Raw genomic sequence first — 111664 nt, 5'->3', positions numbered from 1 at the left:
CACAGCGGTAGCCGGGACGTCCTCGGGGTCGACGGTCACTGGCCCTCCCGGCGGCGGCGGCGACGACGCTGGCCGGCGGCCAGCTGCGCGAGAAAGCTGGAGCGCCGGGCGGCACGGGAGTCGTCGAAGACGAGGATGACCGTTCCCTCAGCGCCGCCGGTGTCGACGTAGTACGCCGGGTCTGCGGACTGTCGTTGCCGGTGAAGGCTCCGACCGGGTTGCCGCTGCTGAAGGACCGTCGACACGATGCCGCTCCTCACCGTCGGGGGTGGTAGCGGCCCCAGGACACAACGGGGTGGTGCACTGGGGCCGTTGGTCCGCCCCTGGCGATTCCCTATCAGCTGGGGCGACATCTACGACGATAGGGAGTAACGGCGTGGCTACTCAACGCGTTTGCGCGTTATTGCGGAAATTCAGGAGAAGGAGCCGGCCGCCGTGACGATCAGCGCCTTCGCGGCGTCCCCGTAGACGGCCATCTTCGCCAACTGCTCGAACGCCCGTGCGTAGTCACGGAGTTCACGCGGTTGCACGACCTCGATCTTGGCGGTCAGTGTCTCCACCCCCGCCTCCTGGTCGTCGTGCATGTAGAACGCCTCAAGCGGCCACACGGTCCGCTCGGCACCGAACGGGATGATCCCGAGGGAGACGGAGGGCAGCGGCAGCACGGTGAGCAGGTGCTGGAGCTGACCTCGCATCGTCTCCGGGGTGCCGATCCGGTGCCGTAGGACGCCCTCCTCCATCACCACGACGAAGCGGTGGTTGCCCTCGTAGAGGAAGCGGCTGCGGGCAACCCGGGCCGCAACGGCTTCGGTCACGTCATCCGGGGTGCCTTGGAACGCGGTGATGGTCTTGAGCAGCGCGGTGGCGTAGGCGGCGGTCTGGAAGAAGCCCGGCACGACGTTGGAGACGTACACCCTGTTCACGCGGGTCGTCGCGTACTGCCGAAGGCTCTTCTCCTGCACCCGGCGTAGACCGCCGCGGTGGATGCGCCGCCACTCCATGTACATCGAGTCGACGGCCCGCGCGGTGGCGATGAGGTCCTCGGCCTGGTCCTCGGCTCCGCAGGCCCGGCACCACGTGCGGATGTCGCTGTCGGAAGGCTGGGCCTTGGCGTTGATGATGCGCGAGGTCTTGGCGTCGTGCCAGCCGCAGCGCATGGACAGCTCATGTTGGTCGATCCCGGCGTCCTGGCGCAGGTGGGCCAGCCGTGCGGCGAGTGCGGCACGCGCGTTCTGGGCGCTGGTGGACGGGGATTCGGGCATGAGCTGTCCAGCGGCGACTAGACGGTGAACTGGTCGTGCGGCGTGGCGCGCTCCCAGACCTGTTCGAACGCGTCGGCGCAGAGCTTCACCGTGGCGAGGTCCTCGCGCATCTCGACGCGCGGGTCCGCCCAGTCCCCGTCACCCGTGAAGATGTTGAAGCGCACGAGCCGGCCGTCGAAGAGCCAGAAGTCCGCCGCGGGCAGCGGAATACCCAGGGCGCGGCGACGGGGGAGCCAACGGATCTGCTCCCCGGCGTCGATGTTCATCTGGGTACCGGCGTGCTCGAAGCGGATGTACTGCGTGACCGGCTCGGAGACGATGCGGGCCCGGCGCAGCACCACGCCACGGTTGACGGCGTCGGCGATGAGGCCCAGCCAGGTGCTGCGTCCGGCCCTCTCCTCGGCCTCGGTCCACACGCCCTTCTGAAACGCCTCGAACGACGCCGCCTCGCTGGCGACCCCGTAGGCATCGCGCATCTCCAGGTGGGATGCGGAGTGCTGGGTGCTCTTCAGCAGCTCACTGAAGTCCGGCACGCTCTGCGTCATCACACGCCTTTCGGATGATCTCGATCATGCGGAACGGGAGCCGGATCGGAGTCTCCCCGGCGGGGATTCCCGTCTTGTGCCCGGCCACCCACTCGGTCCCCGCCAGCTTGGCCACCAGGGCCTCCTCGGCGTCCGGGCCCAGGAACACGAACTCGTGCGCGTCGGTGTCCACCCACACCGTGGGCGAGCCCTCCTCGCCCGTTTCCGGGTCGATCCCCACGAAATCTAGCGGCATGACCGTATCCCCTACCAACTCGGTTGCAGGCGTTTGCGCTTCGACCCTCCCGCAGGGGTGATGGGCCGTCAAGGGCGCGAACACGCCGCAGCCCCACACCGTCTGACGGTGGCCGGCGGAGGACCGCTTCAAGTCGCGTACGCCTCCTTCCCCAAGAGGACCGACCTGGCCGTCCACAGCTTTGACCACCTGACCACGGTCGCCGCCGAACTCAACGGCCGCCCACGCAAAACGCTCGACTGGGAAACCCCAGCCGAGCGCCTGCATAAACTGCTCGCGACCTTATCAAACCGACCACGTGTTGCAACGACCTCGCGGCGCAATGCTCTGGATCAAAGACCTCACCAGAACCACTGCTTGATCACGACCGAATACGCGCCCTAGCCAGGCATAGGTCGGATGGCTGCGCGCCACTCCGAACCCCCAGCCGGCCACAGCCGTCAGAGCCGGGTGGTGATGCCACGCGCCAGCGTTGTCAGCCGGTCTTCGATCAGGGCCTGGTCATGGGGGTCGGCGTAGGCGAGCGAGACGACGAAGCTGGCCGATCCGTAGTTCACCCAGAACCTACCGCTGGACAGGTCACTCTCGTACAGGGCGAGGTCGCCGACGCCCGGGAGCGGTACGGCATCTGGTATCGCTCACTTGTCCACGACGATGGACAAGCCGGCGACAACGAGCAGACGGGTGCCAGTGGCGTCGTGGTAGTTGCAGGTGTTGTACAAGGGCGGCTCTGCGGCCAGGTCGGTGGCTGTCGAGGGCGCCCCGAGGGCCGCGTTGACCTCATCCCCGGTCGCCAGGTCACAGGGCTTCAGCTCCCGGGCCTTCGTGACGGAGGGGTAGGTGACGGTGTAGTGAGGACTACTCGGGTCGTCGGCGTGGCACTGGGTGAGGATGCGCACGCAGATGAGGAGGATGCTGACGAGCATCCCAACTCCGGCGCCCCGACGGGACTTCTGAGTCACTGATGGCCTCCGGTGGCACGCTCGTGAGTGCGGGCAAGCCAGAGTATGGCAGCGATAATGCACGCCGACAGCTAATTCATACATCCCAGCTGGCGGCACCTCCAGGCAGCAGCAGGTTGGCGTCGCCAAACTCGTGCCAGAGATAGCGGTGGGCGATCGCCTCCCTGTAGCAGAGGTCGAGCAGCGGGCGGCCGGCTATCGCCTCCAGCATCAGCAGGTGGGAGGCGCGGGGTTCGTGCCAGCCGGTGAGGAGTCCGTCGACCAGGCGGACGCCGCGCTCGGGGGTGATCACCAGGTCCGTCCAGCCGTCGGCAGCGTGCGGGCGGCCGTCGGGGGTGACGGCGGACTCCAGGGCGCGGACGGCGGTGGTGCCGACCGCGACGACCCGGCCGTCGGCGCTGCGGACGTGCTCGACCAATCGGGCGGTCGTCTCCGGGACGCGGAACCGCTCGGCGTACGGCGCCTCGTGGGCCTCCGGGGAGGCGACGCCGGTGTGCAGCGTGATCGGCGCGACCAGGATGCCGCGCGCGACCAGCGCGCTGACCAGCCGCGCCGTGAACGGGCGGGCCGCGCTGGGCATCTCGCTGCTGCCCGGCTCGGTGGCGAAGACCGTCTGGTAGGCGGCCAGCGGCCAGTCGTGGTCGACGTAGCCGTAGCGGATGGCCTTGCCGTGCCGGGCCAGGTAGGTCGGCAGCGGCGTCGGCAGGGCGAGCCGGGCGTACCAGAGGCGTGGGGTGAACGGGTTGGTCAGCTCGGCGCGGGCGCTGTCCGGGAGGGTGAGCAGCAGGCCGGGGCGGGCCGGGCTGTCGGCCGGGCGGAAGTACTCGGCGGCAGCCTCGGGGGCGCCTCCCGACGGCGCAGGGCGGCGGAGCTCGACCAGATGGGTGCCGCGCGGGTCGGGATGGGCCGAGGACAGGTGCAGGACGACGGACGTGCCGTCGGGGAGCCGGGCGGGCAGGGCGGCCGGCAGGGTGGCCGAGTTGTTGACGACCAGCAGGTCGCCCGGGCGCAGGACGGCCGGCAGGTCGGTGAAGCGGCGGTGCTCGACCGCTGGGGACCCGTCCCCGCGGCCGACCAGCAGGCGCACGCCGTCGCGGGCCAGGCCGCGCGCCTCGGCGGGCGCGTGGGCGGAGAGCTCCGGCGGGACGGTGAAGTCGAAGCCGGTGGTCTCCGTGGCGGCGCGCATCTCAGCTCACCACCGCGGCGGGCGACGCGAGCAGGTCGGCGGCGCGGTAGCGGCCGGAGGCCGGGCGGTCGCGCAGCAGCGCGCGGAAGGCCGGGACGACGGTCTGCGGCAGCGGCCGGTCCGAGATGTCCTCGCCGGGGAAGGCCTCCTGGTGCATCCGGGTGCGCAGGTCACCGGGGTCGACCGTCCAGACCCGCAGCTCCGGCTCCTCGACCGCGAGCACTGCGCAGGCCTGGTCGAGCGCGGCCTTGCTCGCGCCGTAGCCGCCCCAGCCGGCGTACGCCTCGACGGCGGCGTCCGAGCTGATGCCGAGCACCGCGCCGCCGTGCTGGCGCAGTTGCGGCAGCAGCAGCTGGGTGAGGGCGATCGGGCCCAGCACGTTGACCTCGAAGGTCTCCAGCAGGCCGGGCAGCGGGAACTCGGCGAGCGCGGGCAGCGCGGCGCCGGCGAGGTCGTAGCCGGTCAGCGTGGAGGCGTTGTTGATCAGCAGGGCGGCGCCGCCCAGCCGGTCGGCGGCCTCGGCGAGGTCGGCGCGGTGGTCGTCGTCGACCACCGATCCGGCCAGCGCGGTCACGGTCGTCAGCCGGCTCAACCGGGATTCGGCTGCGGAGAGTTCGGCCGCGCCACGGGCAGTGATCACCAGCTGCCAGCCGTCCTCGGCCAGGAACCGGGCGAGTTCGAGGCCCAGGCCGCGGGAGGCGCCGGTGACGACGGCGACGGGGTGGGCGGGGGGCGGCTGCGGGGCGTCGGTGGTGTTCATACCTGCACTCTCCCGCCGCGGGTACGGGCAGCGGATCAGCCGGGAGCAGGGCGGCTGCGGGTCCCTTCGACCTAGGACGTTGCGACGGGGTCTGCTCCACCTTCCGCCCCAGGAACACGACCCGCGGTCGGGCAGTGAAGGTCACGGCAGCCACCCCCGCGCTCGCCACCGCCGCGCACCGGGCGCCCGACGGTCAACGGGCAGAAGGCCGACTCGATGTTCGGCACGCTGACCCCGGACTTCAAGTACATCCCCTGACCTGCGCGGTGTCGCCCGGCCCGACGGGGTCGGGTGACACCCGGGGGCTGGCGCCCGGGCTGCGAGTGGGGCCAGAGTGGCGGCATGCAGACTCCACTGTCCGTCATGGACTTCTTGAACAGAGCCGAACTGGTCTACGGGGACCGGATCGGAATTGTCGACGAGCCCGTTCAACCCGCCGAATCCTGGGGCGAGCTGAGCTACCGACGGATCGCCGAACTGGCGCGGGCCCAGGCTGCTGGCCTGGACCGGATGGGCATCGGCAAGGGCGAGCGGGTCGCGATCGTCTCGCACAACTCGGCCCGGCTGATGACCGCGCTCTTCGGGGTGAGCGGGTACGGGCGGGTGCTGGTGCCGATCAACTTCCGGCTGAAGGCCGAGGAGGTCGCGTACATCGTCGAGCAGAGCGGCGCGACCCTGCTGCTGGTCGACCCCGAGCTGGACGAGGCGCTGGCCGGGGTGCCCTGCGCCCGCCGCTTCGTGCTGGGCGCCGAGAGCGACGCCGAGCTGTACGACTTCGACCACGAGCCGGTGCGCTACGAGATCGACGAGAACGACACCGCCACCATCAACTTCACCAGCGGAACCACCGCGCGCCCCAAGGGCGTTCAGCTCACCCACCGCAACTGCTGGCTGAACGCCACACTGATGGCGCTGCACTTCGGGGCGAGTGACCGCGATGTCTACCTGCACACCCTGCCGATGTTCCACGCCAACGGTTGGGGGATGCCGTTCGGCCTGACCGGCCTGGGCGCCCAGCACATCGTGCTGCGCAAGGTGGACGGCGCCGAGATCCTGCGCCGGGTGGACCGGCACGGGGTGACCTTCCTGTGCGGCGCGCCGGCGGTGTGCGCGGCGGTGCTGGACGCGGCGGCGGACTGGGAGGGCCCGATCCCCGGACGCGACCGGGTGCGGATCATCGTGGCCGGCGCGCCGCCGCCCACCAGCGTGATCCAGCGCATGGAGGCCGAGCTGGGCTGGGAGTTCATGCAGATCTACGGCCTGACCGAGACCTCCCCGATCGCCACCGTGAACCGCACCCGCGCCGAGTGGGACGACCTGCCGCCCGCCGAGCGCGCCGAGAAGCTGGTCCGCGCGGGCGCCCCGTCGCTGGGCACCGAGCTGCGGGTGGACGAGGAGGGCGAGGTGCTGATCCGCTCCAACACCGTGCTGGCGGGGTACTGGGACCGTGCGGACGAGACGGACGCCGCGCTGAAGGACGGCTGGTTCCACACCGGGGACGGCGGGACGCTGGAGGACGGCTATCTGACCATCTCGGACCGGAAGAAGGACGTGATCATCACCGGCGGCGAGAACGTCAGCTCGATCGAGGTGGAGGACGTCCTCTACGACCACCCGGACGTGGCCGAGGTCGCGGTGATCGGCGTGCCGGACCAGAAGTGGGGCGAGACCATCAAGGCGCTGGTCGTCCTGAAGCCGGGGCGCAGCGTCGAGGAGGCCGCGCTGATCGCGCACTGCAAGGCGCGGATGGCCGGCTACAAGTCCCCCACCTCGGTGGAGTTCCGGGACACCCTGCCGCGCACCACCACCGGCAAGCTGCAGAAGTTCCGCCTGCGCGAGCCGTACTGGGCCGGCCGCTCGCGCGCCGTCAACTGATCCGCCGATCCCCGAGGGAGCTCCCACCATGCCCGACCTGCATGAACTGATCACCGACATGACCGCCGAGGGCGCCGAACTCGACGCTCTGGTAGCCGACTTGACCGCCGACGGCTGGGCCGCCGAGACCTCCGCGCCGGGCTGGACGATCAGCCACCAGGTCTCCCACCTGGCCTGGACCGACGCCTGGGCGCTGCGTGCGCTGCGCGATCCGGAGGGCTTCGAGGCGGCCGGCCGGGCCGCCTTCGCCAAGCTCGACAACATCGTCGACGAGGGCGCCGAGGCGGGCGCCCGGCGTCCGCACACCGAGGTGCTGGCCGACTGGCGGACCGGACGGGCCGAGCTGGCCGCCGAGTTGGCGAAGGCCGACCCGGCCACCAAGATGCCCTGGTTCGGCCCGCCGATGAAGCCGCTCTCGATGGCCACCGCGCGGATCATGGAGACCTGGGCGCACGGCGAGGACATCGCCGACGCGCTCGGCGTGGTCCGCCCGCCGACGGCCCGGCTGCGGCACATCGCCCATCTGGGCTTCCGTACCGTCCCGTTCGCCTTCGCGGCCAACGGGCTGCCGATGCCGGAAGCTCCGCTGCGCGTGGAACTCACCGGCTCTGACGGCGAGTTGTGGGCCTGGGGGCCGGAGGACGCGGAAAACCGGGTGACCGGGCCGGTGTTGGACTTCTGCCTGCGGGTCACCCAGCGCCGGCACCCCGCCGACCTGGCGCTGATCGCCACCGGCCCGGTGGCCACCACCTGGCTGCCGATCGCCCAGGTCTTCGCCGGGCCGCCGGGAGCGGGCCGGGCGGCCACCGGCGCGTGACGATGGGCGACTGACACCCCGACTGCGGGGTGTCAGCCGCCCACCAGCAACCCACCCAACAGCAGGCGCAGCGCGAGCTCGAAGCCGCGCTCGTCCAGTCCGCCCGGACCGCCGCCGCGCTCCGCCGAGGCCTCCAGGGCGCCGGCCAGCGCCGGGTAGTGCGGCCGGTAGTCGGCCGCCGGGCGGGCGAAGCCCTCGGTGAAGGTCTCCAGCGCCGAGCCCAACACCAGGTAGTCCAGCGCGGCCGCCGCCTCCGCCGCGTCGGCCGGCGCCAGCCCGGCCGCGATCAGCGCGGCGAGCAGCTTGTCGTACCCCAGCAGCTGGCGGCTCGCCTCCACCCGGCGCCGGGCCAGCAGGGCGATGGTGTTGGGGTGGCGCAGGAAGACCTGCCGGTAGCCCCGGGCGTACCGGGCCACGTCCGCGCGCCAGTCCTCGCCGCCGGGCACCGCCCCCGCTCGGGGCTCCAGCGGGGCGAGGTCGATCTCGGCGTTGACCAGCTCGGCGAGCGCGTCCAGCAGCTCGTCCTTGCTCGCGACGTGGTTGTAGAGCGAGGCCGCCTTCACGCCCAGCCGCTCGGCCAGCGCCCGCATGGTGAGCCCGCCGGGGCCGTTCTCGTCGACCACCGCCAGCGCCGCCCTGGCGATGATGTCCCTGCTCAGCAGGTTCCTGACCGGTCGCCCCACGCCGTGCCCCGCTCCTCGCCCGCCGCGGCCGTCCCCTGTCGGCCGCCCGTCGTCGGCGCAAGGTTACAGCCCGGTGTCGGCCCTTCCGTTTTCCCGGGTGGCCCCGCTACGGTTCCCGACTAACTAAGTTAGTTTTCTCCTCCCACCCTCACGGCACAGCAAGGCGGACCGCATATGAGCGAGCAATCCCCGCGCAGACCCGCAGACGACCACACCCCCGCAGACGACAGCGAGCAGCTCGAAGCGCTCGGCTACCGCCAGGAGCTGCGCCGCAGCCTCGGCATACTCGGCAACATCGCGATGGGCTTCGCGGTCGTCTCCCCTGTGGTCGGCCTCTACGCGGTCGCCCAGGTCGGGATGAGCATCGACGGCGGCGCCTGGATCTGGGCGCTGCCGATCTGCCTGCTCGGCCAGGCCCTGGTGGTCTGCGTCTACTCCGAGCTGGCCTCGCAGTGGCCGCTGGCCGGCGGCGCGTACCAGTGGACCCGGCGCCTGGCCAACCCCTCGTTCGCCTGGCTGAGCGGCTGGCTCTGGCAGTTCGCCGTGATGTTCGCCAACACCACGGTCGCCTACCTCGCCTCGCCCTGGGTCTTCGCACTCTTCGGCGCGACCCCCACCCCCGCCCAACTCGTGCTGGTGTCAGCCGCGTTCACGCTGCTCTGCGCCCTGGTCAACGCCTACGGGATCAACCTGCTGCGCTGGTTCGTCTCGCTGGGGATCGCCGCCGAGGCGGTCGCCTCGGTGCTGGTCGGGGTCTCGCTGCTGCTCTTCTTCCGCAAGCACGGCTTCGCGCTGCTCACCGACACCCTCGGCGCTCCGGCCGCCAACCACACCGGCGGCCTGATGGCCTTCCTCGCCGTGATCGCGGTCGGCGGCTGGGCGTTCATCGGCTTCGACGCCTGCGTCTCCACCGCCGAGGAGACCAAGGACGCGGGCCGCCAGGTGCCGCGCGCCATGTGGTACGCGCTGCTGAGCGTCGGCGCGGTGGTCATCCTGAACGCCGTCGCGGTGGCGCTGGCCCACCCGAACCCGGCGGACGTGGTCTCCGGCAAGGATCTCGACCCGGTCACCACCGCCGTCACCAGCTCGTTCGGCGACTGGTCGGCCAAGCCGTTCGTCGTCGTGGTGCTGGTCAGCTTCACGGCCTGCCTGATGGCCTCGCAGGGCGGCGCGGCGCGCGGGCTCTACTCGCTGGCCCGGGACGGGGTCTTCCCGTTCTCCGCCAAGGTGCGCAGGGTCAACCGGCACCAGGCCCCGATCGGCGGCCTGGTCGCGGCCACCGTGATCAGCTGCGCCGCGCTGCCGCTCGGCCTGAAGAGCACCGCGATGGGCAGCCTGATCACCTTCGGCAGCGCCGCGACCTTCCTGCCGTTCTTCCTGCTCACGCTGGCCGCGCTGATCGCCCGGGTGCGCGGCACCTGGCGCCCGGCCGGCGAGGTCTCGTACGGCCGGGCCGGGACGGTGCTCAATGCGCTGGCCGTGCTGTGGACCGGCCTGGAAGTCCTGAACATCTGCTGGCCGCGCACCATCCTGGCGCCGCCCGGCGCTCCCTGGTACCAGGTCTGGGCGGCCCTGCTCGGGGTGGGCACGGTCACCCTGGTCGGCGTCGGCTACCTGCTGCTGCGCCGTCCGCAGGACCTGATGCGGGAGACGAACGCCGCGTCCGACGGGGAGTTGGCGCCCGCACTGGGCTGATCACCACCCGGATCACCACCCGGATCACGATCCGGATCACCATCCGGATGCGAGATGGCCGGGCCCTGCTGGGCTCGGCCATCGGCGTATCTGACACTCTGTTATGACATGCTCATCACACATATGATGCAGAATCCGCCAGCCTAGCGGGAAATGGGGGGACCCTGTGCGATTTCGGTCACGGTCTGCCGTTATGTACCTACGTGCGGTATCCATGGGGGCGGAAAGGATGCACCCTTGATCTTCAGCCGGATCCGCGCCCACCGACCGGTGCCCGCCACCGCGTGCCCGATGGGCTACGGCGGGCCCGCAGCGCCAACCGCCCCCGAACCGCCGCCATCGTCATCGTCATCGTCGGCCGAGGTCTTCACCGACCCGGACCTGGCGGTCGCCTTCCTGCGGCAGTTCCACGCGGAGCAGGCCGGCCTGCTCGACGCCGAGACGCGCGAGCGCCAGGTCCGGGACGAGATCGAGCGCACCGGAACATACGAACACACCGCCCAGGAGCTGGCGTTCGGCGCCCGGGTGGCCTGGCGCAACTCGGCGCGCTGCATAGGCCGGCTGTACTGGCGCAGCCTGGTGGTGCGCGACCTGCGCGGCCTCAACTCGGCGGACGACATCGCCGAGGAGTGCTTCGCACACCTGCGATCGGCCACCAACGGCGGCCGAATACGGCCGACGATCACGGTCTTCGCCCCCGACCGCCCCGGCCGCCCCGCCACCCGGATCCTCAACCAGCAACTGGTCCGCTACGCGGGCTACCCGCAGCCGGACGGCAGTTGGACGGGCGATCCGGCCGGCGGGTGGCTGGCGGCACGGGCCAAGGACCTGGGCTGGAAGTCGGGCGAGGGACGGTTCGACGTGCTGCCGCTGCTGATCCAGGAGCGCCCCGGCGAGCGGCCGCGCTGGTACGAACTGCCGGACGACACCACCCTGGAGGTGCCGCTGATCCACCCCGACCACACCTGGTTCGCCGGGTTGGGCCTGCGCTGGTACGCGGTGCCGGCGATCAGCGACATGACCCTGGAGATCGGCGGCATCCGCTACCCCACCGCGCCGTTCAACGGCTGGTACATGGGCACCGAGATCGGCGCCCGCAACCTTGCCGACGCCGACCGCTACGACCTGCTGGCCGAGGTGGCCACCTGGCTCGGCCTGGACACCTCCCACCCGCGCACGCTCTGGCGCGACCGCGCGATGCTGGAGCTGAACGTCGCCGTGCTGCACTCCTTCGAGGAGGCCGGCGTCACGATGTCGGACCACCACACCGAGTCGGAGCGCTTCATCAAGCACATCGCCCAGGAGCAGCGGCTGGGCCGGCCCACGCCCGCCGACTGGAGCTGGATCGTGCCGCCGGTCTCCGGCGGCCTGACGCCGGTCTTCCACCGCTACTACGACCCGGTGGACCCCTCCACCCGCCCGGCGTTCCTCGCCCGCGAGCCCTGGTGACCGGCCGGCCGGCCCGCGACCGTCCGTAGGTAGCGCAGGTCGAGGCCGTCCAGCAGCGCCTCCAGGCCGGTCTCGAAGGCGCCCTCGTCGATCTCCCGGCGGTGCTCGGCGATCCGGTGCGCCTCGCCGAGGTGCGGGTACTCGGTCGCGTACAGCTCGGCGTCCTCCGGGAAGCCCGCCGCGAACGAGCCGAGCGCCGACCCCGCGACGAAGTAGCGCATCAGCGCGCCGATCCGGGTCGCCTGGCCGCGCGGCCAGCCCGCCTCGACCAGGCAGCCGTACACCGCGTCGGCCAGCCGCAGCGCGTTCGGCCGCCGGCCGGGGCCCTGCGCCAGCACCGGGACGATGCTGGGGTGCGCGGCGAGCGCGGCGCGGTAGGAGCGGGCCCAGGCGCCCAGCGCGCCGCGCCAGTCGGCACCGGCCGTACGGAACATCGAGAGGTCCACCTCGCCGATCACGCTGTCCACCACCGCGTCCAGCAGCTCGTCCTTGGTGGCGAAGTGGTTGTAGAGCGAGGGGCCGCTGACCGAGAGGACGGCCGCCAGCCGGCGGGTGGAGAGCGCGCCCAGGCCCTCGGCGTCCACCAGGGCCAGCGCGGCCACGACGATCCGCTCGCGGCTGAGCAGCGGCGTACGGGGGCGGGCCATGGGGGGTTCCCTTCCTTCAGCGTCCGACATAAACTTGCACTGCTAGTTTACCCTGGACCGGTCGTCTGCCTGAAGGGCCCTGATCGATGAACCTGGAGCTGTCCGAGGAGCAGGCGGCCGTCCGCGCGCTGGCCGCCGACTTCACCGACCGTGAGATCGCCCCGCACGCCGCCGCCTGGGACCGCGCCGAGTCCGTGGACCGGACGATCATCGGCCGGCTCGGCAAGCTCGGCTTCCTGGGCCTGACCATCCCCGAGGAGTACGGCGGCAGCGGAGGCGACCACCTCGCCTACTGCCTGGTCCTGGAGGAGCTGGGCCGCGGCGACTCCGCGGTGCGCGGCATCGTCTCGGTCACCCTGGGCCTGGTCGCCAAGTCGGTCAACGCCTACGGCAGCGAGGAGCAGAAGCGCCACTGGCTGCCCCGGCTGACCTCCGGCCAGGCGCTGGGCTGCTTCGCCCTCACCGAGCCCGGCACCGGGTCGGACGCCGCCAACCTGGCTACCCGGGCGGTCCGGGACGGCGACCACTGGGTGCTCACGGGCTCGAAGATGTTCATCACCAACGGCACCTGGGCCGACGTCGCGCTGGTCTTCGCCCGCACCGGCGAGCCGGGCCACAAGGGCGTCACCGCCTTCCTGGTGCCGACCGACACCCCCGGATTCGAGCGCCGGGAGATCCACGGCAAGCTCGGCCTGCGCGGCCAGGCGACCGCGGAGCTGGTCCTCGACGGCGTCCGGGTGCCGGACACCGCCCGGCTCGGCGCCGAGGGCAAGGGCTTCACGGTGGCCATGGCGGCGCTCGCCAAGGGCCGGATGTCGGTGGCGGCCGGCTGCGTCGGCATCGCCCAGGCCTGCCTGGACGCGGCGGTCGGCTACGCGAAGGAGCGCGAGCAGTTCGGCAAGCCGATCGCCTCCTACCAGCTGGTGCAGGAGCTGATCGCGGACATCTCGGTCGACCTGGCCGCCGCCCGCCTGCTGACCTGGCAGGTCGCCGACCTCATCGAGCGCGGTCTGCCGTTCGCCACCGAGTCCTCCACCGCCAAGCTCTTCGCGAGCGAGGCCGCTGTGCGGGCGGCCAACAACGCGCTGCAGGTCTTCGGCGGATACGGCTACATCGACGAGTACCCGGTCGGCAAACTCCTGCGCGACGCCCGGGTGATGACCCTGTACGAGGGCACCAGCCAGATCCAGAAGCTGCTGATCGGTCGCGCCCTCACCGGCGTCAACGCGTTCTGATTCCTTCCTTCCCCTACTCAGGAGCCCAAAGCCGTGCGCCCTGTCTACTTCGCCGCCGCCCGCCGCACCCCGATCGGCCGCCTGCGCGGCGCGCTGTCCACCATCCGCCCCGACGACCTCTCAGCAGCCGTACTGCGCGGCCTGCTGGCCGAGGTGCCGGCCCTGGACCCGGCCCGGATCGACGACGTCTACTGGGGTGCGGCCAACCAGGCGGGCGAGGACAACCGCAACGCCGCCCGGATGGCCGTCCTGCTGGCCGGCCTGCCCGAGAGCGTGCCCGGCGCCACCGTCAACCGGCTCTGCGCCTCCGGCCTGGAGGCCGTCACCAGCGCGGCGCGGGCGATCGGCTCCGGCGAGGCGGAGATCGTGATCGCCGGCGGCTGCGAGTCGATGAGCCGGGCGCCCTTCGTGCTCCCCCGCCCGGACGAGGCCCTGCCGCACCGGATGGAGACCTTCGACACCCGGCTCGGCTGGCGGATCACCAACCCCCGGATGCACGAGCTGCACGGCGTGCTGAGCATGGGCGAGACGGCCGAGGAGGTCGCGGCCCGGTACGGCATCAGCCGCGAACGCCAGGACGCCTTCGCGCTGCGCAGTCACCAGCGCGCCGCCGCCGCCCGCAAGGACGGCCACTTCGACGCCGAACTCCTGCCCGTGCTGCGGCCGGACGGCGTGACGGTCAGCCAGGACGAGGGCATCCGCGAGGACAGCAGCCTGGAGCGCCTGGCCCAGCTCAAGCCCGCCTTCCGGGCCGGCGGCACGGTCACCGCCGGCAACGCCTCGCCGATGAACGACGGCGCGGCCGGCCTGCTGCTGGTCAGTGAAGAGGCCCTGAACGACCTGGGGTTGGAGCCGCTCGGCCGGTACGCGGCGGGCGCCTCGGCCGGCGTGCACCCGGACGTCATGGGCATCGGACCGGTGCCGGCCACCCGCAAGGTGCTGGGACGGCTGGGCTGGAGCGTCGAGGACGTCCAGGAGGCCGAGTTCAACGAGGCCTTCGCCGCCCAGGCGCTGGCCTGCGTCGACGAGTTGGGCTTCGACCCGGAGCTGGTCAACCCCACCGGCGGCGCGATCGCGCTGGGCCACCCGCTGGGCGGCTCGGGCGCCCGGATCCTCACCACCCTGCTGCACCGGATGCGCCGCACCGGCGCCCGGCGGGGGCTGGCCACCATGTGCGTGGGCGTCGGCCAGGGCAGCGCCGTGCTCGTCGAGAACGTCTGAGATCTCTGTACCCGAAGGAGAACCACATGCCGAAGTACACCGGCTTCGCTGGCAAGGTGGCCGTCGTCACCGGAGCCGCGCAGGGCATCGGCGCCGCCACCGCCCTGCTGCTCGCCGAGGAGGGCGCAACCGTCGCGGTGGTCGACCTGACGGCCGAGCGCGCGCAGGGCACCGTCGACGCGATCACCGCCAAGGGCGGCAGCGCCCGCGCCTACGGCTGCGACGTCTCCGACTACGACGCAGTGGAGGCCGTGTTCGCCGCCGTGGCCGAGGAGTTGGGAGGCGTGCAGATCCTGGTGAACAACGCCGGGATCACCCGCGACAACCTCTTCTTCAAGATGCCCAAGGCGGACTGGGACACCGTACTGTCGGTCAACCTCACCAGCGCCTTCAACTGCAGCCAGGCGGCCCAGAAGTACATGGTGGCGCAGAAGTTCGGGAAGATCGTCTCGCTCAGCTCGCGTTCGGCGCTCGGTGCCCGCGGCCAGGCCAACTACGCCGCCGCCAAGGCCGGCATCCAGGGCCTGACCGCCACGCTGGCGATCGAGCTCGGCCCGTACAACATCAACGTCAATGCGGTGGCGCCCGGTTACATCGCCACCGCGATGACCGCGGCGACCGCCGAGCGGGTCGGCGCGACGCCCGAGGACCACCAGTCGGAGGTGGCCGGCCGGACGCCGCTGCGCCGGGTCGGCCGGCCCGAGGAGATCGCCGCGGTGGTCGCCTTCCTGGCCAGCGAGGAGGCCTCGTACGTCAGCGGCCAGACCCTCTACGTCAACGGCGGCGCCCGCTGAGGGCGTTGATGCGATCGAGCCGGGACCACGTGGTCCCGGCTCAGCCGCGCGCGGCCCAGGCGTCCAGGATGCGCTGCTCCTTCTCCGGGGCCAGCCCCCGGTTCTGCAGGCCGCTCTGGGCGAAGCTGCGGTAGGCACTGAACGCCTCCGCCTCGCCCTCCGGCGTGGACAGCCAGGCCCAGGTGTCCCGGATCGACTCCACCACCGGTCGGCAGCGCAGCCCCGCGGCGATTGCCCGGGAGGAGTCCGGCTCCCACACCGCGTCGCCGCCGATGCCCGGCGGCATCCAGAGCGGCAGTTCGGTCCACGGCTCGACCTCGTGCTCCTGGAGCAACGCGTCGTCCACCCAGACGAGTTCGGCCTTCGACCCGGTCACCGCCAGGCACTCGCCCAGGAACTCGCCCCAGGTCGTGTTGGCCCGGACCCCGCTGACCAGGTAGCGACCGGTGCCGCCGCGCTCCACCTGGTCCAGGCCGAACGCGGCGATGTCGCGGGCGTCGATCAGCTGCATCGGCCGCTCCGGCGCCCCCTGCCCTCCCGGAGCCACCATCCGGCCGCCCCGGGCCGCCCGGGCCAACCACGAGGTCAGCCGACCCGCCCGGTCCCCCGGGCCCATGATCAGCCCGGGCTCCAGCACCAGCGCGCCCTGCGGGAAGCCCTCCTCGACCGCGCGCTCGCACCCCGCCTTGAGCGCGCCGTACTCGCCGGCGTCCTGGTCTGCGTCGGCGGCGCACGCGAAGCGCGCCGAGGACTCGTCCACCGCCGCCGTGCCCCACTCCTGCACCGCACTGATGGAGGAGACGAACAGGTACGTCCGGGTCTGCTGCGCCAGCGCCCGCACCGAGGCGCCCACCACCCGCGGCACGTAGCCGCAGACGTCCACCACCGCGTCCCACGGGCCGGCCTCGGCCAGCCGGTCCAGGTCGGCCTGCACCTCGCGGTCGCCGCGCACGACCTCGACCCCGGGCAGGTCGCGGGCGGTCTGCCCGCGGTTGAACGTCGTCACCTCCCAGCCGCGCGCCAACGCGTCGGCCACGAAGGCCTGTCCGAGGAACACCGAACCACCGATCACCAGAAGTCTCATGCACACAGTCTCGCCACATCGGGCGGCCGATTGCACGACCTGTCCGCCCACGGCGCAAGCTGTCCGCCACCCGCGAACAGACCGACCGGCACTCAGCACCTCCGGAGTCTTTACCGGGGTTTGACGCCCTTCGGGTCACGCTGGACGTCCACCGGGGTTCTGGGCTGAACGAGTTACCTGTTGGTATGGCGTGCGCTCATGTCAAGAGTCCGAAAGGACTATAGATCCATCGGCTCTTCACACGATGGGATAACCGGACCGACCTTGTGTCGGTCCGACCCACCATCAAAGGAGTTCCATGGGCACCTCCCCCGTCACCGCGGGCCCCCGACGCTCCATGACCGCGCGTGCGCTCGCACTGCTCGCTGTCGGGGCCACCGCCCTGACGGCAGGCACGGTTACCGCGCAGACCACGGTTGCCGCCGCAAGCACCCCGTCCGGCGTGACGTTCAAGTTGCAGCCCGCCTCCGCAGGCCACTTCAACGCCACCGCGCGCCCGGCCCCGCTGTCGACGTCGGACTGCGTCACGCAGATCGGCATCCACTGCTACTCGCCGCTGCAGTACCGCACCGCGTACGACCTGAACCCGCTGTACAAGCAGGGCATCACCGGCAAGGGCCGCACGATCGTCATCGTCGACTCCTTCGGCTCGCCGACGATCCAGGCCGACCTGCAGACCTTCGACAAGCAGTGGGGCCTGCCCGACACGCAGGTCGAGGTCCAGAAGTGGGGCAACGTCCCCGTCTTCGACCCGAAGAACGCGGACCAGACCAGCTGGGCCGGCGAGACGACGCTCGACGTCGAGTACGCCCACGCCATGGCGCCCGACGCGCACATCCTGCTCGTCGAGACCGCCGTCGCGGAGACCGAGGGCGTCACCGGCCTGCCCGAGATGATGGACGCCGAGCAGTCGCTCATCAAGCAGGGCAAGGGCGACGTCATCTCGCAGAGCTTCGGCGCCACGGAGAACACCTTCCCCGGCTTCGACAAGGGCGACTACTCCTCCCTCACCAAGCTGCGCTACGCCTTCAAGGCCGCCGCGGACCACAACGTGACGGTGCTCGGCGCCTCCGGCGACAACGGTGCGACCGACTCGGACGTCAACAACAACAACTACGCCTACAAGGTCAACTCCTGGCCGTCCTCGGACCCGCTGGTGACCTCGGTCGGCGGCACCCAGCTGGCCCTGGACAACAACGGCAACCGCACCGCGCCGGACCAGGTGTGGCACGACGCCTACGGCGCCGGCGGCGGCGGCGTCTCGGCCGTCTTCGACCGTCCGTGGTACCAAGCGGGCGTGGCCGGTGTGACCGGCGACCACCGCGGCACCCCCGACATCAGCATGAGCGCGGCGGTGGACGGCGCGGCCTGGACGTACGACTCGTACGACCCGACCGCCGTCGGCTGGCACCTCACCGGCGGCACCAGCGAGGCCACGCCGATCTTCTCCGGCGTCGTCGCACTCGCCGACCAGGCGGCCGGCTACCGGCTCGGCCAGCTCAACTGGCGGATGTACGGCCTGTCGCTGCTGCCCTCGCAGTGGAGCGGCATCACCGACGTCACCACCGGTGACAACGGCTGGTCGGGCGTGACCGGCTACCAGGCCGGCAAGGGCTACGACCTGGCCTCGGGCCTCGGCACCATCGACGGCGCGAAGTTCGTGCACGCGATCGCCGGTCGCTGACGCTCGATCCGCAGTAGCGGTACGGCCGCTGCCCGCCTCCCGTTTCGCACGGGGGGCGGGCAGCGGCCGTTCGTCGCTCTGTCTACTGCGCAGGGGTGACGGCGAGCTGCGCGAGGTAGCGCTCGGAGGCGCGCAGCTTGCGGCCGTCCGGGCCGGGGATGTGGGCGCGCAGCTCCAGGATCTCCGGGGCCACCTTGAGCGCCTGCTCCCGGTCGGCGATCGCCCGCCAGCAGGCCTCGGCGTTCGTCACGGCACGCTGGGTCTCCGGGTCCTCCGTCCCCTGCGCAGCGATCATGACGAGCGCGACCTCCCGGTACAGGGTTGCCGCCTGCGCCGACTCACCGGCCAACCGTGCGACGTGCGCCCTGATCTGACGGATCATCAGGACGGGCTCGGAGATCGCGCCGTTCGCGGCGACGGCTGTCTGCTCCAACGCCAGGGCCAGCCCGGCGGCCTTCGCGTACTCGCCGGCCTCGGCGCTGCGGGCGATCCGGCCCAGCGCCTCGCGGTAGTCGTCGGGAGGCGCCGGGGCCGCCTGCGGCGGGACGGCGTCGGTGGGTACGGCCTCCACGGGTACGGCGTCGGCGGGTGCCTCGTCCACGGGTACGGCGTCCGTGACTGCGGCGTCCGTGACTGCGGCGTCCGTGGCTGCGGCGTCCACCGGTTCGGCGTCCGCGATCTGCACCGGCTGCTCCGCCTCCGGTTCCACCGCAGGTTCCACCTCCGGCGCCGCCTTCGCCAACGACACCGGCCGGACCGGTCGCGGCGGGGTCGGCGGCACGTCCGGCTTGACCAGCGACACCGGCCCGCCGCCCGCCGCGACGCGCTCGACAGCCGGGCCCGCCGGCTCCGGCCGGGCGGCCTGCGGCATGGCGACCGGCGCAGCGACCGGGGCGGCCACCGCCGCCGGTGCGGCGGCCGGCGGCAGCTCGCGCGTCGGCAGACCGGCCGCGTCGGCCCCCTGCTGACGGGCCGTGTTGCGGAAGACCGGCCGGTCCGACCCGTGCGAGGCGAACACCAGCACGTCCGGGCGCAGCACCGAGTGCACCTGCGAGCGCAGCTGCTCGGGCGCCAGGATCGGTCCAGCCCCGGGCCGTCCGCCGTGCAGCGTCTCGATCAGCGCCCGGGTGAACGTGCCGATCTGCTCGGCGTCCGGACTGACCACCGCCCACAGCGGCAGCCCCTCCACCAGCGGCGTCGGCGACGCCTGCAGCAGCGGCCAGGCGGCCTGGTCGGCGCTGAGGTCGGCGATCACCAGGGTGTCCCAGTCGGCCGGACGGGCCCGCAGCTCGGCCGCCACCGCCTGCCAGGCCAGCCCGTCCTGGCGGACCGTCCCCGGCTTGGAGTCGCGCAGCGTCAGGTGGAGCCCGCCGCCGCGCTTGTCGAGCACCAGGTGCCCGCCGAGGTGCAGCAGCAGCGGACCGGGATGCCGGGCGGCCGCGCGCAGGTGGGCGACGACGGTGTGCGGGTCGCTGGCCGACGGGAGATGGACGGCGTCCACCGCGTCGGCGGCGAGCAGGGTCTGCGGCGAGACGGCCGCGAGCATCGCGGACAGCACCTGCGCCTGTCCCGAACCACCGCGCCCCCAGCCGCGCCGGCCGGCGCCGCCGTACCCGCCCTCGACCGCGAGCAGTCGGCCGCGCAGACCGCCGCCGACCGAGGTCGCGCCCGAAGCGGTGCTGCCGCCCTCGCCCTCCGCGGCCGGCAGCCGCAGCCCGGTGACCGTCCATCCGGTGGCGGCCGACGGGATCGGCGGCGCGGCCGGCGGCTCGGGAATCGCGGGCGGAGCCGGCGGCACGTTGTTGTCCCCCAGCGGCGGCATCGGCACCGTCGCCGCCAGCGGTGCCGACGGCGGCAGGGGCACGGTCGCCGCTGCCGCGCGGGCGGCCGCCGCCCGCGCCTCGGCCTCGGCCCGGTAGGCCTCCGGAACGGCGTCCTCGATCACCGGCAGCAGCGCTGTCCCGTCGAGCCCCGAACCACCGAGCCCCGAACCGCCGGGCCCGGGACCGGCCGACGGGACCGCGCCCGGCTCACCGGTCACCGCCCCGGCCGGAACCCCGGAGGTCGATGCACTGTCCGCCAACGCCGGTCACCACCCCGTCCGCCGTACCCGGCGGCTGTTCTCAGTCCGCAGGTCGCGGCGACCCACCACCGCTCCCCTTTCGCGCCACCTTACGGGGTGATCTCCCCTCTACTCCAGGCCGGGGCGACGGCGCCGTCGGACGCTCCGCCGAGCGCGGCTGATCCCTTCGGGTGAACCGCTGCACGTTCCGCAGCCGAACCGGTGTTCGCCGTGCCTAAAGTGACGCCACGCGCCCCTTCGGCCACGCACCAGGCCCGCGCGGGGCGATGCCCTGCTGCCGATCCGCGTCTGCCGACCCCCGAAGGAACCGCGAATGAAGCTCACCGTGCCCACCTCGCTCTCCGCACTCACCACGCTCAGCACCAAGCGATCCCTGCTGCCCATCGCCCTGCTGGCCCTCGGCGCCGCCGCCGTACCGGCCGCACCCGCCGCAGCCACCGCCGCCGCGATCCCGCCCGCGGCCCGCGGCCCGTTCTGCCTCCCCGCACAGGTCGACCAACTGCACGGCCTGCAGAGCAAGTTGGACGACCTGGCCAGGTCTGGCCGGGCTGGCAACGGCCAGTACTGGTACGTCGACCAGTCCGCCTGCAAGCTCACCGTCGCGGTGCTGAGCGGCGCGCAGGACCGCGTGACGCAGGACTTCCTGGCCGACCTGGACCCCCAGCTGCTGAACGTCACCGAGGTCTCCTCGGCGGTCTCGTCCCGGGTCGCCAAGGTCCCGGCCCCGCTGGACTCCGGAACCCCGGCGGCCGACCTGGCATTCAACGGCGGCACGCCGATCTTCAGCGGCACCACCGGCGAGGTCTACGAGTGCACCAGTGGGTTCAACAACTACCGTGACGGCAAGGCGACCACCGCCGGGCACTGCGGAGCTGCCGCGCCCAACTGGTACGACCGCAGCAAGAACCTGCTCGGCTCGGTCACCGCCAAGAAGTTCCCCGGGCACGACTGGGCCGTCATCACCCCCACCGACCGGTGGACGCTGAACAGCACGGTCATCGACGACGGCGTGGTGCAGCAGATCACCTCCTTCGGCGTCCCCGCGTTGCGCGAGCAGGTCTGCGGCACCGGCGCCACCAGCGGCACCGAGTGCGGGTACATCGAAGCCACCAACGTGACCGTCAACTACCCCGACGGCGTGGTCACCGGGCTCGCCGAGAGCACCCAGAACGGCAACGCGGGCGACTCCGGCGGTCCCGTCTTCGACCGCGCGAAGGACAAGGGCCTGGGCCTGATCAGCGGCGGCCCGCAGGGCGGCGGCGGCCCCACCTTCTTCCAGCCGCTGAACTTCTGACGTCACGTCAGTCCTCTGGTGGCCCGTTCTGCGGGAACGGCCACCAGAGGATTCGCGAGCTACCTGCCGCTGCCCAGCAACTCGCCGAGCCGGGCCCGGTCGTGGAACGCCGTCGACACCAGGACCCCCAGGAGCCGCAGCGCCTCGAAGTCGTTACTGCGCGCCACGAACATGCCCGCCTCGCAGTCGTACGTCAGCCGCTCCCCGATCTCGGGAGCGTACGCGTCCACAGCTGAGCGGGCGACGGACTCCCAGCCGTACCCGTTGCTCCGCCGACCGCGAGCCTCGAACTCGTCCGCCACGGCGACCATGGCGTCGTCGGTGAGGAGCAGTCCGTAGGACCCGGGGTCGTGGTCGTACTCGATGAGCGTCAGAGGCGCATACGTCGTCCGGTCGGTATCCATGAGCCAGACCGTACGGATCGGCACTGACAACGGCCGGTCAGAGCTCCAGCGCGAAGCGGCGGCAGACGTGGACACGGGCGAACTGCTCGCGGAGCAACGGCTCGTCCCGCAGGTTGGCGTGCAGGAAGGCCATCATCGGCCGTAGCCCCGGGCGGCGTTCGGCGATGGCACGGTCGGGCTCCGCGGGCTCGGTGTAGTAGTTCGCGTATACGTGGAGGTAGTGCTCGCTCTCGGCGAAGCCCATCGCCCGGTACCAGCGGAGCGTGTCCGGGTCGTCCCGGGTCCACGCGTCCAGCGTCCGCACACCCAGCGCCGCGACGCGGGCGCGCGCATCGGCCAGCAGGGCGCGGCCGATCCCCTGGTGCTGGTGGTCCGGGTGGACGGCGACGGTGTCGACGGTCGCCAGCGCGCCCTCGACGGTGACGTCCATGATCCCGACGACGGCTCCGCGCTCCCCAGCCGCCACCAGGGCGAAGCCCGGAGCGGGGATCGGGGGTTTGGCCCTCAGGACATCGTCGAAATAGGCGGTGTCCAGGAACGACAGCACCCGGCAGCGCAGCCAGGCGGTCTCGTCGGCGGGGGCGTACTCACGTATGGCGTGGTTCAAGGCAGTGATCCTCAACTGACATGGCGATGCACGGACGGTGGCGGCGGTCGCGGCATTGAGAGATCACGACAGGGAGTCTGCGCGCCGACCCGTACTCGGGCAACCGGTTTTGTCCTACGCTCGGTGAGCCATGAACCAGACAGGCGGCTACTCCGGCACTCCGCTCCTCCGCAAGCTCGGGGTGAAGGCGGGGCACCGGGTGCTGTTCGTCCGGTCGCCGGACGGCTTCGACCCGCGGCCGATGCCCGCGGGCGTGCGCGTGCACCGGCGGGCGGGGGCGGGGCCGTACGACGTCATCGTCGCGTTCGCGGCCGATCGCGCTGTGCTGGACGGGCACTTGGCCGCCCTGCCGGGCAGGCTTGACCGGGCGGGCGCGCTGTGGATCTGCTGGCCGAAGAAGTCGTCCGGCGTCCGGACCGATGTCGGAGAGCAGGACGTGCGGGCGGGCGGCCTGGCCCTGCCGGTCGGACTGGTGGACGTCAAGGTCGCCGCGATCGATGCCACGTGGTCGGCGCTGAAGTTCGTGTACCGGCTCGGCGTGCGATGAGCGGGTAGACCGTAGCCTGCGGTGGAGGGGCAGGTAGTGTCCTGGCGATGAATGGCGTGGAACGGGAGTCGGGATGATCGGCCTGGTCGTGGTGGGGTTTTTCGCGCTGGTCTTCGCCGTGGTGGTGGGTGTGGTGTTCCTCGCCTTCGCGCTGACCATGCGCAAGGGGCAGCGCACCGGCGTCCAGGGGTCGGGGGCGCAGTCTGGCCGGCAGGGCGGCGGCCTGGAGTGGCTGCCCGAGGACGCCCAGGGACATCCGGGGCACCACCACCAGCATCACGACCACCACCACCACACCTCGTCGCCGAGCTTCGACAGCGGCAACTCGTCCACCTCGCACCACGACTCGGGCGGCCATCACCACTGACTGAGGGGCGTATGTCAGAGAATCCCGTTCGGCAGTTCTACGACCAGCTGACCGCCGACTACCACCTGATCTACCAGGACTGGGACGCGGGCATCGCCCGCCAGGGCGCGGCCCTGGACCAACTCATCACCGCGCAACTGGGCGCCACCGCACAGACGGTGCTGGACTGCGCCTGCGGAATCGGCACCCAGGCCATCGGCCTGGCCCAGCGAGGACACCGCGTCACCGGCAGCGACCTGAGTCCCGCCGCGGCCGCCCGCGCCGTACGCGAAGCGGGAACGCGCGGAGTCGCCCTCCCGACGACCGCGGCGGACATGCGCCAACTGCCGTTCCGGGCGACGAGTTTCGACGCGGTCCTGTGTGCCGACAACGCGCTTCCGCACCTGCTCACCGCCGAGGACGTCCACGCCGCGCTGACCGACATGCACCGAGTGCTCCGCGCCGACGGGCTTCTGCTGCTCAGCATCCGGCCCTACGAGCAGGCCCGCCTCACGCACCCCACCACAACTCCGCTCCAGGTGTCGCACACCCCCGCCGGACGGACGATCACCTTCCAGCTGTGGAACTGGCACGCCGACGGTCAACGGTACGACGTCGAACACGTCCAGCTGCTGCCCGAGGGCGACGCGTGGACCAGCCGGGTACGCCGAACCACCTACTGGGCGCTGACCCGGGAGCAGCTCACCGGCTTCGTCATCGACGCCGGATTCACCGAACCCACCTGGCACCGGCCCGAGGACAGCGGCTTCTTCCAACCGCTGCTGACCGCTCGAAGCCGGTAGCCACCGCGGAACCGGCCCTACGCGTCAGACTGCGACGGGTGTGGCGCCGGCGCTCGGCTGTGTGCTGCTGCCCGGGTCGGCCGGCAGGTTGTTCTCATTGAGCGAGAACGCCTTGCGGGCGGTGGCCAGGGCAACAGCAGGGTCATTGGTCTGCATGGCTGCCTGGAAGGCCCCCACCGGGTCGGCGGTGTTGAGGGCGGCCGCCTGCCATACGGTCTCGTCGGCCTGAAGACTGCTCACCAGCGTAGCGATCTGGCCCTTGACCTCGGTTGGCCACTGCCTCCTGCCCAGCAGCTCCAAGGTGTCTATGAGTACCTGGGAATTGCCCTGCGAGTCCTGAAGGGCCATCCCCCGGTCGGTCTCCGTTCGACTCACCACCCGGATCTGCATGTCGAGCTCGGCGGTGTCGTCCACGAAGTCCTGCTGAGTCTGGGTCAGACCGGTGGAGCCATCCGAGTCGCCGGGCCCGGGCAGCACAGGCGCTGAAGGCGCGGTCCTGGGAGCGCTCACGTGGAAGTTCAGGGTGCCGTAGACCGCGCTCATCGTCCCCGCGATCAGCCCGAGTGTCCCGAGCACCACGCCCGCGATGGCGAGCCCGATCCCGCGCTGGCGGCGACGCCGGAGTTGGACCAGCGCGGCGATTCCGAAGCCCAGTGCGGCCGGCCAGAGGCAGCAGGTGACCCCGGTGACCAGCGAGGTGATGGCCAGCCCGTTGGTTCCCTCGACCACCGGGCGCCCGTCGGAGGGGTAGGGGTAGGGCCCGACCTGCGCGGACGGGTGAGGGTACTGGCCCGCGCCGGGCGGCGGCCCGTACGGGGCACCCGGCGTACCCGGTGCCGCCCACGGGTCGGTGGGACGAGCGTCCTGCGGCGCTGCCGCTTCCCCGCCGTCCGGTTGCGCTGCGTCCGTCATGCTCCCGCCCCCAAGCCTGCTGCCCGCGCAGCTGTTCGATCGTGGCCGGACTCTAGCGGATCACGGACACGTCCCGACGCGGCCGCCCGGATCCCCGGCCGACTCCTGTCAGGCGCCGGAGAGGAGGTCGCGCAGGAGGGCCACGGTGTCGGGGTCGAGGCTGCGGCCGGTGCGGCGGCTGAGGGCGTCCAGGCGGTTGACGGCTTTCAGGAGTTGGTCGCGGGCGCCGGCTGAGGCGTAGGCGTAGAAGAGGTCGCGGTGCAGGAGTTCGACGTCGGGGGCGACGGCGAGGCCGCGGAAGACCGCTGCCTCGGCGCTGCGGTGGTCGCCGTACTGGAGGCGGCGGGCGGCCAGTTCGTGGGCGGTGTCGACGACGGCGGCGAGCATGTCCTGGCGGGCCGCCTCGGCCCAGCCGTACGTGGTGGCCGGGGCCTCGGCGAAGGGGGCGCCGCGGACCAGGGCGAGCGCGTGGGCGAGCGCGGCGTCGGCGGTGGTGCTGGTGCTGCGCATGCCGCGTCGGTAGAGGCTGCGGAACTCGTCCCAGTCGCAGGTCACGGTGGGTGCGAAGGTGCAGCCGTCGGGGCTGTCCGATCGGAGGAAGGCGCGGCCGTCGGGGGCCGCGCCGAACCAGGTGGCCAGTTCCGGCAGTGAGGCGGGCAGGGCCTGGTCGGGGCGGGCATGGTCGCCGGGGTGGAGTGCGCGGTCCACGGCGGCGGGGTCGGCGCCCGGGTTGAGGGCGAGGTAGGCGGCCAGCTCGGTGAGACCGGACAGGGCTGCGGGATCGGCCGGACCGGTGGCGCCGAGGACGTCGACCGGGCCGAGCAGGCGGACCCGGGGCGCGGTGCGGACGGCGTGCGCCTCCGGCGAGCGGAGGATCGCAAGCAGGTCGTCGGCGTCGGTCCGCGCGGTGACCGTGCTGATGGTGGACGGCGTCGGCGCGGGCGTGGCGGGTTCGGGACGGGCGGGCACCCGGGGGTCGCTGGCGCTGGGGGCCGGGGCGGCGCCGTGCATGGGGAGGGGCTCGGGAGTGGGGTCGGGCACGGGGGCGGGCTCGGGCACGGGGGCGGGCTCGGCGGGCGGGGCGAGCTCGAAGGCGGGCTCGAAGGCGGGCTCGGGCGCCGGTTCGGGGGCGGCGGACTCCGGCAGCTGGGCGGTGACCGGGATGACCACCTGTCCGCTGTTGGCCTTCAGGCCGCGGTTGTTGATGCTGTGCCGGGGCGGCGCGTCGAGCGGCAGCCCCGAGAGCGGGCCCGAGGGGGACACGGGCAGGGAAGGTGAGGGAGTGGGCGGCGGTGAGGCCGAGTACGGGTCATTCGGGAAGCCGGCCGAACCGCCGGGCGCGGCCGCCGGGTCGATGGTGGCGAACGGGCTGCTGCCGGTCCCGATCAGCCGGGCGATCAGCCGCGGTCCGGCCTCCGGCACGCCGTCGGGCAGCGACGCCCCGACGAACGGTGCGTCGGCCGCCGAGCCCGGGGCCCCGACTCCCGCCAACACGGGTACGGGCCTGGGCAGATCGGCAGGCTCCAACTCCTCGCCGTCGAACGTCCAGGTGGGCGCGGGCTGTTGCTCCACCGATCCGGACGTGTGCATCAACTCGCTCCAGTGGCCGAATTGTTCGTCGGTCAGCCGCTGGAGTTGCAGCGAGAGGTGGAGTCCGGGCAGGTTCGCCGCGCCGGCGCTCGGCAGGGTCCAGCGGGCCACCGGGCCGGCGCCGCGCTCGGGGGCCCGGGTGACGACGGCCAGGCAGGTGCGCGGACGGCCGTCCAGCAGGCGGCCGAGCTCGGCGGGGACGGCGCCGCTGGGCGGCTGGGCGGAGAGCACGATCTCCGGCACCCAGGCCTCGTCGGCGTGGCCGCGGCTGCGGGCGTCGCGGGGGTGGGCGGCTCCGGCGGCGACCAGCGAGGCCCTGGCCTTCGCGGTGCGCGGGCCGAGCGCCGACAGTGCGGCCTCCAGGTGGGGGTAGCGGTGCACGCGGTCGGCCACGGTGTCGGAGACCGGGAGGTCGTCGGCGAAGCCGATCAGGTGCAGGTTGAGCTTGTCGGCCAGCGGGCTGTGGGCCAGCTCCAGCGCGATGGTGCGCAGCACCCCGCGCGCGTCGTCGGGGTGGCCGCTGAGGTGCAGCAGGCGGACCGTCTCCAGGTCGGCGAGCACGGCCGCGCCGTCGGCGGCGCTGCCGAGCGTGACCAGGGCCGGATAGGGCGCCGGGACCTTGGCGGCCTGCTGGGCGGAGAGCAGGTCGCCGGAGTCGCTGGCACACCACCACACGTTGGCGGCGTGCGCGGCGCGGAACGGCGCGATCGGCACGGCCGGTGCCGCCAGGTGCAGTTCGATGGTGCCGCCGGCGGTCACCCGTACGGCCGCGAGGGCGGGCAGGCGCTTGCCGGTCCGGCTGACGTTGCGGGCCAGGGTGCGCAGCGAACGGTTCAACTGGTCGAGCCCGGTGCCGCTCTGACGAGCCTTCAGCTCCGACTCGAAGGCGGCGGCGGGCGCCGGCGGCATCAGGATCCGGTGCCGGGGACGGCGGGCGCGCTGCTGGATGACGCGCCGGTTGGCCACCGCGCCGATCATCGCGGCGGCGAGCAGCAGGCCGACTCCGGAGGCTTCCAGGGAGGCGGTGTAGTCGCCGCTGGGCGCCTCGGCCTTGGCGCCTCCGGCCTTGGCGGCGGGGTGAGCCTCCGAGCGCGGCGCAGCGGAAGGGTGCGGCGTGGCGGAGGGGTGCGGCGTAACAGAAGGGTGCGGCGCTGCCTCGGGGTTGGCGAGCACCGGCGCGGACGGAGCCGGCGCCGGTGCAGGGGCAGCAGCGGGAGCAGGAGCAGGAGCAGCAGCGCCCCCCGGGACCGTCAGCACCGTCCCCGCCACCACCACGTCCGGGTCCGTCAGCCGCTCTCCGTCCGGCTCCTGCACTCCCTTGTTGGCCGCGAAGAGTTGCGGCCAGTCCTGCGAACTCCCCATCTCCCGCAGCGCGATGGAGGACAGCGTGTCCCCGTCCCAGACCGTCGTCGTGGCGTCGTGCGCGCCTGCGGCCGGCCCGGGTACGGACGCGGCGGGCACAGGCGCGGGCGCCGGGGCGGCGTCCGGCGCCGCGCCGACCGGCATCAGCAGCTGCCAACCCGGCTGGATCGGCCGGTCCGCGTCGAAGCGGGCCCCCGAACCGTCCATCACCCGACCGGCGTTGAGCTTGGTAATCTCCTGCCAGCGTTCACCGGAGCCGAGTTGGCGCTCGGCGATCGACCAGAGACTGTCGGCGGGACGGCTGTCGCGCACCGTGTAGGTGGGCTGCTGCGGGTCCGCGGCGGGCAGCGCGGTCCTGGGCGCGGTCACCGGACCGGCCGTCAGGGCGGCGTACTGCGGCGCGGGCGCGAGCTGTGCCGGAGCCGTCGCGGCGGTCAACTGCCCGGGGGTGGCGGCGAAGGAGGCCCCGGCCACCGGCAGCAGGGCGATCACCGCGCCGACCAGTCCGGCCGCGATCCGCTGGCTCCAGCCGAAGGCCGGCAGCCGCCGGGCGACCCGGCCGCGCAGCTGGGCCGGGATCTCCAGCAGCACGGAGAGTGCGAAGCAGAGCCAGCCGATCCAGCCGATGCCGACCAGCGCCCAGAGGAAGAGCCGCCCGTCGTCGGGCGAGCTGAGCACCTGCCAGAGGTTCCCGCCGGCGGCTCCGCCCATGGCGTCCACCGACGTCGTCCCGTAGTAGAGCAGCGCCGGGACGCCGACCAGCAGGACGGCCAGCACCAGCAGCGCGCCGAGCGCGCCCGGCAGCGAGCGCAACGGGCTGCGCCGGCGCCCCGGCGGCCGGGCGGCGGCGCGCCCGGGGGCGGCGGAGTCGCCCGGACGGCCGGCGGCCTGGGCGCTCGGGCGGGCATGGACCTTGGCTCGTGGCGCGGCCATCAGGCGCCCCCCGCTTTCTCGACTCCGTGCACGAGGGTGGCGGTGCCCTTGCCTTGCACGGACAGGGTGGGTGTGTTGAACAGGCCCAGCAGGGCGGTGTCGTACGTGGTGTCGATGGTGATGGTGATGCTGGCGGAGGGCGGTTGGTCGGGCGGCGGCGGTTCGGCGTGCAGTCCGTACGGCGCGAGGTACGCGTCGGCCGCGGCGTAGGCCGCGGTGGTGTCGATCAGGAAGCCCCGACCGCCGAGCAGCGCGCCCTGGTCGATCTGCTGCCCGCCGACCCGGGCTGCCTCCTGGGCGAGCGCGTCGGCGTTGGCGGTGGCGCGCAGCCGACCGCCGCAGTCCAGCACGATGCCGATGAACAGCAGCATCATCATGGCGCTGAGCGCCACGAAGATCGAGACGGTGCCCGCGTCACGGGCGTCTCGACGGATCCTCACGTTCCCTCCCCCACACGGCGGTGCACTACTGCGACCGGTAGCGGTCGATGACCGATTTGAAGCTTCCGTGCATGTGCACCACACCGCCCGGTAGTACCCCCACCGGGAGCAGATCATTCACCGAAACCGTGCACTCGACGTCCACTTCGACCAGCGTGAGCGGCTGCGCGCCGGGGACCTGGAGCGGAACCTGCCGGGCGTCGACCTGCGGATCGGGGCAGGCGACGCCCTGCTGCTTCAGCGCGTCGGTGACGGCGGCGGCGGCCACCTGCTGCGTCGGAGCGCCGGAGCGGTCCAGCGAGGCGCTGCGCGCTCCGGCGCGCGCGGCGGCGTCCACCGTGCCACCGACCGTCTGCAGCCGCCCGATCGCGACCACCAGGCAGAACAGCAGCACAATGGCCGGCGCCAGCATCGCCGCCTCGATCGCCAGGCTGCCGGCCTGCGCGTCCTGACGCCTGTTCACGACCTCACGCCACGTCATGGCGTCACGTACCGCTCGATCGGCGCCGAGGCGCTCTGGGTGATCTTCAGACCGTCGAAGCCGGGCAGCAGGATCAGCGGGTCGACGCGCACGGTGACGGTCATGTCGGTGGCGGTTCGCACGGGCGTGTCGACCGTCGGCTTCCCGAGCAGGCCGCCGAAGCGGTCCAGGAAGGCCTGGGCGCGGCTGGTCGCGTCCTGGTCGGAGGAGCCGTACGCGCGTCCCGCGTCGACGCCCTCGCGCGCGGCGGTGAGCGCCACGCTGTCGGTGTACCAGAGCAGTGAGCTCTGCGCGACGAGGACGACCAGGAAGAGCACCGCCGGGAAGACGAGCGCGAGACTGATGCTGAGGACCCCGCTGTCGCGCTCCCGGCGGCGCTCCCGGATCACTGCCCGACGCCCGCGGGAATCGTGGAGGGGACCTTGGTCTCGACGGACTTGCCGAGCGAGGTGAGTGCGGCCAGCACCACTCCGGCGATCCCGATCACCACGATGACGATCAGCGCCATCTCCACGCTCAGCGCGCCGCGGTCGCCCTCGGCCCGCGCCGTGCGCGCGCGCCCGGCGTGCACCCGGAGCAGGGCGGTGGCGAGCTGCAGGGTCAGCAGCAGGGGGGCCAGCAGCAGGACTGGCAGAGTACGCAGGGTACGCAGGGTCTTCATGGTCAGCTCTCCCAGATGGACGGAATTCCGATGGGCCGGAATCGAGTTCGGCGTGGACTTCGGAGCACACATGGACTTCAGAACACATGGAGCATTTGGTACAGCGCCGGGTAGACGATCAGGACGGTCATCAGCAGCGTGAGCGCGGCGCCGGGCGCCACCATCTGTTCGCTGTCGGAGCCGGCCTTGGCCAGCTCCGCGGCGAGCAGTTCGTCGCGCAGGCCCTTGGATCGGGCCCGCAGGGTGTCGTACACGGCGGCCCCGTCGGTGCCGGAGAGCCGCATGATGTCGGCGACGTCCTGGAGGGGGGTCAGGCCGAGTTCGTCGGCGAGTCCGTCCAGGCCGTCCCAGGGGGGCAGCCGGTCGGTGGCGGCCCGCTCCAGGGCGTCCCGGATCCGCCGGAAGACGGTGCCCCGGCCGACCGCCGCCGCCCGCCGCATCGCCTCGGCGGGGCCGTGGTCGGAGGCCCGTTCCAGTGCGACGAGTTCGAGGTAGGCCGCGATGCCGTGCAGGTACTCGGTCCTGGCCTCCTTGGCCTCGCTCTCCACGATGGCGTCCGGCAGCAGCCAGCCGCCCACCGCGAGGGCCACGCCGAGCAGCGCGGGCAGGACCGCCGACAGGTTGATCCCGACGAGCGCCGCCATCGCCGAGAGGTAGCCGGGCAGCAGCAGGCCGATCAGCGCGAAGAGCAGCTTGTGCGCCATGAACCGGGCCGGGGTACGGCCGATCAGGGCCAGCGACTGGCGCGGCACCCGCGTGCCCGCGTAGACCAGCGAGCGTCCGCCGAGGCGGTCGTACCAGGTCGCCTCCTCGTCCACCCGCTCCGCGCGGTGCTCGACCGGCGCGCGGTGCAGCCGGTCCAGTGCCTGGCCCAGGTCCGGTGGCGAGGGCCGTAGTTCGGCGACCAGCAGGGCGACTCCGCCGGCGGCGGCGGCGCCGGCCAGCACGGCCCACGGCGAGATCATTGGTACTCCTTCAGGAACGGGAGCTCGGGGTCGGCCTGCACGTCGTCCGACGCGTCCGACGCGGGCAGCGCGCCGACCCGGCTGCGCCGGTCGGGCTCCAACAGCCGTGGCAGCGGCGGGTTCAGGGCCAGTGAGCGCATCCAGGCCAGGACCGCGACAAACAGCGCGGCCAGGATGCCGAGCACCACCTGCCCCTGGTAGGAGCTGTACGGCGCGGTGTAGCGGTCGTTGAAGGAGCCCACCACGATCACGCCGAGGATGATCGTCACCAGCCAGCGGATGGTGGTGCGGTGCTTGGCGCGGTCCGCCTCGATCGCGCGGCGCTGGCGGACCTCCTCGCGGACCGACTCGGCCAGGTCGGAGAGCGCGCGGGCCAGCCCTGGGCCGCTGCCGCCGGCCCGCAGCAGCAGCGCGGCGAGCACCTTGTCGGCGGTGGCGTCCGCCAGGCTGTCGGCGAAGGCGCGCAGCGCGTCCTCGGCCCGCCAGCGGGCCTGCAGCCGGGCGGCCAGCTCCTCGATCTCGGGGGCCAGCGCGGCGGGCGCCGTCTTGCGGCTGCCGAGCAGCGCCTGGTTGAGGCCGACGCCGAGCAGCAGGACGTCGGCGAGCCGCTGGGTCCACTCGGCCAGCGCCTCCAGTCGCACGATCCGCCGGGTGTCGGAGCGGGTGGCGGCGAAGAGCCAGGGCAGGCCGAAGACGGCCAGCGGGACCAGGCCCAGGGTCAGCGGAATCCGGCTGAACAGCCAGGCCAGCGGGGCGCAGACGAGCGTGAGGGCGAGTTGGACGCGGCGGCGCCGGACCATCTGCGGGCTCGGGGTACCTGGCCCGCCGTACCAGAGGACGTGCGCCCGGCCGGCCAGCGGGCCGGGTTCGGCGCGCTCGGCGGCGCGGTTGCCGTTGAGGCCGACGGCGAGGGCGACCAGGCCGCCGGCCAGCAGGAGCCCGCACAGGGCGTAGAGCAGCATCAGCGTGGTCCCTCCGGACGGGTGGTGGCCTGCCAGGTCGGGAGACCACCGATCCGCAACGAGAGCGGTGCACTCCATGTGCCGTACGCGGACTGCAGCAGGCCGGCGTCGAAGCCGGCCCGGCGCAGGTCGTCCAGGCAGTTCGGCGGGGTGTGCGGGACCGCGCGGGGCTCCCCCAGGTCGGGGCGCGGCCCGAAGACGGTGTTCAGCGCCGGGCGGCCCTGCTCGCCCAGGCCGGTGATCTCCATGACGTGCGAGACGAACCGGTGCCGCCGGCCGCCGACCGCCGTCTCGTCGACCATCGACACGTGCACGATCAGGTCGATCGCATTGGCGATCAGCCGGTAGGCGAGGCTGTCGGTCATGTGCGAGCCGTACTCCAGGCAGAGTTCGGCGATCCGGTCGACCACCATCTGCGGGCCACGCGCGTGCAGCGTGCACATCGAGCCGCCCTCGCCGTTGGTCATCACCCGCAGCATCGGGACCACCTCGCCGGAGCGGACCTCGCCGACGATGATCCGCGAGAGCGTCATGCGCAGCGCGGCGGGGATCAGCTCGCCGATCGTCAACTCGCCGGCCACCTTGCCGTCGACGCGCTCGCCGTTGCCCTCGCGGGCCTCCATCGGGACCACCTGGCGCAGGTGGCCCAGGGTGTGCAGCCAGAGCTCGAACTCCGACTCCAGCGTGCCGACCCGCTCGTCCGGCGGGATCTCGGCCGCCATCGCGCGCAGCAGGCTGGTCTTGCCGACGCCCTGGGTGCCGGTGATGATCACGTTCTTCCGGGCCCGGATGGCGGCGGCCAGGAAGGCGGCGATGGTCGGGTCGACGGTGCCCAGCGTCACCAGGTCGGACAGCGTCGCCGAGGCGACCCGGTGGCGGCGGATCGCGACGTACGGGCGCGGGGTCACCTCGGTCATCGCCTGCAGGCGCATGCCGCCCTCCAGGCGCAGCGCCAGGGTCGGGCTGGCGGTGCTCAGACTGCGCTCGCCGCCGCCGTGCTGACGGGCCAGGTCCTGGAGCATCTCGACGAGTTCGGCGTCGCTGTCGGCCACCGGCGGTACCTGGCGCAGCGGTTGGTGGACCCGGGAGATCCAGACGTCGTCGCAGCCGTTGATCAGGATGTTCTCGATCTCCGGGTCGTCCAGGTACGGCTGGAGCCGGCCGGCCCGGAAGAGCAGGTCGTAGACGGCCTCGGAGAGCGCGCGGTCCTGCTCGCGGGTCGGCGGCACGCCGTGGCTCTGGGCGTAGGCGTCGGACCAGCGGGCCACCGCCTCCTCGATCAGCGCCCGGCCGCGCTGGCGGCGGGTGGCGCGGTCCGCGTCCAGTCCGTGACTACCCGTCAGGCGCGAGAGCTGCTGGTGCAGTTCGGCCGCCACCTGGCGCTTGAGCTCGCGGGCCACCTGCTGGTCGACGGGCGGCGCGGTGGCGGCTCCCCAGGGGTCGAGGGCCGGCAGGACGGGCAGGCCGGCCGGCGAGGCGGCGGCGTGCCGCGGCTGGCCCTCGAACGGTGCCTCGAACGGCACCTCGGACCGCGGCTGGGCCCACCGGGGCGGCTGCGGCGGGAACTGGCCGACCGGCTGCGCGGACGGGCGGACCGGGCCCGGGATCACCGGCCCGGCCTGCGCCGGTGCCTGTTCGTGGACGTCGTGGACGGCCGGGTTGGGGGCGATCGGCGACCACGGCAGCCCGGCCGGGTCGCCGACCGGACGCTCGTGCATCGGGCTACCGCGCACGGAGCACCGCCCCCTGGGTCTGCGTATTGTCCTGCTGCGGGCCGTCCTGCTGCGCGCGGAACTGCTCGGGCGCGGCCGGGTGCGGCGCCAGGCCGGCCAGCGGCGGGTACGGCTCGGCGGGCTGCGGCACCACCGCCGCCGGGGAGGCAGGGCGGACCGGACCGGTCCGCACCGGGCCGGTCTGCGGCACGGCGTACGGCTGCTCGCCGTACGGCGCACCCCACGACTGCTCCGGCTCCGGTGCGTACACCTGCCCGGACGGCGCCGCGTACGGCTGCTGCACCTGCGGGGCCTGCTGAACCTGCGGGACCTGCTGTACCTGCACCTGCGGCGGCGCCGGGTACGCGAGCGGGTGGGCCTCCTCCGGCGCGCCCCACCCGTACCCGGCAACCTGCGCGGGCGCAGCGGGCACCGCGCCCGTGGCGGTGAGCCGGGTGCGCCGCCGCTGGACCACCGCCTGGATCCGGTCCGCCGCCGTGCGCGCGGTGCGCATCAGCTCCGAGCGCACGAAGCGCCGGTCCGTGCTGTCCCCGCCGTCCGACAGCACGTGCGCCGTCCGGGCGGCGTGCGGCAGCAGCCCCAGCACCGGCAGCCCGAACTCCCGGGTGATGTCCGCCGCCGGGTAGGGCCCCTCGGTGATCACCAGCAGCCCGAGCGCGTCCGCCCCGGTGCCGGCGGCCGCCAGGTCCTCGCTCAGCGCTGCCAGTCGCGGCCGGGCCGCGCTGAGCCCGCGCAGCGTGCTGCGCAGCGTCACCAGGACGGCGTCGGCCCGCCGCGCGAGCACCGCGCTGGGGCCGGTCGCCCCCGAGCGCCCGAGGTCGAGCAGCACGTCGTAGCCGCGCGCGTCGAGCGCGTGCAGCGCTTCGACCAGCGGCTCCCAGGTGTAGGCGAGCCCGGCGGCCTGGGCCGGGTCGGTCAGGCCGGGCAGCAGCAGCCGCTCGCCGGTGCCGGTGGGCGAGATGTCCACCAGTTGCTCCCAGAGCGCCTCGGCGAGCAGGCCGCGCCGGTCCGCCACGGCGAGGTTGCGCAGCCCGTAGACCGCCTCGACCCGGCCCTCCAGCGCGCCGGCCAGGGCCGCCCCGCCGTCCGGATCGCACTCGACCAGCAGGACCTTGCGGCCGGGCGCCAGCGGCCAGCAGAGCAGCAGGGCCAGGGCGGTGGTGGTGGCTCCGGGGGCGCCGGGACCGCCGACGATCGCGATCACCGCCATCAGGCAGCCCCCCCGCCGGTCCCCGGCGCACCCGAACCCGAGGGCACGGGCGAGGGCGACGGCGATCCGGACGACGCCGTCGCGCGCGGGGCCAGGATCACCTGGAAATGCCCGCCCGCCACCCACGCGGCCAGCGTCGGCCCGTTGCCGGGCGCGATCGCGACGTCGACCACCTGGCTGCCGTCGTTGCCGGCCTTCCCGACGTACGCGACCACCGCGCCCAGCGTCGCCGGAGCCTGCGGGGCCGCGGCGGGCGCACCGGCACCGGCGGCGCCCTGACCCGCCGGCGCCGACAGGTCGGCGGTCAGCACCACGATCACCTGCTGCCCCGGCTCCAGCCCGCCGGCCGGCAGCTGGCTCGGCTTGACCGCGAGGCCCACCACCTGGTCGCTCGGCTTGACCACCAGCGCGCGGGTGAGGTCCGCGGGCAGCAGCAGCGCGCCGCGGTGCAGGTCGGTGGTGGCGCGCTGGCCGATCGCCAGCGACCGGTCGGCGGCGCTCACCGGGTTCAGCACCGGGTCGCCGGCGATCCGCGCCACCACCAGGTCGTCGGCGGTCAGCGGCTGCCCGTACGGGACGTCACGGGCCAGCGCCAGCACGGCGATCCGCTGCCCGCTGCTGTTGTAGAGCACCGCTCCGCCGAGGCCGCCGGCCGCGATCAGCGCCGCGGCCATGGCGATCATCGCCGGTCGCCGTCGCCGGGCCCGCAGCGATCGCGACGGGGTGACCGGGCCGGACGGTCCCCCGCGGCCCGAGCCGGCCGCGCCGGGCGGCTGGTCCTGGCCGAACGCGGGCGTGCCGAGGGTCGGGGACGGGAATGTGCGGTTCTCCACCGGACTTCGGCCTTCCTTGCTGGGGGGCTGTGCCGACTACGGGTACGGGGTGGGCTGTTCGGGTCGACGGGCGCTCGCCGGGGGCAGTCGGCGGCCGTCCGTCGGCCCAGGGGTCAGTTCAGGACTTGCAGTTCGTTCACCTTCAGCGCGAGCGGGTTGCTGGCGACCGTGAGGTCCAGCTCGGGCCAGGCGACCTGGTCGGTGCCGGTGAGGACCGAGGTGATGGCCCAGGACTCGGTCACGGTCAGGTTGTAGCCGGCCGCGGGCGAGGCCCTGGGATACGCCTGGGTGCAGGCGTCCGCGGGCGGGTTCTTCTCCAGGCCCGCCTCGTACGGGTGGCCGGCGCCCTTGCCCGCGCAGGAGAGCATGACCTCCGTGCCGGTCACCGGATCGTGGTAGCCGAGGTCCCACTGCACGTCCGTGAGCACAGCGGTCGCCGTGACCGAGATGCCCGCGAGCGCGGCCGTCTGGGGCTGCGGGCCGGTCACCTCCGCGTTCGGCGTGCCCTTCGGGGCGTCGTACCAGAACCAGACCGGCACCCCGACCAGCGCCGTGCCGACCGGCGCCGTATGCGGCACCGGAGTGACGAACTGGAGCTTCTTGATGGCGATTTGGGCCACCACGCCAGGGTCCGGCGGCGGCGCGGCGGCACCCGGCTCCTTGGCCTCCCAGACCGGGGCCTCGGGGTTGAGGCCGCCCGCCGAGTCCCGGCAGGTCTTGTCGTAGATCGCGCCGGTCTTGGGGTCGTTGCCGGCCCAGGCCGGGTCGCTCGGCGGCGGCTGCGGGTCGCTCTTGCTGTAGTAGCAGCCGTCGGAGGTGTCGAAGAAACCGAGGTCCGGGTCCCAGCACGGCCACTGCTTGCCGTTCCAGGTGCAGGTCTGGGTGCCGCCGGACCCGCCGCTGGAACCCCCGCTGGACCCGCCGCCGCCGGTCCCCGGGCTCTGCCCGGGGCTGGTGACCACGATGCAGACCGACTGGTTGACGCAGGGATTGATCCCCCCCGTCGGGCCGGCCGCCGACGCGGGCAGCGTCGATCCGGCCAGCAGGGCGATCAGTAACAGGAGTTGACCAGGAATTCGGCGAACCGACTTCGACGCTCTCAACATGTCCGGCCTGCCTCGCGATTGAACTCGACGACCATCCAGGTAGTGCCGTTCGTCCGCATCTCGGCACTCGCGACATAGCGTTCCAGGCGCTGCGGCGGATCCTTGATCGAGCCGTCCGCGGCATCGGCCTGGTGCCAGCCGGTGACATCCACGCAGTCCTCGACCACCGCACTCTGCGGAGTGCCGGTGAGATCGAGTTTTGCCACCACCGGTGAATTGACGGGGGTCCCGCTCATCACCAACTTCGCTTCGTGCAGGGAGATCAGGGTCGCCAGCACACCGCTCAACGCCTCACCGGTGGAGTAGACGCGCAGTTGCGCCCCGGTCGAGTCGCTGCGCGCGTCCGCCTGCACCTGCGCCGTCCACCAGGACTGATAGGCCCTCAGCACCACGCGCCCCACCGCTCCCTCGGGCCCGTCGGTGGGCGCTGTCACCCCATCGCCCGAAGAGCCCGACGGCGCCACCACAATCCCACCCGCCGCACTGGGACCGGGAGTTCCGATCCGGGCCGCGACTCCCGCCGGATCAGCGGCGCAACCTGCCGGGAAAAGCGTGAGCAGAGCCACCGCACCGACCCCGACCGCCCTCAGGCGTAACAAAGCCTTGCAACGGCGCATAGCCCCACCTTGCCGCGACTGACCTACAGCTGGGCCAAGTTGGCAGAAAACGTCTGACTGCTGCCTTGGTGCGAGTGAAGACCGATTCTTCGCCAACCCACCCGCCCACGGCAACACCTTGGGCCCCTGACCTTACGCGGAAGGTGGATCCGTTGGGGCACTTTCCCGCCACAGAACAGCCAACAGTTCTTCGGAAACCGACAATCCGGCCAGCGCACCGCGCACGGCGGCCCGATTGCGCATCAACAACCGGCCACCCGAAGGAGGGACAAGCAGTCTCGCCCCGATACCTGACGCCAGTTCACCCCAGGCCAGCTCGGCTGCGACGACGGGATGCAGTTCGGCCGGACCGACGGTGGCCGGCGCCCCGGGAACCCCGCGCTCCAGCACCCGGCCCAGCGCCCAACTGAACGAGCCCTCACCGCCGGGCAGCACCGCGCCCCGGCTTCGGCGCCCGCTCGGGTACGGGCCGACCCGGCCCCAGAGCGGCACCCGGGAGTGCGCGAGCAGCTCGGCCACGCCCTGCTCGCCGTCGACCCCGCCGATCGCGGCCCAGGTCTCCGGGGCCGCCACCGCGTCGACCAGCAGCAGCGCCTGGTCCGCCGCGCCGTGCACCATGGCGCTGACCACCCAGTCCCAGGCCAGGCCGCGCCGGTAGGCGTTGTCCGGGGTGCTGCCGGCGGTGACCAGCGCCAGCCGGCGGCCGCGCTGGTCGGCCGTCAACTGGCCCAGCAGGCAGACCACCAGCCACCGGCCCGGTCTGGCGGCCGCCGCGCGCAGGGCGGTCAGCATGGCGTTCGCGTCGGCGTCCGGCGGCACCAGGGTGACCCGGCAGCCGTGCGAGCCGGTGTCGAAGCAGACCCCGGGGAGTGCCGCGGCCAGCAGCCGGGCGCCGTGCGCGGCCTCCGCGGAGCCGCCGTAGCTGCGCTCCGGACCGCCGTCCGCACCGATCACCACGAGTTCGACGCCACCCGTCATGCCCGCACCCCACTTTGCCGCCGGCCCCTGCCGTACTCTGCCCGCCACACTCTGCCGCACGGCGGTCCACTCGTGGTGACTCTCGACCGGAACAACCTCGATCGGGTCAGCGCCAGCGCCCGGGCCCCGCCGCCAGGTGACCGGCGGGTAGGACTACGCTCCCCCGGACGGGCGGAAGGCCGTCCGCCCGTCCGCAGTCCCCAGCGGCCCTCAGGAGCGCAGTCATGACGACGTTCGCCACCCTCGACGAGCTGACCGCGGCGGTCGGCACCGAGCTCGGTACCAGCCAGTGGCACACGGTGACCCAGGAGCAGGTCGATCTCTTCGCCGAGGCCACCGGTGACCACCAGTGGATCCACACCGACCCGGAGCGCGCCAAGTCCGGCCCGTTCGGCGGGCCGATCGCGCACGGCTACCTGACGCTCTCGCTGATCCCGCTGCTGGCCAAGGAGTGCTACGGCGTCGGCGGCGTCCGGATGGCGGTCAACTACGGCTCCGACAAGGTGCGTTTCCCCGCCCCGGTGCCGGTCGGCAGCGCGGTGCGGGCCACCGCCGAGCTGCTCTCGCTGACCGAGGTGACCGGCGGCAAGCAGGCCGTGGTGCGGTTCACCATCGTGAGCGAGGGCAGTGCCAAGCCGCACTGCGTCGCGGAGACGATCACCCGCTTCTACGTCTGACGGCTCATCGGGGCAGCGCCCCGAACGGAGGGCGCTGCCGGAAATCCAGCGGGCCCGGCGCCAGCGGTACGGGTAGTCTCCCGATGAGATGTCGATCGTACGTCCGGTGTCCCGCTCTTGGAGGTGCCGTGCCCGGCCCCGTCCCCTGGTACTCCCGAGTCTCCGGCCTGCTCTCCACCGGCACCGACCGGCCGCGCGGACTGACCCCCGACACCGCACCCGCCCCGGCCGCCGCCCTGCGCGAGCTGTCGACCGCCGGCTGGCACCGGGTGCGGACGGCCGCCTTCGGTGCCGAGCCCGCCGGCGAGCGCCTGGAGCGGATCCGGCGCAGCCCGCACTTCGTCGACGGCGCCTTCCGCAACCCCGTGCCGACCCGGCGGCTGGTCTACGAGCGCTCGCCGCTGGAGATCACCCGGGCCCAACTGGCCTCCGGCCGCGCCCGCCGGGCGCCCGCCGCCCCGATCCCGCTGCACCCGCTGCGCGCCGCGGACCTCGCGGCGCCGCCCGTCTCCGGGCTGCGGCTGACCTGGCTGGGCCACGCCACCGTACTGGCCGAACTGGACGGCCGCCGGGTGCTCTTCGACCCGGTCTGGGGCGAGCGGTGCTCCCCCTTCCCCGGGATCGGCCCCAAGCGGCTGCACCCGATGCCGATCCGGCTGGCCGACCTCGGGCCGGTCGACGTCGTGGTGATCTCGCACGACCACTACGACCACCTCGACATGACCACCGTGCGCGCCCTGATCGGCAGCGGCGCGCACTTCGCGGCGCCGCTGGGCGTCGGCGCGCACCTGGAGCACTGGGGCGTGCCGGCCGGGCGGATCACCGAACTGGACTGGTGGGAGTCGGCCGAGGTGGCCGGCCTGACGCTGACCGCCACTCCGGCCCGGCACTACTGCTCCCGCGGCCCACGGACCAACCCGAACCTGCTCTGGGCCTCCTGGGCGGTGGCCGGGCCACGGCACCGGGTCTTCCACAGCGGGGACAGCGGCTACTTCCCCGGCTTCGCCGAGATCGGCCGCCGACTGGGCCCGTTCGACGCGACGATGATGCAGATCGGCGCCTACAGCGACTTCTGGCCCGAGGTGCACATGACCCCGGAGGAGGGCGTCCGGGCCCACCTGGACGCCGCCGGCGCGCTGCTGCTGCCGATCCACTGGTGCACCTTCAACCTGGCGCCGCACCCGTGGGAGGAGCCCGTCGAGCGGACCCTGACCGCCGCCCTGCGGCTCGGCGCCACCCTCGCCGTGCCGCTCCCGGGGGCGCCTTTCGAACCGGCCGACGCACCCGAGCCGACGCCCTGGTGGCGCACGGTGGCCGTCCCGGCCGGCGACGTCCGTCCCAGCGCCCCCACCCCGGTCACCACCCACGCGGCCCAGGATCCCCAGCAGGTGGAACCTGTTGCAGAAACGCGCTGGTAACCCAGCTCACAGTGCACCCGGCGGGCTTCTGCCACTATGAGCGGATGACAGAAGCAACAGCGGCGGAGCAGCAGTCCGAACCCCTGGCCCTGAGATCCTTCACGGACCTGCTCCGGATCGAGGAGTTGGACAAGAACCTGTTCCGGGGCAGCTGCCACGCCGGCGCGCCGCTGCGGGCGTTCGGCGGCCAGGTGGCCGCCCAGGCGCTGACCGCCGGCGGGCGCACCCTGGAGACCGAGCGCTCGGTGCACTCGCTGCACGGCTACTTCCTGCGCCCCGGCGATCCGACCCGCCCGATCGTCTACGAGGTGGAGCGGATCCGCGACGGGCTCTCCTACGCCACCCGGCGCGTGACGGCGGTCCAGCGGGGCGAGGCGATCTTCACGCTCTCCGCCTCCTTCAAGCGCGCCGAGGAGTCGACCGACCGCCGGCCCACCATGCCGCAGGTGCCCGGCCCCGAGGAGCTGCCCAACCCGTTCCAGGCCCGCGAGGAGGCCGAGGCGGCGGACCCGAGCACCGCCTCGGGCTTCCACTCGCTGGACATCCGGTTCATCCCGGACGACGCACCGGGCGTGCCGCCGGAGATCCCGGGCGTGCCGCAGCAGTTCGTCTGGCTGCGCAGCCGCTCGCCGCTGCCGGCCGACGACCAGCTGCTCCAGGTCTGCGCGCTGACCTACCTCTCGGACCTGACGCTGGCCTCCACCACCGCGCTGCACCTCCAGCGGCCCCGGCTCCAGCGCACCGAGCCGCCGGCCACCACGGTGACGCTGGCCTCGCTGGACCACGCGATGTGGTTCCACCGCCCGTTCCGCGCCGACCAGTGGCTGCTCTTCGCCCAGCGCAGCCCGTCGGCGGCGGACGGCCGGGGGCTGGCCCTGGGCGAGTTCTACGACCGGAACGGCGTCCTGGTGGCCTCGGCCGTCCAGGAGACCCTGCTGCGCGAGCGCCGGCTGAGCTGAGCCGTCGAGCTGAGCGCTCCGGCGGGCGCGAGCACGTCACCCAGGCGTCATACTCACGCCACCGGGCGGCCCGTATCATGGTGCGGGTGACCAGTGTTGACCTGTCACCCCGTCCGATCGAGGCGATGTCGCCCCGCCAGCTGGAACGCCGCCGGAGCCTGATCGCGGCCGCGCTCGCCCTGGTGAACGAGACCGGCGTCGAGAAGCTCCAGATGAAACAGGTCTGCGAGCGCTCGGGAGTGGCCCTGGGGACGGCCTACCGCTACTTCTCCTCCAAGGAGCACCTGCTCGCCACCGCCATCGCCGAATGGCACCGGCTGCTGCTCGTCGATCTGGCCTGCGAACCGCGCGGCCTGCCCGGTCCGCAGGCGCCGCCCGGGCCCGCGGACCGGATGCTCCGCTTCGTGCGCAACGGCATGCGGGCCTACCAGCGCCAGCCCGAGCTGGCCCGGCTGCGGGTGAGCGTGGCGGCCTCCACCGACCCGTTCGCCAGCGAGGCACTGCAGGGCATGGCGCGGGCCGACGCGCTGGCGCTGCAGGCGGTGATGGTCGAGGTGCCGCCGACCGAGAGCGCCCTGGTGAGCCAGATCGTGGCGCACGCCTGGCAGGGCGAGCTGACCGCCTGGGTGACGGGCCGGGCCACCCTGGGCGATGCCCGGCGGCGGCTGGAGGACGTGGTGCGCCTGGTGCTGGCGCCGTACGGGACGGCCTGAGGCGGCCGGGTAGCGACACGCTCCCCCGGGCGGGTGAATTCGACGGCTCGTCAGCCACCGTGCGGGGCGCCGGTGGCACGGCCAACTCCCTTGCCGTGCCCGGGCCGACGCCCCGACCATCGGATATGACCGAGAGCTACCGAGCATTACAGACAGTCAGATGAGTGGCATGCTGACAGCCGCCCGCTGTCCCGCTTCCCGCTCCGAAGGCCCACCAGCATGTCCGTCCAGACGGTCAGCGCACCCCCCGCCACTCGCCCGCTCCGCACCCCCGGCCGGCGCGGCCAGGCCACCGACCGGGCGCTGCGCGCCCGCCTGGTGCCGATCACCCTGTTCGCCTGTGTGATCGGCTGCGCGCTGCACACTCCGGTGACGTTCCTGCGGCACAGCCACCCGCTGCCGGGCGTCACCCCGCCGATGCTGATGCTGGTCACAGCGATGTTCATCGGCGGTTTCGAGGTCCAGCTGGTCGATCTGGCGCGGGTGATGCTGCGGCCCGGACTGCTGCTGGCCGGCCTGGCCGTCGCCCTGGTGCTGCGGATGGTGGTGCTGCTGGGCGCCGAACGGGCGGCCGACTGCTGGCCCGAGCAGCACCAGGCGCTCTGGCTGGTGGTCGGGCTCTCGCTGACCGCGACCATGCCGGTGGCGGGTGCCGCGCAGACCTGGGGCGCCAAGGCTCAGGCGGACGTCCCGCTCAGCCTCGGCCTGGTCCTGGCGACCACCCTGCTCAGCCCGCTCACCGTGCCGCTCGGCCTGGCCCTGGCGGAGGAGCCGGAGAACACCGGCCCGCGCGAGATCCTGGACACCCTGGCCCACGCGGACGCCACCTGCCGGTTCATGATCGTCTGGGTGGCGCTGCCCTGTCTGGCCGGCCTGCTGGCCCGCCGGTTGACCGGACGGCTGGGCGGCGGGCGCCCGCGCGCCGCCGCGCTGCCCTGGCTGCGCCTGCTCGGCCTGCTCAACGCGCTCGGCCTGACCTGCCTCAACGCCGCCGGAGTCTTCGGCGAGATCGCGCTGCGGCCCAACCCGGACCTGGTCGGGCTCGCCCTGGTGGCCGGCGCCGGGATCTGCGCGGCGCCGTTCCTGGTCGGCTGGTGCGCCTGGTTCGCCGCCCGGCGGGCCCACCCGGGCCCGGGCGAGGCGGCCGCGCTGACCCTGGCCACCGGCATGAACAACACCAGCGCAGCGGCCGCGCTGGCCGGCAGCCAGTTCGGCGGGCATCCCGCCGTACTGCTGCCGATCTTCTTCTACGGCCTGGCGCAGCAGCTGCTCGCCGCGGCCGTCCCCGCCGTTCTCCGCCCGCGCCCACGCCGCTGACCTGCGCATCTTCCAAGCAGCGGCGATGTCCCGTTTCGCCTTGTGAGACGGGTGCGGCGTTCACCCCTGTGTAGTCATCGTTTAACACCCGACTGGAATGCTCGCCACCATGGACGACCGACTGTCACCCTCCTACGGGCCGCTGGGGCCCGCCGCCGCTCCCGGCGCTCCGGACGCTCCCCGTCCGGACGGCCCCGACGGCTCCCCGCGCTTCCCGCTTCCGCAGCGCCACCGCCGCTTCCTCGCCTGCGCGGCGGTGGCGGCCTCCGTCGCGCTCGGCACGCTCGGCGTGGGTGCGACCGTCGAGACCGTGCAGCAGGGGACCGTCGCGGCCGCCATCGGCTCGCACTGAACTCCCGTCAGGACAGCTCTTCGCGGCGGGAGTGCCGACCGGTGCCGGGCACCGGCCGCAGCTCGGCCTGAGCGGCGTACCGGGCGGCCGGGGCCAGCAGCATCCAGCCCCCCGCCGACCGCCCGCGCGGGCCTGCTGCCTCCTCGGACCCGTCGCCGTGCACCCGCTGTTCGAGCGGCGCGATCAGCCGCATCCGGTGCAGCAGGTCCAGCACCTCGCGGCGGAACGCGGCACGGTCCGCGAGGTGGTCCCGGCCCCAGCCGGCCGCCGCGCCGTACTCGTCGGCGACGTCGCCCAGGGTGCCGTCTATCAGCGCCTCGGGGATCGGCACCCCGGTGACGGCCGGCACCCCGGCGCCGTCGGCCGCGGGGTCGGGCAGCGGGCGCAGCTGGTCGACCAGGTGCTCCACCAGCAGCAGCGCGGCGTGGGCCGGCGCGGCGGCGGAGGGCAGCCGAAGATCCGTCAGCTCGCCGGCCGGGTCGAGCAGGGCGACGCCCTCGCTCCGGATCTCCGCCGTCAGGCCCAGGAACTCCGCGAAGGTCTCCGCCTCGCACCGGCGCGACTCCCAGAGCCACTCCCGCTCCAGCGCGGTCAGCTCGCAGAGCAGCACCACGGGCGTCTCGGCCAGCCGGCGGCGCACGGCCACCGGGACGTCGACGGCCGGCTCGCCCGCCGCCGCGCCGACCGGCTCGGCCGGGACCGCGCCCAGCACCGCCGCGAGCTCCCGGTCGACCGCCAGCACGCCGTCCGGTCCCTGCCCGGTCGGGGTCAGAACCTGCCACCTGGTCAGCAGCGCGAGCGCCGCCGACACCGCCGCCGGGCCGATGCCCGCCGGACCCACCACCGGGCCGATGCCGGCCGCACCGGCGGCGACCGCGATCACCTCGGCGAGCTGCCCGGCCGGCCGGCTGTCCGGTCCGGTCGGCAGGACGGAGAGGGCCAGCGCCAGCGCCGCGTACGTCTCGGGCCGGCAGGGGACGCCGTCCAGGTCGAGCCGGCGCAGCGCTCCCGGGCCGATGCCCGCCTTGTGCAGCCGGGCGAAGCCCGCGGTGACCACCAGCGGATAGCCGAGCAGCCGCTCGAAGCGCTCGGCCAGCCAGTCGGCGTGGCGCCGGATCAGCGCGAAGGCCTCCGCGTGCGGGCCGGTGGCGGTGACCAGCGGGTGGGCGAGCAGCATCCGGGCGGCGACCCGGCGTTCGACGCCGAGGGCCGGGTCCGGCGGCTCCTCGGCCGCGCCCGGCCGCTCGGCGGCGAGGGAGGCGAGCGCGGCGAGCCGCAGCTCCGGCTTGCGGTGGCGGCCCGGGTTCAGCCGGTCGGCGCCCGGCAGGTCCGCAGCGGGCGCGGCCGGACGGCGGCGGGCCCGACGGGCCTGCACCGGCAGGAGGCAGGCCAGGTCGACCGGCCGGTGCACGGTGGGACCGTGCCACCAGCTGACCCGGCCGAGGTCGGCGGCGTCCGGCGCGGGGGCGATGCCGAAGTGCCGGGCGCCGTAGAGACCGAAGACGGCCGCGAAGAGGTCGTGGGCCTGCTGCTCGTCCGCCCGGGCGAACCGCCGGGCGAGCTGCACGAGGTCGCGGGCGGACTCGCGCGCCGCGCCATGGTTCGACTCGGCTGCCCGCCGGCCGAGCGGTCCGGTGGAGCCTGGCTCGGCGAGGGTCGACGGCAGCGGATCCGGGACAGGTTCAGGGCCCGGATCAGGCTGGAGCAACGTCAGGACATCCCCCACAGCGTCGACTTCGGTCAGCGCGATGCTCCACGGCCCGGCAGGCGCGCCCGCGCGAGCGGACAGGTCGGTTCCGCCCAGCCCTCCGCCCCCGTTCACGTGCCCCTCCGCCGTGCCGCCGGGCGACCCGCTCACGCCCGGCATGTCCGTCCCGCTCCACCATGTCGGGGAACAGCCTAGTTGACGACCTTCGCGGGCTCGGGACCTCCTGGGCAGAAAGGAGCTACGCGTGGGTAACAACCCTTTCGCTGGCCCTTCGCCGTCGCCTAGGGTGCCGCTCATGCCCAACCTGCTGCTGAACAGCCTGTCCACCCGAACCGCCACCGCCGCAACGGCAGCGACCGCAACGACTGCCGGGAGGTTGGCCGGACGGGCCCGCGGCCTGCTGGGCGCCTTCGCGGCCACCTCCGCCGCGCACCTGGGCTCACTCCTGACGGACACCAAGGCGCTCGAGCTGGCCACCAAGCCGGCCCTGATGCCGCTGCTCGCCGCCCATGTGCTGAGCACCCGCGTGCCGAGGCGCACCGGGCTGAACTCAGCGGCAGCCCCCGCCCCCGCACCCGCCCGGCGGCCGGCCCAGCTGCTGGCCCCGGCGCTGCTGGCCAGCGCGGTCGGCGACACCCTGCTGCAGTTCGACAGCGAGGGCGCCTTCCTGGCCGGCATGGGCTCGTTCGCGGCGGCGCACGTCTGCTACGTCGCGATGTTCGCCAAGCAGGGCGCGCTGACCGACCGGCGGCGCACCGCGCTGGTCTCCGCGGCGTACGCGGCGGCCTGGGCGGTGATGATCAGCCAGCTCTGGCCGGGCCTCGGCGACCTGAAGATCCCGGTGGCCGGCTACAGCCTGCTGCTCGCCTCCACCGCCGTGACCTCGGCGGGCCTGGGCCTGCGGGCCGGGCTCGGCGGCGGGCTCTTCCTGCTCTCGGACACCCTGATCGCCACCCGGATCGCCGGCTGGCGCGAGCTGCCGGGCCACGAGTTCTGGATCATGTCGACCTACGTCGCCGCCCAGTACCTGCTGGCCACCGCCGCCCTCAGGGCCGAGGAGGAGGCGGAGGCAGCGCAGGCGTAGGTGACCGCCCCCGGGTCCTTGATCGTGTGCGCGTTCGGCTGACGCGGCGCCAACCCCTTGTCTAAGTTGACGGTGTTCATGGCGGTGCCCATGAGCCGCGGCTACGTGAAAAGGGGCAGACGTGAGGTACTTGGTGGAACTTCCGGTCGAGGGGGAGGCCGGGCCGCCGCAGCTGGTGAGGGTCGAGGTCGAGTCGGCCGGCGACGGGCTGGTGCAGGTCTCCCGCCCCGGTCAGGTCGCGGCGCGTGCGGCACGCTCGCTCGGTGAGATGCTGGCGGGCATCAGGCCGGTCGCGGAGAGCTTCGTCGAGGGGCTGGGAGGGATGGCGCAGGCGCCGGAGGAGATCTCGCTGGAGTTCGGCCTGTCGATGTCCGCCGAAGCCGATCTGGTCATCTCGACCACCACGGCGCAGGCCAACTTCAAGGTCTCGCTCACCTGGCGACCTCAGGCCGCGGAGGCGGGTACGGCGCTGTGACCGATCCCGAGTCGTCGCCCGCCGGGGATCCGGCGGTGCTGCACGCAGCGCTGCTGCGTGTCCACGGCTCGCAGGGCGGGTCGGTCGGCGTCGGCTTCCTGGTGACCGAGGACCTGGTGCTCACCTGTGCCCACGTGGTGAGCACGGCACTCGGGCTGCCCGGTGGCGAGACGCCACCCGAAGGCGCACAACTCACGCTCGACGCTGCCCTGTTGGCCGTGCCAGGGCAGGAACCGGTGCCCGGGAGGGCGAGTGTGCGGGTCTGGGGTCCGGCGCAGCCGGCCAGCGTCGATCTGGCTGTGCTCGCGCTGGATGCCCCACTTCCCGGCACTCGCCCGATAAGGCTGATCAAGACGGGCCCGCAAGAGACTTGGGACCACCAGGCACGGGTCTTCGGGTTCCCGCAGGGGCGTCCCGGAGGGGTGTGGCACCGCGGAGTCCTTCGGGCACAGCAGGCCGACCAGTGGGTGCAGCTGGATCTGTCCGGGCAGGGCCACCGGGTGTCGGCGGGTTTCAGCGGCACCGCGGTCTGGGACAAGGAACTCGGCGGCGTGGTGGGCCTGATGGCAGTCGCGGAGGCGGGCAACCCGCCGGTCAGCTATCTGATCCCGACCAAGGTGCTGATCTCGGCCTGGCCCGAACTGGAACCACTCACCGAGCCGCCCTCATTGGAACCGCTCGCCGAGCCGCCCTCGCCGTTTCGCGGACTGAAGGCCTTCCAGGAGTCCGACACCGAGGTCTACTTCGGGCGGGACGACGATGCCGACAAGGTCGCCAAGATCACCGCGGCCGAGCCCTGGACCACGCTGGTCGGCCCGTCCGGCTGCGGCAAGTCGTCACTGGCCCTGGCGGGCGTCATCCCCAGGCGACGCAAGGCCGGTGACTGCGCCGTGGTGGTCCACTTCGCCGCCTACAACACCGCACTGCGCGCCCTGGCCGCGGCCCTGCTGCCCTTGCAGAGCCCGGAGTTGTCCGAAGCCGATCGCCCGGCCAGGATCACCGCCCTGACCGAGGAGCTCGCGACCCGAGGGCTGCGCGAGACCGCGTTCCGGATCCTGGAACTGCAGTCGCGCAAACGACTGCTGATCGTGCTCGACCAGTTCGAGGAGCTCCTCGACCAGAGCGACAGCGCCATCGCCGAGCTGGCCGAGGTGCTGGACGGCCCGAACACCCCCGACAACGTCGCTGTGCTGGCCACCCTTCGCGCCGACCTCCTGGAGCACGCCCTCAAGCACTCGCGCCTGGGCAAGCTGGTCGGCAAGAAGATCCAGGCGCTCCAACCGATGCGCCCCGACCAGCTGCGCGAGGTCATCTCCAAGCCGGTCGACGCGGTCCCCGGCGCCTTCTACGAAGACAGGCTGGTCGAGCGCATTCTGGCCGACGCCGGATCCGAGCCCGGCATCCTGCCGCTGCTCGGCTTCACCCTCGACCAGTTTGGCGGCGGTGCAGGGGCGGACTGATCACCTACCAGGAGTACACCCTGCTCGGCGGTGTCGCCGGCGCCCTCAACCACTGTGCGAAGGAGCAGTGGGGTGCCCTCGTACCGGACGCGGACCGGGAGGCCGCCAAGCGGCTGCTGACCCGCCTGGTGCGGATACCGGCCGGCACGTCCGCGCCGGTGCGCCGCGCCGCCTACCGCACCGAGATCGATCCCCAGGAATGGGACATCACCAGGAGCCTGGCCCGGGCCAGGCTCCTGGTGATCCGGGGCCAGCACCAACCCGAGGGCAAGGACCAGCGCAAGCGCGAGGACCAACCCGGGGGCAAGGACCAACCCGAGGGCAAGGGCAAGGGCCAGCGCAAGGGCGAGGACCAGCGCAAGGGCGAGGGCCAGCGCGTCGAGTTCGCCCACGAGGCGGTGATCACGGCGTGGGAGACCACCAGGGAGCTGGTGGCTGCGGACCGCTCCTTCCTGGCGTGGCGGGAGAGCATGCAGAACGACCGGGACCGCTGGAAGGACCGGGGCAAGCCGGCGGACCTGCTGCCGACCCGCACCGCCATCGCGCTCTCCCGACAGTGGCTGCCCGCTCGCACGGCCGAACTGAGCGAGGCGCTGCAGGACTTCCTCAAAGCCGGCAAGTGGCGCCTTCGACGTCGCCGGGGTGGCTGGTGGTCGGGGGCCGCCACCGTGTGCGTCCTCGCGCTCATCGCCACAGCCGCCGGTGCGAACGCCCAGCGCGAGCACCGGGACGCCGCGCGCAACGGCGCGATCACCAGTGCGAACACCCTCGCCGCGGACTCGGCCTCCGTGACTCCCAGCGATCCGGGGCTGGGCGCCCAACTCGCGATGGCCGCCTACCTCACCTCCCCGACCCAGGCCGCCGCCAGCCAGCTCTACACCGTCCTCGGCACCCAGCTCGACCGCGTCCTCGCCGCGACCGGAAGTCCAGTGATCAGCGTGGTCGCACAGGCGCGCGGCCCCCTGGTCGGGGCCGCCGCCGAGGACGGCTCCCTGCGGATCTGGAACACGGCCGACCCGTCCGATCCGGTCCTCCAGTCGACGTCGCGCCTGCGTGCGTCGGAGGCAATCGCCCTGGCACCCGAACGGCCGCAACTCGCCGCGGCCTGCCCGGACCAGGGCGGTTTCTGCCTGCTGTCCCTGGCCGATCCGCAGCACCCCAGCACCCTGGCCAGGCTGCCCAGGCCGGACCCCATGCCCAGCGACACGGTCGCCGTCACCTCGTTCGCCTTCAGCCCGGACGGGAACCTGCTCGCTGCTGCCACCGCGCAGGGTTTCAGCATGCTCTGGTCGATCCAGGATCCAGCGAACCCACGTGCCCTGCCGGTGCTACCCGGCACGGGCGACGACACCGTGCCCGGAGGGGTGGCCTTCGCCCCGAACAGCAAACTGCTCGCCACGACCAACCAGGCCGGCGCCACCCAGCTCTGGGACCTCACCGACCCCGCCAAACCCGTTTCGACCGCCACCATCTCCACCGGCTACCAGTCGCTCGCCTTCAGCCCGGACGGCAGCTGGCTGGCCGCCGCCGGCGACGCAAAGGTGGACCTGTGGAAGACCGGTGACACCTCGAAACCGGTGGAGGTCTTCACCGGCACGACCCCGGCCGACGTGATGAGCGTGGCGTACAGCCCCGACGGCCGCCAACTCTCCTACGGCGGCTCGGACACGACCGACTCCAAGAGCGCGCTGTGCAAGGTGGACGTCTCCAACCTGACTCAGGACAGCTCACCTTCGCCGTCCTGTACCGACACCGCCTTCGACACCAGGGCCCTGGCCGCCGAACCGAACGGCGCGCTCCTGACCGGCGGAGGCGACGGGAAGGTGCGCCAGTGGCGGGACCCGGTGGCACGGGTCGGTGGCCTGCAGGTGACAAGCCAGGACAACTGGGCGATCAGCCCCGACGGGAAACTGCTCGCGGCACCGGTCGACACGACCGCACCGGGCACCATGGGCGACAACTCAAAACTGCTGGGACTGTGGAAGGTACCCGGATCCGTATCCGGCGCGCAGCAGCCCGTCGCCACCATCACCCTCGCGACCTTCCCGAACATGATCAACTTCCTCAGCGCAACCGCCCTGCTGACCGTCGACCACGACGGCGCGGTACAACTCTGGGACATCCACGACCCGACGCACCCGGCCGCCCTCTCCCTCGGCAAGGTCGACTTCCCCACCGCGCCCACCGGCCTGGGAAACCTCATCGTCTCCTCGGGAGTCACCTCCTCCTCCGACGGAAGCCTGGTCTCCGTACAAGGCGGCGGCCACCTCCAGCTCTGGCGCGTGACCGACGGTCACACCATCACCGAAGAGGGCCAGCTCCCCATCCCCGACCCCGACCAGGACCTGGCCGGCCTCGTGGACACTCGCACCGCCTGCGTCATCACCCAGGACGGCGTCACCTGGTGGGACATCTCCGACCCGCAGCACCCGCAGCACACTGCGGACTCGCCACTGAAAGACGCGAACAAAGGCAGTCTCACCGGTGTCAACGGCCTCGCCGCCGCCACCACCGAGACCACCGGCTTCGGCACCAGCCTCTACCTGTACGGCCTCACCGCCGGCCGGCCGACCAGCACCGTCAAACTCTCCGACCGAGCCGGATCCACCCTCACCTTCGAGGACGACAACAAGCTCCTGGCCGCCACCGGTCAAGCCGAGAACACCGTGACTCTCTGGGACACCAGCAACCCAGCACGACCACGGTCCGTCGCGGCCATCAACACCCAGCCCGGCACCAGCGGCGTCGCCTTCAGCCCGACCGGCAAGGTCATGGCCGTATCGTCCAAGGGTGACGGCAGCGCCACTGTCCAACTGTGGGACATCCGCAACCCGTCCATCCCCGCCGTGACGGCGAGCATCTCCCCCGGCGGATTCGAGCCGGACATCCGGTTCTCGTCCACCGGCGACCAACTCGCCGTCGCCGGCCCTGACTCGGTCCGTTTCTTCGACACCGACCCAGCCGAACTGGCCCACCAGCTCTGCGCCTACACCGGCGCCGACCTCAGCACGAACGACTGGAACCAGTACGCCCCGGGGATCCCGTACCAACCCCCGTGCCCGTCGCAGCGCTGACAACAGGCCGGTAGCTTCAGAGGGCGAGGTCCACCACGACGGGCGCGTGGTCGGAGGTGCCCTTGCCCTTGCGGGCCTCGCGGTCCACGTAGCTGTCGGTGACGGCCGCCGTGAAGGCGGCGTTGCCGTAGGTGAGGTCGATCCGCATGCCGCGGTTCTTCGGGAAGGCCAGCGCGCGGTAGTCCCAGAAGGTGTAGGGGCGGTCGTACTTGAGGGCCCGCGGCATGACGTCCGCCAGGCCCGCCTCGCGCAGGGCGGCCAGCTCGGCGCGCTCGGCGGGAGTGACGTGGGTGGCGCCCTCGAAGACGGCCACGTCGTAGACGTCCTCGTCGGTCGGCGCGACGTTGAAGTCACCGAGGACGGCGAACGGACGGCTGCCCGCAGCGTCCTCCAGCACGCTCAGCCGCAGCGCCTCCAGCCACTCCAGCTTGTAGCGGTAGTGCGCGTGGCCCACCTCGCGCCCGTTGGGCACGTAGACCGACCAGACCCGGACCGGGCCGCAGGTGGCGGCGATCGCGCGCGGCTCGGTCACGGGCAGCATGGCGTCGTCGGCCAGGAAGCCGGGCTGGCCGGGGACATCGCGCACGACGTCCTCGAAGCCGAGCTTGGAGAGGATCGCCACGCCGTTCCAGCGCCCGGTGCCGTACGCCTCGGTCTCGTAGCCGAGCTCGCGGACGGCCTCGTAGGGGAAGGCGTCCGTGGCGCACTTCAGCTCCTGGAGGCAGAGCACGTCGGGCTTGGCGCTCTCCAGCCACTCCAGGAGTTTAGGCAGCCGCGCGGTGACGGAGTTGATGTTCCAGGTGGCGATGCGGACGGTCACGGCTGGGGCCTTCCCGGGGTGCGCGGTCACGACAGGGCACCGGACCGGCACCCGTCGTCCGAAAATCTACCGCGCACCACCGACAAGAGGGCTCAGCGCTCGATCCGGCTGCGCTTGACCGTGCGGAAGCGGCGGGCGACCGAGCGGGCCAGGTCGGCGGCGCCGATCAGGCCCGCCTCGTTGCCGAGCGCCGCCCGGGTGAGCTGGGCCTCCGGGCGGAAGCCGCGGCCGGTCAGGGTGCGCCGGAAGGCGTCCTGGGCGGGGGCGAGCAGCAGGTCCCCGGCCGCCGAGACGCCGCCGCCGATCACGAACCGCCCCGGGTCCAGCGCCGCGGCCAGGTTGGCCAGCCCGACGCCCAGCCAGGTGCCGATGTCGTGCAGCAGCTCGACGGCCATCGGGTCGCCGCGCTGCGCGGCCTCGGTGACCAGCGGGCCGGTGATCGCCGCGACGTCGCCGCCGGCCATCGCCAGCAGCGGCTGGGCCACCGGGGACTCCGCCGCGGCCAGCTCGCGGGCCTCGCGCACCAGCGCGTTGCCGGAGGAGTACTGCTCCCAGCAGCCGCGGTTGCCGCACGGGCAGCGGTGGCCGGCCGGCACCACCTGCATGTGCCCGAACTCGCCCGCCAGCCCGTAGCGGCCGCGGTCGACGTAGCCGTGCCGGACCACCGCGCCGCCGATACCGGTGCCCAGGGTGATCATCACCAGCAGGTCCTCGCCGCGGCCCGCGCCGAACCGCCATTCGGCCCAGGCCGCGGCGTTGGCGTCGTTCTCGACCACCACCGGGAACCGCAGCCGCTCGCTGAGCGCCTCGCGCAGCGGCTCGTTGCGCCAGTTCAGGTGGGGTGCGAAGAGCACCCGGGAGCGGTCGGCGTCCACCCAGCCGGCCGCGCCGATGCCGACGGCGTGCACGTCGTGGCGGTCGGCGAGCTCCAGCACCAGCTCGACGATGACGTCCTCGACGACCTGCGGGCTCTTGCTCTTGTGCGGGGTCTCCGCCCGCAGCTGCTCGGTGATCTTCCCTTCGCCGTCCACCACACCGGCGATCACCTTGGTGCCGCCGATGTCGACCCCGATCGTGGGCAACCGCAGCACGCTGGCGGGCAGCGTGCGCCGCCGGTCGGGGCTGCGCCGGCCGAGGCCGAGCAGGGCGGGCAGGACGGGTTGGCCGGGCCGGCCGTTGGGGCTGGTCACGACGGCGAGGGCTCCTCGTAGGGCGAAGTGAAGGACGGACGGCTGCCATTCTCCCCGGGCAACGGGCACACGGCGCGTTCGTGAATATCGGCTGGGCCCTGCACAGGGGACACCCAGGCAGATGACAGACTAGGGCGGTGACCCGGCGGACTTCCCCGGTCGCGCGGACGGACTCCCAGCTTTTTCCCAGCTTCGAGAACCGTTCACGTGTCCTGACCGTCATCACTTTGTACAGCGCGCCGGGCAAGCGGGGTCCGGGCGGCCAGCAACCCGGATACGAGAACTTGATGCAACTGACAGGTACGCCCTTCCTGATCCTCACGATCATCCTGGTGCCGGCGTCCATCCTGGTGGCCCTGCTGTTCTGGGGACGAGTCGGCGGACCCAAGCCGGTGCAGGTCCTGACCCGGCTGATCATGCTGATGTTCTGCCAGGCCACCGCCATCGTCATGGTGTTCGTGATGGTGAACAACGCGAACCTGATCTACGGCAGCTGGGACGACCTGCTGGGCACCAGCAACCACATCCGCGCGGTGCCGGTCCCGCCGTCGGACGCCACGCTGGGGCAGGGCGGCACCAGCGGCGACGCCAAGCAGGCGAAGGTGATCCAGCAGTTCAAGAGCGTCGGCGACCCGGTGGTGCCGAGCGACGTGCAGACCACCGACCTGAAGGGCCGGCTGTCCGGGGTGGACGGCGAGGTGCTGGTCTGGCTGCCGCCGCAGTACAACGACCCCGCGTACAAGGACAAGACCTTCCCGGTCGTCGAGCTGCTGCCGGGCTTCCCCGGCTCGTCCAAGACCTGGTTCGGCACACTGCACGTCTCCGACCAGCTCAAGCCGCTGATGCAGTCCGGTGAGGTGGCGCCGTTCATCCTCATCTCGCCGCGCACCCTGCTGATGGACGACAACCACGACACCGGCTGCGCGGACGTGCCCGGCAGGGTCAACGCCGACACCTGGCTGTCGCGGGACGTCCCGCAGATGATCCTGGACAACTTCCGGGCCGACCCGTCCTCCGACCGCTGGGCGGTGGCCGGCTACTCGGCGGGCGCCCACTGCGCCGACCGGCTGGCCCTGGAGCACCCGAACCGCTACCGCGCGGCGATCAGCATGTCCGGCTACAACGACCCGGGCGCCGAGTCGAAGTCGCTCACCGCGAAGGACCCGCACCTGGAGGAGGTCTCCAACCCGCTGTACGTCCTCACCCACGCGCCGCAGCCGCCGAAGGTCGCGCTCTACCAGAGCGGCGCCAAGGGCGACGGCTACGAGGCGGGGCAGGCGCTGGCCAAGGCCGCCAAGGCGCCGACCACGGTGACGGTGGTGGAGACCACCGCCGGGCACGACCGCGATGTCTGGGGGCCGCAGGTGCCCGTGATCTTCAAGTGGCTGACGGGGATCATCCCGGTCCAGCACTGACCCGTACACGTCCAGAAGCCCCGGATGGCAGGCCGCCATCCGGGGCTTCGGTCTGTCAGGCCAGTTCGAGTGCCAGGTAGAAGTCCACCCGGTCCTCCAGGCGGGAGAGGTCGCGCCCGGTCAACTCCTCGATCCGCCCGATCCGGTACCGCAGCGTGTTGACGTGCACGTGCAGCTGGGCCGCGCAGCGCGTCCAGGAGCCGTCCGAGCGCAGGAACGCCTCCAGGGTGCGGACCAGGTCGGCCTGGTGCTCGATGTCGTACGCGATCACCCGGTCCAGCAGCCGGCTGCGGAAGGCCCGGCGCACCTCGTCCGGCACGGCCGCCAGCAGCAGCACGTGCGAGGCGAGCTCCTCGGGACCGGCGACGCAGACCCGGCCGACCCGGGCGGCGGCGATCCGGCGGGCGTGCCGGGCCTCCTCCAGCGCGCCGCGCAGACCGCCGGCCTCCAGCGCCGGAGCCGAGACGCCCAGGGTGATCCGGCCCTCCGAACCGAGCCCGGCCTCCAGCGGCGCCAGCAGCTCGCGCAGCGCGTCGGCGGGGACGGCGGCGTCCGGCGCGGGCAGCACGATCACCGCTCCGGTGCCCGCGCCGGCGACCAGCGCGCGGTCCGAGGTGTCGGTCAGAGCTTCCTCCAGGATCGTGCGGACGGCGCCGTCCGGCAGACCCGTGCCCTCGGCGCTGAGAACCAGCCAGGAGCCCTCCGGCTCCTGGGGCCTGGGCTCCGCGCCCTCGTACCGGGCCGCCATCGCTGACGAGGCGTAGAGCGTGCGGCTGATCTCGGCCGGGTCGGCGTCGCGCTGAAGCAGGGTCAGCACCTCGTCGGCGAGTCGGCGGCGCAGCCGGCGGCCCTCGTCGCGGCGGGTGCGCTCGGCGGCGACCAGCCGGGCCAGGTTCTCGGCCAGCTGCTGGCGCTTGCCGGTCCACTCGGTGACGTCGCCGGCCACCACCAGCACCCAGTCGGCCAGCGGGGCCTCGTGCTCGGGGTCGGCGGCGGCGGGCAGCAGCGAGTACGCGCCGTCGGCCAGCCGGGCGCGGTGCGGCGGGCGGCGGCGCTGGCGCTGGGCGGCGAGGTGGGCGCGGACCAGCTGGTCGCGGGACTCGGCGGAGAGGTGGTCGGCGGGTCCGGCGACCACCCGGGCGGTCGGCGTGAGCACCCAGCAGTCGAGGTCGAGGTCGCCGCCGAGCAGGTCCAGGACGGCGTCCAGTCCGCCGCCGCCGGCCGCCGAGACCAGCAGCCGGTGGCGGTCCACCAGGGCCGCCAGGTCGGCGGCCCGGTCGGCGGAGACCTGCCGGCCGATGAACTCGGTGAGCGAGCTGAAGGCGACGTCGTCGGGCACCGCGAGCAGGGGCATCCGGTGGCGTCGACAGGCGTCGACGAGATCCTCGGGGATCGGGCCGACCTCGGCCTCGCCGGCCGCCAGCGCGACCGCCCCACCGGCCGCCAGGGTCCGCACGAAGCGCTCGGAGTCCTCCGGCACCGTCCGCCAGAGCATCCCGGTCAGCACCAGCTCGCCCCCGTGCAGGTAGCGGCCCGGGTCGTGGAGGTCCGTGGTCATGACACCGCTGACCTGTCGGTCGAGCTCGTCCTCGGCGGCGAGCAGCCGCAGTCTCGGGGCTCCGGGGGCGAGCAGGTCACGGACGCGCATCCGCAGACTCCTTGTCTGAACAGGGGGCGGTTGGGGAAGGAAGGGCAGGTGAGGGGGCTCACAGTGTGCCCGAGTTCGAGCAGTAGGTGTTACGTATCAGCACTCCGCCGGGTCACAGCGCCGTAGCTTCGTCGTCACGGCCGGATTACGGTCGTATGGGGCGGCTGGAAAACCGCTCAACAGGGGTTTCGTCTCCCTTAGAGGAACGTACAGGATGCCGGGCGACAGCGAGGCAAGGGCTTCATGCCATCGGTGACTGCCTTCGGGTGGGCCCGCAGCGGTTCACTGGCCACTACGCCGCCGGACACACCCCGGTGACCAGGACACAACGCCGGAGCAACGCTTGGGTGCAGAGTCCGAACACCGAAGGTTTGGAATCTCGCGCAGATGCCCCCGACTGGGCGACGCCCCGCAGGGTTCCGGCGACAACGACGACTTGAGGAGACACCCGCATGGAGTTCCTGCGGCCCGCTACGTGGGACGAGGCGCTCGCGGCGAAGGCTGAGTTCCCGACCGCGCTGCCGATCTCCGGTGGTACGGACGTGATGGTCGAGATGAACTTCGACGTGCACCGGCCATCCGCGATTCTCGACCTGAACCGCATCACCGAGCTGCGTCAGTGGGAGATCACTGACGGCGTGGTGAGACTCGGCGCCTCGGTGCCGTACGCCCGGATCATCAACGAGCTGTCCGAGCCCCTGCCGGGTCTGGCCCTCGCGGCCCACACCGTCGGATCCCCGCAGATCCGCAACCGCGGCGGCGTCGGCGGCAACCTGGGCGGGGCCTCCCCCGCCGGCGACGCGCACCCCGCGCTGCTGGCGGCCGGCCGGGACGTCTTCGTCGAGGTCGCCTCGGCGGCGCGCGGCACCCGGATGATCGCCATCGACGACTTCTACGTCGGCGTGAAGCGCAACTCCATGGAGAAGGATGAGCTGATCCTGCGCGTCCACATCCCGGTGGCCGACGGCCCCCAGCAGTTCTCGAAGATCGGCACCCGCAACGCGATGGTCATCGCGGTCTGCGCCTTCGGCTTCGCGCTGCACCCCAAGAACGGCACCGTCGGCACCGGGATCGGCTCCGCCGCCCCGACGCCGCGCCGGGCCGTGGCCGCCGAGGAGTTCCTGCAGGGTGTGCTCGCCGAGCGCGGTCTGTGGGAGTCCGGCGACCTGCTGGGCGCCGAGGTGATCCAGCAGTTCGGTGAGCTGGTGAAGGCCGCGGCCTCCCCCATCGACGACGTCCGTGGCACCGCCGACTACCGCCGGCACTCGCTGGCCGTGATGGCGCGGCGCACCCTGACCTGGACGTGGAACGACTACAGCAAGCAGATCAGGAGCGCGGCATGAGGGTCACTTTCACCGCCAACGGCAAGCCCGTCGAGGCGGACGACGTGTGGGAGGGCGAGAGCCTGCTCTACGTCCTGCGCGAGCGGGTGGGCCTGCCGGGCTCCAAGAACGCCTGCGAGCAGGGCGAGTGCGGCTCCTGCACGGTCTACCTGGACGGTGTGCCGGTCTGCTCCTGTCTGGTCGCGGCCGGCCAGGTGCAGGACCGCGAGGTCCGCACCGTCGAGGGCCTGGCCAACGAGGAGACCGGCCTGGACCCCGTCCAGCAGGCCTTCATCGACGCCGGCGCCGTCCAGTGCGGCTTCTGCACCCCGGGCCTGCTGGTGCAGACCCACGACCTGCTGGAGCGCGAGCCGCAGCCGAGCGACACGGACATCCGTGAGGCGCTCAGCGGCAACCTGTGCCGCTGCACCGGCTACGAGAAGATCATGGACGCGGTGCGGCTCGCCTCCGCCCGCAAGTGCCAGAAGGTGGGGACCTCCGAATGAGCACTCGTACCATCCAGGGTCAGAAGAACCTGCAGGACATCCGCACCGGCAGCCCGGACGGCATCGGCGGCTCGCCGCTGCGTCCGGACGGCACGCTGAAGGTCAAGGGCGAGTTCGCGTACTCCTCCGACCTGTGGCACGAGGACATGCTCTGGGGCATGGCGCTGCGCTCGCCGCACCCGCGGGCCAACATCCTCAGCGTCGACATCTCCGAGGCCGTCAAGACCCCCGGTGTCTACGCGGTACTGACCCACGACGACATCCCGGGCGCCAAGTTCTACGGCCTGGAGATCCAGGACCAGCCGGCGCTGGCCAAGGACAAGGTCCGCTACCACGGTGAGGCGATCGCCATCGTGGCCGCCGACCACCCGGAGACGGCCCGCCGCGCGGTGAAGAAGATCAAGGTCGAGTACGAGGTGCTCACCCCGATCGTCACCGAGGAGCAGTGCCTCAACCCCGAGGTGTACGGCTACGTCCACGAGCCGCACGAGTTCAAGTCGCACGGCCACGGCAACATCTGCCACAGCCAGAAGCTGGTCTCGGGCCTGGGCGTGACCGACGAGGTCCGCGCGATGGCCGACGTCATCGTCAAGGGCGAGTACGAGGTCGGCATGCAGGACCAGGCCTTCCTCGGCCCGGAGTCCGGCCTGGCCGTGCCGTCCGAGGACGGCGGCATGGACCTCTACGTCGCCACCCAGTGGCTGCACGTGGACCGCCAGCAGATCGCCCCCGTGCTCGGCATCCCGGAGGAGAAGCTCCGGCTGACCCTCGCGGGTGTCGGCGGCGCCTTCGGCGGCCGCGAGGACCTGTCGATGCAGATCCACGCCTGCCTGCTGGCGCAGCGCACCGGCAAGCCGGTCAAGATCGTCTACGCCCGTGACGAGTCCTTCTTCGGCCACGTGCACCGCCACCCGGCCAAGATGTACTACGAGCACGGCGCCACCCGCGACGGCAAGCTCGTCTACGCGGACGCCCGGATCGTGCTGGACGGCGGCGCCTACGCCTCCGCCTCCCCCGCGGTGGTCGGCAACGCCGCCTCGCTGGGCCACGGCCCGTACGTCATCCCGAACGTGCGGATGGACGCGATCGCGCTGTACAGCAACAACCCGTCCTGCGGCGCGATGCGCGGCTTCGGCGCCGTCCAGGCCTGCTTCGGCTACGAGACGCAGATGGACAAGCTCGCCGTCGCGCTCGACATGGACCCGGTGGAGCTGCGTCAGCTGAACGCGATGTCGGAGGGCGACTACATGCCCACCGGCCAGATGATCGACTCGCCGGCCCCGGTCGCCGAACTCCTGCAGCGCGTCAAGGACATGCCGCTCCCGCCGCCGCTGGACCTCACCAACCTGGACGTCCGCACGCTGCCCGGCGCGCTGTCCAACACCACGCACGGCGAGGGTGTCGTGCGTGGCATCGGCTACTCGGTCGGCATCAAGAACGTCGGCTTCTCCGAGGGCTTCGACGACTACTCCACCGCCCGGGTCCGCCTGGAGGTCATCGGCGGCGAGCCGGTCGCCATGGTGCACACCGCGATGGCCGAGGTCGGCCAGGGCGGCATCACCGTGCACGCCCAGATCGCCCGCACCGAGCTGGGCGTCGAGCAGGTCACCATCCACCCGGCCAACACCGAGGTCGGCTCGGCGGGTTCGACCTCCGCCTCGCGGCAGACCTACATGACGGGCGGCGCGGTCAAGTACGCCGCGGAGGCCGTCGCGCAGGCGCTGATCGAGAAGGGCCGCAAGCGCTACGGCTGGACCCACAACGACCTGTCGCTGATCGGCGGCAAGGTGGTCTCGGAGTCCGCCGGCGCGCTGGTCTCGATGGTCGACCTGCTGGGCGACGACGCGATCGACCTGACCCGTGAGCACCACCACCGCCCCACCGTCCCGTTCGACAAGGAGACCGGGCAGGGCTTCGGCCACGTCCAGTACACCTTCTGCGCCAACCGCGCGGTGGTCGACGTGGACGTGGAGCTCGGCCTGGTGAAGGTCGTCGAGCTGACGGCCGCTCAGGACGTCGGCAAGGCGCTCAACCCGCTGTCGGTGGTCGGACAGATCCAGGGCGGCTGCACCCAGGCGCTCGGGCTGGCGGTGATGGAGGAGATCATCGTCAAGGACGGCAAGGTCCGCAACGCCTCCTTCACCGACTACCTGATCCCGACCATCCTGGACGTCCCGCCGATCCCCGTGGACATCCTGGAGCTTCCCGACCCGAACGCCCCCTACGGGCTGCGCGGCGTCGGCGAGGCACCGACCGTCTCGGCCACCCCGTCCATCGTGGCCGCCATCCGCCAGGCCACCGGCATCGCTCTCAACCGGATCCCGGTCCGGCCGGAGCACCTCACCGGGACGCTCTAGTCCCGCACACACCTCCCCGGGGCGGTGACCGTCTTCCCCACCGCCCCGGGGGTGCACCACCCAACACACGCAAGCTCTCTGTGCACCATCCCGCTGCCTCTCCCACGCCGGGGCTCTGCAGCGGTGCGCTCCACCCCGCACCGCAGGCACTACAGAGTGCACCTCGTGAGCCGAGCAAGTCCCCCACGCCGTCTGCCTTGACGACATGGTCGGCTCGCCCACCCCAATCCCCTTTGAACCTTGGGAGTGGACATGTCCCGGATCCCCACGGAGCCAGGCACCACTGAAGAGATCCCCGCCGAGGCCGACACCCCCACGTCGCCCACGGCAGCTCCTCCGAAGAACGCCCTCGATGCGTACTTCAAGATTTCCGCCAGAGGTTCGACCTTCGGCAACGAAATACGTGGCGGCCTCACCACCTTCATGGCGATGGCCTACATCCTGCTGCTCAACCCGATCCTGCTCGGCGGCGCCGACAAGACCGGCTTCCACCTGAACGCCGGTCAACTGACCACGGCCACCGCACTGGCCGCCGGGGTCACCACCATCCTGCTCGGCGTCGTGGGCAACGTGCCGCTGGCCGCGGCCGCCGGTCTCAGCGTCTCGGGCGCGGTCTCGGCGATCGTGGTCCCGCACACCACCTGGGCGCAGGCCTTCGGTCTCTGTGTGATCTACGGTCTGCTGATCGTGCTGCTGGTCGTCTCCGGTCTACGCGAGAAGATCATGAACGGCATCCCGCTGCCGATCAAGCACGCGATCACCATCGGCATCGGCCTCTTCATCGCGATGATCGGCCTGGTGAAGGCCGGTTTCGTGCACCACGGCCCGGACCCGTACGGGCCGCCGGTCGACCTGGGACCCGCCGGAGCGCTGACCGGCTGGCCGGTCCTGATCTTCTGCGTGACCCTGCTGGCCATCTTCGTGCTGCTCGCCCGCAACACCCGCGGCGCGATCCTGATCGGGATCGTCGGCGGCACCGTCCTCGCCTTCATCGTCCAGGCCGCGGCCAACCTCCCCGCGCACACCTGGAGCAGCTCCGTCCCGAAGTGGCCGGGCAACCCCGTCGCCACTCCGAACTTCGGCCTCTTCGGCCACGTCGACATCCTCGGTGCCTTCAGCGGCAAGGGCATGGGCGCGATCAGCGCCTCGGTCGCCGTCTTCACCCTGGTGCTGGCCGGCTTCTTCGACGCGATGGCCACCATCATCGGCGTCGGCACCGAGGCCGGCCTGGCCGACAAGCAGGGCCGGATGCCCGGACTCAGCAAGGCACTGCTGATCGACGGCGCCGGCGGTGTGATCGGCGGCCTCTCCGGGGCGTCCGGCCAGACGGTCTTCGTCGAGTCCGCCACCGGTGTGGGTGACGGTGCGCGCACCGGTCTCGCCTCGGTGGTCACCGGCGGTCTGTTCTCGCTGATGCTCTTCTTCACCCCGCTGGCCGGCATCGTGCCGGTCGAGGTCGCCTCCGCCGCCCTCGTCGTCATCGGCTCGATGATGATGAGCCAGGCGCGGCACATCGACTGGAGTGACCGCGAGGTCGCCATCCCGGCCTTCCTCACCGCCGTGCTGATGCCGTTCACCTACAGCATCACCGCGGGCGTGGCGGGCGGCGTGATCACCTACGTTGTGATCAAGGCCGGCAAGGGCAAGTGGCGCGAGCCGGGTCCGCTGATGTGGGCCCTGACCGCCGTGTTCGTCGTGTACTTCGCGCTCACTCCGGTCAAGGAGTGGCTGGGAGTCCACTAGTAGTAGGACCGCCGCTGTGCGGGGCCGTCGCCCCGCACAGCGGCACAGCCCGTTCCCCGGTTCACCCTCCACACCCTGACAGGAGCCCGGACATGCAGGACATCGCCGATCAGTTGCAGGCCTGGCACGCCTCCGGGCGCTCCTTCGCGGTGGCCACGGTGGTGGGTGTCTCGGGCAGCGCGCCGCGCGACCCGGGCGCGGCACTGGCCGTCGACGCCGAGGGCGAGGCGATCGGCAGCGTCTCCGGCGGCTGCGTCGAGGGGGCCGTGTACGAGCTGTGCCGGGAGGCGATCGCCTCCGGCGAACCGGTCCTGGAGCACTTCGGCTACAGCGACGAGGACGCCTTCGCGGTGGGTCTGACCTGCGGCGGCATCCTGGACGTGTTCGTCCAGCCGATCGTGCCGGGCGCGGACGCCGCGCTCGACGCCGGCATCACCTACATCGCCTCGGGCACCCCGGTGGCACTGGCCCGGGTGATCGAGGGCCCGGCCGGGCTGCTCGGCGCCACGGTGGCCGTGACCGCCGACGCCCACCACGGCTCGCTCTCCCCCGCGCCCTCCACGACCGGTGCGCTGGAGCGCTCGGCCGTCGCCGAGGCGCGGGCCATGCTGGACGCCGGCCGGACCGGCAAGATCACTCTGGCGCTGGACGGTCGCCCCTGCGACCCTTCCGACCAGGGCACCCTGACCTTCTTCGTCGAGTCCTACGTGCCCGCGCCGCGGATGCTGGTCTTCGGCGCCATCGACTTCGCCGCGGCCGTGGTGCGGATCGGCAAGTTCCTCGGCTACCGCGTGACGGTCTGCGACGCCCGTCCGGTCTTCGCCACCGAGCGCCGCTTCCCGGACGCCGACGAGGTCGTGGTGGACTGGCCGCACCGCTACCTGGACGCCCAACTCGCCTCGGCCGACGCCAGGTCCGCGCTCGACGGCCGGACCGTGCTCTGCGTGCTCACCCACGACGCCAAGTTCGACATCCCACTGCTGGAGCGCGCGCTGCGGCTGCCGGTCGGCTTCGTCGGCGCGATGGGCTCGCGCCGGACCCACCTGGAGCGCAACGCCCGGCTGCGCGAGGTCGGCCTGACGGACGCCGAGATCGCCCGGCTGCGCTCCCCGATCGGCCTCGACCTGGGGGCCAGGACACCCGAGGAGACCGCCGTCGCGGTGGCGGCCGAGATCGTCGCCAGCCGGCGCGGCGGCGGCTGCCTGCCGCTGTCGGCCGGCCAGGGCCCGATCCACCACGACCTGGAGCGCGCGGACGAGCAGAAGGCCCCGCGGCACGCGGCCTGAGTCAACACCTCGACGCACCTGAGCCCGCCGGCATCGACCGGCGGGCTCGGGTGCTTCGCCGTGTCCACATTTCAGGTGTTCACGTTTCAAGGGCCGACCTGCGGTCGAACCGTCACCGGCCGATGTCGGATGATGGCTCGGTGCTTAACGCAGACCAGTTCGGCGACGACGACGACGCCGACCACCCCTCACCGCCCCTGATACCCGACCTGTCGGAGGCCGTCCGCGCCGCGCAGAGAGGCGACGAGGACGGCTTCCGGCTGCTCTTCCGCACCGTCCAACCCGCGCTGCTGCGCTACCTGCGGGTCCTGGTCGGCGGCGACGGCGCGGACGCCGAGGACATCGCCTCCGAGGCCTGGCTGCAGATCGCCAGGGACCTGCACACCTTCCACGGCGACGCCGACGGGTTCCGCGGCTGGGCCGCCACCATCGCGCGCAACCGGGCGATGGACCACCTGCGGGCGCGACGGCGCAGACCCGTCGCCGACCTGCCGGTCGAGTACCTCACCGAGCTCCCGGCACCCGACGACACCGAGGGTGCCGTGCTGGCCGCCGACGGCACCCGGCAGGCGCTGGCGCTGATCGCCGGCCTGCCCCGGGACCAGGCCGAGGCCGTCCTGCTGCGGGTCGTCATGCAGCTGGACGCCGAGAGCGCGGCGCGGGTGCTGGGCAAGCGGGCCGGCAGCGTCCGGATGGCTGCTCACCGCGGCCTGCGCAAGCTCGCCGCGCTGCTGGAATCCACCGGTTCGCCGCCGGTGGCACCCGCGCCACGAACGTCCGTGGGACTTCCGAAAAAAAGTTCTCCCGAAGGTGTGACACAAACCAGAGCGACGACGCTGAAGGACATGAGATGAGCACCAACCGATCCCGTCGGATCGACCGAGACCTCGCCGAGCAGCTGCTCAGCGGTGCCGCGGACGGCAGACAGGGCGGTCCCGGCGCCCTCTACGACCTGCTCGCCGCCGCTGCCTCCCCCGGCACCGCGCGCGAACTGGCCGGCGAGGAGGCCGCCGTGGCCGCGTTCCGGGAGGCTGCCCAGCTCATGCCCGCCCAGTCCACTGCCTCTGCCCCTCAGTCCACCGCTTCCAAGTTCCGGAGACGATCGATGGCCGGTTGCGCACCCGCGCGCTTCCTGAGCACGAAGATCGCCGCAGCCGCGCTCACCGCGACGGCTCTCGGCGGTGTCGCCGTCGCGGCCGGCACCGGGAACCTGCCCGCCGCGCTGGGCGGTTCGACCGGCGGTTCGACCGGCGCGCACACCGTGCCCGGCGCTCCGCTGGCGACGACCAGCGCCTCCGGGCATCCGGAGGGCCTCGTACGCGGCTCTCAGCGGCCGGACAACGGGCTGGCGGCGCTCTGCCGGGCCTGGTCGGGTGCGGGCGGCGGTACAACGCCTGCCACCCCGGAAGCGCGGTTCGCGCCGCTGGTGCGCGCGGCGGGCGGTGCGGACCGGGTCCAGGCGTTCTGCGCCAAGCTGTCGGCGGCCGCCGGCGTCACCCCGGCACCGGGCGTCCCGGGGTCGGCTTCGCCCGACGGCGACGCCTCGCACGGGCCCGACGCCGACCGTACGAAGGACAGCCGCACCGCGGATCCCGAGCACCACGGGCCCGGCTCCGACGCCGGCACCACCCAGGCTCCCGGCACGGCCGCGCCCAGCGCTGCCAGACCCGACCCGAACGGACCCGGCAGCCCCGGGCCGACCCGGGAGAAACCGGACCCCGGGCACCGCCCGCAGTCCCCGTCGGCCGCGACCGACGACGGTCGGCCGACGCGCTGACCCACGAACTTCCGGACGGATGGCGGTCTCCCCGGACACGCCGTCCGTCCGGAAACCTGGCGGCGCCGACTGTGCATGAGTCGGCGGCCGCCGCCGCGGGACTGGTGGACTCCCCCGGGTCCACCAGCCCCGCGGCGCAGCGCCTGGACCCGGTCCGGTTGGGGTCGACCGGACCGGGCCCAGGCCGCTGCGCACCTGCTTCTCGGCGATTTCCGGCCACCGGGGTCGCGTGACGTCCTGATTGCTCTACGTGTAGGGTGCCAGAGAGTTCTAACCGCCTCTCCCGAGACGGAAGTTGTGCAAACTTGGGAGAGATCTTGTCATGCTCTTGACAGTTATTCCCGTGATGCCCGATGCCCGCTCTGACGAATCGCCACCACATGACTGACAATCTGACCTTGATCCGTGAGAGCTTCACCCTGGTTCGGGATTCCGGGGACAAGCTGACCGCCCACTTCTACGCGACACTCTTTCTGCACAACCCCGAAGTCCGCGCCTTCTTCCCACCCGCGATGGACATCCAGCGCGACCGGCTCTTCCAGGCCCTGGCGGGCGCGGTCCGGATGCTCGACCGGCCCGACGAACTCACCTCCTTCCTGCGCCAGCTGGGCCGCGACCACCGCAAGTACGGTGTCGAGCCCGCCCATTACGACGCGGTCGGCTCCGCCCTGCTGAGCACGCTGCGCAGGTTCGCGGGCGAGGCCTGGACCGAGGCGCACGAGAGCGCCTGGACGCAGGCGTACGGGCAGATAGCCGCGACGATGAGCGGCGCGGCCGAGGAGGAGGCCGACCGCACCCCCGCCTCCTGGCTGGCCGAGGTCGTCGGACACGAACTGCGCACCCCCGACCTCGCCGTGCTGACCCTGCGCCCCGACGCGCCCTTCCCCTACCGCGCCGGGCAGTACACCACGGTGGAGACCGCGCGCTGGCCGAAGGTCTGGCGGCCGTACTCGATCGCCAACGCCCCGCGCCGCGACGGCCTGCTGACCCTGCACGTGCGGGCGGTGCCGGCCGGCTGGGTGAGCAACGCGCTGGTCCACCACACCCAGGTCGGCGACGTGGTCCGACTCGGCCCGGGGCGCGGGTCGCTGGTGCTGCCGGAGCAGCCGGCCCGGCGGGTGCTCTGCGTGGCCGGCGGGACCGGCCTGGCGCCGATCAAGGCGCTGGTCGAGGACATGATCTCGCGCCACCGCCCGCTCACGCTGCACCTGTTCGCCGGCGTCCGGCGCGAGAGCGACCTCTACGACCTGGCCAGTCTGCGCCAACTCGCCGCCGTCTTCCCGCGGTTGATACTGGTCCCGGTGGTCTCCGAGGAGATCGGGTACTCCGGCGTCCAGGGCCGGCTGCCGGAGACCGTACCCGCCCAGGGGCACTGGAGGGATCACGAGGTCTTCGTCAGCGGACCGGACGACATGGTGGTCAGCATGGTCGAGCGGTTCCAGCGCGACGGCCTGCCCGCCGACCGGCTGCACTACGAACTCAACACCACCCCCGAGGCGTTGGACATCACCACCGGCCTGCTCGACGGCAGCGTGGCACCACCGCGACGCTCCCCCGGGCCGGTCTGACCACCGCGCGATCGCACTGCTCGGGGCGGCGGGAAGCCGACGGGACCAGCTCACTGGTGCCAAGGTGGGATCTCGCCGTGCATCTGCTCACCACTGGGCAGAGACAGCAGCAGTCCAAGGGGATGGAGGCGGCTGAGACGCACGGTGGCCGCTGCGACGCCGCACAGCACGAAGGCCGCGATCAGGGTCCAGGCGATGCCGAGGGCGATGCAGGCGAGGGCCAGGCCCACGACGGCGGCCAGCAGGAGTGCGAAGCCCACCGTTGCGGTGATCGCTTCGCGTAGGCGGCGGCCGCGGCTGTGAGCGCGTTCCCAGCTGGCGCCGGCGCCGGTCAGTATGTCGATGAGCGCTTTGGTGTAGACCACGTTGAGGAACTGGTCGAAGAGGACTTCCGGCACGATCAGGACGGCGAGGAGCAGGGCCTTCCATCCGCCGCGCTTGGTGGCCCAGACGCGTTCGAAGGCGGCGACGGCGGTGATCGCGAGCCAGAACCACGGCCACCCGGGGAAGCCCTTGGTGACGGTTTGGTAGAGCAGGACGGTGAGGAAGAAGGGGACGAAGGCCACGCTCAGGTAGGTGAGCAGTTGCCGGCAGATGTAGGGCAGGGTGACGCGGGTGAGGCCGTAGGCCTTGAGGTTGTCCAGGGCGCCGCGTTGCCAGCGCAGCCGCTGGTAGTACAGCCGCGACCAGGTGGGCATGAGTTCGGTGCCCACGATGCAGGCGCACGGTGACACGCAGCGGTAGCCCAGGTGCTTGAGCGCCAGGGTCAGTTCGTTGTCCTCGGTCAGCGACTGCACGTCGTAGACGTCCGCACCCCGGGGCAGGAGGCCGCCGATGCGCGCCCGGTGCACCTGGCGCAGGGAGTGGACGGGGTAGAGGGAGGCGGTGCCGGTCAGGACGTCGGCGCGGCCGTGGCGGCGGTGGAGCTCGCGCGCGTACCGCACGTACTCGTTGTTCTGCAGGTGGCAGACCAGGCCGCGCAGGGGGTGGCCGAAGAAGATGGCGCCGACGCCGCCGATGGGCGCCTGGTCGGGCTCCTGGTGGTACAGGCGCCGGGCCGCCTCGGCGATGAACTGGGGGGAGAGTGAGGTGTCGGAGTCCATCACCATGACGGCGTCTTCGTCGGACAGTTGGGGCAGCAGCCCGGCCAGGACCTGGTTGAGCGCGCCCGCCTTGTCCTGGGTGTTGCCGACCGTCTTGACGGCTTTCGCGCCGTGCGCGGTGCTGATGTCAGAGGTGAGGTCGGTGCAGCGGTCGGCGACCACGATGATCTCGTCCGGGGGTCTGGTCTGGGCCGCGAGCGATTCCAGGGTTTCGCCGATGAGCGCTTCCTCGTTGTGGGCGGGCACCAGCACGACGATCCGGCCCGGCCCCGCGTGCCGCAGGTCGGGAACGTGTCCCGGCTTCGTGTGGCCCTCGCGGGTCAGGTTTCTGGGTCTACGTACGAACGCGGGCCCGCGCGCCTCCTTGCGCGTCTGCCTCCGCGTCGGTCCGATTCGGCTCACTGATGTCTCCTCGGCATCGGTTGGGGTGGGGTCGGTGCGGTGCTGCGGCCGGCGCTGCTGGGCGCGGAGGTGTAGAGCGGGGACGCGATGCCGGTCCGGAAGGCGCTCAGCGCTGGGAGGGAGGACCAGATGCGCCAGTCGGTCTCCTTCTCGGCGTTGAACCACAGCAGTGCGCTGATCCGGGTGTCGCCGGCGATGGCGGCGAACATCGCCGTGATCCAGGCGGCCTTGTCGCCGCCCAGCTCGGTGCAGCCGACCTCCGTGAGCCACAGTGGCTTGGTGGTGAGGGTGCGGATCGTGGCGATGGTGGGGTCGAAGACCTCGGTGAAGGTCTGCCAGGTGCTCCAGCTTTGGGAGGTGCCCCAGTTGTAGCCGTCGACGCCCACCAGGTCCACGGACTCGTCGCCCGGGTAGACGTCGGACAGGGCCGTCGAGTTGGTGTACTGGTTGACCGGCGTCCACAGCCACTTCACGTTGGTGGCGCCGACCGAGGTGAAGAGGGCGCGGATGTGTTTCCAGGTCGCCACGTACTGCGCGGTGGTGTTCCCGTTGATTCCCGGGTCCCACGGGTTCCAGTTCCCGTTCATCTCCGCGCCCCAGCGCAGGTAGACGGTGCTGCCGAAGGCTTTCGCGTCGGTCGCCCACTGCGTGATGTAGTCGTCGAAGTTACCGGCGAGGATGTTCGACAGAGCGTAGGCGGGCTGGTTCGCGCCGCCGGTCCAGTCCCAGGACTCCCACGTGATGAGGGGCGCCTGGTGGCGTGAGCGGACGTAGGCGGCGTCCGAGGTGGGGAACGGCTGGCGCCCCTGCCACTGGACGTACCACTGCACCACGCTCGGCCGGTGCTCCACCAAGGCGTCGTAGGAGTCCAGTTGGCCGTGCCATCCGGCCGGATCCCCAACGGGGTCGGGGATATAGGCTCCAGTGGTGACCTTGCGAGCCGTGAAGGAACTCGTCTCCCGCGAGGCTTCACCCATACCCGTGCCGGCCAGGACCAGGGCCAGCAGAGTCAGCCACGTCCAGGCCCTCATGTTCGTCGCCCTGTTGTGCCGGCCGCATCCTTGAAGCGCCCAGGGCTCGCCTGGGCGAGTGCTCGCGTCATCGATCCGCCCTCACCGGCCCAGGATGCCGCGCACCTGGCGAACCCGGCTGGTGGCACGCCGAAAGACGAGCGAGAGGATGCGTCGGAGAGCGGAAGCGAAAGCGGTTAGTACGCCTATCATTCGCACATTCGGACGAATCAGGACTGATTCAGCAAAAACCCTTTACGGTGAGTTCCCTATTCCCTACCTTGAGTATGGATACGAACTCGCACCCGCATCGAGGGGCGTTGAACAAACGTGTCCGTGCGCGTTCCTGACGTCCTGTACAGGGCCGGGTGAAACCCGCTGGTCCCAGCTGCCGCGCCTTCCACCGCCGATACGAGCGTGAACGGAGACCGTCATGGCCACAAGTTACTGGTTCAACGTCCTGGACTACGGCGCGACCGGCAACGGCGTCACCGACGACACCACCGCCATCCAGACCGCCGTCAACGCTGTTCCTTCCTCCGGCGGAACAGTCGTCTTCCCCGCGGGCACCTACAAGATCTCCTCCGTGCTGGTGGCCCGCTCCAACCTGATCCTGGAGGGCGTCAGTGACGGCTCCTCGGTGATCGCCCAGAGCAGCACCACTGCCAACGGGCTGGGCGGCTCGGACATCACCCGGTTGACCATCCGGGATCTCACCTTCCAAGGGCCGGGTAGCGGTAGCGGCATAGGGATCGCCCTCACGCGATCCGCCAACCCGGCGACCGTCTCGCTGGCATTCGCACGGATGACCGTGAAGTTCTTCGGCGACAGCGGAATCGACCTGTCCAACCCGATCGTCTCCACATTCGAGGGCGTGACCTCGGCCAACAACGGCAACCACGGCTGGAACATCCACGGCGTCTCCGGAGGTGCCGCGGGGACCAGCTGCTCGTTCGTCTCCTGCTACGCCGACACCATCACCAACGCCGGCTTCCACATCGACACCATGGCCTACTGCTCCTTCGTCGGCTGCGCGGCCGACTACTGCGGCATCGGCTACGAGGTGACCGGCATCGGCACCCAGGGCATCAGCTTCACCGGATGCGGCGCCGAATCCGCGGTCAACCGCGGCACCGGATACAACGGCTACAGCTGGAAGATCAACGCCGCGATCGGTGTCGGCCTGTACAACTCCTTCACCTACAACAGCCCCAACATCAGCATCTGGGTCACCGGTGCCGCCCGGGCGGTCAGCATCCTCGGATTCGCCGAGAACACCCCCGCCGTCTCGGCGGTCAACTCCATCACGGTCGACGCCGGCTGCTCGGCCACCCTCGGCGACTGCAGCAACGTCAAACCCCTGTCACTGGCGGGCTACACCAATGTCGTCAACGACACCGCCGGCGGCACGGTGGCCAGCGGGTTCGTCTACGGCTCGAACTCCGCCTACTACGAGGGCAACGTCTCCACCACCGCCTCACCGACGTCGGCCGAGCACCTGACGCGCAAGGACTACGTCGACTCCAAGGTCAACCCGGCCCCCGTCACACTCACCGACGCCGCCACCATCGCCACCAACGCCGCGCTGGGAAACCTCTTCCGCGTCACCCTCAAGGGCAACAGAACCCTGGGCACACCCACCAACTCCATCGACGGGCAGCGCATCACCTGGGAACTCATCCAGGACGGCACCGGAAGCCGCGCCCTCATCCTCAGTTCCGCGTTCGGCCTGGGCACCACCATCTCCTCCACCACGCTCACCACCACGCCCAACAAGCGGGACTTCCTCACCGCGATCTACAACGCCACGACCGCTAAGTGGTACGTGGTCAACTTCACCAAGGGCTACTGAGAGGGGTTCCGCGAGGAACCGCGCCAGGCGTCGCGGCTGCCCCGCGGCCCCGCGCTCAGCCCAGGTCGAGCCGAGCGGCCAGTCGGAGCAGGCCGGGGGAGATCCGGCCGATCAGCCGGGCCGCCTTCGCCTCGAAGGTGACCGGGACGACCGGCTTGCGGGTCCGGACCGCGCGGACGATCTCGGCGGCGACCTTCTCCGGCGGGAACCCCCGGCGGGCGTAGAGCTTCGAGGCGCGGGCCTGCTTGGCGGCCTGCTCCGCGGCCGACAGGCCGGAGAAGGTCGAGGTCCGGGTGATGTTGGTGTTGACGATGCCGGGGCAGATCGCGCTCACCCCGATGCCGGTCGGGGCGAGTTCGGCGCGCAGGCAGTCGGAGAGCATCAGGACGGCTGCCTTGCTGGTGGCGTAGGCGGCCAGCATCTTGGACGGCAGGTAGGCCGCCGCCGAGGCCAGGTTGACGATGTGGCCGCCCTCCCCGCGCTCGGCCATCAGCGTGCCGAACGCCCGGCACCCGTGGATCACGCCCCAGAGGTTGACGTCCAGGACCCGCTGCCACTCCTTCTCGGTGGTCTGCAGGAAGGTCCCCGAGTGGCCGATGCCCGCGTTGTTGACCAGCACGTCCGGCACCCCGTGCGCGGCGGCGACGGTCAGCGCGAAGGCGTCCACGGCCGGCCCGTCGCTCACGTCCACCTGGTAGGCGGTGGCCACCGGGCCCAGCAGGGAGGCGAGTTCGGCGGTGCGCTGGGCGGCGGCGAGGTCGAGGTCGCAGACCACCACGCGGGAGCCCTGCTCGGCGAATGCCAGTGCGGTGGCCCGGCCGATCCCGCTGCCGCCACCGGTGACGACCACCAACGAGCCACCGTTGCGCAGGTGTTCACCCTCTTCACCCTCTTCGCCCGCTTCGCCGGACTCGCCGGACTCGCCGGACTCGATCCGGCCCGTGAACTCCCGTACCATCCCGGCCACCACGGCCCCCTTCTCCAGTAGCGCGGACCAGTGCGTGGCGTTCAGCTCGCGCCGGGTGAGCCGCGGGACCCAGCGCTCCAGGCCCTCGGACAGGAAACCGCTGACGTAGCGGTCGCGGGTCAGCGTGACCAGCTGCACCGGGATCTCGGTCGGCCGCTCGCGCGGGTGGCGCAGCCGCGGCCGCATGTTGGCGCGGTACAACTCGATTCCCCGGATCGCATCCTGACGAAGCGTCAGCTGCGGGTGGTCCGGGCGCGGAGTGACCGCCTCCAGGTCGTTCAGCACCCGCGGCCAGGCCCGCGCCAGTCCGAAGCGCCAGGTCGCCGGCGCCAGGAAGGGCAGGTGAAAGGCGGTGATGTACCAGGAGTGCGCGCCCTGGACCAGCAGTTGGCGCAGGTGCCGCGGGGTGGGCCGGCGCAGCCGGTGGCGGATCCAGAAGCCCATGTGGTCCAGGCACGGTCCGGACATCGTGGTGTACGAGGCGATCCGGCGCTCGGCGCCGGGCTCGGTGACGGCCTCCCAGGACTGCAGCGAGCCCCAGTCGTGGGCGACCACGTGCACCGGACGGTCCGGGCTGACCGTGTCGGCCACCGCGAGGAGGTCGGCCGCCAGCAGTTCCAGGCGGTACTCCTCGCGCCGGGCCGGCACCCCCGACTCCCCTGCGCCGCGCACGTCGTAGCGCACCACGTGGTGGTCGGCGGCCAGGTCGGCGGCGACGTCGTCCCAGACCCGGTGGGTGTCCGGGTAGCCGTGCACCAGCAGCAGGGTGGGGGCCTGCGGGTCGCCCTGCTCGAACACCGCCAGGGCGACGCCGGCCGAGTGCACGGTGCGGCGGCGGGTGGCGTGGGCGTCGGTCGAGCCTGTCGCGTCGGTTGCGTCGGTCGTCATGCGGCTGCCTCCAGGGTCCAGCGCCGCACGTGCGGCAGGTCGTCGTCGAGCCAGTAGGCGTCGTCCTCGGTGACCACCAGCAGTTCCTCGAACTTGATGCCGACCTCGCGGAAGCCGATGTGCGGCTCCACCGCCCACAGGCCCGGAGTGGGCGCGTGAGCAGAGGACCGGCCGTCCGCCCAGAGCGGCGAACGTCCGTGCAGGCGTTCGCTGATGAGCTCGCGCCCGAGGGTCTGCAGGGTGCGCACCCCGAAGCCGAGGACGTTCACCCCGGCCGGTCCCCGGCTGACGGTCCGGGTCACCTGGTGGCCGATCACCCGTCCAGGGTAGACCTGGTGGCGGTTGTCGTAGCCGTGCGCGGCGATCTGCGCGTCCACGGCCGCGTAGACCTCGTTCAACGGCTTGCGGGCGCGCACCTCGCGAAGGATCAACTCCCGGTAGATCTGGAGGTCCAGCGCCAGCCGGTCCCAGATCGGGTTGGCGCCGACCTTGCCGCCGTAGCCGATGTCGGCGGTGTAACCGTCCACCACCGGCGCGCAGTCGAGCACGTACGGCATGCCCTCGCGCAGCACCCGGCCGCCGGCGAAGAACTGCAGCGGGGTGTGGAAGTGCCGGAAGGCGGTCCGGTCGCCGAACCAGGCGAACGGGATGTGGAAGAAGTCCTGTACACCCTCGGCCACCAGGCAGCGCCGCAGCTTGGCGGTGGCCTGCCGCTCGGTCACCCCGGGTTCGATCCAGGCGGCGACCTGCTCGGCGCAGCGGTAGGCGAGTTGCTGGACCTCGCGGAAGCGGTCGAGGTCCCGGGCACTGAACGGGAAGGTCTGCATGGAGTGCTCCTCAGATGTCCAGGACGAGGCGGTCGCCCTCGGCGGCCCGGGAGACGCAGGGCAGCAGGGCGCCGTCCGCCCGTTCCTCGGAGGTCAGCCGGCGGTCGCGGTGTTCGGGAGTGCCGGACAGGACGTGGAGCCGGCAGGTGCCGCAGAAGCCCTGGTGGCAGGAGTACGGCAGGTCGGGCCGCGCCTCGCGCAGCACGTCCAGCGCGGAGCGGTCCGCCGGGACGTCCAAGGTCGGTCCGTCCGCGCCGAGTTGGACGGTGAACGGCTTGCCGTCGGTGATCGGCGCGGCGGCGAAGCGCTCGAAGTGCAGCGTGCCGGCGGGCGATTCGTCCAGCGCCCGCTGCACGGCGGCGAGCATCGGGGCCGGGCCGCAGCAGTACACCGCGCTGCCGGGGCGGGCCGACTCCAGGAGTTCCGCCCCGCTGGGTATCCGGCCGACCAGGAGGGTGACCCGCTCGGGGGCCAGCGCGCGCAACTCCTCGACGAACGGCATGGTTGCGAGGGTTCGTCCGGCGTACACCAAGTGCCAGTCCAGGCCGCGCCGTTGGGCCTCCCGAGCGATCGGCAGCAGCGGCGTCACGCCGATCCCGCCGGCCAGCAGCAGCAGCCGCTGCTCACCGCAGAACGGGAACCCGTTGCGCGGGCGCCGGACGGTGAGCCGGACGCCCAGGTGCAACTCGTCGTGGATCTCCCGCGAACCGCCGCCGCCGTCCGCCAGTCGGCGCACCGCGATCCGGTAGGACGTGCGGTCGGCCGGGTCGCCGCAGAGCGAGTAGTGCCGCTCACGGCCAGAGGGCAGCGTCAGCCGCAGGTGCGCGCCGGGCTGCCAGCCGGGCAGCACGCCGCCGGACGGGTCGGCCAGCCGCAGCTCGACCACGTCCTCGGCGACCGGCCGGTGGCCGGTGACCACCAGGACCAGCGCGGGCAGCGCCCTCGGCGCGGGCAGCCGCGGGTTGCGGCGCAGGCCTCGGCTGCCCAGCGCGGGGGTGTAGCGGTCGCCGAAGGCGGTCAGGCGGCGCATGAAGGGGTCCGCCTGCGGGCGACCGTAGAGGTCGGGCGGCGCTTGCGGGTTGGTGCGGTCCATGGGACGGGTACTCCGGGGCTCGGGCTCAGCGGGCTCAGCGGGCTCAGCGGGCTCAGCGGGCTCAGCGGGCTCAGCGAGTGACGGCGGCGCGGGCGGCCGGAGAGGTCGCGAGGTAGCTCAACGCCTGTGCGCTGGAGCCCTCCTGGGTCGGGTGGTAGCCGGGCTTGAGGTAGCGCAGGCCGGACCGCAGCGACTGCACCGGGTCCGGCAGCATCCCGCGCAGGGCGGCCGCCCGCGCCGCCCGCCAGCTGGGCCTGACCCGCCCGCGCAGCGTCGGGTCAGCCGCCAGCAGGAAGCGCACGCCGCGCACCCACAGGCGCACCAGCAGCGGCCCGGAGACCACCATCCCGCGGATCCGCCGCAGGTAGCCCGGGTCCAGGTGGACCATCAGGTCGTACGCCACACTGCGATGCTCGACCTCCTCGGCGCCGTGCCAGCGCAGCAGGTCCAGCATCGTCGGGTCGGCCTGCGCGCGGTCCAGGCCGGGCGAGTTGAGCGCCCAGTTGCCGAGGAACGCGGTGAAGTGCTCGATCGCCGCCACGAAGGCCACCCGCTCGATCACGTTCTCGCGCCGGGCCCGGGCGCTGAGCCCCGGCCTCTCGCCCAGCACCCGCTGGAAGAGCCATTCGAGCTGCCGGACGTACGGGCGCGGGTCGAGCCCCTGCGCGAGCAGGTGCTCCAGCACCTCCTCGTGCGCCTGGGCGTGGATCGCCTCCTGCCCGATGAAGCCGAGCACCTCCTCACGCAGCTGCTCGTCCGTGATCAGCGGCAGCGCCTCCTTGAAGACCCGGACGAACCAGCGCTCACCCTCCGGGAGCAACAGGTGCAGCACGTTGATGGTGTGGGTGGCGAACGGCTCGTCCGGGATCCAGTGCAGCGGCAGCCGCGACCAGTCGAACCGCACGTCGCGCGGCTCCAGGACGAGGTTGTCGTGCACCTCTGGGGCGCTTCCGGTACCGGGCATGGGGGGACCCTCCTGACCTGCGGGGGTGGTGGCAGCACCTCAAACTACTGGCGGGTACGGCGGGCCACAAGGGTTTCGACCATTCTTATCAACGCACAGTCTAATAACGCTTCCCTTATCGCCGCTCTCCACTCGCGACCATCCCGCCAGGCACCTACGGTGATGGAACCGATACTTTCGGCAAGCGAAGGAGCAATCCCATGATCATGGCGCGCGACATCATGCACAGCGGAGCCCAGTGCATCGACGCCAACCAGACCCTCATGGACGCCGCACGGATGATGCGGGACATGGGCGTCGGTGCCCTCCCCATCTGCGGCGAGGACAAGAAGCTCAAGGGCATGATCACCGACCGCGACATCATCACCCGATGTATCGCCGAGGGTAAGGACCCCAAGACGATGAAGGCGATGGAGCTCAGTGGCCACCTGCACTGCGTCCGCGCCGACGACTCGATGGACATGGTCCTGAAGAAGATGGAGAAGCACCAGATCCGCCGCATGCCGGTGATCGACAACGACATGCTCGTCGGCATGATCAGCGAAGCCGACCTCGCCCACGGCCACCGCGAAGGCCACCGCCTCACCGACGAGCAGATCCTCGCCTTCATGGACAGCGTCTACACCAGCCACTGAGGCTGAGTGACAGACGGGCGGGGCCGGTTGGGAGATCACCTCTCAACCGGCCCCGCCGTACGTCGGCTCACTCAGTGGACCCGGCCCAGCAGGCAAATGAGGCGCGCACGCAGTGGATCTTCCAGTGCGAGGTGGTCGCCTCGGGTGGTGGCCTGCAGCAGTTCGGTGATGACAACGAGCTCGGCGAATCGGCCTACGGGGGTGTCGAGTACGTGTCCGAGGCGGTGTCGCACCTCGGCTGCGGTCTCGGGCACGAGGAGGCTGTAGGCGTGCAGAAGTGCGGCGTCGTAGCCGGCGGGGGCGATTCCCCAGCCCTCCCAGTCGAGAAGCGTGAGCTGCGGTCCGGTGAGGTTGGCCCAGTGCAGGTCGCCGTGAGCCGTCGACCAGGCGGGGACGGTGGTGTCGAGGGAGACGCCCAGGTAGTGCGGCATGGCCCGGTCCAGGTACTCCTGGCGGACCGCCACCCGCTCGGTGGGGACCTCGGCAATGAGGTCGACCGCGGTGCTCAGCCCGGACCACCAGGCCTCGTCCAGATCGGGGACGGTCCGGAGGATGGGTCCCTCGGCGGTGACGGTCCGGTCGGTGACTCTGTCGTACAGCTCAGCCAAGTAGCCGTAGTCGCCTTCGGTCCAGGCACGCCGATCGCGTAGGCGAGGGCGGGGAACCGCGGAAGGCATGGAGCGCTCAGCCTCCTGCGGCCCTTCCCAGAGCTTTCCGCCAGCTTTGTCGGCCGGAGCGCACACCAGTCGGAGCCACCCTGCGCCGAGCGGCGTGGAGACCGCACGACTCAGGGTGCGTCCTCGCCAGCCCCATGCCTCGTCAGACCCGACCGGCGCTGAGCGGAGAGCGGCGGCTGCCGCCGCGTGCGTCTCGCGCATGCGTTTGGCGGTGCCGGGCTCAGGTTCCGAGTACATCCGTGATCCTTCTCAACGTCTCCGGGGACAGCGGCGGTTGACCAACTGCGTCGCAAGGCTGACTGGACTGGTGTTCTACCCGGACTGATCAGTTCGGACAGCTCCCGAGTAACCATGCCGGGAACCTCGCCGCAGTGCAGCGGGGCAGAGGCGAAGACCTCCAGCTCCGCCGCGACCGCGTCGACCAGGACACCGTGGCCGTCGAGTGCGTGCGCGACGGGTGCCAGATGGACCAGTGAGATGGGGAGTTGAATGGCCCGAAGGTGGTGCTGCGGGCGCTGGCCTTGGAGGCGAGTTCGGGCAGAGTCGCCACGTCGAAAAGGCCGCTGCTGAAGCCGCGCCATGTCGCGACGCCGTAGGCGCTGACAGTCCCGTTACTGCACGCGTCCTCCAGAGCGAGGAACGCCGCCCAGATCCGGTCCGCAATGTCCTTGTCGGCGCAGTGGTGTTCCGGGTTGTGCAGGAACACCAGGTCTGGCGCGCGGCCCAGCCGCCGCTTGCTGCGCGCGACCTGCCAGGCGACGTAGGCGGGGGCCAGGCAGTGACCTCGCTCGGCGCCCTCGCCGGACAGCGCACCGGCCTGCACGCCGAGGCGCTTGGCGCTGTCCGGTACGAAGCCGACCTTGGTCGAGACGTGGAGGTCCGGATACAGGGCAAGGACGGTGGCGAGCGACCTCTCCGCCTGGCCGCTCTCGTAGTTGGGCGCGGTGTCCACCCAGTCGGCACCCTGCGACGCGGCCATCGCGGCGGCCTGGCACACGTCGGCGCAGCGGTAGGTGCCCAGACCCAGCCGAGTGCTCATCATGCTCCTCCGATCGCGGCGACCTGGCCCGCGACGAGTTCCGTCACCATACCGGCCGCCTGCGGCAGAGTGATGCCGGCGGCTTGGGCCAGGTCGGCCAACCGCTGGGGCACCCCGCCCACGAGGCGGGCGAGCATTGGACCGGCCTTCGCGGCGAAGGTCCACTCCTCGCCGCCCGCCACCAGCCGCACGGTGTTGTCGGAACCGGCTACGAGTGAGGCGCGGGCGGTGACCAGGCGTACGCGAAGGTCCGGGTCCGGCGGAGCCACTGTGATGTACGGCAGCGACGGAATGAGCCGAACCCGCTCGGTCGCGTCGCGCGTAGCGGCGAAGCGCGTGACCAGGTCAGCGCTCTCCAGTTCGGCGACGACGAGCCTGCCGAGCGCGTCGAGGAACGCCCGCTGCTCGGCGGCGGCGCCGAAGCGCGGAACGTCGGACCTGACGACTTCCTGTGCACGCAGAGTCTCCGACAGCCAGGTAATCAGGTCCGCTCCGGTCGTGCTCTGCAGTCCGCAGGTGACGTGCAGGGAGTGCTGGCCCTCGGAAGCCGCGACGGCGTGCCACCAGCCGCGAGGCAGGTAGAGCACGTCACCAGCGTTCAGCACCAGGTCGGCCACCGGCTCCTCGGGAGGGGGTTCCGGCACATCGACGTCGCGGTGCATCGGTGCGATGCGGGTCGGCCCGTACAGGCGCCAGCGCTTGGCGCCGTCGAGCTGGACCACCACGACGTCGTGATCGTCCCAATGGACGCCGAAGCCCTCGATGCCGGTCCACGAGGCGTACAGGTTGACCTGGACGCCCGTCCGCAGCCAGCGCTCCAGCTGGGCGGCGAGAGCACCGATGCCGGCGTGGAGTTCGTCGACGGCGTCCAGGACCAGCGTGGCGCCGTCGGCCAGTTGCTTGTGCAGCTCCGACGGTTGGAGCTGGTGCCACACGGTGCTCCGCCGGGTGACCAGCGGCCGGGAGTACAGATGGATGGGACGCTGCTCGCCATCGGCTGCGAGACGCAGGCGGGGGGCTTCGAACCGGTGGTGGGTCAGGATGGAGTTGAGGTCATCCCAGCTCAGCAGTCCGGCGAGTGACGCGACATCGCCGCGTACGACCTTGAAGCTGCGGCCGAGCGTCCGGGCGAGGAAGTCATCCCCACCCAGACGCTCAACCACCGAGAACTGCTCGGCGGTCATGGGAAAGCCGTCAGTCGTTGCCGTCGGAACGGCCGGTGGAGCCGCCGTCCGAGGGCTGCTCGCCACGCGAGCGGGCCGCGGCGACCTTGGTACGGGAGACGAGCAGGCCGTCGCCCTCCGGCTCGGTACTGGTGGTGAGGTTGTCGGGCATGAAGCACTCCTTCGGGGTACGAGGGCAGGCCGGTTGCCTGGCCCCACTGCTGGTTCGGCACGAGTCACTCCGAGGGTGTCGGGCGCTCGCACCACGCCTGCACATGCCCGCGCCAAACGAAGACCGGTGCGGGCCCTGCTGCAGGGTTCCGGCCCCGCCGACCAGCGTCGAAAGGGCCGGCGGCGCCGATCCCTCCCCAGCCCTCAGTGGGCAGGGAGGAAGTTCTTGGTCAGGCGCCGGCTGGCAGCTACCGAGCCGGCGCGACATCCTGATCGCAATGCTGAGGACACGAGCAAGTGGGCCAGGACTCGTATCGGGGTGCGTACTCCGCACCGCCGCCGTCGGCGAGGGCCTCACGGCTGTCCCTGACCGCCTTGTCCACGACCTTCTGCTGCCGATCGTCTGCATGAGGCAGTTTCGGCAACCGTTCACTGGGCATCATGCAGCTGCCAACTGCGCTGCTATAGCGGGCGGTTCGGCCTCGTCCGCCGTGATGAGGAAGTGGACCACCTTCCCGAGCTGAGTCGACTCCCAGCCCCACGAACACGCAAACGCATCCACGAGCGCGAGCCCACGTCCCGTGGTCTGCCCCACCGTTGCGGGCAATACCGACGGCAGTCGCACCGAGCGGTCCGCGATCGCCACCCGCAGCTGCCACCCGGTCCACTCAACGCGCACCCGGCACTCACCACCCGCGTGAAGCAGGGCGTTGGTGATCGTCTCACTCGCACAGAGCTTCGCGTCCGCCAACGCGCTTCGCGACAGCGGAAGCCCTGCGCCGACGGCCGCGTCGGCGATGCGCTCCCGAGCACGGCGGACGGCGTCGTCGCCGAGGACGACATGGAATTCGTCCAGGAGAGCGGGGTGTTGGGGGGACACGGTGGACTCCTCAGGGTTGAACTGATGTACGCAGGCCTACTACTTGCCGCAGCTACCACAGGTCCAATTGCAGTTGGGGATCAGATCGGCCACCTTCCGGGGGCTTAGTCAGTCAACGAGGTCCGGTGGAGGCTCGGGGACTCCACAGCAGTGACCTCAACTTGGAGTCGCCAGAGAGCCACGGGACCTATCATCGAGAAAACGCTTTCAGAGGAGCTGACTTGTCGGAGCGTCAGCCTGATCTACGAGAGATCATCGCCGGTCTTCTTGATGACGAACGCCTGTTGTCCGCGTGTAGGGATCGCGACATGGGAAGGATCTTCCGACTGCTCCAACTTCGAGGTGCCAGCACCAGGCGGATCGCTGGCGCAGTCGAGATCACTCAGGGTCGGCTCTACGACTACATGAACGGCCGGACACGGGTCGAGAAACTGACGATGTTCGAACAGATCGCCGATGCCTTCCACATCCCGGGCCAACTGCTGGGGCTCGCCCGACGGCCTTGGGAGCAGCCAGCCACGTCCCCACGCCAGTTCCCCGCTTCAGGAGCCACGGCGGACGCCGACGACCTCACGGCTATGGATGCCTTCCGACACGCCGACCGTCAGAGCGGGGGCGGTCGCCTGTACGGCGCGGTCGTGCATCACCTCTCCAGTCAGGTGGCACCTCGCCTGGTAAATATCGCAAGTGGACCGCAGGTGTTCGCAGCGGCAGCAGCTCTTACAGAGATGGCTGGTTGGATGGCGCACGATAGCGGCATCGACGACCTTGCTCACCAGCATTTCGCTCGCGCACTGCCACTCGCTCGGGCCTCGGGGGATTTCCCGTTGGCTGCTCATATCGCTGCAAGCACGAGCCATTTGGCGTTGCAGACCGATGATGCGGCAGAGGCAGCGCACTGGGCCCTGGCAGGGCTCGATTTCTCCCGTGGTGGACCGCATCTGCCCAGCCTGTCAGCCCGCCTCCACACGATGCAGGCAAGGGCACTGGCTGCCACAGGGCAAATTACAGCCGCAGAGCGTGCTTTGGGGAAAGCCGAGCACGCGCTCACCGAGCGGGCGCAGGACGCTCACCCATGGCTGAGCCCGTTCGACGAAGCCACTCTCGCAAGCGAGTCGGCACTCGCCTATCAGGACCTGGGCCGACTCGACACCGCATTTGGCCGTGCCGAGCACGCAGTAGCCTTGCGCGAAGAGAGTCGAGCACGCTCGCTGGCTCTGTCCAGAATCACTCTCGCGCGCATTCATGCCAAGCGGAAGGACCTGGGCTCCGCCGTAGGTGTCGGCCACCAGCTCCTGGCCACCTGCGCCTCGCTCGGTTCGATTCGTGTCGTCCGTCAGCTCGACGACCTTCGTCGGCTGCTTGAGCAGCACCTCGGGTATACACCCGTGCGGGAATACCTGGCACTATTCGACGACGCGCGCAGGACGAGGATGCTTCTGCTCGCCGACATCGTCCCGCCCTCTCGGGGAGGTTCATCATGAGGCCGACACCCGCTGACCCCGCGGCCTGGAACGCCTACCTGGCCGAGGGCAACGCGCGCCAGGCCCGGAAGCGCGTGGCGGCTGATGTGATCCTCCGCGATCCCCAGGGGCGGGTGCTGATCGTCAACCCGACCTACAAGGAGGGTTGGGACCTCCCCGGCGGGATGGCGGAGGCCAACGAGCCGCCGGACGAGGCGGCAGCGCGCGAGCTGCGCGAGGAGCTCGGGCTTCGCGTGGAACTGCGAGGGCTGCTGGTCGTGGACTGGGTTTCTCCGCACGGCCCTTGGGACGATCAGCTGGCCTTCGTCTTCGACGGCGGCACGCTCACTGAGGCCCAGGCGGCTGCGGTCCGGCCGCACGACCACGAGCTGTCCGAAGCCGTCTTCACGCCAGCCGCCGAGGTCCGCGCGCAGCTGCGGTCGAGGCTTCAACCCCGGTTCGACGCGGCGATGCAGGCGCTCACGGATGGGCGTCCGCGCTACCTTCGCGACGGGTACGCCGGTTGGTGAACGACCTGCCCGGCCAAGGGATTGACTGGAGGCACCAGATGTCGGACGAGACGGAGCAGGCGAAGGGCACCGCAGGGTTCCTGCTGGAGATGGGGATGCTCAAGCGGGCCAAGCGGTCTGGCTGGTGGATCGCCGGGGTGAAGGATCCGGAGACGATTGCCGAGCACTCCTTCAGGACCGGGATCGTCGGGGCCGTGCTGGCGATGATGGAGGGAGCGGATCCAGCGAAGGTGGCGCTGCTCTGCCTCTTCCACGACACGCAGGAGACCCGTGTCAGCGACATCCCGCACATCGGCCGGCGGTACCTCGAAGCGGCGTCCAACGAGAGCGTGACCGCCGACCAGGTGTCGTCCTCGCACCCGTCCGTGGTCTCGGGTGTCCAGCGGATCGTTGAGGAGTACGAGCACGGCAGCAGCCTTGAGGTGGTCTGCGCGCATGACGCGGACAAGCTCGAATGCCTGGTCCAGGCCGTCGAGTACCGCGAGCAGGGCTACCAGAACGTGCAGCCCTGGATCGACTCCAGCATCAGCAAGTTGAAGACCGCTTCCGCGCAGGCCCTCGCCGAGGCGGCGCTGACCATGACCTCGATCGAGTGGCAGCAGACCTACCTGAGGTAGGAAGTCGGGGTCGCCGTCCGGTCATGACGACAGCTCGGCGACCGGGATGCCGGACGCTGACGCAGAACACATGTAGCTGAGTGGCGGTGTGCCAGTGCGGTGGACCAGGATGCAGCCCGTGGTCAACGAAACCGGCGAGATCATTCTGAGCAGGCAGGACCTTCGTGAGGTCACCAGTTATGCCGCCGAGAGCGCGCAGGAGGTCCTGGAGATCTTTGAGAGAGCACACCCGGCCGACTCGCGGCCTCGCGACGCGATCAACGCCGCGTGGACGTTCGCTCGAGGTGGCGAACGGGGGAGGTTACTGCGCGATACCGGGTGGGCGGCGCACAAGGCTGCACGCGACGCAGGCACCGCAGCCGCAGGCGATGCAGCGCGAGCAGCGATGTGCGCGGCATCCGCTGCGTACCTGCATCCACTGGCCGACGCTCACCAGGTGAAGCACATCCTGGGGGCAACCGCCCACGCGGCGAGAGCGGCTGAACTTACGGCGGGCAATGATCGAGATGTCGGTGCTGATCACATTGAGCAAGCTCGCCGGCGGGCGGCACCAGTCCTCGTTGACGTGCTCAGGCGCTACCCCGCAGCACCTTCTGGTGGAGGCCGCGTCGGGGAACTGCTCCGCGATCTGGATGCGGCCCTCCGCAGCCGTTTCTGAAGGACACGCCTGCGCGCGAAGCTGCGGCGATACAGGGGGGCCTTCGCGGACGCGGACCGCGCGGGCTCCGTGAGACATCAGCCCCACTGGCGGATCACTCCCCAGGTTCGACCCACTGCGACCGCCAGGCCGGCGGGTCGAACGGGTCCGCGAAGTACTGCGTCTCCCTCACCACGCGTCCTGCCGAGAACTCCATGATGCTCACCGTCTGCGTGGGCTTGCCGTCATAGGTGAGCACGAATTCGGTCACCCAGAGATCGCCGGCTCCGAGGATCCTGCGCACGGTGAAGGTCCGGACCGCGGGATGTTGGGTACGCAGTGCCTGGATGTTGCTCCTGCCGCGGATGACCTCGCCGGACTGCGGGTACTCGACGATGACGTCGTCGGCGTAGATGTCGTGTTCCGCGTCCGCGTCACCGCTGTTCGATGCGGCCCAGTGCCGGTCCAGCAGAGCCCGGGCAACCCTCGCCTCCATCGTTATGGCCCTTTCTCCGGCGGGCAGGAGTGAGTTCGGCGGGATGCCCCACGACACCGACCTGCCCGGCGGTTTTCTCCTCCCCACGCAACCACGCTAGGCAGCTGAGCCGACCGCCCGCAACCCGGTGCTCTGTCGGCGGCCGGTGTCGACCTGCGCGGTGTCGGTCCCGGAAGCTGCGCTCAGACGGCCATCGCCAGCATCAGCGGCGCGGCCCGCTCCGCGAGCAACTCGGCTGCGGCGCGCAGGCGGTGGGCGTTGTCGGCGGGGAGGGACATGGCGAGGCAGCCGACGGTGTCGCCCGCTGTGACGGGGACGGCGGCGCAGACGGTGCCGAGGGCGTACTCCTGGAGGTCGAGGACCGGCATGGTGGCGGGCTGGCGCTCCAGGCGGTGCATCAGCTGCTCGGTGTCGGTGATGGTGCGTGAGGTGAGCCGGGCAATCGGGTGGCGGGAGAGGTGGTCGAGGCGGCCGTCGTGGTCGAGCTGGCTCAGCAGGCACTTGCCGATCGCGCTGGCGTGCGCCGTCGCCTTGAAGTCCACCCACTCGTGCACGGCGGGCGCGGTCTCGTCGAAGGCGACTGCCTCGACCGTCAGCTCGCCGTCGTAGTAGCGGCTGAAGTAGACGGCTGCGCCGAGCTCGTCGCGCAGTTCGGCGAGCTTGTGGTTGAGCCTGATCCGGATCAGCTGCTCCCGGTTGGACTGCCCGAGCATCGCGAACGTACCGCCGAGCACCCAGCCGCCGTCGAGCGCCTGGAGGTAGCCCTCGGCTGCGAGGATCGCGATCAACTCCCTGACGGTGGTGGCGGGCAGGCCGGTCTCCCGGACGAAGTCCCCGAAGGCGGCACCTCCGGAGTGGCGGTCCGCGACCTCCAGCAGGCGCAGGGCGCGCCGCAGAGCGGCGTGCGGTCCGGACTCACCCTGGTCGAGCATGATCTGACGACCTTGGCCGCGTGCCGGCATGGCCTCCCCTTTCCGCTCCTGGTACCACCCTCAGACTATCCATCGCGCGCCCTCTGCACCCCCTGGTCGGGAGAGATTCCCGCAGGTGACGGGTATTGAGCGAATGGCATATGCCAGGAGCATTACCAGAGGGAGCGAGCCGGAAACATGACGACGTGCCCCTCCCCCAAAGCAGCGGGGGAGGAGCACGTCTGAGGGTTCGTCAGAGAGACTGGAGAGGGGGTCAGCCCTCGTCGCCGGCGCGGAGCTTGGCGACGGCGGCCTCCAGGCGGCGACCGTAGTTCTCGTCGGCCGCGTGGAAGTGTGCGAGGTTCTTCTCGACGATGTCGTCGCGCGTCACCTGGGCGAGGAAGCCCGCGATGTTGTTGATCAGGCGCTCCTGCTCACCGGCCGACATCAGGCGGAACAGCTCGCCCGCCTGGAAGAAGTCGTCGTCCTTGGTGTGCGCGGGGGTGGTGTACGTGCCGGTGTGGCCGTTCAGGGCCACCGGCGCGGACAGCGCGTTGTCGGTCTGGGCGGGGCCGTCGTACGAGTTGGGCTCGTAGTTCTTGCCGCGGCCGGACTTGTTGACGGCCGAGAGGCCGTCGCGGCCGTAGTTGTTCGCCTCGGTCGCCTTGGGGGCGTTGACGGCGAGCAGGGTGTGGTTGACGCCGAGGCGGTAGCGCTGGGCGTCCGCGTAGGCGAAGAGCCGGCCCTGGAGCATCTTGTCGGGCGACGCGCCGATGCCGGGCACGAAGTTGTTCGGCGAGAAGGCGGACTGCTCGACGTCGGCGAACACGTTCTCCGGGTTCTTGTTGAGAACCAGGCGGCCGACCTTCTGCAGCGGGTAGTCGCTGTGCGGCCAGACCTTGGTGAGGTCGAACGGGTTGAAGCGGTAGTCGGCCGCCTCGGCCACCGGCATCAGCTGGACGTAGAGGGTCCAGGACGGGAACACACCGCGCTCGATGGCCTGGTGCAGGTCACGCTGGTGGCTGTCGGCGTCCGCGCCCAGCACCTCGGCGGACTGGTCGCCGTCCAGCGAGCGGATGCCCTGGTTGGTCTTGAAGTGGTACTTGACCCAGAAGGCCTCGCCCGCCTCGTTGACCCACTGGTAGGTGTGCGAGCCGTAGCCGTTCATGTGGCGGTACGAGGCCGGGATGCCGCGGTCGCCGAAGAGCCAGGTGATCTGGTGGGTGGAGGCCGGCGAGTGCGCCCAGAAGTCCCAGACGTTGTCGGCTTCCTGGACCCCGGTGAAGGGGTCACGCTTCTGCGAGTGGATGAAGTCGGGGAACTTGATCGGGTCCTTGATGAAGAACACCGGGGTGTTGTTGCCGACGAGGTCGTAGTTGCCCTCTTCGGTGTAGAACTTCAGCGCGAAGCCGCGGGGGTCACGCACCGCGTCGCTGGAGCCGAGGTTGCCCGCGACGGTGGAGAAGCGCAGGAAGACCTCGGTGCGCTTGCCCACCGAGGCAAGGAAGTTGGCGCGGGTGAACTGCGAGACCTCGTCGGTGACCTCGAAGTAGCCGTACGCGCCCGAGCCGCGGGCGTGCACCACGCGCTCCGGGATGCGCTCGCGGTTGAAGCGCGCGAGCTTCTCCAGCAGCTGCTGGTCCTGGATGAGCAGCGGGCCGTACTCGCCGGCGGAGGCCGAGTTCTGGTTGTCGGCGATCGGCGCGCCGGACTCGGTGGTCAGGATCTTGGACATAGCGCGGTCCTTCGGAAAGAGAGGCGGTGCGTGGAGAGACGATTGAGGACGCTTCGGAAGCGTCAGACGCCCAGCAGGCGCCAGATCGCGGCGGCCCGGCGGGAGGTCTCGGTGCCGTCGGGGCCGTCGGCGGGCTGCAGGGCCGTCACGGCGGCGGTGACGTCGGCCGGGGCGGCGAGCGGGCGGGCCGCGGCGAGGGTGGTCGCCTCGGCGCCGGCCAGGCCGGCCTCGGTGAGTGCCTGGACGGCTTCGGCGGCGGGCAGCGCGTTGAACCAGCGCAGCGCGAGGGCGGCGCGGCCGGCCTCGGTGAGCCTGCCGGTCAGGCGCAGGCGGGCCAGGCCGCCGTCCGGGTAGACGTTGATCCGGACGTGGGTGACCGGGCGCCCGACGTCCAGGCGCAGCCGGTGACGGGTGTCGGGCTGCAGCCGGGTGCGCGGCAGGATCTCGAACCAGCCGTCGGCGTCAGTGGACGGGTCGCCGCCGGTGGAGGCGTCGTAGCCCACCAGGTCGGCCCAGCCGGGGGCGTTGGCGACGAAGTGGGTGGTGTCCACCTCGGCGGCCAGGACCTCGCCGCCCCCGGCCAGGGCGATCTGTACCCAGTCGTTGGCCTTGTTGCGCCGACGCCGGGTCTCCCAGCCCTCGCCCATGACGGAGGCGCGGCCCGGAGAGTTCAGGTTGTGCGGGGAGGAGAAGTAGCGGTCCGAGGCGGCCTCGGCGACGCCGCCGTACTCCTGGGCGGCCAGGTCGAAGCTGAGGCCGTCCAGGTCGCGCGGGTCGGGCAGCACCTCGCCGTGCACCCGCAGGCGGGCCACGCCGCCGTCGGGCCAGATGTTCAGCCGGACGTGGGTGTAGCGGGTCGGGTCCTGGACCTCGAACGCGTGGGCGGTGTCGCCCTGCAACGCGGTGCGCGGGACCAGGTCGGTCCACTCGGCTGCGTCGAGCTCCTCGACGGACGGGTGGCCGGGTATGGAGGCCGCCTGCACCGAGCCGGTCTCCGGGTAGTTGCCGGTGAAGTGCGCGGTGTCCACGATCACGCCGTGGATCCGGCCGGCCACGCCGAGGCGGACGATCGCCCAGTCGTGGTCCTGGTCGGTGGGGTGCGGCTGCTCGGCGCTGACTCCGCGCCGGCGCTTGCTCTCCCAGCCGTCCATGATCTGGCCCTTGTGGCCGAAGGTGTGCGCACGGAACTCGGCGGCCTTGGCGACCAGGAGGTTCTCCGCGTCGGCGAAGGTGTCCTCGTTGGTGGCCACCACGCCCGCGCCGAGCAGCCGGGAGGCGAGGTTGACCAGCTCGGTGAAGGGAGCGGCCGGGGTCTGACTGGTACTCATCTCGCTCCTCAGCGGGTACGAAGGATCTGCCGGCCGAACGGTTCGGCGTCCACGTCCACCACGCGGCCGCGCAGCCAGGTGGTCTGCACGGTGCCGGTCAGGGTCTTGCCGGCGTACGGGGTGACGGGGTTGCGGTGGTGCAGGGCGTCCGGGTCGACGGCGAACTCGCCGTCCGGGTCGAACGCGACCAGGTCGGCGTCGTGGCCGACCGCGATGGCGCCCTTGGTGCCGGTCAGGCCGACCAGCGAGGCCGGGCCGGCGGACATCCAGCGGACCACGTCGGACAGGTCGTGGCCGCGCTTGCGGGCCTCGGTCCAGATGGCCGGCAGGCCCAGCTGGAGGGAGGCGATGCCGCCCCAGGCCTTGGCGAAGTCGCCGCTGCCGCCGTACTTCTGAAGGAGCTTCAGATCCGGCGTGGACGGCGAGTGGTCGGAGACGATCGCGACGAACTCGCCGGCCGCCAGGGCCGCCCAGAGCAGGTCGCGGTTGGACTCGTCGCGGATCGGCGGACAGCACTTGAAGGCCGTGTCGCCGTCCGGGACCTCCTCGGCCGCCAGCGTCAGGTAGTGCGGGCAGGTCTCCGCGGTGACCTGGACGCCGTCGGCGCGGGCCTGCGCGAGCAGCGGCAGGACGGCGGCCGAGGAGACGTGCAGGATGTGCACCCGGGCGCCGGTGCGCCGCGCGGTGTCCAACAGCCGTGCCACGGCGGCGGCTTCGGCGTCGTCGGGGCGGGAGGCGAGGAAGTCGCGGTAGTGCGTGCCGGGCTGCTGCGGGGCGGCCTCCAGCACGGCGGGGTCCTCGGCGTGGATGATCGCCAGGGCGCCGATCCGGGCCTGCTCGGTGAGCGCGGCCTCCAGGTCGGCGGCCTCCACGTGCGGGAACTCGTCCACGCCGGAGGGGGCCAGGAAGCTCTTGAAGCCGAAGACGCCGGCCTCGTGCAGCGGCTCCAGGTCGCCGGTGTTGCCGGGGATCGCGCCGCCCCAGAAGCCGAGGTCGACCCAGGCCTGGCCCTCGGCGATCTTCCGCTTGGCGTCCAGGCCGGCCACCGTGGTGGTGGGCGGGATGGAGTTCAGCGGCATGTCGATGACGGTGGTGACGCCGCCGGCGGCGGCGGCCCGGGTGGCGGTGGCGAAGCCCTCCCACTCGGTGCGGCCGGGCTCGTTGACGTGCACGTGGGTGTCGACCAGGCCGGGCAGCAGGGCCACCTCGCCGAGGTCGGTGAGGTGCGCGTCGCCGACCAGCAGCGAGCCGTGGGCGGCGATCTGCTCGATCTTCCCGTCCCGGACCAGCACGTCGGCGGGGCGCTCGCCGTCGGGGAGGACCACCCGGCGGGAGCGGATCACCGCGGTCGCCACGGGCAGCTCGCTGAGCGGCATCTAGACCTCCGGAGTGGGGGTATCAGGTGGGGGTGGCTCGGAGCCTAGGCCCGCCTTCAACAAAACGTCAATGTAGGAAAGTACTACTGTCCGAAAACTAGCGGACCCGCTACGCCAGCAGGTCAGCCGCCAGTCGCTCCCCCGCGACCTCGGCCAGTTCCGCGGCCCTGGTCAGGCTGTCGCCGGGCTGCTCGGCCAGGTCGGTGAGCGCGTACGCGGCGACGAAACCGGCCCCGCGCCACTCGCTCTCCGACAGTTCGAGCCGTCCGGCCACAGCGGCCACCGGAACCCCCGCCCCAGTGGCCGCCGCGGCAACGCCGGCGGGAGCTTTGCCATGGAGCGTCTGGGCATCCAGGCAACCCTCGCCGGTCACGACCAGGCGTGCCCCACGCACGGCCTCGTCGAAGCCCAGCAGTTCGAGCAGGAGCTCGATGCCGGGCCGCATGGTGGCGCCGAGCAGGGCCAGGGCGGCGAAGCCGACCCCTCCTGCGGCCCCGGCGCCGGGGGCGTCTCGGAAGTCCTCACCCGTACTGGCCGCGACCACGTCCGCCCAGCGGGTCAGACCGGCCTCCAGAACCAGCAGGTCCTCGCCGTCCGCGCCCTTCTGCGGACCGTAGACGGCGGTGGCACCGCGCGGGCCGAGCAACGGGTTGTCCACGTCGCAGGCCACCACGACCTCGACGCCCTTGAGCGTCTTGGCCACCAGGACCGGGTCGATGCGGTGCAGCCGGCGCAGGGCCGCACCGCCGGGGGGCAGTTCGACGCCCTCCGAGTCCAGCAGACTGGCGCCCAGCGCCTGGACCATGCCGGCGCCGCCGTCGGTGCAGGCGCTGCCGCCCAGGCCCAGCACGATGCGCTTGGCCCCCAGGCTCACCGCCCGGCCGATCAGCTGGCCGACCCCGTAGGAGCCGGCCGCCAGCGGCGCGGTGCGGCCGCCGGGGAGTCGGGCCAGGCCGGAGGCCAGCGCGAGTTCGACCACGGCGGTGTCGCCCTTGACGGCGATCGCGGCGTCCACCGGCAGGCCGGTGGGACCGGCCACCTTGGCGGGGATCCGGGTGAAGCCGGCCGCCAGTGCGGCGGCCAGGGTGCCCTCGCCGCCGTCGGCGACCGGGAGTTCGCGGATCTCCAGATGCGGCGCGACCCTGCGGATGCCGGCCGCCAGGCGGGCGGCGACCTCGGCGCCCTCCAGGGTGCCCTTGAACTTGTCGGGAGCTACGACCACGTGGCCCTGGGTGGGGGTGGCGGGCATGGTGGGGCCTCACTTCCGAGTGGCGCTGGGTGACGTGCTCTCAATGATCGGGGTGCGACCCCCTCCCCGCCGTTCCTCCCGTCCCGCTTCCGACGTACGGGAGGCTCCCCTCGGCGAGGGAGGGGGCCGGGCGGCGCCTGCACGACCGAAGTGCGCGACGCCGCCGGTTGGCACGGTCAGCGGGGCAAGGATGAGCACCACCGCCCCGCTGACCGATAAGGCCCTCCTGGTGACGCGGGCACGACCGGACAGGTACACGCCACCAGGAGGAGTTCAGAGAGGTAAACCCTTAGCGGGTTACTTGACCGTGCGGCCCGCGAGGCGCTCGACGCCGCGCAGCAGGGCCGAGTGGTCCAGCGAGCCGTCACCGTTGGCGCGGGCCGAGGCGACCAGCTGGGCGACGAGCGAGCCGACCGGCAGCGGGGCCTCGACGGCGCGCGCGGCGGCCGTGACGATGCCCATGTCCTTGTGGTGCAGGTCGATCCGGAAGCCCGGGGCGAACTCGCGGTTGACCATGTTGGCCTTCTTGCGGTTCAGCACGGTGGAGCCGGCCAGGCCGCCCGCGAGGACGTCCAGCGCAGCACCCAGGTCGACGCCCGCGTTCTCCAGGAAGACCACGGCCTCGGCCACGACCTGGATGTTCACGGCCACGATGAGCTGGTTGGCGGCCTTCACGGTCTGGCCGGCGCCGGCCGGGCCGACGTGGATGACCGTGGTGCCCAGCGCGTCGAAGAGCGGCTTGGCCTCGGCGAAGTCCGCCGCCTCGCCACCGACCATGATGGACAGGACGGCCTCGATCGCGCCGGCCTCGCCACCGGAGACCGGGGCGTCCAGGGTGCGGATGCCCTTCTCTGCGGCGGCGGCGGCGACCTTGATCGAGGTCTGCGGGGTGATGCTGCTCATGTCGATCACGAGCGAGCCGGCCTTGGCGTTCTCCAGGACACCGCCCTCGCCGAGGATGACCTGCTCGACGTGCGGGTCGGCCGGGACCATGGTGATGATCACGTCGGCGCCGGCGACCGCGTCGGCGATGCTGGTCGCACCCTTGCCGCCGGCCGCCACCAGGGCGTCGATGGCGGACTGCTCCAGGTTGAAGCCGGTGACGGTGTGGCCGGCCTTGACCAGGTTGGCGGCCATCGGGCTGCCCATGATGCCGAGGCCGATGAATGCGATGGTGCGGGGGGTGGCGCTCACAGCGCTGTTCCCTTCGTAGCGGGGCGGGGAGGAGGGGTGACGAAGAGCTGAGGGTCAGCCGGCGCGGTTCTCGCGCGGGAGCCACTCGAAGCTGTCGGCGCTGACGCCGGTCGACGGGCGGTACTCCAGGCCGATGCGGCCTGCGTAACCGGCCGCGTCGAGCCGGGCGAAGAGGTCGTCGTAGTCCAGCTCGCCGGTGCCGGGCTCGTTGCGGCCGGGGAAGTCGGCGATCTGCACGTGACCGGTCTTGGCGACCTGGTCGGCGATCACGGCGGTCAGGTCCTCGCCGTTCACCGCCAGGTGGTAGAGGTCGCAGAGGAAGGTGGCGTTGCCGAGCCCGGTGGCGGCGTTGACCTTGTCGACGATCTCGACGGCGGCCTTCGCGGTGTGCAGCGGGTAGTCCGGCGCGTCGACCTTGTTGAGCGCCTCGATCAGCAGGACCGCGCCGATCTCGTGCGCGGCCCGGGCGGCCAGCACGAGGTTCTCCAGCGCGAGCGCGTCCTGCTCGGCCGGGTCGACGCCCTCGACGCGGTTGCCGTAGAGCGCGTTGAGCGCCTTGGTGCCGAGCGACCCGGCGAGCGCGACGGCCACCGGGATGTTCTCCCGGAAGCGCTCGGTCTCGGCGGGCACCGACAGGACGCCCTTGGCGCCCTTGGTCAGGTCGTCCAGGAAGTTGAGGCCGGTGAGCTGCACTCCGGCGTCGGTGAAGGCCTTGCGGAGCGCGTCCAGCTCGGCCTCGGAGGGGGTGTGGTCCGCGCCGAAGGGCCACCACAGCTCGGCGGCGGTGAAGCCGGCGGCCGCGGCGGCGGCGGGACGCTCCAGGAGCGGAAGCTCACTGAACAGGATCGACAGGTTGACCGTGACGCGGCCGTTCAAGGACGCGTGCTGGGAAGCGGCAGTCACGTCAATCACCTTTCACTCTTCCGACATCCTCAACTTCCATGATGCGGAAGAGGGATTCTGCTTGGTGGAAGCATGGCCGGGGACTCGATGAGGTGTCAAGACCGCCGCAACAATTTGTTGAAGAGGCCGAAACCATTGCCCCGGGTGGCCGGTCGACTGTTTGATCGACCAGCCACTCCCGTCCCACCAGCCGCTCGCTACAGTGAGCGGGTGCGATTGATGGTGGAGTTCACGACAGAACCGTTCGAACTGGTCAACTTCCCGGACCATGCGGTCGCGGCCCGCCGAGCGGTGGACGAAGCGGGCCTGGCCGTCTCGGTCGGCCCGTTCGGCACCAGCGCCGAGGGCGCCGCCGACCAGGTCCTGACCGCAGTGGACCGACTGCTGCGCGAGAGCCTGGAAGCCGGCGCGAGCCGGATCTCCTTCCAGGTCAGCGTGGTCCCCGATGCCCCGGAAGGAGTGGGTACCTGATGACCGACGCCTTGGAACACCCGCTCACCGCGGCGATAAAGCCGCTGCTCGACGCCGTCGGTGCGACGGCCCTCGCAATGGACGAGGCCAAGCCCGACGACGTCATCCTGGAGTGGGAGGGCGTTCCGGCCGTGGCCGTCCGCCTCCCGCACCTCAGCAACGCCCTCGACCGACTGCTCGCCGAGATGACCCGCCAGTTCGACGGCCGCCCGCTCACCGAGCTCGATCGGCTCGAGAAGCAGCGCGTCGTCGCCCTGTTGGAGGAACGCGGCGCCTTCACCGTCCGACACGGGGTTGAGACCGTGGCGTCCGCGCTGGGCGTCAGCCGGTTCACGGTGTACAACTACCTGAACCGACAGGTCGACGGCCCGAAGGCCGACTGACCAGGCCAGTCTCACCGACGGCCGCACCCCGGCACACTTGGCGGATCACACACGAAACCGCCCGGTGACACCCGGTGGTTCGAAACGTAACCACCAAGGCTTCAACAAAGTGTTGACGGCCGGGGGTGGTGGATCTAGCTTTTGCGGGTGGCACCACTCTTCAGGAGGTCCACCCGTGACCAACCACCCCCACGCGTCGTCCGACGCAGCCAACGCCCTCCAGGCGCTGGCGGCGGCTCCGGCCGCCGAGCTGGAGAAGCACCTCTTGGAGGTCTGCTCCAGCCCCGCCTGGGCCGCCGCCGTCGCGGCCGCCCGGCCCTGGTCCGACCGCCACGCCCTGCTCACGGCCAACCTGACGGCCATGGCGGGACTCTCGGTCACCGACCTCGGCGACGCCATGGCCGGCCACGCCCGGATCGGCAAGCCCAAGCCGGGCGACGCCACCTCCGAGCGCGAGCAGGCCGGCATCCACGGAGTGGACTCCGCGCTCCTCGATGAACTGCACGAGGCCAACGCCGCCTACGAGGCGAAGTTCGGCCACGTCTTCCTGATCTGCGCCACCGGGCGCACCGCGGCCACCATGCTGGACGCGCTGCGCGAGCGGTTCCCCAACGACGCGGCCACCGAGGCCGAGATCGTCCGCGGCGAGCTCCGCAAGATCAACGACATCCGTCTCAACCGCCTGTTGGACGAGACCACCAGCTGATCTGACACATTGTCAGTCCTGCTACCAGTAAGGTCACTTAAGCCATGACTGGCATCTCCACGCACGTGCTCGACACCAGCCTCGGCCGCCCGGCCGAGGGTGTCCCGGTCGAGCTCGCACTGAACACCGAGGGTGGCTGGAAGGTGCTCGGCACCTCCGCCACGGACTCCGACGGCCGGGCCAAGGACCTGCCGGCCGTGGAGGCGGGCTCGGTCGTCCGGCTCCTGTTCGACACCGCCGCCTACTACGCCGGCCGTTCCGAGCAGGCGCCGTTCTTCCCCGAGGTCTCGATCGTCTTCACGGTCGCGCCCGCGCAGCAGCACTACCACGTGCCGCTGCTGCTGAACCCCTTCGGATACTCCGTCTACCGCGGAAGCTAGAACCTAGGAGCCACGCCATGGCCCACGTGCTCGGTCAGAACCAGTACGGCAAGGCAGAGAACCGGATCGTCCGGGTCTACCGTGACAGCACCCGTCACGAGATCAAGGACCTGAACGTCTCGGTCGCCCTCTCCGGCGACCTCGACGACGTCCACCTCACCGGGTCGAACGCCAACTGCCTGCCCACCGACACCACCAAGAACACCGTCTTCGCGTTCGCGAAGGAGTACGGCATCGAGTCGGCGGAGGCTTTCGGCATCACGCTGGCGAAGCACTTCGTGGACAACAACGAGCCGATCCACCGCGCCCGGATCCGGATCGAGGAGTACACCTGGGACCGGATCAAGACCCCGGACAACTCCTCGCGCTTCATCGGCTCGGAGGAGGTCGGCCACTCCTTCTCGCGCAACGGCGCTGAGGTCCGCACCTGCGAGATCACCTACGACGGCACCACCGTCCAGGTCATCTCCGGGCTGAAGGACCTGGTCGTGATGAACACCACGAACTCCGAGTTCTGGGGCTACATCAAGGACAAGTACACCACCCTGAAGGAGGCGTACGACCGCATCCTGGCCACCCAGGTGACGGCCCGCTGGAAGTACTCCTTCACGGGCGTGGACGACGAGGCCCAGCCGAACTGGAACCGCTCCTACGCGCACGTGCGCCGCCACATGCTGGAGGCGTTCGCGGAGACCTACTCCTACTCGCTGCAGCAGACGCTGCACGCGATGGGCACCCGGGTGCTGAACAACCGCGCCGAGGTGGACGAGGTCCGCCTGGAGCTGCCCAACAAGCACCACTTCCTCGTCGACCTGGAGCCCTTCGGCCTCAAGAACGACAACGAGGTGTACTACGCCGCCGACCGGATGTACGGCCTGATCGAGGGCACCGTGCACCGCGAGGGCGTCGTCCCGGTCATCCCGGTCGCCTGACCGGTCGCCTGACCGACGCGGTTCGCTCCGTACCGCCCCCGCAACCGCCTCCCCGCGGCCCGGACGGTACGGAGCGTCGTCGCATCCCGAGGGATTCTCGTACCGCCGTCCCGCCCTCGGGACCCCGATAGCTCCGACGGCGGTCGCTCCTCCCCCACCGCTCCCTAGGAGAGACACCATGGCCGTCCAGCCTCCGCCCGCCGACCAGCGGATCGTGATCGAGAACGTCGCCATCGCCACCGTCGACGCCAACGACACCGAGTACGCCCGGGGCCACGTCGTGATCCTCGGCAACAAGATCGAGTCGGTCGGCGACGGCCCCGCCCCGCAGTGGCTGGACAACGTGGTGCGCCGGATCAACGGCGAGGGCCACCTGATCACGCCGGGCCTGGTCAACACCCATCACCACTTCTACCAGTGGATCACCCGGGGCCTGGCCCAGGACAACATCCTCTTCGACTGGCTGGTCGCGCTCTACCCGACCTGGTCGCGGATCGACGACAAGCTCGTGCACGCCGCCGCGCAGGGTTCGGCCGCCGCGCTGCTCAAGTCCGGCTGCACCACCGCGAGCGACCACCACTACGTCTTCCCCAAGGACGGCGGCGACATCCTGGGCGCGGAGATCGAGGCCGTCCAGGAACTGGGCATGCGCTTCACCGCGCTGCGCGGCTCGATGGACCGCAGCAAGAAGGACGGCGGCCTGCCGCCGGACCACGCGGTCGAGAAGACCGAGGACATCCTGATCGCCTCCGAGGCCGCCGTGGACCGCTACCACGACGCCTCCTTCGACTCGATGTTGCAGATCGCCATCGCGCCCTGCTCGCCGTTCTCGGTCTCCACCGAACTCATGCGCGAGGCCGCCGTGCTGGCCCGCCGCAAGGGCGTCCGGCTGCACACCCACGGCTCGGAGACGGCCGAGGAGGAGCAGTTCTGCAAGGAGCTGTTCGGGATGGGCCCGACGGACTACTTCGAGTCCACCGGCTGGCTGGGCGAGGACGTCTGGATGGCGCACTGCGTCCACATGAACGACTCGGACATCGCCAAGTTCGCCGAGACCGGCACCGGTGTCGCGCACTGCCCGTCCTCCAACGCCCGCCTCGCGGCCGGCATCGCCCGCGTCCCGGACATGCTCAAGGCCGGCGTGCCGGTGGGCCTGGGCGTGGACGGCACCGCCTCCAACGAGTCGGGTGAGCTCGGCACCGAGCTGCGCAACGCGCTGCTGATCAACCGCCTGCACGGCAGCCCGAAGGCGCTCACCGCCCGCAGCTCGCTGCGCCTGGGCACCATGGGCGGCGCCCGGGTGCTCGGCCGGCACAACGAGATCGGCTCGATCGAGGTCGGCAAGCTCGCCGACCTGGCGCTGTGGAAGATCGACGGCATCATGCACTCCTCGATCGCCGACCCGGTGGCCGCGCTCACGCTGGGCGCCCTGCCGCCGCTGTCGGTGCTCTTCGTCAACGGCAACGCCGTGGTGGAGAAGGGCAACCTGACCACGGTCAACGAGGACAAGATCGCTCTGGCCTGCGCCAAGGCGGCCCGCGACCTGGCCGCCCGCGGCTGACCCATCCCCTGAACTCCGGGCCGCCCAGGGACGGTGCGTGACCCGGACTCCGTCCGCCCCAGCCGGGGCGGACGGACCGCAGCCCCGGACCCACGGCGAGGGTCCGGGGCTGCGGCGTGCCCGCCCGTGGTTCTCCTCCCCTCTCCAACAACGCGAAGGGCCCCGCAGACGCGAGCGTCTGCGGGGCCCTTCGGTCGGTCGGATCAGACCTTCAGCGGCTTGATCGCGGTGGGGGCGTGGCCGGGCTCGGTGGCCAGCTCCTCGAACTCGCTGACGTCGCTGATGTCAGCCGTCCGGCTCATCGCGATGTTGGTGATCCGCTCCAGGATCGCCTCGACGACGACCGGCACCTGGTACTCGGCAGCGAGCTTCTTGGCCTGCTCGAAGGCGGCGCCGAGCTCGTTCGGGTCGGTGACCCGGATCGCCTTGCAGCCCAGGCCCTCGACGACCTTGACGTGGTCCACGCCGTAGACGCCCAGCTCCGGGGAGTTGATGTTCTCGAACTCCAGGTTGACCTGGAAGTTGATGTCCAGGCCGATCTGCGCCTGACGGATCAGGCCGAGGTAGGCGTTGTTCACCAGCACGTGGACGTACGGGATCTTGTGCTGCGCACCGACGGCCAGCTCCTCCAGCATGAACTGGAAGTCGTAGTCGCCGGAGAGCGCGACCACCGGGGTCTCGCGGTCGGCGGTGGCGACACCGAGAGCGGCCGGGGTGGTCCAGCCGAGCGGGCCGGCCTGACCGCAGTTGATCCAGTGCCGCGGCTTGTAGACGTGCAGCATCTGCGCGCCGGCGATCTGGGAGAGGCCGATGGTGGTGACGTAGCGGGTCTCCGGGCCGAAGGCCTTGTTCATCTCCTCGTACACGCGCTGCGGCTTCATCGGCACGTTGTCGAAGTGCGTGCGGCGCTGCAGCGTGGCCTTGCGCTCCTGGGTGGAGGCGACCCACGCGCTGCGGTCGGGCAGCTTGCCGGCGGCCTTGAGCTCCTTGGCCACCTCGATGAAGAGCTCCAGCGCGACCTTGGCGTCGGAGGCGATGCCGAAGTCGGGGGCGAAGATCCGGCCGATCTGGGTGGGCTCGATGTCGACGTGGACGAACTTGCGCTCGCCGCGGTAGACGTCCAGCTTGTAGCCGGTGTGGCGGTTGGCCCAGCGGTTGCCGATGCCCAGGACGAAGTCCGACTCCAGGAAGTTCGCGTTCCCGTAGCGGTGCGAGGTCTGCACGCCGACCATGCCGGCGCTCAGCTCGTGGTCGTCCGCGATGATGCCCCAGCCCATCAGGGTGGGGATGACCGGCGTGTTGGTCAGCTCGGCGAACTCGACCAGCAGCTCGGCGGCGTCGGCGTTGATGATGCCGCCACCGGCGACGATCAGCGGCCGCTCGGACTCCAGCAGGAAGCCGATCGCCTTCTCGATCTGGGCGCGGGTCGCAGCCGGCTTGTAGGGCACCAGCGGCTCGTACGTCTCCGGGTCGAACTCGATCTCGGTCAGCTGGACGTCGATCGGCAGGTCGATCAGGACCGGGCCCGGACGGCCGGAGCGCATCAGGTGGAAGGCCTGCTGGAACACGCCGGGGACCTGTGCGGCCTCCAGGACGGTCGTGGCGGCCTTGGTCACCGGCTTGGCGATCGAGGCGATGTCGACGGCCTGGAAGTCCTCGGTGTGCAGCCTCGCAACCGGCGCCTGGCCCGTGATGCACAGGATCGGAATCGAGTCGGCGATCGCCGAGTAGAGGCCGGTGATCATGTCCGTGCCGGCCGGGCCCGAGGTGCCGATGCAGACGCCGATGTTGCCGGCCTTGGCCCGGGTGTACCCCTCGGCCATGTGGGAGGCGCCCTCGACGTGGCGGGCGAGCGTGTGGCGGATGTCGCCGGAGGCCTTGAGCGCGGCGTAGAACGGGTTGATCGCGGCACCGGGCACGCCGAATGCGACGTCAACGCCCTCGCGCTTGAGGATCTCCACTGCCGCGCGGGCGGCTGTCATTCGAGGCATCGGGCTACTCCTGGGTTCCACGATACGGAATCTGGGTTTTGGTATGCGAAATAAAAGTACGACTCAGCCCCGTGAGGCGTCAAGGGTTCAGCTGACCCATCTTCAACAACTCGTTGAAGCTCTGGCCATTGGTGATCCCACCAGGAGAAATGCCCGATTTGGTCGCCCGCCTTGGACGACGGAGAGACGACAGAGAGCCACCGGCGAAATCGCCGGTGGCTCTCTGAGGGGGTGGAGCGGAAGGGCTTAGAAGGTGCGGCCCAGCGTCGCCAGGTAGGCGCGCCAGCCACCGAACTCGGTGATCTCCTTGTGCACGCCGCGCTCCAGCTCACCGCGGGCGAGCACCATGGAGAAGCAGGCGCTGCCGTCGGCCAGCTCGATGACGCCGAACTCCAACTCGGGCGGCTCGCCGGGCAGCAGGACGTCGCGCAGGAACTCCAGGCTCACCTCGTACAGCTCGCCCTCGATCGCGGTGTCGACCGCCGGGTCGGGCAGCAGGCCGGGGCAGACGTCTCGGATGGAGAAGAAGCGGTGTCCGGGGGCGGTGCGGACCACGCCGAGCAGCGGGGCGTCGCCGAGCAGCGCGTGGAACTCGCCGCCGCGCATCGCCTGGCCGTTGAGGAACATGCGGACCATGGGTGGAACCCTTCGGGGGAAAAACGCACGGTCCACCGGGGACAGGTTGTCCCGGCGGACCGTACGAAACGGCAGTAAGCGGCTCAGCCGAGCAGTGCGTAGCCTGGCAGCGTCAGGAAGTCGACGAAGTCCTCGGCGAGCGAGACCTGCTCGAAGAGTTCGCGCGCCTCGGCCCACCGGCCGGCCGCGTACGCGTCCTCGCCCAACTCCGCGCGGAGCGAGACCAGTTCCTCGGAGACCAGACGGCGGACCAGCTCCGCGGTGGCCTTCTCGCCGCTGTCGGCGAGCACCACGTTGTTGTGGATCCACTGCCAGATCTGCGAGCGGGAGATCTCCGCGGTGGCGGCGTCCTCCATCATGTTGAAGATGCCGACCGCACCCAGGCCGCGCAGCCAGGCCTCGCTGTAGCGCAGGCCGACAGCGACCGCGTTCTGCAGACCGGCTTCGGTGCACTGGCCGCCGGAGCCGGCGATGTCGAGCAACTGACTGCCCTTCACCGTCTCGGCGGAGCCCGGGTTGTCCTTCTGGTTGGGCCGCTCGCCGAGCACCGCGTCGAACGAGGCGCGGGCCACCGGCACCAGGTCCGGGTGGGCCACCCAGGAGCCGTCGAAGCCGCCCGCGGCCTCGCGGTCCTTGTCCGCCTTGACCTTCTCCAGCGCGGCGGCGTTGACCTCGGGGTCCTTGCGCGAGGGGATGAAGGCGGCCATGCCGCCGATCGCGTGCGCGCCGCGCTTGTGGCAGGTCTGCACCAGCAGGCGGGCGTAGGCGGCCATGAAGGGCGAGGTCATGCCCACGCTGTTGCGGTCCGGCAGGATGTAGTGGTCGCCGGCGTCGCGGAAGTTCTTGACGATCGAGAAGAGGTAGTCCCAGCGGCCGGCGTTGAGGCCCGCGGCGTGGTCGCGCAGCTCGAAGAGGATCTCGTCCATCTCGAAGGAGGCGGTGATCGTCTCGATCAGCACGGTCGCCCGGATGGTGCCGTGCGCGATGCCGAGCTTCTCCTGGGCGTAGGTGAAGACGTCGTTCCAGAGACGCGCCTCGAGGTGGCTCTCGGTCTTCGGAAGGTAGAAGTACGGCCCGGAGTTGGGGTCCTCGGCGCCCTTGGCGATCAGCCGCTTCGCGTTGTGGAAGAAGTAGAGGCCGAAGTCGAAGAACGCGCCGGCCACCGGCACGCCGTCCACCAGCAGGTGGTTCTCGTCCAGGTGCCAGCCGCGCGGGCGGACCACCACGGTGGCCAGTTCGGCGGCGGGCTTGAGGGTGTAGGTCTTGCCCTGCTCGGAGGTGAAGTCGATCCGGCCCTCGTAGGCGTCGATCAGGTTGATCTGACCGGAGACCACGGCCTGCCAGGTCGGCGAGGTGGCGTCCTCGAAGTCGGCCAGCCAGATCTTGGCGCCCGAGTTGAGGGCGTTGACGACCATCTTGCGGTCGGTCGGGCCGGTGATCTCGACCCGGCGGTCCTGCAGCGCGCGCGGCGCGGGGGCGACCTTCCAGTCCCCGGCGCGGATCGCCGCGGTCTCGGGGAGGAAGTCGAGCGTGCCCGCTTCGGCGATCTCGGCTCGGCGGGACTTTCGTCGGGTCAGGAGTTCCTGCCGGCGGCCTTCGAAGGTACGGTGCAGGCCCACGACGAAGGCGACCGCCTCCGGAGTGAGCACCTCCTCCGCACGGGGGACGCGCGGTCCGGCGACAGTGACGACCGGAGCGGCGGGTGAGACGCCGACAGGTCCATTGTCTGCAGCCATGGGCAGGACACTCCTTGGACGGTTGAGCCTAAGGAAGCTCCGGTGGGAACTTCCTCGATCTGAACCCGCCTACTGGCGGGTTCGATTCTGTAAGGTGGAGACTAGTTTCCGCGATACAGAATTTCAACGGTTTGTTGAGGTAGATCGCTGGGAGCCTACTCCTCCCCCGAGAGCAAAGGGAACGCCGGTGGCCAGCACCCCTGCCGCAGCATCGACAGGCTCCGACCGCAGTGCCGGAAGCGTGCAGTCCGTCGAGCGCGCCTTCCAGCTCCTGGAGGCGCTGGCCGACTCCGGCGGCATCGCCACCCTCAGCGAGCTGTCGACCACCTCGGGCCTGCCGATGCCCACCATCCACCGGCTTGTTCGTACCCTGGCGCAGCAGGGTTATGTACGCCAGGACACCGCTCGCCGCTACACCCTGGGCCCGCGGCTGATCCGGCTCGGCGAGACGGCCGGCCGACTGCTCGGCAGCTGGGCCCGCCCCTACCTGGCCGAGCTGATGGAGGCCACCGGCGAGACCGCCAACCTGGCCGTCCTGGAGGGCGGCGACGTGGTCTACGTCGGCCAGGTCCAGTCGCGGCGCTCGATGCGGATGTTCACCGAGGTCGGCCGCCGGGTGCAGCCGCACTGCACCGGCGTCGGCAAGGCGCTGCTCGCCCAGCTCCCCGAGGACGAGGCCCGGGCCGTGCTCGGTACCCAGCCGCTGCCCGCCCACACCGCCTTCACCGTCACCGACCCCACCGCGCTCTTCGCCCAGCTGGCGGCGGCCCGCGAGGCCGGCTACGTGGTGGACGACCAGGAGCAGGAGATCGGCGTGCGCTGCATCGCCGTCGCCGTCCCCGGCGCGCCGACCCCCACCGCCCTCTCCGTCTCCGGCCCCGAGGCCCGCATCCGCGCCCTGGAGGAGCAGGCCGGCAGCGCCTCCCTCGTCCCCGTGATGCGCCAGATCGCCGAACGCCTGGGCCACGTCCTGGCGCCGTGAACGCACTGACGCCCCGGCCCGCTCGCTGAGCGGTCCGGGGCGTCGTGGAGTGCGTTTAGCGGTAGACGCGGACGTAGTCCGCGGCGAAGGTGATCGGGGTGGTGCCCTGCGGGCCCGGGTGGTACTCGCCGGCGCCGACCGAGAGGTTGAGGATCAGGTAGGCGGACCAGTTGGCGCCCACGCCGGTGTTGTCGGAGTAGACCTTGGTCCCGTTGACGTACCAGTCCACCGAGTTGGCGCCGTAGTACGTGCCGATGGTCACCCACTGGCCGGGGGCCACCGCCGAGGCGTTGGTCCAGTAGTCCTGCCCGGGGTTGACGTGGTTGGTCAGCTCCAGCAGGTTCGGGTTGTCCGGGTGGTACTCGAACGAATCGACCTCGTTGCCGCCGTTCTGCCAGGTCCACAGGGCCGGCCAGGCGCCGGAGCCGGTGGGCAGCTGGACCCGGGCCTCGGCGTAGTCGCCGGTCTTGACCTTGAAGCCCTCGGCGGTGCCCTCGGTGGTGAGCAGCCCGGTGTTCCAGGCCTGCTTGCCGTTCTCCAGGGTGTGGCTGCCGGGCTGCGCCGTGAAGGTCGCCACGCCGCCTGCCACCTGGACGTCGGACGGGGTGAGCCAGTCGAGCTTGTTGTCGTCCGGGTTGTGGGTGCCGTACTTGTACGCGGTGGTGGTCGAGGACTGCCAGTGCGGGTCCTGGGCCAGCGGGGTGTTGAACTCGTCCGACCAGGTCAGGTTCTTGCCCGCGACCGGCGAGGTCGGCGCCACGGGGGTCGGCGCGGGCGCCGGGGTGGGGGTGGGCGCCGGGGCCGGGGTCGGCGTCGGGGCCGGCTGGGGCGCCGGGGCGTGGGCCGTCGTGCCGACGGTGAGGGTCTGCGTGGTCAGGTTGTGCCAGGCGCCACCGAGGTCCTGCCAGAAGCCGAACTCGTTGTACGTCCCGGCCGGCAGCGTGCGCGCGGCGGTGGTCAGCGAGAGGCCGCCGGGGCAGATCTGCGCGTTGGAGCGCGAGCCGGGGAAGTCGAGGTTGTTCCCGGCCGCGTCGCGCACTCCCACGCCCACCGTGCGGGCGGTGAAGCAGGAGGAGGAGTGCAGCGTCAGGGACGCGGTGGTCGGGGCCCCGGCGACGGCCGAGGTGGGGGTCAGGCGGTCCTGGGTGACGCTGGGCGCACCGTAGGCCTGGGCCTGGGAGACCACGGGCACGGCCAGCAGGCCGACCACCCCGGCTATCGTGCCCAGGCGTGCGGGAGTACCGGAAAAGTTCATGGGGGTCCTCTGCGACGCCTGCGAGGTGAGCTGTCGGGTTGGGGCCTGAGGTCTCGGCCCTGCCGCCGGTGGGACGGACGGCTTCACCCCGAGCCGCGCCCTCTGCAAGCGCAAGGGGTGCGCGGCGACTGACCTGGTTCCCCCGCTCCTGCCCGTACGGTGCCGTGGTGCCGGCCGGCGGGTGGGCAGGACTCGGCGTCCCGGCGGCAGGGCCCGCCAGAGGCGGACGCAGGAAGGGTAGGCAGACCGTTCGCGCGCGGACAAGGCGCTGTCGCCAAGCTCACACCGGCCGGTGGGCCTCAGACGAGGCGGGTACCGGCCGTGCGCCAGAGGCCGGCGGCCGCCACCCGGTTGTGCACCCGCAACTTGGCGTAGACGTGCTCCAGGTGCTTGTCCACGGTGCGCTCGGAGACGTCCAGCCGGCGGGCGATCTGGCGGTCGGTCAAGCCGCACGCGAGCAGGTCGAGCACGGCGCTCTCGCGCGGCGTGAGGCCCGCCGGCAGCCGTACCGGCGGGGCGAGCCGGTCGAGCGCGTGGCCCAGCCGGGCCCGCAGCAGCGTCGCGGCCTCCAGGTCGGCGTCGGCGAAGTCGCTGCCCTCCCGGTTCACCACCAGGCAGACGGTGCGCCGCCCGCTGCGCGCCCAGCCCGCCGGGAAGGCGGTGGCCAGCTGGTGTTCGGCGCCCGCCGCGCGCAGCGCCTCGGCGTAGGTGCCCAGCCGGTGGTACTCGGTGCGGGACATCAGGTCGGAGCGGCGCATCGGCACGCCGCTGCCGGTGTTGGTGTGCCGGAAGAGCGCGTCGGCGGGCGCGTTGCGGAAGAAGCCGGCCAGCGCCTCGGGGCCGAACAACCCGGACGGCGTGGTGATCGGGTGCCGGCCGGCGGGCGTACGCACCGACCAGGTGAGGCTGTCCCCCGGGACGGCCCGGAGCAGTGCCGGGAACAGCGCCGGGAGGAGCGTCTCCTCGTCGACGGCGTCGAGCAGCAGGTCGATCACGGCGAAGATCCGCCGTAGACCGGCCTCCCCGGACGGAGTCACTCCAGAAGCGTGCTCCGTCCGGGGAGGCCGGTCAAGCCGGACCCGACATTCCGGCTCTACCTGCTGGCGGCGTACACCCGGTTCACCGGGGTCTCGGCGGCCAGCTTCCAGTGGTGCAGTCCGGCGTCGTCGGCGATCATGCGCATGGCATCCTCGCCGGCGTGGTTGCCCATCGCGAGCGGCCCGTGCTGGGCCAGCGCGGAGGGCAGGCAGACGGCGACCGACGCGGAGACCACCGCGCGGCCGATCGGGTTGGCGTTCTCCCGGACGTCCGCCGAGACGTTGGGCTCCACGATCATGCAGCTGCCGTCCTCGGAGAGCGCCGCACGGGCGTGCTGCAGGGCGCTGCCCGGGTCGCCCATGTCGTGCAGGCAGTCGAAGAAGGTGATCAGGTCGTAGTCCTGGCCCGGGAAGTCCTGCGCGGTGGCGACCTCGAAGCTGACCCGGTCGGCCATCCCCTTCTCCTCGGCGTTGCGGCGAGCCGCCTCGACCGAGGGCCGGTGGAAGTCGAAGCCGTGGAACTTCGAGGCCGGGTAGGCCTCGGCCATCAGCAGCGTCGACCAGCCGTAGCCGCAGCCGATGTCGGCGACCTCCGCGCCCGCGCGCAGTTTGGCCTCGGTGCCGTTCATCGCGGGGATCCACTCCGGAACCAGCGCGCCGGTGTAGCCGGGGCGGAAGAACTTGGCCGTCCCGGCGAAGAGCGCGCTGCTGTGCTCCTCCCAGCCGACCCCGCTGCCCGTGCGGAACGCCTCCATCAGGACGTCCTCGGTGCCGTAGAGCGCCTGCATCATGGTGAAGAAGCCGGCCGCGTAGGTCGGCGCGGTCGGGTCGGCCAGCACGGCGGCGTGCTCGTCGGGCAGCAGGTAGCCATCCGCATCGGCGTCGTACATCACGTACTCGCCGGCCACCTGCGCCGCCAGCCACTCGCGCACGTAGCGCTCGTGCAGGCCCGTCCGCTCCGCGAGCTGCGCCGAGGTCATCGTCCCCGAGCCGGCCATCGCGGTGTACAGCCCCAACCGGTCACCGAGCGAGGTGCAGAGTCCGGCGGCAGCCGCGCCGCCGTCCGTCACCACGCGCATCAGGAACTCCATCACCTTGTCCTGATCCACCGTGCCCATGGCGCTCCCGGTGCTCCCGGTCTTCTCGTCCATGGCCATCCCGACCGCCTCCTCCTGCCGTCTCACCCCAGTGCAGCAGGCGGCGGGTGCCCCGCGCCATACGGAGAATCCCGTACGGCGCGGGGCGCCCGGCCGGTGTGTGCCTCAGGTGTGCTGGAGGATCAGCTCGTCCTTGAGGCCGGACCTGATCTGGCTCCGCAGCTCGGGGGAGTCCGTGTGCCCGTGCACCGAGACGGCGTGCTCTGAGGCGGCCCGCACGACCTCCTCCTCCTCACCGGAGATGGCCAGCGAGCAGTTCGTCTCGCTCGGGAACTCACGGCAGTCTGCAACCTTGCGCATGATCAACCTCCCGACGCCCCGCGGCGGCGCGCTGACCGGCGGGCCAACGGCTGGCCGGACGACCGGCATGCGACGCACGGGCGTGTCGCCCGACCATTATCCCTCTGTCGGCCCGGTCCGATAGCTTGGGCACGCACGCCTCGGGGGGCGATCGCCTCCCGTCCCCGGCCCCGGAAACGAGGACTCCCCCAGCATGACCGAGACCGCTCCCCTGCCGGGCTTCGCCGGCCGGACGTACCTGTTCCAGGTCGACAACGGCGCGGCCTTCCGCAATGCCTACTCGGCCGACGGCACGCGGCTGCGCTGGGAGGGCCTGGGCGAGTCGGCCGGTCAGTGGGAGGACGTCGCGCTGCACGTCGCGCGGGTCGCACCGGAGATCTACTTCGTCAGCTGGACGGAGCCGAAAAGCGGCCTGACGGTCAGCCATGTGATGGACCTGGCGGCGCTGACGGTCCGGGTGTTCTGGACGTACGAGGGCGAGGGCGGCCGGGTCGGCGAGCTGCACACCGGCACGCTGGAGCAGGTGGCCTGACACCTCCTGGAGGGAGCGTCAGGACCAGAGCCGCAGTCCCGCCGTCAACTCCCTTACGCAGCGCGCCGCCAGCTCCCCGGGCGAGCCGGTCCCCGTGGTGCCCGCGTCCGTCGCCGCCCAACTCTCCAGCGCCACCCGGATCGCGGCGGTGGCGGCGGCCGCGGCCAGCCGGACCTCCAGCGGGTCGGCGGTCGGACCGCAGCGGGCGGCCAGCACCGGGACCAGCTCGTCCTCGGAGTCCTGGTGGACGCCCTGCCAGACGGTCCGCAGCCCCGGATCGGTCAGCAGAGCGCGGGTGACCAGCAGACCCCGCGTCATCTCCTCGTCGGCCGGGGTCAGCGCCTCGACGGCGGCCCGCTCCAGCACCTGCGGCACCGGCAGGTCGTCCGGACTCCCCGCGATCAGTGCCACCCAGCGCCGGCCACCGGCCGCGAGCAGCGGGGCGACGGCCTCCTCCTTGGTGCGGAAGTAGCGGTAGAAGGTGCGCAGCGCGACGCCCGAGCTGCGGGCGACGTCCTCGGCCGTGGTGGCCTCCGCGCCGTGCTCGGCGAAGAGCGCGGCGGCGGCCGCGGCGATCTCCAGCTGGGTCTCGCTGCGGCGGCGCTCGGTCAGTGAGGGCCGGGCGGTGGCTGGGGACGGCAGTTCGCTCATGACCCCCACGCTACGCCCCAAGCTGCCACGGTGACATTCGAGGCCCGGATGACATGAAGCGCCGCAGTGGCACGTTGTGCCATTCAGGCGTACGGTGACAGCACCCCCTTCCCCCAGAACGGAGCACCACCCATGCAGCGCTTCACCGGTCGTCGAGTCCTCATCACCGGCGGCGGCTCGGGCATCGGCCAGGCCACCGTCCACCGGATCCTCGCCGAGGGCGGGCGAGTCGTCACGGTGGACGTCAACGAGGCCGGCCTGCTGGCCACCGCCGAACGCGCCGCCGCCGACGGCACCGCCGACCGGCTGACCACCGCCCGCCTGGACATCTCCGACGAGGAATCGGTCCGCGCGGGCGTGGCCGCCGCGGTGGCCGGCCTCGGCGGCCTGGACGCGCTGGTCAACGCGGCCGGCATCCTGCGCTCCTCGCACACCCACGAGACCAGCCTGGACTTCTGGAACACCCTGCTGAAGGTCAACCTGACCGGCACCTTCCTGATGACCCGTGAGGCACTGCCCGCCCTGCTGGCCACCGGCCGGGGCGTGGTCGTCAACTTCAGCTCCACGTCGGCGAGTTTCGCCCACCCCTACATGGCCGCCTACGCCGCGACCAAGGGCGGCATCCAGTCCTTCACCCACGCGATCGCCCAGGAGTACTCCAAGCAGGGGCTGCGCGCGGTCTGCGTCGCCCCGGGCAGCATCGACAGCGGGATGACCAACAACCCGGGCCTGCCCGCCGACACCGACTTCAGCCTGCTCGCCAAGCTCGCGCCGGCCCTCGGTCAGGGCTTCGCCGGCCCCGACACGGTGGCCGGCGTGATCGCAATGCTGGCCAGCGACGACGGCGCCTTCATCACCGGCACCGAGATCCGGATCGACGGCGGCACCCACATGTGACGTCCTGACGTCGGGACGTCAGGACGTCCTGACGTCAGGCGCAGGCTCGCCACTGCGTCGCGAAGGCGCGGGCCGGGTTGGTCCGGAAGATCAGGTCCGCCTGGTCCGCGCCCAGCTCGCGGACGAGCCTGGGGCGCAGCCCGTCGAGCAGGTACGGCATCCCGGGACCTCCGCCGGTCGCGGAGCGCGCCGCGGCCGTCGTGGTGTCCCCGCCCAGCAGCAACCGGTCGCCGTGGCCCGACTCGACGAGCGCGACGATCCCGTCCAGCAGCCGCCAGTCGGTGGCGTGGTTGGCCCGCGACGGCCCGTCGAACGCCAGGTAGGCCCCCGCCTCGGCGGCCTCCCGGTGCACCCGCAGGTCCGGGAAGCGGTTCAGATGCCCCAGCACGACGCGCTGCGGCGGCACCCCGAGCCGTCCGCAGAGCAGCTCCAGGACGTCGAGCGCGCCGGTGCCCAGCTCGTGGTGGACGCCGATCGGCGCGCCGGTCGCGTGGTGCGCCTCGGCCGCGGCCGCCATCACCCGGCGGGCGTGGTCGTCCAGGCCGTGGTAGCCGCCGGCCACCTTGATCATCCCGGCCCGGGGCCCGCTGCCGCCGCCGATGCCCGTCGTCAGTTCCGCCACGAAGAGCGCGGCCAGCCCGTCGTAGAGCTCGGCGAGCGCCGATCGGTCGTAGTGCACCGCCTGGTGCAGGCCGGTGGCGGCGACCAGGTGGACGCCGGAGCGGCGCGAGAGCTCCACCAGCTCGGCGGCGCGGCGCCCCATCCCGTACGGGGTCCACTGGACCACGGCCTGCCCGCCGGCCGCGCGGTACGCCGCCAGCTCGGCCGCGGCAGCCTGCGGATCGTCCAGCTCCTGGCCGGGCAGCAGCGGGCTGCGGAGGAAGAGGTGGTCGTGCGCGTCGCAGACGCCCAGCTCCGCGGGGTCGAGGTCGCCGAGAACGGTCCGGACCGCGCGGGTCACGCCGGTCACGCGTGCAGCCCGGCGAAGGTGGCGGCCGCCACGCGCAGCGCGGCCAGTGCCTTCGGCGTACCGATGTACGGCGCGAGGTGGACGAACACCTCGACGATCTGCTGCTCCGTCAGGCCGACCCGCAGGCTGCTGCGGATGTGGCCGGTGAGCTGCGGGTCCACGCCGCCGAGGGTGGCGAGGACGGCGAGGTTGACGAGCTGGCGGTCGCGAAGCTCGAGGCCCTCGCGCTGGTAGGTGCCGCCGAAGAGGCTGGTGACCATCCAGTCGGCGAACCCCGGCGCGATCGCCTCCAGGCCGGGGAGCGCCGCGTCCTGGGTCTCCCGGTCCTGCAGGAGGTCGAGTAGTCGGTAGCCGGCCTCGCGGTCCAGCGTGGCCGTGCTGAGTGCGGTGGTCATGGTCCCCTCCACGGTGTCGATCTGTCGATTCGTCGGGTGCTGCGTCACCAGTGCCGCCCCTGCGGCAGCCGGTCCGCCTCCGGGGCGCTGAGGTGCAGGACCTCGTACCGGTCGGCGCCGTCGGGGTCGTCCGGGTCGTCCGGGTCATCCGGGTCGTCCACCCAGAGGGTGAAGGTCACCAACTCCCAGCGCTCGGTGTCCACCGCCAGCGCCGTGCTGTGCACGCCCGTCTGCTGGGGCAGCCGCGCCAGCGCCCGGGCGACGGCGTCGGACGGGGCGCCGCCCGGCGGGACGGACTCGACGCTGCGGGTGGCGCTGCGCGGGACGGCGGCGCGGGACGGGCCGTCCTGGAACGCCAGGCCCAGCCACTGCCGCACGGCCGGGCGGCCGAAGTCGTCGCTGAGCCCCTGAAAGCCCGGGCCCCAGAGGAAGTCGTTCATCCCCTCGGGCGAGTTCCAGAGGTAGAACGACCCGTACTGGTTGACCGGCGAGCCGGCCGCCCCGCGCTCGCGGATCAGGTACGCCTTCAACCCGAGGCCCGCGAACCCGTCGAGCAGATGGCCCCGCTCGGCGACCCGGCGTCGGATGATCCGCATGTCGTAGTCGGCGGGAAGGGTGATCTCGTACTGCATCGCCTGCACTGGTTCTCCCCCTGTTTCTCGCTGCTTCTCGCTACTTGTCGTTCACCTGGGTGGCCAGCAGCGCGAGTGCG

Annotated in this window: 107 protein-coding genes, 2 pseudogenes and 1 riboswitch (1 of these 110 only partly in view); of the genes and pseudogenes, 47 read left to right on the top strand and 62 right to left on the bottom strand. The window is 71.8% G+C overall.

Annotation, left to right across the window (positions count from 1 at the left end; genetic code table 11):
• Nucleotides 1-35: 35 nt before the first annotated feature.
• The 4 genes from P3T37_RS15065 to P3T37_RS15050 form a co-directional block, all read right to left on the bottom strand.
• Nucleotides 36-245: a hypothetical protein gene (locus P3T37_RS15065; RefSeq protein ID WP_280724121.1), complete on the bottom strand. Its 210-nt coding sequence runs from the start codon at nt 243-245 to the stop codon at nt 36-38.
• 168 nt (nt 246-413) lie between these two features.
• Nucleotides 414-1262, bottom strand: coding sequence for a DUF5753 domain-containing protein (locus P3T37_RS15060; protein ID WP_280724120.1), 849 nt, complete (start codon nt 1260-1262; stop codon nt 414-416).
• Nucleotides 1263-1279: 17 nt separating this feature from the next.
• A complete protein-coding gene (locus tag P3T37_RS15055; protein ID WP_280724119.1) occupies nt 1280-1807 on the bottom strand; it encodes a DUF6879 family protein in 528 nt (175 codons plus the stop codon).
• Nucleotides 1779-2042, bottom strand: a complete 264-nt coding sequence (locus P3T37_RS15050; RefSeq protein ID WP_280724118.1) for a hypothetical protein — start codon at nt 2040-2042, stop codon at nt 1779-1781. Before P3T37_RS15050 ends, P3T37_RS15055 begins: the two co-directional genes overlap by 29 nt.
• 147 nt (nt 2043-2189) lie before the next feature.
• Here P3T37_RS15050 and P3T37_RS15045 point away from each other — a divergent pair.
• Nucleotides 2190-2324: pseudogene (locus tag P3T37_RS15045) on the top strand (IS30 family transposase); the annotation flags it as partial.
• A gap of 356 nt (nt 2325-2680) precedes the next feature.
• Here the strand turns inward: P3T37_RS15045 and P3T37_RS15040 are convergent.
• The 3 genes from P3T37_RS15040 to P3T37_RS15030 form a co-directional block, all read right to left on the bottom strand.
• A complete protein-coding gene (locus P3T37_RS15040; protein ID WP_280724117.1) occupies nt 2681-2968 on the bottom strand; it encodes a hypothetical protein in 288 nt (95 codons plus the stop codon).
• Nucleotides 2969-3080: 112 nt separating this feature from the next.
• A complete protein-coding gene (locus tag P3T37_RS15035; RefSeq protein ID WP_280724116.1) occupies nt 3081-4190 on the bottom strand; it encodes an S-adenosylmethionine:tRNA ribosyltransferase-isomerase in 1110 nt (369 codons plus the stop codon).
• A gap of 1 nt (nt 4191) precedes the next feature.
• On the bottom strand, nt 4192-4950 hold the full coding sequence (locus P3T37_RS15030) for an SDR family oxidoreductase (RefSeq protein WP_280724115.1): 759 nt from the start codon (nt 4948-4950) through the stop codon (nt 4192-4194).
• A 342-nt stretch (nt 4951-5292) separates the two neighbouring features.
• Between P3T37_RS15030 and P3T37_RS15025 the strand changes: the two genes are divergently transcribed.
• Complete coding sequence (locus P3T37_RS15025; protein WP_280724114.1) at nt 5293-6825, top strand: AMP-binding protein; 1533 nt, start codon at nt 5293-5295, stop codon at nt 6823-6825.
• A gap of 28 nt (nt 6826-6853) precedes the next feature.
• Complete coding sequence (locus P3T37_RS15020; protein WP_280724113.1) at nt 6854-7642, top strand: TIGR03084 family metal-binding protein; 789 nt, start codon at nt 6854-6856, stop codon at nt 7640-7642.
• A 32-nt stretch (nt 7643-7674) separates the two neighbouring features.
• Here P3T37_RS15020 and P3T37_RS15015 read toward each other — a convergent pair whose 3' ends face one another.
• Nucleotides 7675-8325, bottom strand: coding sequence for a TetR/AcrR family transcriptional regulator C-terminal domain-containing protein (locus tag P3T37_RS15015; RefSeq protein ID WP_280724112.1), 651 nt, complete (start codon nt 8323-8325; stop codon nt 7675-7677).
• A gap of 174 nt (nt 8326-8499) precedes the next feature.
• On the opposite strand from P3T37_RS15015, the gene P3T37_RS15010 reads away from it, so the two are divergent.
• Both P3T37_RS15010 and P3T37_RS15005 read left to right on the top strand, forming a co-directional pair.
• The gene (locus P3T37_RS15010) at nt 8500-10020 is read left to right on the top strand and encodes an APC family permease (protein WP_280724111.1); all 1521 of its coding nucleotides are present in this window, start codon (nt 8500-8502) and stop codon (nt 10018-10020) included.
• A 237-nt stretch (nt 10021-10257) separates the two neighbouring features.
• On the top strand, nt 10258-11469 hold the full coding sequence (locus P3T37_RS15005; protein ID WP_280724110.1) for a nitric oxide synthase oxygenase: 1212 nt from the start codon (nt 10258-10260) through the stop codon (nt 11467-11469).
• Here the strand turns inward: P3T37_RS15005 and P3T37_RS15000 are convergent.
• Entirely contained in the window at nt 11412-12116 is a 705-nt protein-coding gene (locus tag P3T37_RS15000; RefSeq protein WP_280724109.1) for a TetR/AcrR family transcriptional regulator, read from the bottom strand. The genes P3T37_RS15005 and P3T37_RS15000 overlap by 58 nt on opposite strands.
• An 86-nt stretch (nt 12117-12202) precedes the next feature.
• Between P3T37_RS15000 and P3T37_RS14995 the strand changes: the two genes are divergently transcribed.
• Genes P3T37_RS14995 through fabG form a run of 3 tightly spaced genes read left to right on the top strand, consistent with a single transcriptional unit; the run spans nt 12203 to nt 15366 of the window.
• On the top strand, nt 12203-13351 hold the full coding sequence (locus P3T37_RS14995) for an acyl-CoA dehydrogenase family protein (RefSeq protein WP_280724108.1): 1149 nt from the start codon (nt 12203-12205) through the stop codon (nt 13349-13351).
• A 33-nt stretch (nt 13352-13384) separates the two neighbouring features.
• Nucleotides 13385-14572, top strand: a complete 1188-nt coding sequence (locus tag P3T37_RS14990) for an acetyl-CoA C-acyltransferase (RefSeq protein WP_280724107.1) — start codon at nt 13385-13387, stop codon at nt 14570-14572.
• Nucleotides 14573-14598: 26 nt separating this feature from the next.
• On the top strand, nt 14599-15366 hold the full coding sequence (fabG, locus tag P3T37_RS14985; protein WP_280724106.1) for a 3-oxoacyl-ACP reductase FabG: 768 nt from the start codon (nt 14599-14601) through the stop codon (nt 15364-15366).
• Nucleotides 15367-15406: 40 nt separating this feature from the next.
• On the opposite strand, the gene P3T37_RS14980 is transcribed toward fabG, so the two are convergent.
• Nucleotides 15407-16450 (bottom strand): NAD-dependent epimerase/dehydratase family protein, encoded by a 1044-nt coding sequence (locus P3T37_RS14980; RefSeq protein WP_280724105.1) that lies wholly within the window; start codon nt 16448-16450, stop codon nt 15407-15409.
• Between the two features lie 298 nt (nt 16451-16748).
• On the opposite strand from P3T37_RS14980, the gene P3T37_RS14975 reads away from it, so the two are divergent.
• Nucleotides 16749-18134 (top strand): S53 family peptidase, encoded by a 1386-nt coding sequence (locus tag P3T37_RS14975; RefSeq protein WP_280724104.1) that lies wholly within the window; start codon nt 16749-16751, stop codon nt 18132-18134.
• Nucleotides 18135-18216: 82 nt separating this feature from the next.
• Here P3T37_RS14975 and P3T37_RS14970 read toward each other — a convergent pair whose 3' ends face one another.
• A complete protein-coding gene (locus P3T37_RS14970) occupies nt 18217-20217 on the bottom strand; it encodes a hypothetical protein (RefSeq protein ID WP_280724103.1) in 2001 nt (666 codons plus the stop codon).
• A 313-nt stretch (nt 20218-20530) separates the two neighbouring features.
• On the opposite strand from P3T37_RS14970, the gene P3T37_RS14965 reads away from it, so the two are divergent.
• Nucleotides 20531-21511, top strand: coding sequence for a S1 family peptidase (locus P3T37_RS14965; RefSeq protein WP_280724102.1), 981 nt, complete (start codon nt 20531-20533; stop codon nt 21509-21511).
• A 59-nt stretch (nt 21512-21570) separates the two neighbouring features.
• On the opposite strand, the gene P3T37_RS14960 is transcribed toward P3T37_RS14965, so the two are convergent.
• A complete protein-coding gene (locus tag P3T37_RS14960; RefSeq protein ID WP_280724101.1) occupies nt 21571-21915 on the bottom strand; it encodes an immunity 51 family protein in 345 nt (114 codons plus the stop codon).
• Nucleotides 21916-21952: 37 nt separating this feature from the next.
• Entirely contained in the window at nt 21953-22522 is a 570-nt protein-coding gene (locus tag P3T37_RS14955; RefSeq protein WP_280724100.1) for a GNAT family N-acetyltransferase, read from the bottom strand.
• A gap of 130 nt (nt 22523-22652) precedes the next feature.
• Between P3T37_RS14955 and P3T37_RS14950 the strand changes: the two genes are divergently transcribed.
• The 3 genes from P3T37_RS14950 (at nt 22653) to P3T37_RS14940 (ending at nt 24218) form a co-directional block, all read left to right on the top strand.
• Nucleotides 22653-23069: a DUF3052 domain-containing protein gene (locus P3T37_RS14950; RefSeq protein ID WP_280724099.1), complete on the top strand. Its 417-nt coding sequence runs from the start codon at nt 22653-22655 to the stop codon at nt 23067-23069.
• Between the two features lie 73 nt (nt 23070-23142).
• A complete protein-coding gene (locus P3T37_RS14945) occupies nt 23143-23436 on the top strand; it encodes a hypothetical protein (protein WP_280724098.1) in 294 nt (97 codons plus the stop codon).
• A gap of 11 nt (nt 23437-23447) precedes the next feature.
• On the top strand, nt 23448-24218 hold the full coding sequence (locus P3T37_RS14940; protein WP_280724097.1) for a class I SAM-dependent methyltransferase: 771 nt from the start codon (nt 23448-23450) through the stop codon (nt 24216-24218).
• Nucleotides 24219-24242: 24 nt separating this feature from the next.
• Here the strand turns inward: P3T37_RS14940 and P3T37_RS14935 are convergent, their stop codons facing one another.
• The 14 genes from P3T37_RS14935 to P3T37_RS14870 form a co-directional block, all read right to left on the bottom strand.
• Complete coding sequence (locus tag P3T37_RS14935; RefSeq protein ID WP_280724096.1) at nt 24243-25130, bottom strand: DUF4190 domain-containing protein; 888 nt, start codon at nt 25128-25130, stop codon at nt 24243-24245.
• Between the two features lie 108 nt (nt 25131-25238).
• Nucleotides 25239-29015 carry a BTAD domain-containing putative transcriptional regulator gene (locus tag P3T37_RS14930; protein WP_280724095.1) on the bottom strand — a complete coding sequence of 1259 codons (3777 nt, stop codon included), beginning with the start codon at nt 29013-29015 and terminating at the stop codon, nt 25239-25241.
• Nucleotides 29015-29455: a hypothetical protein gene (locus tag P3T37_RS14925; protein ID WP_280724094.1), complete on the bottom strand. Its 441-nt coding sequence runs from the start codon at nt 29453-29455 to the stop codon at nt 29015-29017. Before P3T37_RS14925 ends, P3T37_RS14930 begins: the two co-directional genes overlap by 1 nt.
• A gap of 25 nt (nt 29456-29480) precedes the next feature.
• Entirely contained in the window at nt 29481-29918 is a 438-nt protein-coding gene (locus tag P3T37_RS14920; protein WP_280724093.1) for a TadE/TadG family type IV pilus assembly protein, read from the bottom strand.
• 14 nt (nt 29919-29932) lie between these two features.
• Nucleotides 29933-30325, bottom strand: a complete 393-nt coding sequence (locus P3T37_RS14915) for a pilus assembly protein (RefSeq protein ID WP_280724092.1) — start codon at nt 30323-30325, stop codon at nt 29933-29935.
• The gene (locus tag P3T37_RS14910; protein WP_280724091.1) at nt 30322-30597 is read right to left on the bottom strand and encodes a hypothetical protein; all 276 of its coding nucleotides are present in this window, start codon (nt 30595-30597) and stop codon (nt 30322-30324) included. Before P3T37_RS14910 ends, P3T37_RS14915 begins: the two co-directional genes overlap by 4 nt.
• 77 nt (nt 30598-30674) lie before the next feature.
• A complete protein-coding gene (locus P3T37_RS14905) occupies nt 30675-31562 on the bottom strand; it encodes a hypothetical protein (RefSeq protein ID WP_280724090.1) in 888 nt (295 codons plus the stop codon).
• Nucleotides 31559-32524 (bottom strand): type II secretion system F family protein, encoded by a 966-nt coding sequence (locus P3T37_RS14900; protein WP_280724089.1) that lies wholly within the window; start codon nt 32522-32524, stop codon nt 31559-31561. Before P3T37_RS14900 ends, P3T37_RS14905 begins: the two co-directional genes overlap by 4 nt.
• Nucleotides 32524-34242 carry an ATPase, T2SS/T4P/T4SS family gene (locus tag P3T37_RS14895; RefSeq protein WP_280724088.1) on the bottom strand — a complete coding sequence of 573 codons (1719 nt, stop codon included), beginning with the start codon at nt 34240-34242 and terminating at the stop codon, nt 32524-32526. Before P3T37_RS14895 ends, P3T37_RS14900 begins: the two co-directional genes overlap by 1 nt.
• Nucleotides 34243-34246: 4 nt before the next feature.
• Nucleotides 34247-35467, bottom strand: coding sequence for a hypothetical protein (locus P3T37_RS14890; RefSeq protein WP_280724087.1), 1221 nt, complete (start codon nt 35465-35467; stop codon nt 34247-34249).
• A complete protein-coding gene (locus tag P3T37_RS14885; protein ID WP_280724086.1) occupies nt 35467-36300 on the bottom strand; it encodes an SAF domain-containing protein in 834 nt (277 codons plus the stop codon). Before P3T37_RS14885 ends, P3T37_RS14890 begins: the two co-directional genes overlap by 1 nt.
• Nucleotides 36301-36413: 113 nt before the next feature.
• On the bottom strand, nt 36414-37406 hold the full coding sequence (locus P3T37_RS14880) for a hypothetical protein (RefSeq protein ID WP_280724085.1): 993 nt from the start codon (nt 37404-37406) through the stop codon (nt 36414-36416).
• A complete protein-coding gene (locus tag P3T37_RS14875; protein ID WP_280724084.1) occupies nt 37400-37798 on the bottom strand; it encodes a hypothetical protein in 399 nt (132 codons plus the stop codon). The genes P3T37_RS14880 and P3T37_RS14875 overlap by 7 nt, the downstream gene beginning before the upstream one ends.
• Before the next feature lie 357 nt (nt 37799-38155).
• Complete coding sequence (locus P3T37_RS14870; RefSeq protein ID WP_280724083.1) at nt 38156-39001, bottom strand: hypothetical protein; 846 nt, start codon at nt 38999-39001, stop codon at nt 38156-38158.
• Between the two features lie 224 nt (nt 39002-39225).
• On the opposite strand from P3T37_RS14870, the gene P3T37_RS14865 reads away from it, so the two are divergent.
• From P3T37_RS14865 to P3T37_RS14840, 6 genes are all read left to right on the top strand, one after another.
• Nucleotides 39226-39678 carry a MaoC family dehydratase gene (locus P3T37_RS14865; RefSeq protein WP_280724082.1) on the top strand — a complete coding sequence of 151 codons (453 nt, stop codon included), beginning with the start codon at nt 39226-39228 and terminating at the stop codon, nt 39676-39678.
• 236 nt (nt 39679-39914) lie between these two features.
• On the top strand, nt 39915-41096 hold the full coding sequence (locus tag P3T37_RS14860; RefSeq protein WP_280724170.1) for an MBL fold metallo-hydrolase: 1182 nt from the start codon (nt 39915-39917) through the stop codon (nt 41094-41096).
• 44 nt (nt 41097-41140) lie between these two features.
• The gene (locus P3T37_RS14855; RefSeq protein WP_280724081.1) at nt 41141-42055 is read left to right on the top strand and encodes an acyl-CoA thioesterase II; all 915 of its coding nucleotides are present in this window, start codon (nt 41141-41143) and stop codon (nt 42053-42055) included.
• Nucleotides 42056-42141: 86 nt separating this feature from the next.
• Complete coding sequence (locus P3T37_RS14850) at nt 42142-42768, top strand: TetR/AcrR family transcriptional regulator (protein ID WP_280724080.1); 627 nt, start codon at nt 42142-42144, stop codon at nt 42766-42768.
• A gap of 219 nt (nt 42769-42987) precedes the next feature.
• The gene (locus P3T37_RS14845) at nt 42988-44085 is read left to right on the top strand and encodes a hypothetical protein (protein ID WP_280724079.1); all 1098 of its coding nucleotides are present in this window, start codon (nt 42988-42990) and stop codon (nt 44083-44085) included.
• A 109-nt stretch (nt 44086-44194) separates the two neighbouring features.
• Nucleotides 44195-44437, top strand: coding sequence for a hypothetical protein (locus tag P3T37_RS14840; RefSeq protein WP_280724078.1), 243 nt, complete (start codon nt 44195-44197; stop codon nt 44435-44437).
• A 7-nt stretch (nt 44438-44444) separates the two neighbouring features.
• On the opposite strand, the gene P3T37_RS14835 is transcribed toward P3T37_RS14840, so the two are convergent.
• Entirely contained in the window at nt 44445-46304 is a 1860-nt protein-coding gene (locus P3T37_RS14835) for a DUF2398 family protein (RefSeq protein WP_280724077.1), read from the bottom strand.
• A 136-nt stretch (nt 46305-46440) separates the two neighbouring features.
• On the opposite strand from P3T37_RS14835, the gene P3T37_RS14830 reads away from it, so the two are divergent.
• From P3T37_RS14830 to P3T37_RS14815, 4 genes and pseudogenes are all read left to right on the top strand, one after another.
• Nucleotides 46441-47229: a lysoplasmalogenase gene (locus P3T37_RS14830; RefSeq protein WP_280724076.1), complete on the top strand. Its 789-nt coding sequence runs from the start codon at nt 46441-46443 to the stop codon at nt 47227-47229.
• A 121-nt stretch (nt 47230-47350) separates the two neighbouring features.
• Nucleotides 47351-47704: a CU044_2847 family protein gene (locus tag P3T37_RS14825; protein ID WP_280724075.1), complete on the top strand. Its 354-nt coding sequence runs from the start codon at nt 47351-47353 to the stop codon at nt 47702-47704.
• A pseudogene (locus P3T37_RS14820) lies at nt 47701-49619 on the top strand (trypsin-like peptidase domain-containing protein); the annotation flags it as partial. The gene P3T37_RS14825 and the pseudogene P3T37_RS14820, both read left to right, overlap by 4 nt.
• Nucleotides 49620-49634: 15 nt before the next feature.
• Entirely contained in the window at nt 49635-52238 is a 2604-nt protein-coding gene (locus P3T37_RS14815) for a WD40 repeat domain-containing protein (RefSeq protein ID WP_348533242.1), read from the top strand.
• A 16-nt stretch (nt 52239-52254) separates the two neighbouring features.
• Here P3T37_RS14815 and P3T37_RS14810 read toward each other — a convergent pair whose 3' ends face one another.
• Nucleotides 52255-53058, bottom strand: a complete 804-nt coding sequence (locus tag P3T37_RS14810; protein ID WP_280724071.1) for an exodeoxyribonuclease III — start codon at nt 53056-53058, stop codon at nt 52255-52257.
• A gap of 92 nt (nt 53059-53150) precedes the next feature.
• Nucleotides 53151-54203 carry an ROK family glucokinase gene (locus P3T37_RS14805; RefSeq protein WP_280724169.1) on the bottom strand — a complete coding sequence of 351 codons (1053 nt, stop codon included), beginning with the start codon at nt 54201-54203 and terminating at the stop codon, nt 53151-53153.
• 332 nt (nt 54204-54535) lie between these two features.
• Here P3T37_RS14805 and P3T37_RS14800 point away from each other — a divergent pair, with 332 nt between their 5' ends.
• Nucleotides 54536-55663 (top strand): alpha/beta hydrolase-fold protein, encoded by a 1128-nt coding sequence (locus tag P3T37_RS14800; protein WP_280724070.1) that lies wholly within the window; start codon nt 54536-54538, stop codon nt 55661-55663.
• Between the two features lie 55 nt (nt 55664-55718).
• Here the strand turns inward: P3T37_RS14800 and P3T37_RS14795 are convergent, their stop codons facing one another.
• Nucleotides 55719-57311 carry a PucR family transcriptional regulator gene (locus P3T37_RS14795; RefSeq protein WP_280724069.1) on the bottom strand — a complete coding sequence of 531 codons (1593 nt, stop codon included), beginning with the start codon at nt 57309-57311 and terminating at the stop codon, nt 55719-55721.
• A gap of 452 nt (nt 57312-57763) precedes the next feature.
• Between P3T37_RS14795 and P3T37_RS14790 the strand changes: the two genes are divergently transcribed.
• The 8 genes from P3T37_RS14790 (at nt 57764) to P3T37_RS14755 (ending at nt 67870) form a co-directional block, all read left to right on the top strand.
• Nucleotides 57764-58654, top strand: a complete 891-nt coding sequence (locus P3T37_RS14790) for an FAD binding domain-containing protein (protein WP_280724068.1) — start codon at nt 57764-57766, stop codon at nt 58652-58654.
• Nucleotides 58651-59139 (top strand): 2Fe-2S iron-sulfur cluster-binding protein, encoded by a 489-nt coding sequence (locus tag P3T37_RS14785; protein WP_280724067.1) that lies wholly within the window; start codon nt 58651-58653, stop codon nt 59137-59139. Before P3T37_RS14790 ends, P3T37_RS14785 begins: the two co-directional genes overlap by 4 nt.
• The gene (pucD, locus tag P3T37_RS14780) at nt 59136-61496 is read left to right on the top strand and encodes a xanthine dehydrogenase subunit D (protein ID WP_280724066.1); all 2361 of its coding nucleotides are present in this window, start codon (nt 59136-59138) and stop codon (nt 61494-61496) included. The genes P3T37_RS14785 and pucD overlap by 4 nt, the downstream gene beginning before the upstream one ends.
• 252 nt (nt 61497-61748) lie before the next feature.
• A complete protein-coding gene (locus tag P3T37_RS14775) occupies nt 61749-63239 on the top strand; it encodes an NCS2 family permease (RefSeq protein ID WP_280724065.1) in 1491 nt (496 codons plus the stop codon).
• Nucleotides 63240-63331: 92 nt separating this feature from the next.
• On the top strand, nt 63332-64525 hold the full coding sequence (locus tag P3T37_RS14770) for an XdhC family protein (RefSeq protein WP_280724064.1): 1194 nt from the start codon (nt 63332-63334) through the stop codon (nt 64523-64525).
• Between the two features lie 197 nt (nt 64526-64722).
• Nucleotides 64723-65379, top strand: coding sequence for an RNA polymerase sigma factor (locus P3T37_RS14765; protein WP_280724168.1), 657 nt, complete (start codon nt 64723-64725; stop codon nt 65377-65379).
• Nucleotides 65376-66302 carry a hypothetical protein gene (locus P3T37_RS14760; RefSeq protein ID WP_280724063.1) on the top strand — a complete coding sequence of 309 codons (927 nt, stop codon included), beginning with the start codon at nt 65376-65378 and terminating at the stop codon, nt 66300-66302. The genes P3T37_RS14765 and P3T37_RS14760 overlap by 4 nt, the downstream gene beginning before the upstream one ends.
• A gap of 398 nt (nt 66303-66700) precedes the next feature.
• Nucleotides 66701-67870, top strand: coding sequence for a globin domain-containing protein (locus P3T37_RS14755; protein WP_280724062.1), 1170 nt, complete (start codon nt 66701-66703; stop codon nt 67868-67870).
• Nucleotides 67871-67920: 50 nt separating this feature from the next.
• Here P3T37_RS14755 and P3T37_RS14750 read toward each other — a convergent pair whose 3' ends face one another.
• Both P3T37_RS14750 and P3T37_RS14745 read right to left on the bottom strand, forming a co-directional pair.
• Nucleotides 67921-69375: a glycosyltransferase family 2 protein gene (locus P3T37_RS14750; RefSeq protein WP_280724061.1), complete on the bottom strand. Its 1455-nt coding sequence runs from the start codon at nt 69373-69375 to the stop codon at nt 67921-67923.
• Nucleotides 69372-70406, bottom strand: coding sequence for a glycosyl hydrolase (locus tag P3T37_RS14745; RefSeq protein WP_280724060.1), 1035 nt, complete (start codon nt 70404-70406; stop codon nt 69372-69374). Before P3T37_RS14745 ends, P3T37_RS14750 begins: the two co-directional genes overlap by 4 nt.
• Before the next feature lie 412 nt (nt 70407-70818).
• Between P3T37_RS14745 and P3T37_RS14740 the strand changes: the two genes are divergently transcribed.
• Nucleotides 70819-72237, top strand: a complete 1419-nt coding sequence (locus P3T37_RS14740) for a glycosyl hydrolase family 28-related protein (RefSeq protein WP_280724059.1) — start codon at nt 70819-70821, stop codon at nt 72235-72237.
• A 55-nt stretch (nt 72238-72292) separates the two neighbouring features.
• On the opposite strand, the gene P3T37_RS14735 is transcribed toward P3T37_RS14740, so the two are convergent.
• From P3T37_RS14735 to P3T37_RS14720, 4 genes are all read right to left on the bottom strand, one after another.
• Nucleotides 72293-74092 carry an SDR family oxidoreductase gene (locus tag P3T37_RS14735; protein ID WP_280724058.1) on the bottom strand — a complete coding sequence of 600 codons (1800 nt, stop codon included), beginning with the start codon at nt 74090-74092 and terminating at the stop codon, nt 72293-72295.
• Nucleotides 74089-74919 (bottom strand): M24 family metallopeptidase, encoded by an 831-nt coding sequence (locus P3T37_RS14730; protein WP_280724057.1) that lies wholly within the window; start codon nt 74917-74919, stop codon nt 74089-74091. The genes P3T37_RS14735 and P3T37_RS14730 overlap by 4 nt, the downstream gene beginning before the upstream one ends.
• A 10-nt stretch (nt 74920-74929) precedes the next feature.
• The gene (locus tag P3T37_RS14725) at nt 74930-76012 is read right to left on the bottom strand and encodes a PDR/VanB family oxidoreductase (protein WP_280724056.1); all 1083 of its coding nucleotides are present in this window, start codon (nt 76010-76012) and stop codon (nt 74930-74932) included.
• 70 nt (nt 76013-76082) lie between these two features.
• Nucleotides 76083-76976 (bottom strand): metal-dependent hydrolase, encoded by an 894-nt coding sequence (locus P3T37_RS14720; protein ID WP_280724055.1) that lies wholly within the window; start codon nt 76974-76976, stop codon nt 76083-76085.
• A 200-nt stretch (nt 76977-77176) separates the two neighbouring features.
• Between P3T37_RS14720 and P3T37_RS14715 the strand changes: the two genes are divergently transcribed.
• Complete coding sequence (locus tag P3T37_RS14715) at nt 77177-77611, top strand: CBS domain-containing protein (protein ID WP_280724053.1); 435 nt, start codon at nt 77177-77179, stop codon at nt 77609-77611.
• A gap of 71 nt (nt 77612-77682) precedes the next feature.
• Here P3T37_RS14715 and P3T37_RS14710 read toward each other — a convergent pair whose 3' ends face one another.
• The 5 genes from P3T37_RS14710 to P3T37_RS14690 form a co-directional block, all read right to left on the bottom strand.
• On the bottom strand, nt 77683-78219 hold the full coding sequence (locus P3T37_RS14710; protein ID WP_280724052.1) for a hypothetical protein: 537 nt from the start codon (nt 78217-78219) through the stop codon (nt 77683-77685).
• A 394-nt stretch (nt 78220-78613) separates the two neighbouring features.
• Nucleotides 78614-79327, bottom strand: a complete 714-nt coding sequence (locus P3T37_RS14705; RefSeq protein ID WP_280724051.1) for an aldo/keto reductase — start codon at nt 79325-79327, stop codon at nt 78614-78616.
• Nucleotides 79327-80511 carry a cupin domain-containing protein gene (locus tag P3T37_RS14700; protein WP_280724050.1) on the bottom strand — a complete coding sequence of 395 codons (1185 nt, stop codon included), beginning with the start codon at nt 80509-80511 and terminating at the stop codon, nt 79327-79329. The genes P3T37_RS14705 and P3T37_RS14700 overlap by 1 nt, the downstream gene beginning before the upstream one ends.
• Before the next feature lie 10 nt (nt 80512-80521).
• On the bottom strand, nt 80522-80662 hold the full coding sequence (locus tag P3T37_RS14695) for a hypothetical protein (RefSeq protein ID WP_280724049.1): 141 nt from the start codon (nt 80660-80662) through the stop codon (nt 80522-80524).
• Between the two features lie 438 nt (nt 80663-81100).
• On the bottom strand, nt 81101-81541 hold the full coding sequence (locus tag P3T37_RS14690; protein ID WP_280724048.1) for an ATP-binding protein: 441 nt from the start codon (nt 81539-81541) through the stop codon (nt 81101-81103).
• A gap of 221 nt (nt 81542-81762) precedes the next feature.
• Between P3T37_RS14690 and P3T37_RS14685 the strand changes: the two genes are divergently transcribed.
• The 4 genes from P3T37_RS14685 to P3T37_RS14670 all read left to right on the top strand — a co-directional run bounded on the left by P3T37_RS14685 (nt 81763) and on the right by P3T37_RS14670 (nt 84809).
• Complete coding sequence (locus tag P3T37_RS14685) at nt 81763-83025, top strand: XRE family transcriptional regulator (RefSeq protein WP_280724047.1); 1263 nt, start codon at nt 81763-81765, stop codon at nt 83023-83025.
• Nucleotides 83022-83534: an NUDIX hydrolase gene (locus P3T37_RS14680; protein WP_280724046.1), complete on the top strand. Its 513-nt coding sequence runs from the start codon at nt 83022-83024 to the stop codon at nt 83532-83534. Before P3T37_RS14685 ends, P3T37_RS14680 begins: the two co-directional genes overlap by 4 nt.
• Nucleotides 83535-83572: 38 nt before the next feature.
• Complete coding sequence (locus tag P3T37_RS14675) at nt 83573-84151, top strand: HD domain-containing protein (RefSeq protein WP_280724045.1); 579 nt, start codon at nt 83573-83575, stop codon at nt 84149-84151.
• Nucleotides 84152-84269: 118 nt separating this feature from the next.
• Nucleotides 84270-84809, top strand: coding sequence for a putative immunity protein (locus tag P3T37_RS14670; RefSeq protein WP_280724044.1), 540 nt, complete (start codon nt 84270-84272; stop codon nt 84807-84809).
• A gap of 94 nt (nt 84810-84903) precedes the next feature.
• Here P3T37_RS14670 and P3T37_RS14665 read toward each other — a convergent pair whose 3' ends face one another.
• From P3T37_RS14665 to P3T37_RS14630, 8 genes are all read right to left on the bottom strand, one after another.
• On the bottom strand, nt 84904-85284 hold the full coding sequence (locus P3T37_RS14665; protein WP_280724043.1) for a nuclear transport factor 2 family protein: 381 nt from the start codon (nt 85282-85284) through the stop codon (nt 84904-84906).
• Nucleotides 85285-85466: 182 nt separating this feature from the next.
• The gene (locus tag P3T37_RS14660) at nt 85467-86216 is read right to left on the bottom strand and encodes an IclR family transcriptional regulator C-terminal domain-containing protein (protein WP_280724042.1); all 750 of its coding nucleotides are present in this window, start codon (nt 86214-86216) and stop codon (nt 85467-85469) included.
• A 253-nt stretch (nt 86217-86469) separates the two neighbouring features.
• Nucleotides 86470-87930: a catalase gene (locus P3T37_RS14655; RefSeq protein WP_280724041.1), complete on the bottom strand. Its 1461-nt coding sequence runs from the start codon at nt 87928-87930 to the stop codon at nt 86470-86472.
• A 62-nt stretch (nt 87931-87992) separates the two neighbouring features.
• On the bottom strand, nt 87993-89258 hold the full coding sequence (gene alc, locus P3T37_RS14650; RefSeq protein WP_280724040.1) for an allantoicase: 1266 nt from the start codon (nt 89256-89258) through the stop codon (nt 87993-87995).
• A gap of 8 nt (nt 89259-89266) precedes the next feature.
• The gene (gene allB / locus P3T37_RS14645; RefSeq protein ID WP_280724039.1) at nt 89267-90634 is read right to left on the bottom strand and encodes an allantoinase AllB; all 1368 of its coding nucleotides are present in this window, start codon (nt 90632-90634) and stop codon (nt 89267-89269) included.
• A gap of 109 nt (nt 90635-90743) precedes the next feature.
• Nucleotides 90744-91883, bottom strand: coding sequence for a glycerate kinase (locus tag P3T37_RS14640; RefSeq protein ID WP_280724038.1), 1140 nt, complete (start codon nt 91881-91883; stop codon nt 90744-90746).
• A gap of 297 nt (nt 91884-92180) precedes the next feature.
• Nucleotides 92181-93077: a 2-hydroxy-3-oxopropionate reductase gene (locus tag P3T37_RS14635; RefSeq protein WP_280724037.1), complete on the bottom strand. Its 897-nt coding sequence runs from the start codon at nt 93075-93077 to the stop codon at nt 92181-92183.
• Nucleotides 93078-93131: 54 nt separating this feature from the next.
• Nucleotides 93132-93989: a TIM barrel protein gene (locus tag P3T37_RS14630; RefSeq protein ID WP_280724036.1), complete on the bottom strand. Its 858-nt coding sequence runs from the start codon at nt 93987-93989 to the stop codon at nt 93132-93134.
• A 210-nt stretch (nt 93990-94199) separates the two neighbouring features.
• Here P3T37_RS14630 and P3T37_RS14625 point away from each other — a divergent pair, with 210 nt between their 5' ends.
• The 6 genes from P3T37_RS14625 to P3T37_RS14600 all read left to right on the top strand — a co-directional run bounded on the left by P3T37_RS14625 (nt 94200) and on the right by P3T37_RS14600 (nt 98413).
• The gene (locus P3T37_RS14625) at nt 94200-94451 is read left to right on the top strand and encodes a thiamine-binding protein (RefSeq protein WP_280724167.1); all 252 of its coding nucleotides are present in this window, start codon (nt 94200-94202) and stop codon (nt 94449-94451) included.
• A complete protein-coding gene (locus P3T37_RS14620; protein ID WP_280724035.1) occupies nt 94451-94834 on the top strand; it encodes a helix-turn-helix domain-containing protein in 384 nt (127 codons plus the stop codon). Before P3T37_RS14625 ends, P3T37_RS14620 begins: the two co-directional genes overlap by 1 nt.
• A 175-nt stretch (nt 94835-95009) precedes the next feature.
• Nucleotides 95010-95540, top strand: a complete 531-nt coding sequence (uraD, locus tag P3T37_RS14615) for a 2-oxo-4-hydroxy-4-carboxy-5-ureidoimidazoline decarboxylase (protein WP_280724034.1) — start codon at nt 95010-95012, stop codon at nt 95538-95540.
• Nucleotides 95541-95584: 44 nt separating this feature from the next.
• The gene (gene uraH / locus P3T37_RS14610; RefSeq protein ID WP_280724033.1) at nt 95585-95920 is read left to right on the top strand and encodes a hydroxyisourate hydrolase; all 336 of its coding nucleotides are present in this window, start codon (nt 95585-95587) and stop codon (nt 95918-95920) included.
• A gap of 17 nt (nt 95921-95937) precedes the next feature.
• Nucleotides 95938-96852 carry a factor-independent urate hydroxylase gene (pucL, locus tag P3T37_RS14605; protein WP_280724032.1) on the top strand — a complete coding sequence of 305 codons (915 nt, stop codon included), beginning with the start codon at nt 95938-95940 and terminating at the stop codon, nt 96850-96852.
• A 178-nt stretch (nt 96853-97030) separates the two neighbouring features.
• Nucleotides 97031-98413 carry an 8-oxoguanine deaminase gene (locus P3T37_RS14600; RefSeq protein ID WP_280724031.1) on the top strand — a complete coding sequence of 461 codons (1383 nt, stop codon included), beginning with the start codon at nt 97031-97033 and terminating at the stop codon, nt 98411-98413.
• A gap of 203 nt (nt 98414-98616) precedes the next feature.
• On the opposite strand, the gene gcl is transcribed toward P3T37_RS14600, so the two are convergent.
• The 3 genes from gcl to aceB all read right to left on the bottom strand — a co-directional run bounded on the left by gcl (nt 98617) and on the right by aceB (nt 102776).
• Entirely contained in the window at nt 98617-100404 is a 1788-nt protein-coding gene (gene gcl, locus P3T37_RS14595) for a glyoxylate carboligase (protein WP_280724030.1), read from the bottom strand.
• Between the two features lie 246 nt (nt 100405-100650).
• Nucleotides 100651-101040: a gamma-glutamylcyclotransferase gene (locus P3T37_RS14590; RefSeq protein ID WP_280724029.1), complete on the bottom strand. Its 390-nt coding sequence runs from the start codon at nt 101038-101040 to the stop codon at nt 100651-100653.
• Nucleotides 101041-101123: 83 nt separating this feature from the next.
• Nucleotides 101124-102776, bottom strand: a complete 1653-nt coding sequence (aceB, locus tag P3T37_RS14585) for a malate synthase A (RefSeq protein ID WP_280724028.1) — start codon at nt 102774-102776, stop codon at nt 101124-101126.
• 187 nt (nt 102777-102963) lie between these two features.
• Here aceB and P3T37_RS14580 point away from each other — a divergent pair, with 187 nt between their 5' ends.
• Nucleotides 102964-103758, top strand: coding sequence for an IclR family transcriptional regulator (locus tag P3T37_RS14580; RefSeq protein ID WP_280724027.1), 795 nt, complete (start codon nt 102964-102966; stop codon nt 103756-103758).
• 55 nt (nt 103759-103813) lie between these two features.
• Here the strand turns inward: P3T37_RS14580 and P3T37_RS14575 are convergent, their stop codons facing one another.
• The 4 genes from P3T37_RS14575 to P3T37_RS14560 form a co-directional block, all read right to left on the bottom strand.
• Nucleotides 103814-105013, bottom strand: a complete 1200-nt coding sequence (locus P3T37_RS14575; protein WP_280724026.1) for a glycoside hydrolase family 16 protein — start codon at nt 105011-105013, stop codon at nt 103814-103816.
• Between the two features lie 7 nt (nt 105014-105020).
• A riboswitch (cyclic di-AMP (ydaO/yuaA leader) is annotated at nt 105021-105175 on the bottom strand.
• Nucleotides 105176-105312: 137 nt separating this feature from the next.
• Nucleotides 105313-106050 carry a LuxR C-terminal-related transcriptional regulator gene (locus P3T37_RS14570; protein WP_280724025.1) on the bottom strand — a complete coding sequence of 246 codons (738 nt, stop codon included), beginning with the start codon at nt 106048-106050 and terminating at the stop codon, nt 105313-105315.
• 56 nt (nt 106051-106106) lie between these two features.
• Entirely contained in the window at nt 106107-107201 is a 1095-nt protein-coding gene (locus P3T37_RS14565) for a class I SAM-dependent methyltransferase (RefSeq protein WP_280724166.1), read from the bottom strand.
• Nucleotides 107202-107312: 111 nt separating this feature from the next.
• Nucleotides 107313-107507: a DUF1059 domain-containing protein gene (locus P3T37_RS14560; RefSeq protein ID WP_280724024.1), complete on the bottom strand. Its 195-nt coding sequence runs from the start codon at nt 107505-107507 to the stop codon at nt 107313-107315.
• Between the two features lie 193 nt (nt 107508-107700).
• On the opposite strand from P3T37_RS14560, the gene P3T37_RS14555 reads away from it, so the two are divergent.
• Entirely contained in the window at nt 107701-108039 is a 339-nt protein-coding gene (locus P3T37_RS14555; protein WP_280724023.1) for a MoaF N-terminal domain-containing protein, read from the top strand.
• Nucleotides 108040-108057: 18 nt separating this feature from the next.
• On the opposite strand, the gene P3T37_RS14550 is transcribed toward P3T37_RS14555, so the two are convergent.
• Nucleotides 108058-108690 carry a TetR family transcriptional regulator gene (locus tag P3T37_RS14550; RefSeq protein WP_280724022.1) on the bottom strand — a complete coding sequence of 211 codons (633 nt, stop codon included), beginning with the start codon at nt 108688-108690 and terminating at the stop codon, nt 108058-108060.
• 132 nt (nt 108691-108822) lie between these two features.
• Between P3T37_RS14550 and P3T37_RS14545 the strand changes: the two genes are divergently transcribed.
• Nucleotides 108823-109587, top strand: a complete 765-nt coding sequence (locus P3T37_RS14545) for an SDR family NAD(P)-dependent oxidoreductase (protein WP_280724021.1) — start codon at nt 108823-108825, stop codon at nt 109585-109587.
• Between the two features lie 34 nt (nt 109588-109621).
• Here the strand turns inward: P3T37_RS14545 and P3T37_RS14540 are convergent, their stop codons facing one another.
• The 4 genes in view from P3T37_RS14540 to P3T37_RS14525 are tightly spaced (at most 44 nt apart) and all read right to left on the bottom strand, a layout consistent with a single transcriptional unit that may run on beyond the window.
• Nucleotides 109622-110548 (bottom strand): phosphotriesterase, encoded by a 927-nt coding sequence (locus P3T37_RS14540; RefSeq protein ID WP_280724164.1) that lies wholly within the window; start codon nt 110546-110548, stop codon nt 109622-109624.
• A 5-nt stretch (nt 110549-110553) separates the two neighbouring features.
• Entirely contained in the window at nt 110554-110952 is a 399-nt protein-coding gene (locus tag P3T37_RS14535; protein ID WP_280724020.1) for a carboxymuconolactone decarboxylase family protein, read from the bottom strand.
• Between the two features lie 44 nt (nt 110953-110996).
• Nucleotides 110997-111593 (bottom strand): DUF4865 family protein, encoded by a 597-nt coding sequence (locus P3T37_RS14530; protein WP_280724019.1) that lies wholly within the window; start codon nt 111591-111593, stop codon nt 110997-110999.
• Nucleotides 111594-111624: 31 nt separating this feature from the next.
• Nucleotides 111625-111664 carry the end of a TetR/AcrR family transcriptional regulator gene (locus P3T37_RS14525; RefSeq protein ID WP_280724018.1) on the bottom strand. Its footprint extends 545 nt past the window's final position, so only the last 40 of its 585 coding nucleotides appear in the window; its start codon lies off the right edge, out of view; the stop codon is at nt 111625-111627.

Origin of the sequence: Kitasatospora sp. MAA4, from assembly GCF_029893355.1 — a bacterium.
Taxonomy (GTDB): domain Bacteria; phylum Actinomycetota; class Actinomycetes; order Streptomycetales; family Streptomycetaceae; genus Kitasatospora.
The sequence above is the reverse complement of the archived record's forward strand: the minus strand, read 5'-3'. Positions and strand labels throughout refer to the sequence as shown.

Coding starts and splice junctions, on each gene's coding strand:
- P3T37_RS14625 (WP_280724167.1), top strand. CDS start 94,200: ATGGTGGAGTTCACGACAGAACCGTTCGAACTGGTCAACTTCCCGGAC.
- P3T37_RS14760 (WP_280724063.1), top strand. CDS start 65,376: ATGAGCACCAACCGATCCCGTCGGATCGACCGAGACCTCGCCGAGCAG.
- P3T37_RS15020 (WP_280724113.1), top strand. CDS start 6,854: ATGCCCGACCTGCATGAACTGATCACCGACATGACCGCCGAGGGCGCC.
- P3T37_RS14725 (WP_280724056.1), bottom strand. CDS start 76,012: ATGGACCGCACCAACCCGCAAGCGCCGCCCGACCTCTACGGTCGCCCG.
- P3T37_RS14545 (WP_280724021.1), top strand. CDS start 108,823: ATGCAGCGCTTCACCGGTCGTCGAGTCCTCATCACCGGCGGCGGCTCG.
- P3T37_RS14840 (WP_280724078.1), top strand. CDS start 44,195: ATGGACGACCGACTGTCACCCTCCTACGGGCCGCTGGGGCCCGCCGCC.
- fabG (WP_280724106.1), top strand. CDS start 14,599: ATGCCGAAGTACACCGGCTTCGCTGGCAAGGTGGCCGTCGTCACCGGA.
- P3T37_RS14855 (WP_280724081.1), top strand. CDS start 41,141: ATGACAGAAGCAACAGCGGCGGAGCAGCAGTCCGAACCCCTGGCCCTG.
- P3T37_RS14695 (WP_280724049.1), bottom strand. CDS start 80,662: ATGCCCGACAACCTCACCACCAGTACCGAGCCGGAGGGCGACGGCCTG.
- P3T37_RS14890 (WP_280724087.1), bottom strand. CDS start 35,467: ATGGCGGTGATCGCGATCGTCGGCGGTCCCGGCGCCCCCGGAGCCACC.
- allB (WP_280724039.1), bottom strand. CDS start 90,634: ATGCCGCTCAGCGAGCTGCCCGTGGCGACCGCGGTGATCCGCTCCCGC.
- pucD (WP_280724066.1), top strand. CDS start 59,136: ATGAGCACTCGTACCATCCAGGGTCAGAAGAACCTGCAGGACATCCGC.
- P3T37_RS14620 (WP_280724035.1), top strand. CDS start 94,451: ATGACCGACGCCTTGGAACACCCGCTCACCGCGGCGATAAAGCCGCTG.
- aceB (WP_280724028.1), bottom strand. CDS start 102,776: ATGGCTGCAGACAATGGACCTGTCGGCGTCTCACCCGCCGCTCCGGTC.
- P3T37_RS14715 (WP_280724053.1), top strand. CDS start 77,177: ATGATCATGGCGCGCGACATCATGCACAGCGGAGCCCAGTGCATCGAC.
- P3T37_RS14565 (WP_280724166.1), bottom strand. CDS start 107,201: ATGGACGAGAAGACCGGGAGCACCGGGAGCGCCATGGGCACGGTGGAT.
- P3T37_RS14950 (WP_280724099.1), top strand. CDS start 22,653: ATGAACCAGACAGGCGGCTACTCCGGCACTCCGCTCCTCCGCAAGCTC.
- P3T37_RS14980 (WP_280724105.1), bottom strand. CDS start 16,450: ATGAGACTTCTGGTGATCGGTGGTTCGGTGTTCCTCGGACAGGCCTTC.
- P3T37_RS15040 (WP_280724117.1), bottom strand. CDS start 2,968: ATGCTCGTCAGCATCCTCCTCATCTGCGTGCGCATCCTCACCCAGTGC.
- P3T37_RS14800 (WP_280724070.1), top strand. CDS start 54,536: ATGCAACTGACAGGTACGCCCTTCCTGATCCTCACGATCATCCTGGTG.
- pucL (WP_280724032.1), top strand. CDS start 95,938: ATGGCCCACGTGCTCGGTCAGAACCAGTACGGCAAGGCAGAGAACCGG.
- P3T37_RS14790 (WP_280724068.1), top strand. CDS start 57,764: ATGGAGTTCCTGCGGCCCGCTACGTGGGACGAGGCGCTCGCGGCGAAG.
- P3T37_RS14795 (WP_280724069.1), bottom strand. CDS start 57,311: ATGCGCGTCCGTGACCTGCTCGCCCCCGGAGCCCCGAGACTGCGGCTG.
- P3T37_RS14975 (WP_280724104.1), top strand. CDS start 16,749: ATGGGCACCTCCCCCGTCACCGCGGGCCCCCGACGCTCCATGACCGCG.
- P3T37_RS14865 (WP_280724082.1), top strand. CDS start 39,226: ATGACGACGTTCGCCACCCTCGACGAGCTGACCGCGGCGGTCGGCACC.
- P3T37_RS14735 (WP_280724058.1), bottom strand. CDS start 74,092: ATGACGACCGACGCAACCGACGCGACAGGCTCGACCGACGCCCACGCC.
- P3T37_RS14600 (WP_280724031.1), top strand. CDS start 97,031: ATGGCCGTCCAGCCTCCGCCCGCCGACCAGCGGATCGTGATCGAGAAC.
- P3T37_RS14675 (WP_280724045.1), top strand. CDS start 83,573: ATGTCGGACGAGACGGAGCAGGCGAAGGGCACCGCAGGGTTCCTGCTG.
- P3T37_RS14535 (WP_280724020.1), bottom strand. CDS start 110,952: ATGACCACCGCACTCAGCACGGCCACGCTGGACCGCGAGGCCGGCTAC.
- P3T37_RS14680 (WP_280724046.1), top strand. CDS start 83,022: ATGAGGCCGACACCCGCTGACCCCGCGGCCTGGAACGCCTACCTGGCC.
- P3T37_RS14935 (WP_280724096.1), bottom strand. CDS start 25,130: ATGACGGACGCAGCGCAACCGGACGGCGGGGAAGCGGCAGCGCCGCAG.
- P3T37_RS14700 (WP_280724050.1), bottom strand. CDS start 80,511: ATGACCGCCGAGCAGTTCTCGGTGGTTGAGCGTCTGGGTGGGGATGAC.
- alc (WP_280724040.1), bottom strand. CDS start 89,258: ATGAGTACCAGTCAGACCCCGGCCGCTCCCTTCACCGAGCTGGTCAAC.
- P3T37_RS14905 (WP_280724090.1), bottom strand. CDS start 31,562: ATGATCTCGCCGTGGGCCGTGCTGGCCGGCGCCGCCGCCGCCGGCGGA.
- P3T37_RS14575 (WP_280724026.1), bottom strand. CDS start 105,013: ATGAACTTTTCCGGTACTCCCGCACGCCTGGGCACGATAGCCGGGGTG.
- P3T37_RS14945 (WP_280724098.1), top strand. CDS start 23,143: ATGATCGGCCTGGTCGTGGTGGGGTTTTTCGCGCTGGTCTTCGCCGTG.
- P3T37_RS14555 (WP_280724023.1), top strand. CDS start 107,701: ATGACCGAGACCGCTCCCCTGCCGGGCTTCGCCGGCCGGACGTACCTG.
- P3T37_RS14870 (WP_280724083.1), bottom strand. CDS start 39,001: ATGACGGGTGGCGTCGAACTCGTGGTGATCGGTGCGGACGGCGGTCCG.
- P3T37_RS14770 (WP_280724064.1), top strand. CDS start 63,332: ATGCAGGACATCGCCGATCAGTTGCAGGCCTGGCACGCCTCCGGGCGC.
- P3T37_RS14775 (WP_280724065.1), top strand. CDS start 61,749: ATGTCCCGGATCCCCACGGAGCCAGGCACCACTGAAGAGATCCCCGCC.
- P3T37_RS14960 (WP_280724101.1), bottom strand. CDS start 21,915: ATGGATACCGACCGGACGACGTATGCGCCTCTGACGCTCATCGAGTAC.
- P3T37_RS14745 (WP_280724060.1), bottom strand. CDS start 70,406: ATGAGGGCCTGGACGTGGCTGACTCTGCTGGCCCTGGTCCTGGCCGGC.
- P3T37_RS14655 (WP_280724041.1), bottom strand. CDS start 87,930: ATGTCCAAGATCCTGACCACCGAGTCCGGCGCGCCGATCGCCGACAAC.
- P3T37_RS14590 (WP_280724029.1), bottom strand. CDS start 101,040: ATGGTCCGCATGTTCCTCAACGGCCAGGCGATGCGCGGCGGCGAGTTC.
- P3T37_RS14995 (WP_280724108.1), top strand. CDS start 12,203: ATGAACCTGGAGCTGTCCGAGGAGCAGGCGGCCGTCCGCGCGCTGGCC.
- gcl (WP_280724030.1), bottom strand. CDS start 100,404: ATGCCTCGAATGACAGCCGCCCGCGCGGCAGTGGAGATCCTCAAGCGC.
- P3T37_RS14660 (WP_280724042.1), bottom strand. CDS start 86,216: ATGCTCGACCAGGGTGAGTCCGGACCGCACGCCGCTCTGCGGCGCGCC.
- P3T37_RS14940 (WP_280724097.1), top strand. CDS start 23,448: ATGTCAGAGAATCCCGTTCGGCAGTTCTACGACCAGCTGACCGCCGAC.
- P3T37_RS15035 (WP_280724116.1), bottom strand. CDS start 4,190: ATGCGCGCCGCCACGGAGACCACCGGCTTCGACTTCACCGTCCCGCCG.
- P3T37_RS14900 (WP_280724089.1), bottom strand. CDS start 32,524: ATGCTGCTCTACGCCCTGTGCGGGCTCCTGCTGGCCGGCGGCCTGGTC.
- P3T37_RS14845 (WP_280724079.1), top strand. CDS start 42,988: ATGTCCGTCCAGACGGTCAGCGCACCCCCCGCCACTCGCCCGCTCCGC.
- P3T37_RS14705 (WP_280724051.1), bottom strand. CDS start 79,327: ATGAGCACTCGGCTGGGTCTGGGCACCTACCGCTGCGCCGACGTGTGC.
- P3T37_RS14560 (WP_280724024.1), bottom strand. CDS start 107,507: ATGCGCAAGGTTGCAGACTGCCGTGAGTTCCCGAGCGAGACGAACTGC.
- P3T37_RS15030 (WP_280724115.1), bottom strand. CDS start 4,950: ATGAACACCACCGACGCCCCGCAGCCGCCCCCCGCCCACCCCGTCGCC.
- P3T37_RS14720 (WP_280724055.1), bottom strand. CDS start 76,976: ATGCCCGGTACCGGAAGCGCCCCAGAGGTGCACGACAACCTCGTCCTG.
- P3T37_RS14740 (WP_280724059.1), top strand. CDS start 70,819: ATGGCCACAAGTTACTGGTTCAACGTCCTGGACTACGGCGCGACCGGC.
- P3T37_RS14665 (WP_280724043.1), bottom strand. CDS start 85,284: ATGGAGGCGAGGGTTGCCCGGGCTCTGCTGGACCGGCACTGGGCCGCA.
- P3T37_RS14930 (WP_280724095.1), bottom strand. CDS start 29,015: ATGGCCGCGCCACGAGCCAAGGTCCATGCCCGCCCGAGCGCCCAGGCC.
- P3T37_RS14815 (WP_348533242.1), top strand. CDS start 49,635: ATGCAGAACGACCGGGACCGCTGGAAGGACCGGGGCAAGCCGGCGGAC.
- P3T37_RS15000 (WP_280724109.1), bottom strand. CDS start 12,116: ATGGCCCGCCCCCGTACGCCGCTGCTCAGCCGCGAGCGGATCGTCGTG.
- P3T37_RS14910 (WP_280724091.1), bottom strand. CDS start 30,597: ATGAAGACCCTGCGTACCCTGCGTACTCTGCCAGTCCTGCTGCTGGCC.
- P3T37_RS15060 (WP_280724120.1), bottom strand. CDS start 1,262: ATGCCCGAATCCCCGTCCACCAGCGCCCAGAACGCGCGTGCCGCACTC.
- P3T37_RS15050 (WP_280724118.1), bottom strand. CDS start 2,042: ATGCCGCTAGATTTCGTGGGGATCGACCCGGAAACGGGCGAGGAGGGC.
- P3T37_RS14550 (WP_280724022.1), bottom strand. CDS start 108,690: ATGAGCGAACTGCCGTCCCCAGCCACCGCCCGGCCCTCACTGACCGAG.
- P3T37_RS14880 (WP_280724085.1), bottom strand. CDS start 37,406: ATGTTGAGAGCGTCGAAGTCGGTTCGCCGAATTCCTGGTCAACTCCTG.
- P3T37_RS14830 (WP_280724076.1), top strand. CDS start 46,441: ATGCCCAACCTGCTGCTGAACAGCCTGTCCACCCGAACCGCCACCGCC.
- P3T37_RS15010 (WP_280724111.1), top strand. CDS start 8,500: ATGAGCGAGCAATCCCCGCGCAGACCCGCAGACGACCACACCCCCGCA.
- P3T37_RS14785 (WP_280724067.1), top strand. CDS start 58,651: ATGAGGGTCACTTTCACCGCCAACGGCAAGCCCGTCGAGGCGGACGAC.
- P3T37_RS15055 (WP_280724119.1), bottom strand. CDS start 1,807: ATGACGCAGAGCGTGCCGGACTTCAGTGAGCTGCTGAAGAGCACCCAG.
- P3T37_RS14965 (WP_280724102.1), top strand. CDS start 20,531: ATGAAGCTCACCGTGCCCACCTCGCTCTCCGCACTCACCACGCTCAGC.
- P3T37_RS15025 (WP_280724114.1), top strand. CDS start 5,293: ATGCAGACTCCACTGTCCGTCATGGACTTCTTGAACAGAGCCGAACTG.
- P3T37_RS14835 (WP_280724077.1), bottom strand. CDS start 46,304: ATGCCGGGCGTGAGCGGGTCGCCCGGCGGCACGGCGGAGGGGCACGTG.
- P3T37_RS14895 (WP_280724088.1), bottom strand. CDS start 34,242: ATGCACGAGCGTCCGGTCGGCGACCCGGCCGGGCTGCCGTGGTCGCCG.
- P3T37_RS14640 (WP_280724038.1), bottom strand. CDS start 91,883: ATGCCCGCCACCCCCACCCAGGGCCACGTGGTCGTAGCTCCCGACAAG.
- uraH (WP_280724033.1), top strand. CDS start 95,585: ATGACTGGCATCTCCACGCACGTGCTCGACACCAGCCTCGGCCGCCCG.
- P3T37_RS14730 (WP_280724057.1), bottom strand. CDS start 74,919: ATGCAGACCTTCCCGTTCAGTGCCCGGGACCTCGACCGCTTCCGCGAG.